A 110,963-nucleotide genomic window follows, 5' to 3' on the forward strand; every position below is an offset into this window, starting at 1 on the left:
GGTGTCCTCGACGGCCTTCGCCTTGTCCAGGGGTTCCTCGATCGCGGCGCGGAGGGCGGTGGGTTCGGCGGGGGCGGGGGCCTGTGGTTCGCCGTCGGGTTCCGGGGTCGGTTCGCCGCAGCCGGCGAGGAACAGCGCCAGGGTCAGGACGAGCGCGGCGAGCGTGGCGTGGACGGGGCTGATGCGCATGGCGGCGTTCTCCGGCGGTTGTCGCGGCTATCCTAGCGCCGACGACGGGAGGAACCGGATGAACGGCAACCGCTGGCGGCTGGACGGACAGGTGGCGCTGGTGACCGGCGCGAGCGTCGGCATCGGCCGCGCGATCGCGGCGGAACTGCTGGGCCTCGGAGCCGAAGTGCTGCTGGTCGCGCGCGACGACGTCCAGCTGCAGGCCAGCCGCGATGATCTCGAGGAAGAATTCCCGGACCGTGACGTGCGTGCCTTCGCCGCCGACGTCGCCGATCCCGAACAGCGGCGCGAGATCTTCGACTGGATCGAGGACCTCGGTACCGGCCTGCAGTTGCTGGTGAACAATGCCGGCGGCAACGTCACCCGCGCCGCGATCGATTACGGCGAGGACGAGTGGCGGCAGATCTTCGAGCTGAACCTCTTCTCGGCCTTCGAGATTTGCCGCTTCGCCTATCCGCTGCTGTGCCAGCACGCGGCCTCGGCGATCGTGAACGTCGGCTCGGTGTCCGGCGTCACCCACGTGCGCAGCGGCGCGCCCTACGGCATGACGAAGGCGGCCTTGCACCAGCTCACCCGCAACCTCGCCTGCGAATGGGCCGAGGACGGCGTGCGCGTGAACGGCGTCGCGCCCTGGTACATCCGCACCCGCCGCACGTCCGGCAAGCTCGCCGATCCGGATTACCTGGACGAGGTGCTCGAGCGCACGCCGATGCGGCGGATCGGGGAGCCGGAGGAGGTCGCGTCCGCGGTGGCGTTCCTTTGTCTGCCGGCGGCGAGCTACGTGACCGGGGAGTGCATCGCGGTGGATGGGGGGTTTCTGCGGTACGGCTTTTGAAAGCAGAGTTAGCTTTCAGGAGTTAGTAGTTAGCAGAGCGAGTCACTAGCTGTACTAACTGCTGACTCCTGAAAGCTAACTCTGGTTTTTTCAGTTGCAGGACCGCGCAACGATCCCCCGCAACCTCTCCACCTCGCTCCGCCGGTACGCCGCGGTGTCACTGAACGCGTGCAGTGCATCCGACTCCGCCTGGCGCAGCTTCGCCTTGAACTGCCTGCAGGTTTCGGCGTCGTCGAGGCGCAGGCAGGATTCCTGCACCCAGCGGCAGGTGCTCGCCGCGGCGGGATTGCCGCGCACGTCGTAGCCGAGTGCGGGCAGCGGCACGCAGCGCGTGTTCGGCGCGAACTCCTCGGTGTGGCGCACGTCGCCGTCGTAGTCGGTGCAGCGGTACATCGGTGGTGGTGCGGGCGGAACGGTCGGCGCGGGTCGTGCGTCCGCGGCGGGCGAGGACGGTGCCGACGGTTCCGGTGCCGGCCGCGGCCGCGCCGGCGGCGGATCCTGCGGCCGCGTCATCCGCCGCTCGCTCTGCTGCTGTCCCTGCGCACAGGGATCGTCCTGCAGCGTGACGCGGCCGGCGGCGTCCTCGCAGCGATAGACGGTGATCTCCGCACCGCGCGCCGACGTCGTGAGGGCGAGCGCGAGAAGGACGCCCGCGCCGGCGACGCGCAGGCCACGACCTTCGCCACTCCCGGCCGCGACCGGGAGCGCCGTTATCCTCGCCTGGCAGGACCGGCCCATGCCGGCATTCTCCGCCCGTCCGGGCTTCGACTCCACCGGAAATCCACCATGCGCCGACTGCTGCTCTTGCTGTCCCTCCTGATGCTCGCCGCCACCGCCGATGCCGCGGTCGCGCCGGCGCCGCCCCGCGCGGAAGGCGAGGGGCCGTACGAGCAGCTGATCCTGCGCGGCGTCACGCTGATCAACGGCACCGGCGCGCCGGCCTATGGCCCGGTCGACATCGTCATCGAAGGCGGCCGCATCGCCGCGGTGAAGATCGTCGGTACGCCGAACTCGCCGATCCAGCCGCAGTACCGGCCGGTGCTGAGTCCCGGCGGCCGCGAGATCGACCTCACCGGGCATTACGTGATGCCCGGCATCGTCGACATGCATGGCCACACCGGCGGCGACGACCAGGGCGTGCCGGTCGAATACATCTACAAGCTCTGGCTCGCGCACGGCATCACCACGGTGCGCGAGGCGGGCTGCTTCAACGGCGTCGAGTGGTGCGTGTCGGAGGCGCGACGCAGCGCCGACCGGGCCATCACCGCGCCGCGCCTGTATCCCTATGCGGTGTTCGGTGCCGGCGAGGCGCGACCGGTGACGACGCCGGAGCAGGCGCGCGCCTGGGTGCGGCGCATGCATGCGGCCGGCATCGTCGGCATGAAGTGCTTCGGCGCGCGCCCCGAGCTGCTCGCGGCCGCCTTCGACGAGCTCCGCAAGCAGGGTATGCGCAGTGCCTGCCATCTCGCCCAGCTCGACGTCGCCCGCGTCGATGCCCTCGACACCGCGCGCCTGGGCCTGACGACGCTGGAGCACTGGTACGGCCTGCCGGAAGCGCTGTTCGACGGCCAGACCGTGCAGCAGTACCCGCCCGAGTACAACTTCATGAACGAGCAGCACCGCTTCGGCGAGGCCGGGCGGCTGTGGGCGCAGGCAGCGGCGCCCGGAAGCGAGCGCTACGAGGCCGTGATGCGGGAGCTGCTCGAGCTCGACTTCACGCTCGACCCGACCTTCACGATCTACCAGGCCACGCGCGACCTGATGCGCGTACGCAACGCCGACTGGCATGCCGGGTACACGCACCCGGCGCTGATGTCGTTCTTCACCCCGAACCGCGACAACCACGGCAGCTTCTTCTTCGACTGGGGCAGCGAGCAGGAGGCCGCCTGGCGCGACAACTACCGGCGCTGGATGGCCTTCGTGAACGACTACAAGAACCGCGGCGGCCGCGTCACCGTCGGCAGCGACTCCGGCTACATCTACAAGGTCTACGGCTTCGGCACGATCGAGGAACTGGAACTGCTGCGCGAGGCCGGCTTCCATCCGCTGGAAGTGATCCGCGCGGCGACGCTGTCCGGCGCCGAAGCGCTCGGCATCGCCGACGACACCGGTTCGATCGAGGTCGGCAAGACCGCCGATCTCGTCGTGCTCTCCGAGAATCCGCTGGCGAACCTGAAGGTGCTCTACGGCACCGGCCACCTGCGCCTCGGCGCGGACGGCGAACTGCAGCGGGTCGGCGGTGTGCGGTTCACGATCCGCGATGGCGTGATCTTCGACGCCCAGGCCTTGCTGGCCGACGTGCGCCGGATGGTCGCGGAAGCGAAAGCGGCGGCGGAAAACACGACGCCGGCGGAATCGCCGGCGCCGTGAACACGAACCCGGGCGCACGCGGCGCCCGGGTGGCGTGGCTTACAGCTTCGACAGCGTCACCGACCGCGTCACGCCCTCGACGGTGAACTGCAGCGTCGCGGAGGTGGCCGAGGTGAAGGTCAGCGTGGCGTTGCCCGCCGCCGTGAACGAACGCTGCGCCGGGTCGTAGCTGGTCGACCACGGGGCGGCGGTCGACTCGAAGATGTCGCCGCTGCGCACGTCGACGTCCGACCAGCCGCCGCCGAGTTCGTACCACTTCGCCTTGCCGCTGCTGTCGTAGATGAAGAACATCACGAACAGCGTGTTCGACTCGTTGTCGAACTGGAAGGCGGTCAGGCCCCAGCCCGACTCCGACGGTACCCACCACGCGCCCGTGTAGTTACCGGTCGGGCCCGGGCCGGTGGCCGCCGGCGCGAGCCAGCCCTGGATGTTCGGATAGATCACGTCCATCCGCGAATACAGGTCGTAGTTGTTCGAGTTGTTCATGTTGCCGCTGTTCGAGCACGACGCGCCGCCACCGTACAGGCCGCCGCGCAGCTCGTAGCCGTCCGGGCCCAGCGTGAACAGGCCGGAGCCGCTGCTGCCGCCCTCGGTCGTGCCGTTGAGCCAGCCGACATTGATCAGGTCGGCGTCATGGCTGCGCTTGCGGCCGGTCGAGCTCTTCTTCAGGTCGCCGGCCGGGTGGTGGATCGCGAGCACGTCGGCGTTGTTGGTGATCGTCGTCGCGTTCCAGCCGGCGAAATACGCGCCGGCAGGCGGCGTATCCTTCAGGCGCAGCAGGGCCGCGTCGGTGCCGGTGGAACCCGGATCGGAGTACAGATAGTCGGCGCCGCCGGCGAGGCGGACGTTGGCCGCCGCGACGCCGCTGCCGCAGCTGGTCGCCTCGAAGCCCCAGTAGGTGTTCAGGGTCGCGGCGACCGAGGCGCTGCCGATGCAATGGTCGGCGGTGTAGAAGTACGGGATCTGGGTCGCCGGCACGGTGTCGTTGAGCAGGGTGCCCGTGCAGGTGTAGGTGCCGCCGTCGGTGAACACCATGCGCGCGACCGCGTTCTTCGCGTCGACGAAGTCCTGGCCGAGCGTGCCGACGCGGCAGGCGGTGTCGACGTTGCAGCTGCCCGAATCGCCGATCGCCTTCGCCAGCGAGAAGTTCTCGATGCTGTTCGTCAGCAGGTGCGAGATCGACTCGACCGACAGCCGCAGCTTCGACGCATCGGCGCCGGCCGGCACGAAGACCTCGATGACCTGGGTGTCGCCGTCGGTGACCGGCGTCCAGTAGACGCGGGTGCCGTTGCCGTTCTGGAAGCGGATCGCCGCGGCATCGGCGAGGACGACGTCGTTCGGCGCCAGCGAACCGGCGAAGCGCATCTCCGCGCCATCGGGCAGGTTGTTGACGCGCAGGCCGACGCGCAGGCCCATCGCGTCCATCGCCGCGACTTCGAAGCGGGCGACACGGCCGCCGTCCACCGCGCTCCAGCGCAGCGTAGGCAGCGCGCGGCCACCGGCTTCGTCGATGCGGCGTTCGACGCCGATCTGCGTCGGCTTGTCGGCGCGCTGGTTGCGCAGCTCGACTTCATGAATGCGTTCGGCGGCGAGTCCGGGGAACTCGAGGCGCGCGACCGCGGTGGCGGAGTTCTGTCGCCACGTGACGACGGCGTCGGCCTTCGCGGCGATGGCGGGTTCGCCGGCAACGCGCATGACCGGAGCGGATGCGGCAGCAGTGCCGGCGGCGAGTGCGAGCGCGATCGCGGCGGCGAGGGAAGTGCGGAAGGACATCGGTGACTCCGTTTTTGGCGGGTCACTGAATCTAGGCACAATCGCGACGCGCGACTAGTCCCGGGTTTCCGTGATTTCGTGAAGACGAAATGACGGCGTCGTGAAGATCACGCGCCGGCGCGCTTCGCGACCTTCTTCGTCGTCTTCTTCGTCGCGGCCGGAGTCGTGCGCGCCGCCTTCTTCGCGACCTTCGTCACGCTTTTCCTGGTCGCCTTGCGTGCCGGCGCCTTGGCCGTCTTCTTCACGGCCTTCGTCGTCTTCGCGGTCTTCGTCGCCTTCTTCGCCGGTGTCGGCGCATCGGCGGCGGCGGTGCTGGCCTTCTTCGTCGCCTTCTTCGCAACCTTGCGGCCGAAGCGGCCGCCGGTGCGCACCGGCTTGCCCTCGGCGAGCAGGGCGACGCACTCGTCCTGCGTCAGCGACGCCGGATCGCGATCCTTCGGGATGCGGCCGTTCTTCTCGCCGTCGGTGATGTAGGGGCCGTAGCGACCGTTGAGCACCTGGATGTCGGTGCCCGGGAAGGTCTTGATCGTGCGATTGGCGATCATTTCCTGCTTGGCGCGCACCAGTTCGGCGGCGCGTTCGGGCGTGATCGTGTACGGGTCGTCTTCCTTGCCCAGCGAGGCGTAGAGGTCGCCGTGCTTCACGAACGGGCCGAAGCGGCCGATCGCCACGCTGATCTGCTTGCCGTCGAGCTCGCCGAGCTTGCGCGGCAGGTCGAACAGCGGCAGCGCTTCCTCGAGCGTGATCGTGTGCATCGAGGTGCCCGGACGCAGCGAAGCGAACTTCGGCTTGTCCTCGTCGTCGGCGGTGCCGATCTGCGCGAATGGTCCGTAGCGGCCGAGGCGCACCGACACCGGCTTGCCGGATTTCGGATCGATGCCGAGCAGGCGGGCACCGGTGGCTTCCGAGCGGTCGACCGATTCGCTCTTCTCTTCCACGGTGGTCTTGAACGGCTGCCAGAACTTCTCCAGCAGCGGCACCCAGGCTTCCTCGCCGCGCGACACCGCGTCGAGCTCGTCCTCGAGCTTCGCGGTGAAGTCGTAGTCGACGTACTGCATGAAGTGGCCGGTCAGGAACTTGGCCACCGCGCGGCCGACGTCGCTGGGACGGAAGCGGCGGTTGTCGAGGTAGACGTACTCGCGGTTCTGCAGCACCTGGATGATGCTGGCGTAGGTCGAGGGGCGGCCGATGCCGTATTCCTCCAGCGCCTTCACCAGCGAGGCCTCCGAGAAGCGCGGCGGCGGCTCGGTGAAGTGCTGGTCGGTGTGGATGCTGGCCAGCGGCACGTCCTGGCCGGGCTTCATCGGCGGCAGCTTGCGGCCCTCGTCGTCGTCCTCGGCGGCCTTCTGGTCCTTGCCTTCCTCGTAGACGGCGAGGAAGCCGGGGTCGACCACGGTGGTGCCGCTGGCGCGGAAGCTGTGTTCGCTGCCGGCCGCGAGTTCCACCGACACCGTATTGAGCGTCGCCGGCACCATCTGCGAGGCGACGGTGCGCTTCCAGATCAGTTCGTAGAGGCGGCGGCCGTCGTCGTCGAGGTATTTCGCGACCGAGGCCGGCGTGCGCAGGGCCGAGGTCGGGCGGATCGCCTCGTGCGCTTCCTGGGCGTTCTTCGACTTCGACTTGTATTCGTTCGGCTTGTCCGGCACCGCCTGGGTGCCGAAGTCGCGGGCGATGACGTCGCGGATCTCGGCGACCGCGTCGACCGACAGGTTCACCGAGTCGGTACGCATGTAGCTGATCAGGCCGACCGCGCCCTCGTCGCCGATCGCAACACCCTCGTAGAGCTTCTGCGCGACCCGCATCGTGCGCGAGGTGGTGAAGCCGAGCTTGCGCGCGGCCTCCTGCTGCAGGGTCGAGGTGATGAAGGGCGGCGCCGGACGGCGCTTGCGCTCCTTGCTGGTGACGTCGGTGACCCGCAGCGCCGAACCGGCGGCGGCCACCAGACGCGCGCGGGCGGCTTCGGCCGATTCGCGGTCGGTGATCGTGAACTGCTCGAACTTCTGCCCGTCGAGCTTGACCAGGCGGGCGGTGAAGCCCTGCTGCGGATGCGCCAGCTCGGCCTCGACGCTCCAGTACTCGCGGGCGACGAAGGCTTCGATCTCTTCCTCGCGCTCGACGATCATGCGCAGCGCCGGCGACTGCACGCGGCCGGCGGACAGGCCGCGCTGCACCTTGCGCCAGAGCACCGGCGACAGGTTGAAGCCGACCAGGTAGTCGAGCGCGCGCCGCGCCTGCTGGGCGTCGACGAGGTCGCCGGCGACGTGGCGCGGGTTCTGCACCGCCTCGCGGATGGCCCGCGGGGTGATCTCGGTGAACACCACCCGGTGCAGGGCCTTGTCCTTGAGCAGGCCGCGCTCCTTCAGGATTTCCGAGATGTGCCAGCTGATCGCCTCTCCCTCGCGGTCCGGGTCGGTCGCCAGGTAGATGGCGTCGGCCGCCTTCGCCGCCTTGGCGATCGCGTCGACATGCTTCTGGTTCTTGTCGATGAGCTCGTAGCGCATCGCGAAACCGTTGTCCGGGTCGACCGCGCCCTCCTTCGGTACCAGGTCGCGGACATGGCCGTACGAGGCCAGGACCTGGAAGTCCTTGCCGAGGTACTTGTTGATCGTCTTCGCCTTCGCTGGCGACTCGACGATGAGGAGGTTCTTGGCCATGGCCGGGGGGATGCTCCGCTGGGCGCGTGAAGACGCGCCAAGATGACGAGGCCCGCAAAACGCGGGCCGGGACTCATTTCATTAAGGCACCAGCGCGGCCGGGACTGTCAAGCCGGGCCGGGCCGCGGGCCGCAAGGCTACTCGTTTTCGCAGCCGCTCGGCAGGTGACGGTCGCGCAGGCCGGCGACCCGGCACGTCCAGTTCCCTTGGGCCTGGCGTTCGAGGGTGAGCACGGCGCCGTCGACGGCCGGCGTGCCGGCGACGATGCAGCCGATCAGGTGGCCGCTGCCGGCGTCTGCGAAAGACCCCTCGACGAAGACCTCGCTGCAGCGTGCGGTGCGGTCGGGCAGGCCGAGCGCTGCCAGCGTCGCCGGGTTGCCGGACCCCCCGGCGATCGCTTCCTCGTAAGGCGTCACCCCGACGCGGATGTCGGCCAGGGCGCTGGTGACCTGCGAGCGGGACACGTAGTCCTGGTAGGCCGGCAGGGCGATCGCCGCCAGCACCGCCAGCACGAAGATGCCGCCGACACCGAGCGCGAGGAGGCCGAGCACCCAGGCGGCCGTGCGCGAACCGGAGCCGGCTGGTGCCGGACCCTGCGCCTGCGGCTGCGGCGGCAGCACCGTCGGTGGGCCGATGATCCCGAGTTCGCCGCGGAACTGCCCCAGCGGCAGCCAGGACGCGAGGCCCTCGCGCCAGACCAGGCTCTGGTCGTCGATCGCCCCGACCCGATGCGCCTCGGCGACGTCGGACGGCGCGACCGGACCGATGCGCTGCTGGCTGCGGTCGACGTAGTACCAGGAAACCTCACGCATCGTTCAGTGCACCGGCTCGGGTTCGTCCTCGAACATCTGGCTTTCCATCCAGGCGTACGCGGCTTCGGAACCGGGCTGGTTGAACAGCACCATCAGCACGACCCACTTCAGGTCGTCGACGTCGACCTCGTCCTGATCCAGGGCCATCACCCGGTCGATCACCAGTTCGCGCTGGTCCGGGTCGATCACGCCGCTCTGTTCGAGGAACATCAGGAAGCCGCGGCAGTCCGCGTCCAGGCGCTCGAGCTCGTGTGCCACGTAGATCCGCACCGGGTGGGCGCGGCGAGGCGTCGCGGCAGCCGGGCGCTGGCGGGCGAGCTCGTCCAGCCAGTCGAAGGCCTTGTTGATCTCGGTGGGACTGAATCCGGCCTGGATCAGGCCGTTCTGCAGCGAATCGCGGTCGCGGACGGCGTCGGGGTCGTCGTAGAAGTAGTGCTCGAACAGGTACAGCAGGACATCAAGAATGGTCTCTTTCATTACCCTCAGCCTGCGCCGTACGGCGCGGTGGGAAGGTCAGGACCGGCGGGCGTAGCGACCGTTGTCGACCACCACCTGCCCGTCCAGCTCCATGGTCAGCAGGATGGAGGACAGGGTGGCGACCGTCAATCCTGTGCGCTGGACCAGCACATCCAAAGGGATGGGGTCGTGACCCAGTGCAGACCACAACCGGCTGTGGTCGGCGGTCGGTCCGGGCTGAACGGCAGCCGCGCCTGCGGCGACCCTCGGCGGTGCCGTTCCGAGCCTCCCACGCAGCTGGTCGGCGAGGCTGGCGGCGACCGGGGCGAGCTCGCTGACCACATCCGCCGGTTCCTCGACCAGGCCGGCGCCCGCGCGGATCAGGCGGTGGCAGCCGCGCGCCAGCGGATTGTCCGGGGAGCCCGGGATCGCGAACACCTCGCGCCCGGCCTCGGCAGCGAGCCGGGCGGTGATCAGGGCGCCGGAGCGCAGCGCCGCCTCGACCACCAGGGTCGCGAGGGATAGTCCGGCGATGATCCGGTTGCGGCTCGGGAAGTGGGCGGCGATCGCCGGCGTCCCGGGGGGATGCTCGCTGACGACGGTGCCGGCGGCGGCGATCCGCGCCTGCAGCCCGGTGTTTCCCGGCGGGAAAACGCGGTCGGGGCCGGTGCCGACGACCGCGACCGTGCGCCAGGCGGTCAGCGCACCGAGGTGGGCCTGGGTGTCGATGCCGCCGGCGAGTCCGCTGGTCACCGCCCAGCCGGCCCCGGCGAACGCCGCCGCGTAGGCGAAGGCGCGCTCGCGGCCGGCGGCACTGGGGCGGCGGCTGCCGACGATCGCGATCTGCGGGAACCACAGCAGGTCGACGTCTCCGTCGACGAACAGCAGCGGCGGCGCCCAGGGCGTCTGCGCGAGCAGGGCCGGATAGTCGGGGTCGCTACAGGCCAGTACCCGGCGCCGGCCGCCACCGAGCCAGGCGAGGTCGGCGTCGAGCCGGGCCGGATCGGGCCGCATCAGGGCCTGTCGGCTCCCGGCATCGAGGCGTCCCGCACCGCCATGGCGCGCGGCTTCCAGCGCCGCGACCGGGTCGGGCCAGGCCTGCAGCAGGGCGCGGGCGACCGCGTCGGGCAGGCGGGCACGGCTCAGGACCAGCAGGGCACGTTCGGCGTTCACGGCCCGGAAATGATCGCGGCGCCCGAAGGCGCCGCGATGTAGGAGAAGCCTGCGTGGAGCGGTCGGAACTTACTGGACCGCGTCCGGGTGCTTCAGCGAGGCGCCGACCGCGACCGGGCGGATGCCGCTCATCACCAGCGCGTAGCTCACCTTGTCGAAGGTGCGGAACACCATCAGGTGGCCGACGAACTCGTCCGGCAGCCGCACCGAGTCGTTGCGCGCGGCCATCGCGTTCTGGTGGGCGATGATGTCGGCACGCTCGGCGCCGTCCTGCCAGATCGAGAAGACGTGGCCGTTGCGGATGCCGTCACGGGCACCGACGTTCAGCGCGACGACGAAGCGGGTGCCGCCGTGGTCGTACTGGTCCGCCACCGCGAGCACCTGGGCGTTGCCCGGAATATTGTCCGGAGCGCGCGGCAGGAACTGCAGGTCGTAGGGCTGGTCCTCGTGCGGCAGCACGCGGTCGCCGACGCGGATTTCCCGGCCTTCCTCGCGCAGCACGACGACGGTGATCTCACCCTGGATCTGGGTGACTTCGCCGGTCGCGTGGAACTGCACTTCGTCGCCGAGGAACTCGCCGGTGGCCTCGTGCATCACCGGCTCGGTACGCCAGTGGCCGTGCACCGGCATGCCGCGCGGATCGAGCGTCGAGCGGCCCGGACCCGAGCGCCCCTTGCCGCCGCCGAAGCGGTGGATCGGGCGGCCGAAGTCGACGAGATCGCCGGGCCTTGCGCCCTGCATCCCGCGAACGAAGACGCGCTGGCCGGCGGTGCTCAGCAGGCGGTTGTCCTCGAGGCCGATCACGTAGGGCAGCGAGGACGTGTCCTCGACGACCGTGAACAGCTTCAGGAACGGCTCGATCTCGGCCAGCGGAATCGTGTTGATCGCCTCGCCGACACGGGGGCCACTCGCCCCGATACGCGGTTCGCCGTCGACATAGACGAGGCTCAGCACGTCACCCGGATAGATGAGGTGCGGATTCTCGATCTGCGGATTCGCCTGCCAGATCTCGGGCCACAGCCAGGGCTTCTGGAGGAAGCGGCCAGCGATGTCCCACAGTGTGTCCCCCTTCTTGACGACATAGGTCGTCGGGTGACCTTCACTCAGCTCGGCAGCGATGACGCCACCGGTGAGCGTGAGCAGCAATGCAGTCCCAACTGCAAGAAGCCGTTTAAACATGGCGGCTATCCACCTGATTTCCCCGGACAGGTTGAACGACTATAGCCCAAATCGCGTGCCGGATTGCAAGCCCGCCGGCGCTATAATGAGCGGCCGGCACTTGCCGGTCCGTCCTGCGATCCCCATTAGCCAGCCATGGCCAAACTCAACATCCTCGAATTCCCCGATGCCCGCCTGCGGACGGTGGCCAAGCCCGTCGAGGGGGTCGACGACGCCATGCGCCGGCTGATCGACGACATGTTCGAGACCATGTACGCGGCCCCGGGCATCGGTCTGGCTGCGACCCAGGTGGATGTCCACCAGCGTCTGCTGGTCCTCGACGTAAGCGAGGACAAGTCGCGGCCACTGGTGTTCATCAACCCGGAAATCCTCGAGTCCTCCGGCAAGCAGGTCTACCAGGAAGGCTGCCTGTCGGTGCCCGGCATCTATGCGGACGTCACCCGCGCCGAGAAGGTGCGGGTGCGGGCGCTCGACCGCGACGGCCAGGCCTTCGAGCTCGAGGCCGATGGCCTGCTGGCGGTCTGCATCCAGCACGAGATGGACCACCTGGCCGGCAAGGTCTTCGTCGACTACCTGTCGCCGCTGAAGCGCGAGCAGGTCCGCAAGAAGCTCGCGAAGCAGGCCCGCGAAGCGGCTGCCTGACCGGTGGCGTTGCGGCTGGTCTTCGCCGGTACCCCCGGCTTCGCGGTGCCCTGCCTGCGGGCTGCGGCCGAGAAGGGCGAGGTCGTCGCCGTCTACACCCAGCCCGACCGCCCCGCCGGGCGCGGCCGCCAGCTGGCGCCGTCGCCGGTGAAGGTCGAGGCGCTGGCGCGGGGCCTGCCGGTGATGCAGCCGGAAAACTTCCGTGCCGCCGACGCCCGCGCCGCGCTGCGCGCGTTGCAGCCCGACCTGCTGATCGTGGTCGCCTACGGCCTGATCCTGCCGCAGTCGGTGCTCGACATCCCGACGTATGGCTGCTGGAATGTGCACGCCTCGCTGCTGCCACGCTGGCGGGGTGCGGCGCCGATCCAGCGCGCGATCGAGGCCGGGGATGAAGAAACCGGCGTCTGTCTGATGCAGATGGAGAAGGGCCTGGACACCGGACCGGTGCTGCTGTCGCTGCGCACGCCGATCGGCGCCGACGACACCGGCGGCAGCCTGCACGATCGCCTGTCCGCCCTCGGCGCCGAGGTGCTGGCGGACGGCCTGAAGCTGCTGCGCGCCGGCATCCGCCCGGTGCCGCAGCCGCAGCCGGCCGAGGGCGTCACCTACGCGCACAAGCTCGAGAAGGGCGAGGCCCGGCTCGACTGGAATCGCCCCGCCCAGGTGCTGGCGCGGCGGGTTCGCGCTTTCACGCCCTGGCCCGTCGCCGAAGCCGAACTCGCCGGCGAACGCGTGCGCATCCACGCCGCTGCGCCGCTCGCGCGCGAACACGGCGCGGCGCCGGGGACCATACTCGCCGCGGGCAGGGACGGCATCGACGTCGCCTGCCACGAGGGGGCGCTGCGCCTGCTCGTCCTGCAGCGCGACGGCGGCCGCCCGCTGCCGGCGCGCGACTACCTCAACGCTCGCCCGGCGCTGGCCCGCCCATGAGCGCCGCCGTGCCCGGCGCCGCGCTGCGCGCGCAGGCCGCGCGGGTGCTGGTGGCGGTCCTCGGCGACGGCCGCTCGCTGAAGGCGACGCTCGCCGAGCAGCTCCCGGCGATCGCCGATCCGCGCGACCGCGCGCTGCTCGAGGCGATCTGCTTCGCGGTGCTGCGCCACCGCCGGCGCTACGAATTCGTGCTCGCCGGCTGGCTGCAGAAGCCGCTCGGCCGCCGCGATTTCGCGGTGCACTGCCTGCTGCTGGCCGGGCTGGCGCAGCTCGATGCGCTGCGGCTGCCGGCCCATGCCGCGGTCGCCGCGACCGCCGAGGCGGCGCGCGTGCTCGGCCGCAGCGGCCTGGTCGGGCTGGTGAACGCACTGCTCCGCCGGGCCGGGCGCGAGGCCTGGCCGGAGAGTGCCGACCCGGCGGTGGCGACGAGCCATCCCGACTGGCTGGTCGCCGCGCTGCGCGCCGACTGGCCCGGGGAAGCCGACGCGATCCTGGCGGCGAACAACCGGCCGGCACCGCTGTGGTTGCGCGCCGCCGGCCCCGGGGCGGATCGCGAACGCCTGGGCGCGGCCCTGGTCGCGGCCGGCTTCGCGCCCACGTCGACGCCGCTGGCGGGCGACGCGCTCTGCCTGGCCGACGGCGCCGCCGTGGAGCGCCTCCCGGGCTGGGCGGAGGGCAACGTGGCGGTGCAGGACATCGCCGCCCAGCTGGCGGTCGCCGCGCTCGACCCGCCGGCCGACGCGAAGGTGCTCGACGCCTGCGCCGCGCCCGGCGGCAAGACCGCGCAGCTGGCCGAGCGCTGCCGCGAGGGCGAGGTGCTGGCCCTGGACGTGTCGCCGCGTCGCCTGCGCCAGGTACAGCAGCTGCTGCAGCGCCTGCGTCTCGACGCACGCGTGCGCACCCGCGCGGTCGACGCCACCGATCCGGGCGTCCTGGCCGGCCGCGATTTCGACGCGATCCTGATCGACGCGCCGTGCTCGGCGACCGGCATCATCCGCCGCCAGCCGGACATCAAATGGCACCGCCGCGCCGACGACCTGCCGCCGCTGCTGCAGACCCAGGCGGCCCTGCTCGACGCCCTGTGGCCGCGGCTGCGTCCCGGTGGCCGCCTGCTCTACGCGACCTGCTCGGTGCTGCAGGACGAGAACAGCCGCCAGACCGCCGCCTTCCTGGCGCGCACACCCGACGCGGTGGAACTTCCCCTCGACGACCGCTTCGGCCGCCGCATGCCGGTCGGCCGGCAGCGCCTGCCGGGCGAGGACGGCGGCGATGGCTTCTATTACGCGCTACTGGTGAAGCGAGTAACGAGGGGAGAGTAACGAGTAACGAGTCGCGCCTTCGGCGCGGGCACTCACTCGTTACTCGTTACTCTCCACTCTTCACTCGCCTTTGCCGTAGCGATAGCGGTAGACGAGCGCGTACCACCAGCCCAGCCACGGCCGCGCGCGGGTGGCTTCGTCGCGGCGCCAGCGGGCGATCGCCTTCTTGCGCTCGGCGAAGCGGGCGAGCAGCTTGCGGTGGGCGACGAAGCCGTATTCGCGGTCGAGCGCCTGCAGGGCCTCGGTGCCGCGGCCGCCGGCCGGCGCCGGCTCCAGTGCCAGTTCGACCAGCAGCGACGGGCGCGCATAACCGGCCTCGACTTCGGCGCGGATCTCCTCCGGCTCGATGTCGCCCTCGTCGAGCATGCCGCGCAGTTCGCGCACCCACAGGTCGCCGTGCGGGTGGCCGGCGTAGACCCAGGGCTGGGTGCGGATCTCGGTGTAGTGCAGGTTGCGGGTGCGCCCCGCCTCGTAGCGGTCGAGGTCGTTCCAGCCGGCGGGGATGCGCTCCTGCATTTCGCCCGGCTGCAGCAACGGGTCGATCGCCATCAGCGCGTTGTAGTCGTAGCGCTCGCCGAGGCCGGCGACGATGTCCGCGACCTTCCAGTCCAGACGCGCGCAGTCCAGCAGCATCACCGCCGCGTGGCGGCCACGGGTTTCCTGGTCGCGCGAGCCGACCTCGATCGCGATCTTCGCGTCGTCGAGCGGGCTGTCCCAGAGCTCGCCGATGTCGGCGAACACCAGCATGTCCGAGTCCATGTAGATCGCCTTGCCGGCGTGGCCGCACATTGCCGGGATCGCGAAGCGGGCGAAGCTGAACTCGGTGTAGGGCGCATGCCGCGGGTCGGCCGGCATCGGCGCGTCGCCGTTGTCGATCAGCCGGATCTCGACCGGCCGCGACGTGTGGCGTTCGATCGAATGCGCGAGTACACGGAAGGCGAGCTGCTGGCTGCGGTCGGCACCGCAGAAGATGCGCACGGGCGAGGTCGCGGTCATGTCGGTCGGCGGCGGCGAGGTCGCCGCGATTGTAGCGCCCGCCCGCGTTCCCGCAGAATGCCGGCGAAACCCGCCCGGCCAGACCATGTCGACCCCCGTCGCCAGCGTCATCATCAGCACCTACAACCAGCCGGACTGGCTCGAGCGCTGCCTCTGGGGCTACCGCTGCCAGGACCGCCATGATTTCGAACTGGTGATCGCCGACGACGGCTCCCGCGACGAGACCCGCGCGCGCATCGAGGCGCTGCGGCCGCTGCTGCCCTTCCCGCTGCAGCATGTCTGGCACGAGGACGACGGCTTCCGGAAGTGCACGATCCTCAACAAGGCGATCGCGGCCGCGAAGAGTGACTACATCATCGTCTCCGACGGCGACTGCGTGCCGCGCGCCGACTTCGTGTCGCAGCACCTGCGCCATCGCGAACCCGGGCGCTTTCTCGGTGGCGGTTACTGCAAGCTGCCGCGTGCGACCTCGCATGCGATCAGCCGCGAGGTGATCGAGCGCGGCGACCACTGCCGGCTGGCCTGGCTGCGCGCGCACGGCTATCCGCTGAAGAAGCTGACCCTGAAGCTGTGGGCACAGCCGGGCTGGCGCGAACGCCTGCTCAACGCGAGCACGCCGACGCCGCCGCGCTGGGCCGGCAACAACGCCTCCGGCTGGAAGGCCGACATCGAGCGCGTGAACGGCTTCGACGAACGCATGACCTACGGCGAGGAAGACCTCGAGATGGGCGACCGCCTCGAGAACAGCGGCGTGCGCGGCAAGCAGATCCGCTTCTCGGCGATCTGCGTGCACCTCGACCACGACCGCGGCTACGTCGACGCGGAGAAGCGCGCCGCCAACGCCCGCCTGCGCGCACACACGCGCCAGGCGAAGCTGACCTGGACCGAACACGGCCTGCGCAAGGGGCCGGCCCCGGCGGCAGCCGCATGACGCGCCGGCACGGATACGCGTCGTGAGCGGCCTGTACCTGGCCTCGACGCCGCTGATCGCGATCGAAGCCGCGGGTGCCGCACTCGCCGCCGGTGAGACCGCCGAGCTCGTGCTGATCGAGGACTTCGACCTGGCGCCGCGCTTCGAGGCGCTGCTGCGGCGCTGGCGCGACAACCCGTTCCGCGACATCCACCGTCTGCCCGGCCGCTACACCGAGCACCAGCGCGGCGCCGGCGACCGCCAGCGCGGGGTCGCGGCGCTGCTGCACCGGGTGCGCGTGAAGCGAGAACTGCGCCGACAGACTTTGGCGAAGCTCGCCGCGATCGACGCCGCGCTGCGCCCGGCCACCGTCTGGGTCGGCAACGACCGCAAGGTCGAGACCCAGTACGCGCTGCACCTGTGCGCGCAACGCAGCGGCAGCCGCTGCGGCCGCTACCTCGACGACGGCCTGTACACCTACCTCGGCGACGTCCGCCAGCGGCCGCTGGTGCGGCGCATCGACTGGGCGGTGAAACGGCTCACCTACGGCCGCTGGTGGCAACGCGCCGACCAGGCCGGCACGACCCGGTGGATCGGCGAGTCCTTCCTGGCCTTCCCGGACGAGGCGCGCGACGCCGATCCCGGCCGCCGGCGCACGCCGCTGCCGACCGCGTGGTTCGCGAACCGGGCCCTGCTGCGGCTGTGCCTGCGCGCCGGCCGCGAATTCGGCCTCGACCGCCGCGCGCTGGCCGGCTGCGGCCTGGTGCTGGTGCTGCCGCATTCGAACCAGTTGCGCGCGAATCCCGCGCTGGCGGCGGCCCTGCGCGAGCTGATCGCGACGCTGTCGGCCGGCGACCTGCGCATCGGCCTGAAATACCATCCGCGCGAAGTCGAGCCGGACCCCGGCGACCTGCTGCGCGCCGGCGACGCGGTGGCGCTGCCGGCGCTGCTGCCGATGGAGCTGCTGCTGCCGCTGCTGCCGCCGTCGACCGTGCTCGCCGGCGAAGGCTCGACGGCGTTGCTGGCGGCGCGCTGGCTGGACCCGTGGCGGCCGGTCTTCGACCTCGGCATCAGCCGCGACGGTTACGCGGCGCGGGCGCGCGCGCTGTTCGCCCGCCACGGCATCCGCAGCGTCGAAGGCGACCCGCGGGCGCTGGCCGGGGCGGCCGCGCTGCCCCCTGCCTGGGCGGACGGCTAGACTAGTCGTGCCGGCAGCGGCCGGCAGACGTCGGCGCACGGGACAAGGGAAGGTCGCGGCATGAAGATCCTCATCCTCGGCGCGGGTCAGGTCGGCACCTCGGTCGCTACCTCGCTGGCCTCCGAGAACAACGACATCACCGTCGTCGACACCGACCACCAGCGCCTGCGCGACCTCGCCGAGAAGCTCGACATCCGCACCGTCGTCGGCCACGCCTCGCTGCCGAGCGTGCTCGCCCAGGCCGGCGCGGAAGAGGCCGAGCTGCTGGTCGCGGTGACGTCCAGCGACGAGGTGAACCTGATCGCCTGCCAGGTCGCCCAGCACCAGTTCCGCACCCCGACCCGGGTCGCCCGCCTGCGCGAGGCGCAGTACCTCGACGTCGCCGGCCTCGCCGATCCCGGCCATTCCGCGGTCAGCGCCGCGATCAGCCCGGAACAGCTGGTCTGCCGCCACGTCGAACGGCTGATCGAATTCCCCGGTGCGCTGCAGGTGCTCGATTTCGCCGAGGGCCGCGCCCAGCTGGTGGCGGTGCGCGCGGTGCCCGGCGGCGCCCTCGTCGGCCACGAGCTGCGCACCTTGCGCGAACACCTGCCGCCGGGCGTCGATGCGCGCGTGGCGGCGATCTTCCGCGACGGCCGCCCGGTGAAGCCCGAGGCGAGCACGGTGATCGAGGTCGACGACGAGGTCTTCTTCCTCGCCGACCGCCGCAACATCCTCACGGTGATGAGCGAGCTGCGGCGGCTGGTGTCGCGGCCGGTGCGGCGCATCCTGATCGCCGGCGGCGGCAACATCGGGCGCAACCTCGCGCGCAACCTCGAATCGCGCTATTCGGTGAAGGTCCTCGAGCGCTCGCGGGAGCGCGCGCGCGGCATCGCCGAGGACCTGCTGAACTCGATCGTGCTGGTCGGCGACTGCGCCGACGAGGACCTGCTGCGCGAGGAGAACATCGACCAGACCGACGTCTACTGCGCGATGACCAACGACGACGAGGCCAACATCCTGTCGGCGATGCTCGCCAAGCGCCTCGGCTGCCCGCGGGTGATCTCGCTGATCAACCGGCCGTCGTACGCCGAGCTCGTCGAGGGCGGGCCGATCGACATCGCGGTCAGCCCGCAGCTGGTGACGCTCGGCGCCCTGCTCGCGCACATCCGCGAGGGCGCGCCGGCGACGGTGCATTCGCTGCGTCGCGGCGCTGCCGAGGCGATCGAGGCGGTGGCGCGCGGCGACCGCCGGACCTCGCGGGTGATCGGGCGCGCGCTCGAGGAACTGGAGCTGCCGGCGAACACGATCATCGGCGGCATCGTCCGCGGCGACAAACTGCTGATCGCCCACCACGATCTCGTCGTCGAGGCCGACGACCACGTGATCCTGTTCGTGATGGACAAGGGCGAAATGGCGCGCGTCAGCGCCCTGTTCCAGACCGGGGCGACCTGGCTGTGAGCCGTCGCCTGCAGGCGATCCGGCGCATCTTCGGCGCGATCATCGGGCTCAGCGCCCTGATTCCGCTGCCGCCGCTCGCGCTGGCGCTGTACGACGGCGACGCGACCGCGCAGGCCTTCTTCGACGCGTTCGCGATCGCCGCGGTGATCGGCCTGATCCTGTGGTATCCGGTGCGCAGCGTGCGCTACGAGCTGCGCCTGCGCGACGGCTTCCTGATCACCGCCGGCACCTGGGTGCTGTCGATCCTCGTGGCCTCGATCCCGTTCCGGCTGGCGCCGCCGTACATGAGCTGGACCGACGCGGTGTTCGAGGCGACGTCGGGGCTGACCACCACCGGCGCCACCGTGATCGTCGGCCTCGAGGCGCTGCCGCGCTCGGTGCTCTTCTATCGCGCGCTGCTGTGCTACCTCGGCGGCATGGGCATCGTGATCCTCGCGGTGGCGATCCTGCCGATGCTGAAGGTCGGCGGCATGCAGCTCTTCCGCGCCGAGAGCACCGGCCCGACCAAGGACAGCAAGCTCACCCCGCGCATCGCCGATACCGCGAAGGCGCTGTGGGCGGTCTACACCGGCCTGATCCTGATCTGCGCGATCTGCTACTGGCTGGCCGGCATGTCGCTCTTCGACGCGATCTGCCACGGCATGACCACGGTCGGCACCGCCGGCTTCGGCAATTACGACCTCAACCTGGGCCACTTCGACAGCGCCACGATCGAGGTGATCGCGACCGTCTTCATGTTCCTCGGCGGCTGCAGCTTCGGCCTGCACTGGTATGCGTGGCGGCGCGCGACGGTGAACCACTACCTCGCCGACGCCGAGCTGAAACTGCTGCTGCGGCTGTGCATCGCGGCGACCCTGGCGGTCGGGCTGGCGCTGTGGCTCGGCGGCAGGTTCCCGTTCGCGGAGGCGATGCGCCACGCCGCGTTCCAGGTGGTCTCCAACGTCACGACGACCGGATACACGACGGTCGGCTTCACGGACTGGCCCGGCTTCGCGCCGCTGCTGCTGGTGATGCTGGCTTTCGTCGGCGGCTGCGCCGGCTCGACCTCGGGCGGCATCAAGGTCGCGCGCGTGCAGATGGTGGTGCGCCAGGGCCTGCGCGAGATCAAGCAGCTGGTGCACCCGAAGGGGCAGTTCCTGGTCAAGGTCGGCGGCAAGCGCGTGTCCGAGAGCGTGGTGATCTCGGTCGCCGGCTTCTGCACGCTCTACATCCTCAGCTACCTGGTGATGACCCTGCTGCTGGCGGCGCTGGGTGTCGACCTGGTCACGGCGTGGTCGGCGATCGCGGCGTCGCTGAACAACCTCGGGCCCGGCATGGGCGAGGTGGCGATGCATTTCCGCGACATGGACGACGCGGCGGTGTGGATCTGCAGTTTCGCGATGGTGCTCGGCCGCCTCGAGGTCTTCACCCTGCTGGTGCTGTTCACCCCGCAGTTCTGGCAGGAGTGAGAATAACGGTGTCAGAGACAGTTATTCGGGCGTGCTTTCCGCTTCCCGGGGTTACCACCCCGAATAACTGTCTCTGACACCGTTATTCGGACACCGTCATCCGGTCGTAGAGTTCGCGCGCCACGGCTTCCGGCAGGTAGCGGATGCGCACCGGCGCGAGCGCGCCTGCGCCGGCGGTGTCGAACAGCAGCGTCGCCATGCCGTGCCGGCGGTCGAAAGGCGTCTGCGAAAGCTGCAGCGCCTGCACCTTGCGCACTTCCGCGAAGCGCCACGTGCGGTCGAGCCAGCCCTCGCGCACGACGATCAGGCCGCCGTCGACGCACCAGCCCGCATGCCGCGCCCAGATCCGCGCGCGCACGATCAGTAGCGGCAGCAGCGAAAGCAGCACCAGCGCCCACGGCCCCTCGCGCCAAGCCAGCAGCGCGGTGGCCGCCAGCACGCCCAGTGCCGGCAGCACCAGTTGCCGCCGCCAGGCACGCGGATGCAGCGGCTGCCACTGCGCCGGCGGCCAGGCGGTATCGGGCAGCAGGTGGCGGATCAGCGCGTCGGCGGCGTCGGGCGGGATCACCGGCGCCAGCGCCCGCAGCGATCCGCGGTCGTCGTTGCCGGTGGTCACCGTGGCGCTGTCGACCTCGATGCTGCGCCGGCCGAGCAGGCGCTGGGTCAGGCTCTCGCGCAGGGTCCATGCCTGGATGCGGTCGCGCGGCATGTTCGCGCGCGAACGGGTCAGCAGGCCGCGCTGCACGCTCAGTCGCCGGCCGGATTCGCCCAGCGTGAAGTCGTGGTAGTTCAGCAGGTTCCAGCCGATCGACAGCAGGCGCAGCACGATCACCGCGAGCAGCAGCAGGGCCAGGGCCCCGACCGTCCAGCCGATCGCATCCAGATGCAGGCGCTCGCCGAAGCCGAGCAGGCTGCGACCCAGGTTTTCGACGACCCGACCGAGCAGGTCCGAGCCGTTCTGCGCCAGCACCGCGATCACCGCGCCGAACATCACCATGCCGCGGTTTGAGACCAGGCCCAGGCGGATGATCTCGGCGGTCGGCAGGTGCAGCAGCACGCGTGCCGGCGCCGCCGTCGCCGAGGCGCCCCCGGCAGCGCTGCCCGTGCCCTCGGTGTGGCCACGCACCAGCGCTTCCAGCGCCTGCGCGTCGGCCAGCGACAGCACACGCATCTCCGCCTCCGGCCGGCCGGCGCCACCGGCCGACTCGAGCCGTACCTCGGCGACGCCGAACAGCCGGTGCAGCAGGGTCTGGTGCAGAGCCACGTTGTGGATGCGCCGCCACGGAACATGCCGATGGCTGCGCTCGAGCAGGCCGCTGCGGATCACCACGCCGTCGGCGTCGATGCGGAAGCGGTAGGTGAAGTAACGCGCGACCGAGATCGCCACCAGCACGCCGGCACCGGCCAGGCCCCAGAGCTCCCAGGTGTTGCCGCCGGCACCGAACACCAGTACCAGGATCGGCACCGCGAACTGGCGCAGCTGCTGCAGCAGCACGAACAGCCACGACCACGGGTGCAGCCGGCGTTCGCCGCCGCCTTCGACCAGAGCCGACTCAGAGGACATCGTCGTCGCGCCCCGCCGGCAGCAGCGCGTCGCGCAGCGCGACCGCGTCTTCCTCGCGCAGGCCGGACTGGCGCAGCGCCTGGATGCGGGTGCCGGCGGTGTGCACGACCAGGGTGGCGAGGCCGAAGCCGCGCTCGATCGGCCCGCGTTCGATGTCGAGGTGCTGCACCCGGCTGCGCGGCACCAGCCGCTCCAGGCGCCAGACCAGGCCGCGCCGCACCTGCAGGCCGCGCGCGTCGAGCTTCCAGCGCGTCCGGCGCGTGCGCAGCCATGCGGTGAAGGCGGCGAAGGTCGCCGCGCCGAAGACCAGCACCGCGCCCAGTGCGGCGGTGCCGATCAGGCCGGTGTCGAGCAGCACCGCGCCCGGCACCGTCAGGCCGACGCCGGCCGGCACGGCGAAGATCGCCGTCCCGATTGCCGCGACCCGCGCCGCGGCCGGCGGCAGCGGCTGCCAGCCCGCGTCGCCGGGTCCGGTTGGCGATGGATTCGAAGGCGGTTCGGGCAGCGTGCTCATCAGTAGCAGTCCGGGTGATAGGGATTGGGCAGGCCGGAGTCGGCCGGGCGCTTCGACCAGCGTTTGTAGGTCCACTGATATTGCCGGGTATCGCGGCGGGCGATCGCCTCGACGCCGGCGTTCAGTGCCTGGGTCGCGACCGCGAGGTCGGCATCGGCGACCGCCGGACCGGCGGCCTCGAACCACATCTCGAAACGGCCATCGTCGCGGCGCAGCGCGCAGGCGAACACCACCGCCGCCCCGGTGCGCTGCGCCAGCTTCGGAATCAGCGTCATCGTCAGCGCCGGCCGGCCGAAGAACGGCGCGAACTGGCCGCCGCCTTCCTTCGGCTGCTGGTCGGGGGTGATGCCGACCGCCTGTCCCGCCTGCAGCGCGCGCAGCAGCGGCCGCATCGCCGAGGCCTCCGCCGGCACCAGGCCGACGTTGTGGCGGCCGCGCGCCAGGCGCAGGAAACCGTCGCCGGCGCGGTTCTCCGGCGGCTTGTAGACGAGGGTGAAGGGCCCGCGGGCCGCCATGAACTCCACCACCATCTCGATGTTGCCGTGGTGCGGCGCGGCGATGATCACGCCGCGTCCGCCGGCTTCCGCGGCCGCCAGCACCGCCTCGCCGTGCACCGCCGCGACCAGCGCCAGGTTGTCGCGCCGGGGCCGCGTCCAGATGCGCAGGGACTCGATCGCGTTGCGCCCGGTCTGCTGCATCACCTCGCGCACCAGCGCCTCGCGTTCGTCGCTGGACAGCTGCGGCATCACCAGTTCGAGATTGCGCCGCGCGACCTTGGCCTCGCGGGTGTTGCGGGCGAACGCGCGCCGGCCCGACCACGCTCCGAGGCGGATCTGCAGGGATCGCGGCAGCCGCCCCACCAGCCAGGCGACGGCATGCAGCAGGTGGCTGGCGAGGGGAATCGACGGCGACGACATCGCCGCGAGTGTAAGCCACGCAACAAACGCCGCCGCCGCGGCTAAACTGCGCGGCCCATGATCGCCCTCATCCAGCGCGTCAGCGAAGCCAGTGTCCGGGTCGGCGACGAGACCGTCGGCGCGATCGGCGAGGGCATCCTCGCGCTGGTCGCGGTGGAGCCGGGCGACGACGAGGCGAAGATCGCCCGCATGGCCGAACGCCTGCTCGGCTACCGCGTGTTCGCCGACGAGCGCGGGCGGATGAACCGCTCGCTGACCGATACCGGCGGCGACCTGCTGCTGGTCAGCCAGTTCACCCTCGCCGCCGATACCCGCAGCGGCATGCGTGCCAGCTTCACCGCCGCGGCCAGTCCCGACGAGGCCCGGCGCGGTTTCGACCGGCTGGTGGGAATCTGTCGTGAACGGCACGGAAACGCGCGCGGTGCGCGGGTTGAAACCGGCCGTTTCGGCGCGCACATGATCGTCAGCCTGGTCAACGACGGCCCGGTGACGTTCCGCCTGCAGTCCTGACCTGCCCCCGACGCCAACCGACCAGACTGCGGAAACCCTAGATTCATCAGGGGTTTACCGCCAAGCTGCCGCGCGCCTGTATACTGCGCGGCTCGTTTTCGCCCAGACCCCGGGAACCCGCTTTCATGGCCAACGATCGTCCGGCTCAGCAGTCCGAAATCAAGCAGCTGATCAGCAAGGGCCTGGAACAGGGCTACCTGACCTATGCCGAGGTCAATGACCACCTGCCCGACGACATCGTCGATCCGGAGCAGCTGGAAGACATCATCGGCATGATCAACGGCATGGGCATCGAGGTGCACGAAGTCGCGCCGGATGCCGAGACCCTGCTGCTGTCCGATTCCTCGCCGAGCCGCGAGTCCGACGAAACCGCCGCCGAGGAAGCCGCCGCCGCGCTGAGCTCGCTCGACACCGAGGGTGGCCGCACCACCGACCCGGTGCGCATGTACATGCGCGAGATGGGTTCGGTCGAGCTGCTGACCCGCGAGGGCGAGATCGCGATCGCCAAGCGCATCGAGGAAGGCCTGAACCAGGTCCACCAGTCGCTGGCCAGCTTCCCGTGGTCGATCCAGCTGTTGCTCGAGGACTACGACCTGCACCTCGAGGGCAAGAAGCGCCTGAACGAAGTCGTGGTCGGCTTCCTCGACATGGAGGAGCCGGAGGAAGTGATTCCGGCCGCCGCGGTCGAGGAAGATGCCGAGGTCGACGAGGACGAGGAAGCGGTCGAGGGCGCCGACGAGGAAACCGCCGCCGTCGACACCGGTCCGGATCCGGCCGAGGTCGGCCGCCGCATGGACGCGCTGAAGGCGCTCTATGTGAAGTTCCAGAAGACCCACGCCAAGTACGGCGCCGCCGACAAGAAGACCATCAAGGCGCGCGAGGAGATGGCGGCGGAGTTCATGCGCCTGAAGCTGCCGCTGGCGCTGATGGAAGCCTTCGTGCGCAAGCTGCGCGAGGTCGTCAACGCGATCAAGGAACACGAACGCGCGATCCTCGACATCGCCACCCGCAAGGCCAAGATGCCGCGCAAGGACTTCCTGCGCGCCTGGCCGGGCAACGAGCTCAACCTCGACTGGGCCGACGAGATCATCCGTCGCAAGCAGAAGTGGTCGTCGGGCATCCGCGAGTACCGCGACGAGATCGTCGCCGAGCAGCACAAGCTGGGCGGCATCGAGCAGTCGCTGTGGCTGACGCTGCCCGACATCAAGGAAATCAACCGCGCGATGGCCTACGGCGAGGCCAAGGCGCGCAAGGCGAAGAAGGAGATGGTCGAGGCGAACCTGCGTCTCGTGATCTCGATCGCCAAGAAGTACACCAACCGCGGCCTGCAGTTCCTCGACCTGATCCAGGAAGGCAACATCGGCCTGATGAAGGCGGTGGACAAGTTCGAATACCGCCGCGGCTACAAGTTCTCGACCTACGCCACCTGGTGGATCCGCCAGGCCATCACCCGCTCGATCGCCGACCAGGCGCGCACCATCCGCATTCCGGTGCACATGATCGAGACGATCAACAAGCTCAACCGCATCTCCCGCCAGATGCTGCAGGAAATGGGTCGCGAACCGACCCCGGAAGAGCTGGCGAAGAAGATGGAGATGCCGGAGGACAAGATCCGCAAGGTGCTCAAGATCGCCAAGGAACCGATCTCGATGGAGACGCCGATCGGCGACGACGAGGATTCGCACCTGGGCGATTTCATCGAGGACACCAGCATCGAGTCGCCGATCGAGGCGACGACGAACCTGGGCCTGATGGAAACCGTGCGCGACGTGCTCGCCGGCCTCACCCCGCGCGAGGCGAAGGTGCTGCGCATGCGCTTCGGCATCGACATGAACACGGATCACACGCTGGAAGAAGTCGGCAAGCAGTTCGACGTCACCCGCGAGCGCATCCGCCAGATCGAAGCCAAGGCCCTGCGCAAGCTGCGCCACCCGACCCGCAGCGAACAGCTCCGCAGCTTCCTCGACCTCGAGTAAGCCGCCCGCCCCGCCGACACTGTAGGAGCGCCTTCAGGCGCGATCCCGGGAATCGAGGACCCAGAAACGAGTGGTGGCCCAGCCCCACTCGTTTTTCTTTTCCCGTTTCTGATTCCGGCCTCCACCGGCTACGATTCCGCGGCTGCGGGCCTATAGCTCAACGGTTAGAGCAGGGGACTCATAATCCCTTGGTTCCAGGTTCGAATCCTGGTGGGCCCACCAACCGGTTCGGTCAGCCGAATGCAGGCTTCGGTCGCCATCGCGCCGACAGCGAAGCAGAAGCGCTCGATAGGAGTGCCGAGGCATCGCCTTCTCGTCCCGTTCCTGGTGGTTCTCCGTCGGTGCAACGATCAGGGGTGAACTCAGTGAACCAGGGCGCTATGGACATCTCGGATCCTTCCCCCGCAACATCACCATCACGGAAGTCCCGGATGCGGCACCGGCAGATGCATATCGAGTTTCCTGCGCCACCAGGTGTTCCCCGGCATGGGATCGCTCGAGTGATCCACCCGCTGCTGGGAGCCCTGCTGCTGCTGGGCGCGGCAACCGTGCACGCGCAGGGGGCCCCGGCCGGTTCGCATGAACCGGCGTACAGCGTGGAATGGAACGAGAAGAACAGGTAGGACCTCTGCTTCGCGCAGACCACGGAGGCCAACTGCCGGGACACGATCGAACTCAGGTTCCGCCTGGCCGGGCAAGCGGTGGCTGCAGGTCGCATGGATTACGCCAACGCGCTCCTCGAGATGTCGAACGAGGCCGCGCTGAGATTGGCCGAAGCGGCCCCGGCGGGCGGGCGCTTGCGGAGTGAACCGATGACGCCGCAGGCGCGTCGCCGCGGCGTCGCGCGGACCGGAACGGCCAGGGCACCGTCGCGATGGGCGATGTCGTCGCCGGCACGTATGCGGACCTGCACCTCGACGCCGGGATGGCCGTGATCGACTTTCGAAGGACCTCCACCCGAATACCGAACCAGGAGAATTCCCCATGAAGCGTCAGCTCTTCCTCTTCCTCGCGATCATCGCCGCGCTCGCCAGCCCCGCGTGTCCTGCATCGGGCGGGCAGACGGGCGAGGGCCCGTCGCCCGCGGCGCGTCCGGAGGCACCCGCGAATCCGCTGGTCGGATCGTGGCAGGAGGCGATGTCAGGCAACGGCACTACCCTCGAGGTCCGCGCGGACGGCAGCGCGTTGCTCACCGTGCCGGGCTACGGGGGCGGCACCTACGCGATGCGCTACGTGTGGAACGGCAGCGAGGCGGAGCTCACCGGGTATCCCGACGCGACCGCTTCGATGCGCATCTCCGAAACCGGCTCGCTGTTCATCAACTACGAAAATACGACCACCAACAGCCGCGGGATGATGATGTTCCGGCGCGCCTCACCCTGACGACGGGCGACCCGTCAGTCGCGACGCGGGAATATCGCCCGGAGCGAAGCGCCACTCAGGGCGCCCGCGCCGCCACCGATCATCGCCAGGGTGATCAGGCCTTCGGTCACCCTGGCCTCGTCCGCATGCCGCGGTCGCGACGCCAAGGACGCGTGGCACGCGCTCCTGCTCGCGCTGCCGCGCCGATCACGGCACCGGCGCCGCCTCCTCGAGCAGGCGGCGCACCTCGCCTTCGAGGCCCTTCAGGCCCCACGCCCGCCCGATCCCGATCGCCTCGTCGGCCGTGCGCCCGTCGACCCACGCCGCGCGCAGCGCCGCCATCGCGCCGACGCGGTTGCCGCTCGCGCAGTGCACGAGCACGGGACGGCCGGCGGCGCGCAGCAGCGCGTCGAAAGCCTGCACGTTCTCGCGGGTGAGGTCGGCGGGACCGGAGAGCGGGAGGTTCGCGTAGTCGAGACCGGCCGCGCGCACGGCGGCGGCTTCGTCGAAGTCCGGCGTCTCGGCGTCGGGGGTCAGGTCGATGACGTGGCGGATGCCGGCGGCGCGCAGGGCGTCGAGATCGGCGGCGCCGATGCGGCCCGCGGAGACGATGCCCGGTTCTGGCGCCACCGCGTTCGTTATCGCGGGCAGCCGCGCAGGTTCAGGGGTCGAAGCGCAGCCGGCGGCGGCGAGGGTCGCGGTGGCGGCGAACAGGGTGAGCAGGTTCATGGCGGGCCTCAGCTTCGGGTCAGCAGGCGGTGCAGCAGGAAGCCGGCGAACATCGCCGGCACGAACCACAGCGATTCGACGGCGCCGATGCCGAGACCCGCGAGCGCCGGACCCGGGCAGTAGCCGGCCAGGCCCCAGCCGATGCCGAACAGCGCCGCGCCGCCGAGCAGGCGGGCGTCGATGTCGCGCCGCGTCGGCAGGTGGAACGCGTCGACGAACAGCGGCCGTCCGCGGCGCAGCACGGGGCGGAACAGCAGCAGCGTGGTCAGCACCGCGCCGCCGAGCACGAGCGCGAGCGTCGGATCGAACGCGCCGAAGACGTCGAGGAAACCGAGCACGCGGCGCGCATCGGTCATGCCCGACATCGCCAGGCCGGTGCCGAACAGCGCCCCGGCCGCGAGTGCGGCGACGGAGTTCCGGTTCACGCCGCGCTCCCGAGGTGACGCACGGCGAACGTGGTGACCACCGCGGTGGTCACGAACATCGCGACCGCCGCCAGCGAACGCGGCGACAGTCGCCCGAGTCCGCACACGCCATGCCCGCTCGTGCAGCCGCTACCCATACGCGTGCCGAACCCCACCAGCAGTCCGGCGATCACCAGCCCCGCGCGCGGGAAATCCGTGCGCGGCAGCGACGCGCCCGGCACGAAGGCCATGTAGAGGCCGCCGGCCGCGACCAGCCCGAGCAGGAACAGTACGCGCCAGGCGACATCGCCGCGCTGCGGCACCAGCACGCCGCCGGCGATGCCGCTGACACCGGCGATGCGCCCGGTCAGCCACAGCAGCAGCACCGCCGACAGCCCGATCAGCACGCCGCCGGCCGTCGCCGTCATCCACACGCTCACGGCACGACCCCGAAGCGGTCCAGCGGCAGCCGCAGCCAGCGCACGCCGTCCGCGTCCGGCGGCGGCAGTTCGCCGGCGCGGATGTTCACCTGCAGCGCCGGCAGGATCAGCTTCGGCGCGGCGAGGGTCGCGTCGCGCTCGGTGCGCAGGCGCACGAACGTCGCCTCGTCGACGCCGCCGCCGACGTGGCGGTTGTCGCGGCGCTGTTCGTCGAGCGGGATCTCCGCGCGTACCTCGCGCCCGCCGGGCGGGTAGTCGTGGCACAGGAAGATGCGGGTGTCGTCGGGCAGCGCGAACAGGCGCCGGATCGAGCGGAACAGCTTGTGCGCGTCGCCGCCGGGGAAATCGACGCGCGCGGTGCCGACGTCGGGTGCGAACACGGTGTCGCCGACGAACGCCGCGTCGCCGATCACGTACGTCAGGCTGTCGTCGGTATGCCCGGGCGTCGCGAGCACGCGCGCCTGCAGCGTGCCGATCGCGAAGGTGTCGCCGTCGGCGAACAGGTGGTCGAACTGGCTGCCGTCGGTCGCGAATTCCGGCTCGAGACCGAACAGCGTCCGGAAGCGCGCCTGCACCGCGGTGATGCCGCGGCCGATCGCGACCTTCGCGCCGGTGACGCGGCGCAGGTACGCGGCGGCGGTGAGGTGGTCGGCATGCGCGTGCGTCTCCAGGATCCAGTCGACGGTCAGCCCCTGGGCGCGCACGAAGTCGAGCACGGCGTCGGCGGACGTGGTGGCGGTGCGCGCGGTCGCCGGGTCGTAATCGAGCACCGGATCGATGATCGCGGCGCGGCCACCCGGCTGGTCGTGGACGACGTAGGTGAGCGTGGACGTCGCCGCGTCGAAGAAGCTGCGGACCTGGGGAGTCATCCGTCGGTTCCTTGTCTGATACTTCAGGTAACGCTAAAGTAGGCGCGCCCCCGGATGTTGTCAAGCATCTACTTAAATACGGAAACCATGGCCCGCATCGCCCGAAAGAAGACCAGCCCCCCGGCCGCGCACGAGGCGATGGCCCGCCACGCCGGCGAGGCCGCCGCGCTGCTGAAGGCGCTCGCGCATCCCGCGCGGCTGCTGGTGCTGTGCCGGCTGGTCGAAGGCGAATGTTCGGTCGGCGAGCTGCAGCCGCTCACCGGGCTGAGCCTGTCGGCGCTTTCGCAGCACCTGGCCGTGCTGCGCGAATCGGCGCTGGTGGAGACCCGGCGCGAGGCGCAGACGATCCACTACTCGCTCGCGGCCGGACCGGCCGCGAGCGTTCTCGACGCGCTGCACGCTGCCTACTGCGGCGACGCGCTCACTGGACGCTGATGTCGCCCTTCATCACCGCCCAGTGGCCCGGGAAGCTGCAGAAGAACTGATACGGGCCGCCGTCGCGCAGCGGCGCGACATCGAAGGTGACCGATGTGCGCTCGCCGCCGCCGATGACCTCGGTGTGCGCGACGACGCGCGGATCGCCCGGCTTCACGAACTCCGACGCGGCGCCGGCGGCCATGCCGTCGGTGGCGACGGCGGCCAGCTCGGACGCCTTCGCGATCACGACGTTGTGGCCCATCGACTGCTCGGGCAGCGTGCCGTCGTGGCGCAGCGTGATCGTGAACTGCGTGCACGAGGACGGGATCGCGATCGAACCGACGTCGTACTGCATCGCGTCGTTGCTGCCGATCTCCGTCGCGCAGTTCTCGACGACCGCGGCGGGCTTGCCGTTCCCGGCGGTGGCAGCGGGCGCGGGCGCCGGGGCGGGCGCGGCCGGAGCGGGCGCGTCGCTAGTCGGGGCGGGCGTGCTGGCGGCGGGCGGCGGCGCGTCACCGCCACAGGCGCCCAGCGCGAACGCGCAGGCGAGCGGGAGGAGGGCGAGCGGACGTCGGATGGTCATGGGAATTCTCCACACGGGCCTTCCATGATCCGCCGCGGCGGGAAGGATCACGTGAATAGCGCGGGGATTGGAACCACGCGTGGAAACATGGTTTCCGCTGGTCGCGCTCGGGGACCGGCCCGCGCGGCCATACTTCAGGCGTATCCCGGCAGCGCCGGATCGCATTGGAGAAGACGATGATCACCGCCCGCCCGGCCGCCGAACGCGGCCACGCGAACCACGGCTGGCTCGACAGCCGGCACAGCTTCTCGTTCGCGGACTATCGCGACGACCGCCATGTCCACTGGGGTCCGCTGCGCGTGATCAACGAGGACCGCGTCGCCGCCGGGCGCGGCTTCGGCCGGCATGGGCATCGCGACATGGAGATCATCAGCTACGTGCTCGACGGCGCGCTCGCGCACGAGGACTCGATGGGCAACGCCTCGACGATCGTGCCCGGGGACGTGCAGCGCATGAGCGCCGGCACCGGCGTGATGCACGCCGAGTTCAACCACGACCGCGAACGCACCACGCATTTCCTGCAGATCTGGATCATCCCGTCGGTCACCGGCGTCGCGCCGTCGTACGCGCAGAAGGCCTTCCCCGACGCGGACAAGCGCGGCCGCCTGGCGCTGCTCGCCAGCCCCGACGGCGCCGACGGTTCGCTGACGATCCACCAGGACGCGCGCCTGTACGCCGGCCTGTTCGACGGCGACGAACACGCCACGCATGCGCTCGCGCCCGGCCGGCTCGGCTACGTGCACGTCGCGCGCGGCGCGGCGACCGTGAACGGCCACGCGCTGCACGCCGGCGACGCGCTGCGCTACGAGGACGAACCGGCCATCGACATCCGCGCCGGTGTCGGCGCCGAGGTGCTCGTGTTCGACCTGCCGCGGCTGGACTGATGCGCACCTTCGTCCTGCGCGCCCGCGCCGCGCCGACCGACGCCGCCCGCCTGCTCGCCGGCGTCGGCGGAGATGCCCATTCGGAGGTGCTCGCGCACACGCTGATGAACGCCATCTTCGTCGCGCAGTCGCATCGCGACGATGTCGTGGTGTACCTGGTGCTGGAGAGCACGCACGACTACTCGCGGACGATCCGCTTCGAGGCCGCGGCGATGACCGGCATCGGCGGCTTCCACGAAGCGGCGCTGCTGGCGAAGATCGCCGCGGCGCTCGACGCGTCGCGCGGCATGGGCAAGGACGAGGCGCGCGCGGTCGAACCCGGCGTGACCGTTCGCACCACCGCGTTCGAGCGCCTGGTGCAGGAACTCGCCGCCGGCCACGCGCTGTACGTGATGGATCCGAAGGGTGCGCCGGTGGGCGACGTCGACTTCGCGCCGGAGCCGTGCTTCCTGCTCACCGACCACATCCCGATGCCGAAGAAGGCCTGGCCCGGGCTGGAGCGACTCGGCGCCCGCAAGCTCAGTCTCGGGCCGCGGATGCTGTTCGCGTCGCAGTGCGTGGTGCTGATCCACCACGCGCTCGACATGCGCTGACGCGGCGCCGGATCACCCGCCGAAGCGCAGCGTCGCCACCGTGCCGCGCTCCGGATCCGGCTGCAGCTCCAGTCGCCAGCCGAGGTGCTCGCACAGCCGCGCGGTCAGTTCCAGGCCGATGCCCGAATCGCCGCGGCTGCCGTCGCCGCGCGCCATGCGCGTGTAGAGCTCGCTGATCCGTTCCGGACTCATGCCGTGCCCGGGATCGCGGATCACGACGGCCGGTCCCGGCGCGATGCGGATGTCGACGACGCCGCTGTCGCTGTTCTCGATCGCGTTGCGCAGCAGGTTGCCGACCGCGGCGCGCACGATGCCCGGCGGCGCGTCGATCGCGACCGGCGGCGACGGCGCCAGCCGCAGCTGCAGCGATTTGCCGGCGGTCAGGTGCTCGTGCGCGTCGACGATCTCGGCGAGCAGCGCGTCCAGCGCGAGCGGCCGCGTGCCGCGCGCGAGCCGCGACGGATCCTTCGCGAGCGCCAGCAGCATCGCGATCAGCTGCTCCATCTCGCGCGCGCTGCGCTGGATACGCTGCAGCTGGTGGCGCACGGTCGCGGCGCCGGCCCCGGGCTGCAGCGCCAGTTCGGCGGCGCCGCTGATCACCGCGACCGGCGTGCGCAGTTCGTGGCTGGCCGTGTTGACGAACACGCGCTCGCGCTCGACGAATTCGGCGTTGCGCTGCAGGAAGCCGTTGAACGCGTCGGCGATCACGACCAGCTCGGCGCCGGCGTCGGGCTCCAGCACCACGCGTCCCGCCTCGCGCTCGGGCTGCATCGCGCCGATGCGTTCGGCGAGCCGGCTCAGCGGCCGCAGCAGCCGGCTCACGCCGACCACCGCGGCGACGCCGATCGCCGCCAGCAGCAGCAGCGCGGCCGCGACCGTGAGCCACTCCGAGCCCGATTCGTCGCGCGTGAACCCGTCGATGTCCATCGCCAGCAGGTGGCGCACGCCGCCGTCGTCGCGCACCAGCACCACGTATTCGGCCGCGCCGATGCGCAGGTCGTCGTGCAGGCCGGGCGCCAGTCCCGACAGTTCCGGCGGCAGCGCCGGATCGTCGCCGCGGTAGACCGCGATGCCGGCCGTGCCGTCCCAGCGGAAGGCCGGATCGGTGCGGCGACGTTCGAGGAAGTGGTCGAGCTCGACCGTCAGCAGCGATCGCCAGACGCTGCGCTCCACGTACTCGACCACGAACGCGCCCTGCGCGATCACCGCCACCGTCAGCGCGGTCGCGAACGCGAGCAGCCACAGCACGATCCGCCGGCGCAGGCTGGCCGGGCGCGCGCTCACGGCCAGTCCCCGCGCGGCGCCGCGCGCGCGAGCCGGTAGCCGACCCGCGGCACGGTCTGGATGAGCTTCGTCTCGAAGGGTCCGTCGACTTCCCGCCGCAGCTCGTAGACATGCGAGCGCAGCGCGTCGCCGTCCGGCGGCGTGTCGCCCCACAGCGCCTGTTCCAGCTGCTCGCGCGCCACCACCGCGGGCGAGGCGCGCAGCAGCACCTCGAGCAGCTTGCGACCGGCCGGGAACAGATGCAGCGGCTTGCCGGCGCGCGTCGCCTCCAGCGTCGACAGGTCCAGGCGCAGGTCCTCCACCTCGAGCACCCGCGACCGCGCGCGGCCCTGCACGCGCGACTGCAGGCTCTGCAGCCGCGCCTCGAGCTCGGCCAGGTCGAAGGGCTTGGTCAGGTAGTCGTCGGCGCCGGCGCGGAAGCCGAGCAGCTTGTCGGGCAGTTCGTCGCGCGCGGTGAGCATGATCACCGGCACGTCGCTGCCGCCTTCGACGCGCAGCTTGCGCAGCACTTCGGGCCCGTCCATGCGCGGCAGCATCCAGTCCAGGATCACCGCGTCGAACGCCTGCGTCAGCGCCAGATGCAGGCCGGTGATGCCGTCGGGGGCGGCGTCGAGCACGTGCCCGCGCGCCTCGAAATAGGCGAACAGGTTCGCGACCATGTTGCGGTTGTCTTCGATGACCAGCAGGCGCATGGCGGATCCGGGACGTCGACGGGCGTCGGCGGCGGGAGTATCGCGCCTGCGATGTCGGAATTCCGTGCGCCGCTTAACCGGCGCCTTACCCGGCTCCGACGCCGCTCCGACGTTCCCGGGACGGGCTTCCGACGCGGGTGCGACCAGCCTGTGCGCCCCGGATGTGGAAGGTCGTGGATGCGCAGGGACGAGGTGGTGCTGTGGTGGACGCCGCTGGCCGGATTCGCGGCGGGCATGGCGTGGCTGGTCGGGCTGGGCGGTGACTTCGTGGTCGCCGACCGGCTGTACGCGCTCGAGGGCGGGCGCTGGGCGCTGCGCTCGCACTGGCTGACGGAGGCGCTGCTGCACGACGCGGCGCGGAACGCCTGCGTGCTGGCGTTCGTGGTCGTGCTGGTCGCGTGGCTGGCCAGCCTGCGCCTGCCGCGCGCGCGGCGCTGGCGGCGGCCGCTGGGCTACCTCGTGCTGGCGGTGGCGACGAGCACGCTGCTGGTCGCGGCGATCAAGGCGACCAGCCCGCTCGGCTGCCCGTGGGACCTGGCCCGCTACGGCGGCGCCTTCGACACGGCGACGTGGCCGGGCCGCTGCTTCCCCGCCGGCCACGCGAGCGCCGGCTACGCGTGGCTCGCGCTGTACTTCTTCCTGCTGGCGGTGCGGCCGGCGTGGCGGCTCGCCGGACTCGCGGCAGGGCTCGGGCTGGGACTGGTGTTCGGCGTGGTGCAGCAGCTGCGCGGCGCGCATTTCCTGTCGCATGACCTGGTGACCGCGCTGCTCTGCTGGACCGTCGCGCTCGGCCTGTCGCGGCCGGTGCTGCGCCTGCCGGCCGAAGGACGGACCGAGTGAGCGTGGTGATGTCCCGTACCGGGCCGGCGTGGCAGGGCGCGGTCGACGCGGTGCGCGCGTGGCGGCCGCTGCTGTCGGTGGAGGCGCTGGCGGTGGCCGCGAGCCTGTTCTTCGCGCTGACCGCCAACACCGCGTTCTGGCGCGCCGTGGCGGCCGGCGGCGCGATGCCGTGGCGGCTGGCGGTGGCCGCGTTCGTGATGGTTTTCGCCGGTCACGCGCTGCTGCTCGGCGCACTGCTGGCGCGGCCGTGGGCGAAGCCGCTGCTCGCGCTGCTGGTGGTCGTGACCGCGGCGGCGTCGTTCTACACGCAGGCATACGGCGTCTACCTCGACGCCGACATGCTGCTGGGCACGCTGCACACCGAGTGGGCGGAGTCGCGCGAGCTGCTGACACCGGGCCTGGCCTGGCATCTGCTGGTGTTCGCGGGGCTGCCGTGCCTGCTGCTGGGGCGGATCCGTCTGGTACGGCGGGCGCCCGCGCGCGCGCTGCTGGTCCGCGCCGGGTTCCTCGCGGCGATGGCGGCGCTGCTGGCCGCGGGCGCCGCGTTCGGGTTCAAGGATCTCTCGGCGCTGGTGCGCAACCACCGCGAGGTGCGCTACCTGGTGACACCGGCGAACTACGTCTACGGGCTGGGCCAGCTCGCGTTCGCCGGCGCCGCGACCGGCGACACGCCGCTGCAGGTGGTCGCGCCGGATGCCCGCCGCGTCGCGCCCGCGGTGGCGCGGCGGCCGCGGCTGCTGGTGATGGTCGTCGGCGAGACGGTGCGCGCCGACCACTGGGGCCTCAACGGGTATGCGCGGCAGACCACGCCGCGGCTCGCGCGCCGGTCGCTGGTGAACTTCGGCGATGTCCAGGCCTGCGGCAGCAGTACCGAGGTCTCGCTGCCGTGCATGTTCTCGCCGTACGGGCGCCGCGATTACGACGCGGCGCGCATCCGCGGCAGCCAGTCGGTGCTGCATGTGCTGGACCGCGTCGGCGTCGACGTGCGCTGGCGCGACAACCAGACCGGCTGCAAGGGCGTCTGCCGCGGCCTGCGTTACGAGACGGTGTCCCCGGACGCCGACCCCGCGCTCTGCGACGGCCTGCACTGCCTGGACGGGATGCTGCTGCGCGACCTGCCGCTGCAGCCCGACGCGGGCGGCGGCGATCGCGTCGTCGTGCTGCACATGCTCGGCAACCACGGGCCCAGCTACTTCCAGCGCTATCCGCCGGCGTTCCGCCGCTTCCTGCCGGCCTGCGAGACCGCCGAACTGGGCGACTGCAGCGGCGAGCAGATCGTCAACGCCTACGACAACGCGCTGCTCTACACCGACCACGTGCTCGACGGCCTGATCGACCGGCTCGAGACCGTCGACGGCTTCGACACCGCGCTGCTCTACGTCGCCGACCACGGCGAATCGCTCGGCGAGAGCGGCCTCTACCTGCACGGCGTGCCGTGGCCCGTGGCGCCGCGCGAGCAGCTGCAGGTGCCGATGGTGCTGTGGTTCGGGCCCGGCTTCGCGGACGGCGCGGGGATCGACACCGCGTGCGTGCAGCGCCGCGCCACGCGGCCGGCGAGCCACGACGACCTGTTTTCGACCCTGCTCGGCCTGTTCGACGTGCAAGCCGCGGCGCGCGATCCGGCGCACGACCTGCTCGCCCCGTGCCGCCGCGGCATACCGGGCTAGAGCGCCAGCGACTGGTCGGCGATGGACACGTGTGTGATCCGCTCGCCGTTCCAGAAGTAGGTCAGGTGCGCGCCCTGCACCACCGGGCGCAGCACGTCGGGGTGGAACACCGCGACGCACTGGCCGCCCGGATGGCGGACGCTGTCGTAGACGACGCCGTCGCTGCCGGCGGCGCGCCACGCGGCGGCGGCGCGCTGGCTGGCGCTGTAGTCGGCGGGGTCGTGCAGCTCCGGCCAGCCGCCGCGCAGGTCGTGCAGCGCCGCGACGAGGTCGCCGGCGTAGCAGCGCATGCCGATCCGGCACGGCGGCTCGCGCGTGCGGGCGAGGAAGCGGTCGCGGTGGTACACGGTTTCGCGGATCGCGGTCTCGCGGTCGCGGGCGGCGTAGTACACGCCCCGGTCGCCGGTGGAGAAGCGCGAGCCCTCGGGATTGGGGTGCGTGAACGCCGCCATGATCGGCGTGGTTCCGGGGCCGCTGATGCGCCGCTCCGGCGCCACCAGGCTGATCGCGCCCAGTTCCTGGCGCAGGCGCGGGTTGGTCAGGCCTTCGATCTCGTAGATCGCCTCGAGGTCGCCGGGGTCGGCGATCGCGTCGAACAGGCCCACCGGCGGGAAACGACTCGACACGATCCGCCACGCCGGTCGCCAGTCGACCCGCGCCAGCGGCGGCAGCGTGCTCATCCCCAGCCCCGCTGCGCGTCCAGGTACTGGCGCACCACGTACAGGTCCGCGACCTGGCCACCCAGCATCCGCTCGAGCGCGCTGCGGCCGCCGAAGAGCGGCGCGTCATTGGGCCGGCGCAGCCAGCCGTCGGCCTGGGCGTCGTCGGGGAACAGCAGGTGCAGCGCCTTGTAGATGCCCAGCAGGTAGCTGATCCGTTCGATCACGTCGTGTGGCACCGCGCCGGCGCGCTCCTTCTTCCAGCGGAAGTACGTGGACCGCCCCGGCATGCCGAGCAGGCGCCGCTCCTGGTCCGCGCTCAGGCCCCAGGCCGCGGCGAGGTTGAAGAACGCGCGCAGCGCCGGCCCGGCGAGGTCGCGGCGGGCGGGGAGCGGGGGAACGGGGATCGGTGTAGTCATCTGGCTAATCCCGATACGAACCAACATCAGCAATTTGGTCCTGATCGGGACTTATTGCAAGCACCGCCTCGCTTGATGCAGGTCAGGGAGGGCGACGCGGCCGGCCGCCAGCATGGGCACGCCAGGAGGTGAGCCATGCTTCATGACGACCACGACCCGTCTCCGCCCGACGCGACCTCGGGACGACTCTGCGACTGCCTCGACGATTACGAGTCGCTGGACCCCGAATCCGCGGCCGGCCTCGGGCTGTGAGCGGACCGCTACCGGACGACCGCGCCCCGAATCCGCCGATCGACATCGACGCGGCGCGCGTCGCGGCGCTGCTGGACCTCGAGGTCGGCGCGTTCCGCGCGCTGATGGCCGACGGCAAGGTGACGGTCCTGTGCGAACGCGGCACCGGCGCCGATGCGGGCCGCTGGCGCGCGACGTTCTGGTACGGCGGCCGCCGCGCGCGCTTGGTCGTGGATCCGAAGGGGCGCATCCTCGACGAAGGCTGAATCGCGTCGGTTAACATCCGGGCATGGACGAGTTCACCGCCCGCGCGTTCCCGCGCCGCTTCCGGCTGGCCACGGAACAGGCCCGCATGCCGACCGCCCGCGCCTGTGGCGCGGCAGGGGTCGGCTGATGGCGGCGGGCGCGGTGTCGCCGTCGCTGCTCCTGCTGCTGTTGCTGCCGTTCCTCGGCGGGCTGGTCACCGCCTTCCTGCCGACCCGCGCCCGCACGGTGCTGGCCGGCGTCGCGGGCCTGGTCGCGGCGGCGGCGGCGGTGAAGGTGATCACGCTGTTCCCGCTCGTGCGCGACGGCGGCGTCATCGTGGAGACCTTCGCGTGGGTGCCGTCGCTGGGGCTGGACCTGGTGCTGCGGATGGACGGGTTCGCGTGGATGTTCGCGCTGGTCGTCACCGTGATCGGCGTGCTGGTGTGCCTGTACGCGCGCTACTACATGTCGCCCGACGATCCGGTGGCGCGCTTCTACGCGATGTTCCTCGCGTTCATGGGCGCGATGCTCGGCGTGGTGCTGTCGGGCAACCTGCTGCAGATGGTGGTGTTCTGGGAACTGACCAGCCTGGTCTCGTTCCTGCTGATCGGCTACTGGCACCACCGCGTCGACGCGCAGCGCGGCGCGCGCATGGCGCTGGTGGTCACCGGCGGCGGCGGGCTGTGCCTGCTGGCGGGCGTGATCGTGATCGGGCAGATCGCCGGCAGCTACGAACTCGACGCGGTGCTCGCCGCGGGCGCGCTGGTGCGGGCGAGCCCGTTGTACCCGCTCGCGATGGTGCTGGTGCTGCTCGGCGCGTTCACCAAGAGCGCGCAGTTCCCGTTCCACTTCTGGCTGCCGCGGGCGATGGCGGCGCCGACCCCGGTGTCGGCCTACCTGCACTCGGCGACGATGGTGAAGGCCGGCGTATTCCTGCTGGCGCGGCTGTGGCCGGTGCTGGCCGGCACCGACCTGTGGTTCTGGCTGGTCGGCGGCACCGGCGCGGCGACGCTGCTGATCGGCGCCTACGCGGCGATGTTCCAGAACGACCTCAAACGCGTGCTCGCGTACTCCACCGTCAGCCACCTCGGGCTGATCACGCTGCTGCTGGGCCTCAACAGTCCGCTCGCCGCCGTCGCCGCGGTGTTCCACATCCTCAACCACGCCACGTTCAAGGCGTCGCTGTTCATGGCCGCCGGCATCGTCGACCACGAGACCGGCACGCGCGACATCGGCAAGCTCAACGGCCTGATCAAGGCGATGCCGCGCACCGGCGTGCTGGCGCTGGTGGCGACCGGCGCGATGGCCGGCGTGCCGCTGCTCAACGGCTTCCTGTCGAAGGAGATGTTCTTCGCGGAAACGGTGATGCTGCGCTCGCAGCCGTGGGTCGAATGGACGCTGCCCCTGGTGGCGACGGTGGCCGGCATCTTCGCGGTCGTGTACTCCCTGCGCTTCGGCTACGACATCTTCTTCGGTCCGCCGTCCACCGACCTGCCGCGGCAGCCGGAGGAACCGCCGCGCTGGATGCGGCTGCCGATCCAGTTCCTGGTGCTGGCGTGCCTGGTGGTCGGCGTCGCGCCGGAGTGGGCGGTGGGCGGCGTCCTCGCGGCCGCGGCGCGGCCGGTGGTCGGCGGCGTGCTGCCGGAGTACAGCCTGGCGGTCTGGCACGGCATCAGCCCGCCGCTGCTGATGAGCCTGGTCGCGATCGTCGGCGGCGTGCTCGGCTACCTGTGGCTGCGCCGCCGGCAGGAGCGCGGCGAACTGCTCGACACGCCGGGCATCGGCCACATCAGCGGCCGCGAGCTGTTCGAGGCCGGGCTGCTGGCGGCGACGCGCGCCGCGCGCACCTTCCTGCACGTCGCCGGCACGCGCCGCCTGCAGCCGCAGGTGTTCGCGATCGTCGCGGCCGGATTCGTGCTGGCGCTGCTGGCGTCGCGCGGCGTGCCGCTGGAATGGGGCGACCGGGCGCGGCTGCCGCCGTCGCAGCCGTTCGTGCTGCTGTGGATCATTGGCATGGTCTGCGCGATCGGCGCCGCGGCGATGGCGAAGTTCCACCGCCTGGTCGCGATCACGCTGATGGGCGGCGTCGGGCTGGTGACGTGCCTGACGTTCGCGTGGTTCTCGGCGCCGGACCTGGCGTTGACGCAGATCGTCGTCGAGGTGGTGACCACGACGCTGTTCCTGCTCGGCCTGCGCTGGCTGCCGATGCGCCTGGAGGGCGTCGGCGAGCGCGACGCGCTGCGCGGCCGGCTGCGCCGCGGCCGCGACCTGCTGCTGGCGATCGCGGTGGGGGGCGGCATGGCGGCGCTGTCCTACGCGCTGCTGACGCGGCCGGCGCCGCAGAGCATCTCGCCGTTCTTCCTGTCGCGCGCGTATTCCGAAGGCGGTGGCACGAACGTGGTCAACGTGATGCTGGTCGACTTCCGCGCCCTCGACACGCTCGGCGAGATCACCGTGCTCGGCGCGGTCGCGCTGACGGTGTTCGCGCTGCTGCGCCGCTTCCGGCCACCCGCGGAGAGCGTCGCCCAGCCGCTGCAGCAGCGCGCGGTCGCGGCCGACACCGGGACCGACCTGGTCGCGCCCAGCCGCGACGGCGAACCGGTCGGCTACCTGCTGGTGCCGGCCGTGATGGCGCGGCTGCTGCTGCCGGTGGCGCTGGTGGTCGCGGCGCATTTCTTCCTGCGCGGGCACAACGAACCGGGCGGCGGCTTCGTCGCCGGACTGGTGGTCGCGATCGCGCTGCTGATGCAGTCGCTCGCGTCGGGCACGCGCTGGGTGGAGATGCGCGCGCAGGTGCGGCCGGTGCGGTGGGTGGCCTTCGGCCTGCTCGCCGCGTCGACGACCGGGCTGGGCGCGGTCGCGTTCGGCTTCCCGTTCCTGACCAGCCACACCGCGCACGTGACCCTGCCGGTGCTCGGCGCGCTGCATGTTCCGAGCGCGGCGTTCTTCGACCTCGGCGTGATGACTGTCGTGGTCGGCGCCACGCTGCTGATCCTGACCGCGCTGGCGCACCAGTCGATCCGTGCCCATCGCAAGCTGGCGCCGCGCGCCGGCGACGAACCGGGAGAGACCTGATGGAAGCCCTTCTGGCGATGGCGATCGGCGTGCTCGCGGCTTCCGGCATCTGGCTGGTGCTGCGCCCGCGCACCTTCCAGGTGGTGATGGGGCTGGCGCTGCTGTCGTATGCGGTGAACCTGTTCATCTTCAGCATGGGCAGCCTGGTGATCGACAAGCCGCCGATCGTCGCCGCCGGCATTCCGGCGGACCTCGAGCACTACACCGACCCGATGCCGCAGGCGCTGGTGCTGACCGCGATCGTCATCGGCTTCGCGACGACGGCGCTGTTCCTGGTCGTGCTGCTCGCCGCGCGCGGCCTGAGCGGCACCGATCACGTCGACGGCGAGTCGGACTGATGGCGTCGCTGCTGCCCGGGCTGGTGATCGTGCCGCTGGTGCTGCCGCTGATGGCGGCGGCGCTGCTGCTGGCGATCGATGCCGGCAACCGCCGCGCGCGCTCGCTGATCAACATCGCCGCGACGGCGGGCGGGCTCGCGGTCGCCGCGGTGCTGCTGCTCGCGGTCGACGCCGACGGCGGTCACGGCGTGTACCTCGCCGCGAACTGGCAGGCGCCGTTCGGCATCGTGCTCGTCGCCGACCGGCTGTCGGTGCTGATGCTGGTGCTTGTGGGCCTGGTCGGCACCGCCACCGCGCTCTACGCCGAAGCCGTGTGGGCGCGCGCCGGCGCGTGGTTCCACCCGCTGTTCCAGATGCAGCTGCTCGGGCTGAACGGCGCGTTCCTCACCGGCGACCTGTTCAATCTCTTCGTGTTCTTCGAGGTGCTGCTGGCGGCGTCGTACGGCCTGCAGATGCACGGATCGGGCTGGCCGCGCGTGCGTTCGGGGCTGCACTACATCGCGGTGAACCTGATGGCGTCGGCGCTGTTCCTCGTCGGTCTCGCGGTGCTGTACGGAGTGACCGGCACGCTCAACATGGCCGACCTCGCCGACAAGGCCGCCGCGGTGCCCGACGGCGACCGCGGCCTGCTGCACGTCGGCGCGGCGATCCTCGCGGTCGCGTTCCTGATCAAGGCCGCGGTGTGGCCGCTCAACGCATGGCTCGTGCCGGCGTACACGGCGGCGAGCATGCCGGTCGCGGCGCTGTTCGTGCTGATGTCGAAGGTCGGTTTCTACGCGCTGTTCCGGCTGTGGACGCTGGTGTTCTCGGAAGCGGCCGGTCCCTCGGCGCATTTCGGCGGCGCGGTGCTGCTCTACGGCGGGCTGTGCACGCTGGCGTTCGGCACGGTGGGACTGCTGGCGTCGATCCGGCTGGAGCGCATCGCGGCGTACTCGGTGCTGGTGTCGTCGGGCACGCTGCTGGCGGCGATCGGGCTGGATGCGCCGGCGCTGAGCGCGGCGGCGCTGTTCTACGTCGCCAGCGCGACGATCGCGGTCGCCACGCTGTTCCTGCTGGTGGAGCTGGTGAAGCGGACCAGCATCGAGGGCGGCGCGCAGCGCCCGGACATCGACACCGCGCCGGACGAAGGCGACAACCTCGACGACGACGCGCTGCCGCTGGTCGGCCGCGCGTTCCCGGTCTCGGTGGCGATGCTCGGCCTGGCGTTCGTCGCCTGCGCGCTGATGGTGGCGGGGCTGCCGCCGCTGGCCGGGTTCCTCGGCAAGGTGGCGCTGCTCGCGGCGGCGCTGCAGCCCGGCGCCGGACCGGCGGCGTGGTCGCTGGTCTTCCTGCTGCTGCTCTCGAGCCTCTTCGCGACCACGTCGCTCGCGCGGGCCGGCATCCGCCACTTCTGGTCGAAGGGCGGCCGCTACGCACCGCAGCTGCGCGCGGCGGAAGGCGGCGCGGTGCTGTTCCTGGTGGCGGCCGGCGTCGCGCTGGCGCTGTTCGCCGAACCGGTGATGCGCTACGCGAACGACACCGCGACCGCGCTGCACGCGCCGCGGCCGTACATCGACGCGGTGCTCGGCGCGCGCACGGTGCCGGGTCCGACGACTCCCGACACCGCGCCTGCGCGGCCGCCGGCGCCGGCGCTGCCGACGGTGGAGCCGGTGGTCGTGCCGGTGGCCGCGCAAGAAGCCGCCGGGGGCCGGCCATGAGCGTGCTGCGCCGGCTGGTTCCCGCGCCCGCGCTGAGCCTCGTGCTGTTCGCGCTGTGGCTGCTGCTCGCGCGCGGCGCGGCACCGGCCGACCTGCTCGTCGCCGCGATCGTCGCGCTGGCGGTGCCGCCGCTCACCACGCGCCTGCGGCTGGTCCACGCGCCGCTGAAGCGGCCGGCGACCGCGCTGCGGTTCGCTATGCGGGTGATGGTGGACGTGGTCGCGTCGAACATCGAAGTGGGGCTCGACGTCGTGTTCTTCCGCACGCGGAAGCCGGATTCGCATTTCGTGGTCGTGCCGCTCGAGCTGCGCGACCCGGCCGGGCTGGCGATGCTGGCGCTGGTGACGACGATCGTGCCGGGCACGGTGTGGTCGGAACTGGCGGTGGACCGCAGCTCGCTGCTGCTGCACGTCTGGAACGTCGGCGACGAGGCCGCCTTCGTCGCCCGCTACAAGCAACGCTACGAATCGCCGCTGCGGGAGATCTTCGAATGAGCACGCTGCTGCTGGCCGCCACCACGTTCGCGCTGGGCTGCTACGCGCTCGCCTCGGTGCTGGTGCTCGTGCGCCTGGTGCGCGGGCCGCGCGCGCAGGACCGGGTGTTCGCGCTCGACCTGCTGTACTTCCACGCGATGCTGGTGGTGATGGTGATGGGCATCCGCCACCAGAGCGACCGCTACTTCGAGGCGGCGCTGCTGATCGCGCTGTTCGGCTTCGTGAGCTCGTCGGCGATGGCGAAGTTCATCCTGCGCGGGGAGGTGATCGAATGAGCACCGGCAATCTCCTGGTCGACGCCGGCGTCGCCGCGCTGCTCGTGGGCAGCGGCGTGCTGGTGGTCGCGTCCGCGGTCGGCTTCCTGCGCCTGCCCGGTTTCTTCCGCCGCATGCATCCGCCGGCGCTGGCGTACACGCTCGGCACCTGGTGCGTCGCCGGTGCGGCCACGCTCCATCTGTCGGTGCTGCAGGGCCGCGCCGCGCTGCATCCGCTGCTGCTGCCGGCGCTGCTCGCGCTGACGGTGCCGGTGACGACGGTGCTGCTGGCGCGCGTGTCGCTGTTCCGGCGCCGGCAGGCGGGCATCGAGGGCACGCCGACCGCGTCGCTGCCGCGCGACCGGGAACAGTAGGAGCGCCTTCAGGCGCGAAGCTTTTCCGCGCTGCGCGCGGGCAAGGGCAATGATTCGCGCCTGAAGGCGCTCCTACATCGACGCGTCGGCGAGTTCCCACTTCGCGATCGCGGCGCGATGGACCTCGTCGGGGCCATCGGCCAGACGCAGCGCCCGCGCCGCGGTCCAGGCCTGCGCGAGCGGGAAATCCTGGCTGACGCCGGCGCCGCCATGCGCCTGGATCGCCCAGTCGAGCACCTTCTCGGCGACGTTGGGCGCGACGACCTTGATCATCGCGATCTCGCGCTTCGCCGCCTTGTTGCCGACGGTGTCCATCGCCCACGCCGCCTTCAGGGTCAGCAGCCGCGCCTGTTCGATCAGGCAGCGCGCCTCGGCGATGCGTTCGTGCCAGACGTCGAAGTCGGCGAGCCGGCGGCCGAAGGCCTGGCGCGTGCGCAGGCGTTCGCAGAGCAGTTCGAGCGCGCGTTCGGCCAGGCCGATGCAGCGCATGCAGTGGTGGATGCGGCCAGGACCGAGCCGGCCCTGGGCGATCTCGAAACCGCGGCCCTCGCCGAGGATCACGTTCTCCGCCGGCACGCGTACGCCGCGCAGCTCGACCTCCATGTGCCCGTGCGGGGCGTCGTCGTAACCGAACACCGTCATCGGTCGCACGACGCGGATGCCCGGCGTGTCCGCCGGCACCAGCACCATCGACTGCTGCCGGTGCGCCGGCGCGTCTTCGAAGCTGCGGCCCATCACGATGTAGACCGTGCAACGCGGATCGCCGGCGCCGGAGGCGAACCACTTGCGCCCGTCGATCACGATGTGATCGCCGTCGCGGCGCAGGCGGGTGCGGATGTTGGTCGCGTCGGCGGAGGCGACTCCCGGCTCGGTCATCAGGAAGGCCGAGCGGATCTCGCCGGCGAGCAGCGGCACCAGCCAGCGCGCCTTCTGCGCGTCGCTGCCGTAGCGCGCCAGCACTTCCATGTTGCCGGTGTCCGGCGCCGAGCAGTTGAACACCTCCGGCGACCACGGCACCCGACCCATGATCTCGCACAGTGGCGCGTAGTCGAGATTCGACAGTCCCTGCGGCGCCAGCGGCGAGCGCGGCAGGAACAGATTCCACAGCCCGCGCTCGCGCGCCTTCACCTTCAGCGATTCGACCAGCGGACTCGGCCGCCAGGGATCGCCGGCGGCGCGGTGCGCGGCGGCTTCGGCGGCGTGCGCGGCTTCGTTCGGCAGGATGTACTCGTCGAAGAACGCCTGCAGCTTCGCCCGCAGTTCCTGCACTTCCGCGCTGAATCCGAAATCCATGTCCACCCCCGTCGCGACTGCCGCGATCGTGGCACCGGGCGGCACTGCGGGCAACGGCTCCAGGCGTCTTTACAACGGATCGAAGCCGATCGAAGCCGATCGACCGAACGCGTCTTCCGGCGGGATGCGGTGGGTCTGGTCAGCGCGTCTTCTTTCGAACTTTCGGCTTCGGCTTTTCGGTTTGAATCGGCTTTGATCGGCTCTTTTCCGTTGTGAACAGTTCCTGGTCGCGCGCGCACCAGTACGCCCAGCGGCGGCGGTGGCCGAGTTCGGCGCGTTGCAGCGGCGCGCCGCAGGCGGGGCAGTTGGCGCGGCGGTGCACGAGCAGGTTGCGCTTGAGCGCGAATTCGCGCCGCCAGGCGAGGAAGTCGAAGCTGTACTGGCGGGCCTCGCGGATCATCTCGCCGAGCTTGCGCGGCGGCAGTGCGCCGACGGTGCTGCGCGGGTCGACGCCGATGCGGTAGAGCACCTCGTTCTTGATGATGTTGCCGACGCCGGCGAACACGTCCTGGTCGAGCAGCGCGTCGGCGACGATCTCGTCGGGCTGCTTCTTTAGCTTGCGCCGCGCCTTCGCCGGATCCCAGGCGTCGGAAAGCACGTCGCCGGCCCAGTCGTAGGTGTCGTCGAGCTCGCCTTCGACGTACTTCAGCGAGCTGGCGTAGAACTCGAGCTCGCCGTTGTCGAAGTTCAGGCGCACCGTCGGCGTGCGCCCCGGTTTGCGCGCGTCGATGCGCCAGCTGCCGAACAGCATCAGGTGCACACGCAGGCTGAAACCGGCGAACTCGAGCAGCAGGTGCTTGCCCCAGGTGCGGATGCGGCGCAGCCGACGGCCGCGCATGCGCTGCAGGTCCAGCGTCTTCGCATTGCCGCTGACCTGGCGCACGGTCTTGCCGCGGAAACGCGCCGCCTCCTCGGCGAGCATGATCAGGGTGGGACCCTCAGGCATGACGGCCTCCGGCCAGGTCCTGGAAACGCGCGGCATTGCCGGCCGCGTGACCGCCGGCGGTGTTGTCGAAGATGACGATGCGCCGCTCCGGCGGCGTCGTGCTCGCCTGCACCTGCACGGCCAGGGCGCGCAGGGCCTCGTTGTCGTAGTCGCTGTAGTAGATGCGCGGGCTGCCGTGCCAGCGCCAGTAGCGCCAGCGCGGATCGCCACCGGGTTCCGCCGCCGCCGGGCAGCAGGCCGGATCGGCGGCGACGCGGGCGACGCGGTGTCGGCGCCAGAGTCCGTCGACGCCGTCCTCGAACCAGCTCGGATGCCGCGGCTCGCAGGCGACGCCCACCCGCAGCCGTCGGCGCAGCATGCCGAAGAAGATGCCGGCGGTGCGGGCGTCGTAGCGCAGGTCGGCGGCAGCTGCACCAGCACGCAGGCGAGCCGGCGGCCGAGGCCGGAGACTTCGTCGACGAAGGCATCGAGCAGCGGCCCGCAGCGCTCGAGCCGCGCTTCGTGGGTGATCGTGCGCGGCAACTTCACCGTGAAACGGAAGTCGGCCGGCACGTTCGCCGCCCAGCGCGCATAGGTGCTCGCCTGGTGCGGGCGGTAGAACGAGGAATTGATCTCGACGACGTCGAAGCGGGTGGCGTAGCGGGCGAGGGTGGACTCGCCGGGGCCGAACAGCGGCGCGTAGGCGCGCGGATGGCTCCAACCGGCGCAGCCGACGCGGGCGGAGGGGGCGGTCGCTACAGCGGCACGGGCGCGGGGCATGCCACGGTGTCGCCGATCGCCGGTCAACGCCGCGTAGAGCCGGCTAGCCGCTATCCGGGGACGTACCCCGTCGGAAATTTCCTACGGGGTACGTCCCCGGCGGGGAGGGCCGACTAGAATGCCGGGAATCTTTCCCCGGGCCGCGACGTGATCCAGATCGACGATCTGCAATTCGGCTACCGACGCAGTCGCCTGTACGACGGCTTCCGGCTGCAGATCGACCGCCCCGGCGTCTACGGCCTGTTCGGCCGCAACGGCAGCGGCAAGTCGACCCTGCTGAAGCTGCTCGCCGGCCTGCTGTTCCCGGAGCGCGGCCGCATCGTCGTGAACGGCCGCGAGCCGCGCCGGCGGCACCCGGACTTCCTCGCCGCGATGCACCTGGTCCCGGAGGAGTTCCACCTCCCCGACGTCACCCCGACCCAGCTCGCGAAGGTGCACGCCGGCTTCTACCCGCGCTTCTCCCGCGACGCCTTCGCCGCCTACCTGCACGAATTCGAACTCGCCGGCGACCACCGCTTCGGCGAGATGAGCCTCGGCCAGAAGAAGAAGGCCGCGATCGCCTTCGCGCTGGCGACGCTGACGCCGCTGCTGCTGCTCGACGAACCGACCAACGGCCTCGACATCCTCGGCCGCGACCAGTTCCGCGCGATCGTGCGCCGGCCCGAGCAGCGCGAGCGCATCGTGATCATCAGCACCCACCAGGCGCACGACCTCGAAACGATCATGAGCCACGTGCTGTTCGTCGACGCTGCAAGGCTGGCGCTGTCGGCGCCGCTGGCCGAAGTCGCCGCCGCGCTCACCTGCGGCGTCGCCGCCGATGCCGTTGCCCTCGCGGCGTTGCCCGACCTGGTCTACAGCGAAGCGCTCGGCGAACAGCACGCGTACGTGGCCGCGAACCGCGGCGGGCAGCCCGGGCGCGTGCACCTCGAACTGCTCTACAAGGCGCTGAGCCGCAACCAGGCCGGCGTGCTCGCCGCGCTTGCGGCGAAGCGCGCGGAGGTGGCCGGTGTTTGATCCCGCACGCTTCCGCCGCCTCGTGATCGCCACCTGGCTCGAGGAGCGCCGCACCTGGGCCTGGTTCCTCGGCGTCGGCGTGATCGTGCACTGCCTGCTCGTGCTCGCGCTGCTGCTGCCGGGCGCGGGCAGCTTCACGCTGTCGAAGGCGAGCCAGGGCGGCCTCTGGATCGCCGGCCTGGTGATCACCGGAACGATCTTCGCCGGCCGCTATTTCCAGGCGATGGCGCGGCGCGAGTCGGCGCTGCTGCTGCTGACACGCCCGGCGACCGCGTTCGAGAAATGGCTGCTGGCGGTGCTGGTGGTGGCGGTGGCGTACCCGCTCGCGTACACGCTCGCGTTCCAGATCTGCAACATTCCTGCGGGCCTGATCGCGGCGTCGCAGGCCGGCGAGCTGATGGCGATCAGCGGCGATAGCTACGCCTATCTGAAGCCGGAGGATTACGGCGTGTTGCGCCCATGGCAGGCGATGCCGGCGGCCGGCTGGGCGACGCTGGTTCCGGTCGTGCTGGCGCTGCAGGGTTTCGCCCTGCTCGGCAGCCTCTATTTCCACCGCTGGCCCTTCATCAAGACCCTGGTCGCCGGCTTCGGGCTGATGCTGGTGCTGATCCTGATCGCGGGCGTCGGCGGCAACGACACCTTCTTCGCGTTCTGGCACGAGCGCGATCGTCACGGGCTGCCTGCGCAGCTCGTATTGGGCGGCACCTGGCTGCTGATCCCGGCGCTGGTCTGGCTGGCGGCGCTGTTCGCGCTGCAGGAACGGCAGGAGGCGTGATGAACAAGGCCCTGCCCACCTTCGCCGTCGCCATCGCCGTGCTCGTCGCGGCGATGATCCTGCCGAGGCCGGTCCCACGCGAGGTCGCGCCGACGACATTGCCCTTGCCCGAGGGAACGATCACCGCGGTGCGCATCACCTCGCGTGCCGACGTCACCCTCCGCTTCGGGACGGGCTCCGGGATTACCGGCATCGCCGCCGACGCGGCGCCGATGATGCGACTGGACGGCACGACGCTGGTGCTCGAAGACCGGCCGCGTGGCGAGGACGACGCGCTGCGCGGCTATTACCGGAGTTACACGCTCGACCTGCCGGCCACGGTCGAAGCGCTGTCGCTGGCGGTGGACCGCGCGACCCTGCAGGCCAGCGTTCCCGTGGCGGCGCTGGAGGTGACGTCGACGTCGGGCATCATCTGGAACGGTGACGCCGGGCGGCTCGTGCTCCGCCACACCGGCGGCTGCCCTGCGGGCGCCGGCGAACCGGCCTACGCTGCAGTGATGGCGGCGGCAACCGGCTACGTCGGCCCCTGCGGCCAGCTCCGCATCGACGGCGGCGCGATCGGGTCGCTGGACGCGTATTCGGCCGGGGCCTACGTCTGGCTGCAGGAACCGCAGCGGATCGGCGAACTCACGCTGCATCTCGCCGAGCGCGCCGACTACGGCCTCGGCCGCGCCCGGGGTGCGGACCACGTTCGCGTCGTTCCCATCGAAGCCCCCATCGAGGAGTAAAGCCCCGCATGCCATTGCTCGACGCCGTCACCCGCGAAACCGGCCCCGAACCGACCTGGAGCATCGTCTGGCTGCACGGCCTCGGCGCCGACGGCAACGACTTCGCGCCGATCGTGCCGGAGCTGGTGCGCCCGCACTGGCCGGCGATCCGCTTCGTGTTCCCGCACGCGCCGCACCGCAAGGTGACGATCAACGGCGGCATGCGCATGCCGGCCTGGTACGACATCCGCGACCTGAGCCTGGACCAGCGTGCCGACGAGGCCGGCGTGCGCGAGTCGATCGCCGACGTCGAGGCGCTGCTGTTCCGCGAGCTCGAGCGCGGCATCCCGCCCTCGCGCACGATCCTCGCCGGCTTCTCGCAGGGCGGCGCGATCGCGCTCGCGACCGGCCTGCGCCGGGTGCAGCCGCTGGCCGGCATCGTCGGCCTGTCGACCTACCTGCCGATGATTTCGACGATCACCCAGGAAGCCACCACGGCCGCCGGCACGACGCCGGTGTTCATGGGCCACGGTGGCGGCGACCAGGTGGTGCCGGAATCGCTCGGCGCGCTCAGCCGCGACGTGATCCGCAAGCTCGGCAACGACGTGGAGTGGCACAGTTACCCGATGGCGCACCAGGTGAGCTTCGAGGAGATCCGCGATCTCGGCGACTGGATGGAGCGCCGGTTCGCAGGCTAGGGGAGGGAGGCGATGAAGGTCCTGCTGGTCGACGACGAACCGCTGGCGCGGCAGCGGCTGGCGGCGCTGCTCACCGAACTCGGCGGCCACGAGATCGCCGGCGAGGCGGGCAACGGCCGCGAGGCGGTCGAACGCGCCGAGCAGCTGGCGCCCGACGTCGTGTTGCTGGACGTGCAGATGCCGGTGATGGACGGCCTCGAGGCGGCGCGCCATTTCGCCGGCATGGCCGCGCCGCCGGCGCTGGTGTTCTGCACCGCCTACGACCAGCACGCGCTGGCCGCATTCGAGGCGGCGGCGGTCGACTACCTGGTCAAGCCGGTGCGCCGCGAGCGCCTCGCCGAGGCGCTGGAACGCGCCCGCCGCCAGCGCGCCGCGGCGCAGCTGCCGGCATTGCCGGAAGCGATGCAGGGCCGCCGCCGCAGCCACCTGAGCGCACGCCTGCGCGGCACCCTGCGGCTGATCCCGATCGACGAGGTGCGTTACCTGCAGGCCGAGGAGAAGTACGTGGTCGTGCACCACACGCGTGGCGAGGACCTGATCGAGGAATCGCTGAAGTCGCTCGAAACCGAGTTCGCCGACCGCTTCATCCGCATCCACCGCAACTGCCTGGTCGCCACCGAGGAATTCGCCGAGCTGCGCCGCGGCACCGACGGCCAGGTGCATGCCTGGCTGCGCAGCGGCGCCGGCCCGCTCGAGGTCAGCCGCCGCTGCCTGCCGGTGTTGCGCGAACGTCTCAAACATCTCTGAAGGAATCCGCGAATGCCGACGATCCGCCTGGCCACCCGTGAAAGCGCGCTCGCGCTCTGGCAGACCAACCACGTCGCCGAGCGCCTGCGCGCCGCCCACCGCGAGCTCGAGGTCGAGCTGGTGCCGATGACCACCCGCGGCGACCAGCTGCTCGACCGCCCGCTGGCCGAGGTCGGCGGCAAGGGCCTGTTCCTGAAGGAGCTCGAGGTCGCGATGCTCGAGGGCCGCGCCGACGCCGCGGTGCATTCCCTGAAGGACGTGCCGATGGAACTCGACGGTCCGTTCGCGCTGCCGGCGATCCTCGAACGTGCCGATCCCTTCGACGCTTTCGTGTCGAACAAATACGAGGCGCTGGAGGAACTGCCCTTCGGCGCCGTCGTCGGCACCTCGTCGCTGCGCCGGCAGGCGCTGCTGCGCGCGCACCGGCCGGACCTGAAGCTGGTCGACCTGCGCGGCAACGTGAACACCCGCCTCGGCAAGCTCGATGCCGGCGACTACGACGCGATCGTGCTCGCCGCCGCCGGCCTGATCCGCCTCGGCCTGGAAACGCGCATCCGCGAACGCCTGGTCGCGCCGCGCTTCATCCCGGCCGCCGCCCAGGGCGCGATCGCGGTCGAATGCCGCGCCGACGACGAGGCGACGATCGCCCTGCTGAAGGCGCTCGATCACCTGCCGACCCGAAGCTGCGTCAGCGCCGAGCGGGCGATGACGCGCGAACTCGGTGGCAGCTGCCAGGTGCCGATCGCCGCGCACGCGACCCTGAAGGGCGAGCGTCTGTCACTCGAAGGCCTGGTCGGCAACGCCGCCGACGGCTACACCGTGCGCGGCTACGCCAGCGGTCCGGCCAGCGAACCCGAGGAACTCGGCCGCCACGTCGCCGACATGCTCGTCGCCCGCGGCGCCGGCCCCCTCCTCGAATAAACCGCACACCCCCCTTGTAGGAGCGCCTTCAGGCGCGATCGCTTTCCCGGTGGGCCGGTCAGGAGCATCGCGGCTGAAGCCGCTCCTACAGAGACGAGGAGCGCGCGCGGTTCCGTCAGTAGTACAGCGTGACCAGATGCCGCGCCTGCGCGAAGAACAGCCAGCGCTCGACGACCGCACCGACCAGCGCGGCGGCGGCCGCGACAGCGAACACCACGCTCGCGACCGGCGGCCACAGCAGCGCCATCACCGCCGCCAGCAACGGCACGAAGCCGAACAGCACGAGGGCGATGCGCCGCAGCTTCGCGGCATGCCGGCGCGCGACCACGAAGCCCATCTCCTTCGTCAGGTAATTGGCCTCGGTGTGCGGGCGCTCGAAGACGGTCGCGACGCGGTCGGCCGGTAGCCCGAGCGCCGATGCGCGGTCGGCCGGCGCCGCGACGTCGGCATCGACATCGCGCCAGTAGCGGCGCTTGAGCACCACCAGCAGCGTCGCCAGCAGCAGCAGCACCAGTGCCATCCCGGCGATCGCGGTCGCGGAGGCATGGAGCGCCAGCAGCGCCGCCAGCGGCAGGCCGCCGGTGAGCAGCGCGAACAGCAGGTAGACCGGCAGCACGAAGCGGTGCCGCCATGCGGGGATCGGCTTCAGCGACGCGTAGATCATCGCCGTGCACACCACCGTGGCGGCGGCGCCGGCGAAGCCCGCGACGACGGCGACGAGCGCGAACCATGGCAGGGCATTGCCGGGCGCGAAGCGCTCGCCGGCGCCGTCCGGCCACCACGGCGACGACAGCGTCGCCAGCAGCACCAGCACCGGCAGGTAGGTCGGCACCGCGGCGACGCCCTCGCGCGACAGCCACGACGTCCGCCACTGCGAGAACGCCCGCCACGCGCGCTGCGGCTTGCCGAGATGGCCGAGCGACGACAGCAGGCCGACCGTGACCAGCAAGGTCGCCGCGAGCAGGGCGACGAAGAACATCATCGGCGTCTTGCCGGCGAGCGCGTCCCGCCAGCCGATGCCGAGCAGCAGCGAACTCCAGGCGATCAGCCCGTAGCCGAGCCCGGACAGCGTCGAGAAGAAAATGACGGAGAAGGCGGGATGCATCAGCGGCTCAGGGCGCGGTCGAGCCAGCGCAGCAGTGGGTTCATCCCTTCGCTCCCCGTAGGAGCGCCTTCAGGCGCGATGCTTTCCCCCGCGTTCCCGCCCCGGGGCATCGCGTCCAAAGGCATCGCGCCTGAAGGCGCTCCTACGGAAGCGGCTGGGTCGGGGCGGGCGCGGCGCGGCCGCGGCGGCAGGTAGCGGTTCACCGGCGCATAACCGAGCTCAGGCAGCAGCGGCACGCCGCCGCGTTCGGCGACCAGCTTCGATACCGGCGATTCCGCGTCGCCGAGATCGCCGAAATGCCGCGCCCGCGTCGGACAGGCCTGCACGCAGGCCGGCTGCCGCGACGCCTCCGGAATGCTCTCGTTGTAGATGCGGTCGACGCAGAGCGTGCATTTCTTCATCACGCCCTCGACCGCGCTGTATTCGCGGGCGCCGTAGGGGCAGGCCCAGGAGCAGAGCTTGCAGCCGATGCACTTGTCCTCGTCGACCAGCACGATGCCGTCCTCGGCGCGCTTGTAGCTGGCGCCGGTCGGGCAGACGGTGACGCAGGCCGGGGTGTCGCAGTGCAAGCAGGAGCGCGGGAAGTGCAGGGTGGTCGCCGGCTGCGTCGGCGTCGCCGCGATCTCGTAGGAGTGCACGCGGTTGAACCACACGCCGCTCGGCTCGGCGCCATAGGGCGATTCGTCCGGCAGCGGCGCCGCGACGCCGCCGGCATTCCATTCCTTGCAGGCGACCGCGCAGGCATGGCAGCCGACGCAGGTGTCGAGGTCGATGACCAGGCCGAGCTTCTTCGCCGGCGGTGGCGGCAGCGAAGTCATGCGCGATCTCCGCGGCGGAAACCGGCGCCGTAACGCAGCGCTTCGTCCTTGTCCGGGCCCTTCGACAAGGCGGCGAACTGCGGCGAGGACTCGCCGGCCCCGGCGTCGTCCGCACGCGAGATGCGCACGCGCAGGTCGAACCAGGCCGCCTGGCCGGTCACCGGATCGGCGTTGGCGTAGTCGTTCTTCGGCAGCACGTCGGAGATCAGGTGGTTCATCAGGAAGCCCTTGCGTGATTCCGGTGCGTCCGGCGCCAGCTTCCAGGCGCCGCGGCGCTTGCCGATCGCGTTCCAGGTCCACACGGTGTCCGGCTGCACGTTGCCGGCGTGCCGGCACTGCACGGTGATGCGGCCATGGTGGGAATCGACATGCACCCAGTCGCCGTCGGCGATGCCGTGTGCCGCGGCGGTGGACGGGTGCAGGTACAGGAAGTTGCGGGCGGTGATCTGCCGCAGCCAGGCATTCTGCGAGCCCCAGGCGTGGTACATGAACGGCGGCCGCTGCGTCACCGCGCTGAGCGGAAACTGCGTCGCCCCTGTAGGAGCGCCTTCAGGCGCGATGCCTTTCTCCGCTTTTGCGCCTGAACGAGTCGCGCCCAAAGGCATCGCGCCTGAAGGCATCGCGCCTGAAGGCGCTCCTACAGCGGAGGAGGACAGCTGGGCGCCTTCGAAGGGCTCGTACCAGAACGGCAGCGGATCGAAATACGTGGCGACGCGCTCGCGCTCCGATTCGGGCGGCTGCACCGGCCCGTGCCCCTGCGCGGCGAGCCGGAACTTCTGCAGCGTCTCCGAGTACAGCTGCAGTACCACCGGCTCGGCCTTCGGGATGAAACCCATGCCCTGCGCCCAGTCGAGGTAATCGCGGTTGGCCATCTTGAAGAAGCTGCCGGCATGCGGCACTTCGCCCTGCCAGAAGCCGCCGTTGGCCTGGTAGTGCTCGAGCTGGTTCGGGTTGGGCGGGCCCTTGCCGTGTTGCGTGCCGTCGCCGCGCCAGCCGGCGAGCAGGCCGATGCCCGGCGCGCGCTCGTGGTTGACGATGTAGTCGGCATAGTCGCGGTAACGCGGTAAACCATCGGCATTCACCAGCCCCGGCAACCCCAGTCGCGCGCCGATATCGATCAGCACCGACTGGAAGCCGCGCACATCCCGCTGCCGGAGCGGCTTCAGCCGCGATCCCACCGGCTGTTCCGACTGCGCCGGATCCAGCACCGGCCAGCGCATCGCATCCGCGGCGCATTCGGCGTCGCTGATCGGGCGGTCGAGCAGGGAGATCGCATCGTAGCGCTCGAGATAGGTGGTGTCCGGCAGCACGAGGTCGGCGTAGGCGACCATCTCGCTGGAATACGCGTCGCTGTAGATGATCTTCGGGATGCGGTATTCGCCTTCTTCGTCGCGGTCGGTCAGCCAGCGCATCGTCTCGGCGGTGTTCATCGCCGAGTTCCAGCTCATGTTGGCCATGAACAGGAAGAGCACGTCGATCGGGCCTGGATCGCGTGCCCAGGCATTGCGGATGACCGTATGCATCATCCCGTGCACGGCCAGCGGGTATTTCCACGAGTAGGCGTGGTCGATGCGGCGCGGCTGGCCGTCGGCGTCGACCAGCAGGTCCTCGGGGCCGTGCACGAAACCGAGCGGGCCGGCGTCGAGCACGCCGTTCGCACCGCGCGTCTTGCCGGGGCGGTTGCCGGGCGGGATCGGCCGCGGGAACGGCGGCTGGTAGCGGAAGCTGCCGGGGGTGTCGACGGCGCCGAGCAGCAGCTGCAGCAGGTGCAGCGCGCGGCAGGTGTGGAAGCCGTTGCTGTGCGCGCTGATGCCGCGCATCGCGTGGAAGGATACCGGCCGGCCGACCATGCGTTCGTGCGGGCGGCCCCAGGCGTCGGTCCACGGCTGCTCGATCACGCAGGGCTGGTCGAAAGCGGCGGCGGCGAGTTCGCGGGCGATGCGGCGGATGGTGTCGGCCGGCACGCCGCAGCGTTCGGCCACCGCATCCGGCGCGTACTGCGGATCGAGGTAGCGTTCGGCGACGAGGTGGAACACCGGGACGGCGCTGCGGCCGTCGGGCAGCCGGTACTCGCCGACGACCGCAGGCGAGATGTCGACGGCATCCGCCGCTGTAGGAGCGCCTTCAGGCGCGATGCTTTCCGCGCAGGGCATCGCGCCTGAAGGCGCTCCTACAGGGGAAGGCATCGCGCCTGAAGGCGCTCCTACAGGGGGGGCGGCGCGGTTCCAGCAGAGCGGGCGGCCGTCGGCATCGCGGGCGAACAGGCCGTCGTCCGCGGCGCCCGGATCCCGGATCACCAGCCAGTGCGCGTTCGTGTAGCGCACCAGGTAGTCGAGGTCGATGCGGTCGGCCTTCAGCAGCTCGTGGATCAGCGCGAAGGCGAACAGGCCGTCGGTGCCGGGGCGGATGCCGATCCACTCGTCGGCGATCGCGCCATAGCCGGTGCGCACCGGATTCACCGCGACGATCTTGGCGCCGCGGCCCTTCATCTTGCCGAGCCCGAGCTTGATCGGGTTGCTGTCGTGGTCCTCGGCGACGCCCCACATCATCAGGTAGCGCGACCGGTCCCAGTCCGGCTCGCCGAATTCCCAGAAGCTGCCGCCGAGCGTGTACAGGCCGCCGGCGGCCATGTTCACCGAGCAGAAACCGCCGTGCGCCGCGTAGTTGATGGTGCCGTACTGCTGCGCCCACCAGCCGGTCAGGGCCTGGCTCTGGTCACGGCCGGTGAAGAAGGCGAGGCGGTCGGGGTCCTTCTCGCGCGCCGCCCGGAGCCAGTCGGTGGCCAGCGCGATGGCCTCTTCCCAGGAGATCTCCTCGAAGCGGTTCTCGCCGCGCGCGCCGACCCGCTTCATCGGCCGCTCCAGCCGCGCCGGCGAGTAGTGCTGCATGATCCCCGCCGAACCCTTGGCGCAGAGCACGCCACGGTTCACCGGATGCGCCGGATTGCCCTCGATGTAGCGGATCCGCCCGTCCTTCAGGTGCACATTGATGCCGCAGCGGCAGGCGCACATGTAGCAGGTCGTCTGGCGGACGGTGTCGCCGACGGGGGTCTGGGTGGCGATGTGCGGCTCTGGCATGCGCACATTGTGGCCCATTCCCCCGTCCCCACTGTAGGAGCGCCTTCAGGCGCGACGCCTTCGCCCGTCCTTCCGCGGCGAAGGCATCGCGCCTGAAGGCGCTCCCACGGGGCGGCGGAGGGGGGATAGGCCGTATCCTTCGGGCTCCGTACGCCACCATCCGAAGCCCATGGATCGTTACGAACGCACCCTCGCCCTGCACCGCATCCTGAAGTCCGCGCGCTACCCGGTCGGCCTGAAGCGGCTGATGGACGAGCTGGAGTGTTCACGGGCCACGCTGTACCGCGACATCGCCTTCCTGCGCGATGCGCTCGGCGCCCCGATCGAGAGCGATCCGACCGGCGACGGCGGCTTCCGCTACGCCGCCGACGAGGCCGACCGCTTCGAGCTGCCGGGCCTGTGGCTGAGCTCGGACGAGCTGCACGCGCTGCTGGCGACCCACCAGCTGCTCGACCGCACCGGTCAGGGCGTGCTCGAGAGCGCGCTGGCGCCGCTGCGCGGGCGCATCGAGAAGCTGCTCGACCAGCATGCCGGCGGCCGCCGCTGGCCGGTCGAACGCATCCGCGTGCTGGCCAGCGGCGTGCGCCGCCGCGACGAACACGCCTTCCGCGTCGTCGCCGGCGCGGTGCTGGAACGGCGCCAGCTCACCTTCGACTACCTCGCGCGCTCGACCAACGAACACACCCACCGCACCGTGTCGCCGCAGCGGCTGACGCATTACCGCGACAACTGGTACCTCGATGCCTGGGACCACGACCGCGAGGCCCTGCGCAGTTTCAGCGTCGACCGCATCGCCCAGGCGCGCGCGCTCGACGCCACCGCCCGCGACATTCCCGACGACGAACTCAAGCAGCACCTGTCCTCGAGCTACGGCATCTTCAGCGGCACGCCGAAGGGCACCGCGGTGATCCGCTTCTCGGCGAAGGCGGCGCGCTGGGTCGCCGACGAGTACTGGCACTCGAAGCAGGAAGGCGCCTTCCTGCCCGACGGCCGCTACGAGCTGCGCATCCCCTACAGCAACGCCCGGGAACTGCTGATGGACGTGCTGCGTTACGGCGCCGATGCCGAGGTGGTCGGGCCGCCGCCGCTGCGGGCGCAGGCGCGCACCCTGCTGCAGCTGGCGCTGGCGGCGTATGACGACTGAACCGGCCCCGGTGCGTGGCCGCATCGCCCTGGTGCTCGGCGCCGGCGGCGCCCGCGGCCTGGCCCACATCGGCGTGCTGCAGGTGCTGCGCGAGCGCGGTTACGAGGTCGCCGGCATCTCGGGCTCGTCGATGGGCGCCCTGGTCGGCGGCATCTTCGCCGCCGGCCGGCTCGACGAATACTGCGACTGGGCCTGCGCGCTGGAACGCCGCGGCGTGCTGCGCCTGCTCGACTTCGCCTTCGGCTCGCCCGGGCTCTTCCACGGCGAACGCGTGATCGGTGCGCTGCGCGAGCTGGTCGGCGACCACCGTATCGAGGAGCTGCCGATTCCGTATGTCGCGGTCGCGACGGATCTGGCACGGCAGCGCGAGGTCTGGCTGACCCGCGGCCGCCTGTTCGATGCGATCCGCGCCTCGATAGCGATCCCGATGATCTTCACCCCGCACCGCGTGGGCCGCCGCGACCTCGTCGACGGCGGCCTGCTGGCGCCGGTGCCGATCGCGCCGACGCGGGCGATGCACGTCGACCGCGTGATCGCCGTCGACGTCAACGCGCCGGCGCCCTGGAACAATCCGCTGCCGCAGGCGGTGGCGTCCCCGTCGCCGGCGCCCGCGGTCACCGCCACCGATACCCATGCCGCCGACCGCGACGCGTCCGCGGGCGAGGCCGGCAGCGAGTCCGCGCTCGTCGCGGGCGAGGTCGCCGGCGGCCCCCGCCTGCGCGAACGCATGGCGGCGATATGGGAATCGATCGTGCACCGCGCCGAATCCGAACCGGCGCCGGCGGCGCCGAAGCCGCACGGCCTGGTCGACCTGATGGCGCGCTCGCTCGACACGATGCAGGCGCAGATGGCGCGCATCCAGCTCGCCCAGGATCCGCCCGACCTGCTGATCCAGGTCAGCGGCGAATCGGCGCTGTTCTACGAGTTCTGGCGCGCGCGTGAGCTGGTCGAGCTCGGCCGCGACGCCGCCGAACGCGCCCTCGACGCCGCCGGCCTCTGACCCTGCCGCCCCCTGTAGGAGCGGCTTCAGCCGCGATCACACTCACACCCGGCCTCAGCCGCGCCACACCCGGCCTCAGCCGCGACCCCAAGCGCCCACGCCCACCCCGCGTCTCGGCCCGTGAGATGACCGCTCGCCAATCTCCAGGTCAACGTCACCGGAGCCACGCCATGCACACGCCGACCCTGTTCGAAGTCGTCAACCGCACACTGTGGCAGTGCCTGGCCCTGGGTACCGCCGCCGTGGCCTTCGTGCCCGCCGCACGGGGCATGTCGACGATCGGCTGGTGGCCGTACTGGCTGGTCATCGCGCCGGCCGTCGGTCTGCTGGTCCTGCACCGGCAGCGCGTCGCCGCAATGGCCGGGGTCAGGATTTTTTTCGCGCGCCGGGGCGAGGTGGCACCGCTGCGCACCGGCCGCAGCCACGGCTGAGTGACGGGGAGCGCTAGAGTGGTGGCCCGCCGCCATCCCGGTTGACGGCCGGGACGCGTGGCGCTATGCGAAGGCTTTCACCCCTCCGAACCCGTGACTTCCGAACCCCGACCTACCGCGCCGGGCCGTGCTAGCGTCCCCGGTCCGTCCGATCCGTCCGGAGTTGCCGATGCGCCTCACTGCCCTCGCCTGGCTGACCGCCGCCACGTTGTCCACCGCCGCGCTCGCTGCCGAGCCGCCTGCCGCCGAGGCTGCCATGCCCGATGATCCCTACCTCTGGCTCGAAGACGTCGAAGGCGACGGTGCCCTCGACTGGGTGCGTGCCCGCAATGCCGTGTCCGAAGCACAACTGGCGCAGACGCCGGAGTTCGCGAAACTGCGCGACGACCTGCTCGCCGCGATGAACTCCGATGCGCGCATCCCCTACGTGTCGAAGGTGGGGGACTACTTCTACAACTTCTGGCGCGACCGGCAGAACCCGCAGGGTGTCTGGCGGCGCACCACGCTCGAGGAATACCGCAAGCCGGATCCGAAGTGGGAAGTGCTGCTGGACATCGACGCGCTCGGCAAGGCCGAAGGCGTCAACTGGGTCTGGGCCGGCGCCGACTGCCTGCGCCCGGCCTACGACCGCTGCCTGATCAACCTGTCGCGCGGCGGTGCCGATGCGACGGTGACGCGCGAGTTCGACATTTCCGACCGCGCCTTCGTCGACGGCGGCTTCAGCCGTCCCGAGGCGAAGGGCAGCATGGGCTGGATCGACCTCGACACGGTCTACGTGATGACCGATTTCGGCGAAGGTTCGATGACCAGCTCCGGATATCCGCGCACCGCCCGCCTGTGGAAGCGCGGCACGCCGATGGAGCGCGCGACGCTGGTGTTCGAAGGCCAGGCCTCGGACATCTCCGTCGGCGCCTGGCACGACGACACGCCGGGCTTCGAGCGCGACTTCATCTACCGCGGCACGACCTTCTACACGAACGAGCTGTACCTGATCCGCGACGGCCAGCCGGTCAGGATCGACCTGCCGGACGGTGCCGAGAAGGGCGTCTACCGCGAATGGCTGAGCGTCGAGCTGCGCCAGCCGTGGACCGTCGGCGACCGCGAGTACGCCGCCGGCTCGCTGCTGATCACCCGCCTCGACGATTTCCTCGCCGGCAAGCGCGAGTTCGACGTGCTGTTCGCGCCGACCGCCAACACCTCGCTGGCCGGTACCGCGGTGACGAAGGACCACGTGATCCTCAACGTGCTCGAGGACGTCAAGAACCGCCTGTACGTGCTGACGCCCGGTGAAAACGGCTGGACGCGCGCGCTGCTCGAGGGGGCGCCGGCGCTCGGCACGGTCAGCATCGGCGCGGTCGACCGTGAGGAGTCGAACGACTACTTCATGACGGTCACCGACTACCTGACGCCCACCGCGCTGTTCCACGGCACCATCGGCGGCGGTGCGCCGGAGAAGCTGAAGCAACTGCCGGCCTTCTTCGACGCCTCCGGCTTCGAGATCAGCCAGCACTTCGCGACCAGCGCCGACGGCACCCGCGTCCCGTACTTCATGGTGGCCCCCAGGGCGCTGCCGCTCGACGGCGACAACCCGACCCTGCTGTACGGCTACGGTGGTTTCGAGGTCTCGCAGGTTCCCGCGTATTCGGCGAACGTCGGCCTCGGCTGGCTGGCGCAGGGCGGCGTGTTCGTGGTCGCCAACATCCGCGGCGGTGGCGAATACGGCCCGCGCTGGCACCAGGCGGCGCTGCGCGAGAACCGCATCAAGGCCTACGAGGATTTCGCCGCGGTGGCGCAGGACCTGATCGCGCGCAAGGTGACGCGGCCGCAGCGCCTGGGCATCCAGGGCGGCAGCAACGGCGGCCTGCTGATGGGCAACATGACCGTGCTGTATCCGGAGCTGTTCGGCGCCGTCGTCTGCCAGGTGCCGCTGCTCGACATGTGGCGCTACAACAAGCTGCTCGCCGGCGCGTCCTGGGTCGCCGAATACGGTGATCCGGACATCCCTGAGGACTGGGCCTTCCTGCGCCGCTACTCGCCGTACCAGAACGTGTCCGCCGACGTCGCTTACCCGCCGGTGCTGTTCACGACCTCGACCCGCGACGACCGCGTGCATCCGGGCCATGCCCGCAAGATGATGGCGCGCATGATGGAGCAGGGTCACGACGTCCTCTACTACGAGAACATCGAGGGCGGCCACGGCGGTGCGGCGAACAATGCCCAGGACGCCTACATGCGTGCGCTGGCCTACACCTTCCTCAAACAGAAGCTGTTCGCCGGCAAATAACCCGCCGTTCCTGTAGGAGCGGCTTCAGCCGCGATGCCCTTCGCACCCATCGCGCCCCGTAGGAGCGGCTTCAGCCGCGATGCCTTTCGCGTCCTGGTCGGGAAAGAAGGAAAGCATCGCGCCTGAAGGCGCTCCTACGGGTGGGTGGGGTGGGGGGATTACCAGCCGGCCTCGCGCAGCAAGCCCTCCGTCGCCGCATCCGCCGGCTTCGCGACGAGGCCACCGCCGGGGCTGACGAAGACGTCGTAGGTGGCGCCGTCGAGCATCGGCAGGTAGGCGGCGCTGCCGAAGCGCGCATCCGCGATCGGCAGCGTCGCCAGCCAGCGCTGGTGGAACTCCCAGAAATCCCAGTCCCGGCGCAGGTCGTGCACGCTGCGCGGCCCGTCGAGTTCCTGCTTCGGATCCCCGTAGCGGCCACCGAGGCGCTCGAGGCGGTAGACCGGCGACAGCGTGAACCGTGCCGGCAACGCCCAGCGCAGCACGCGCGCGTCGAGCTGCCATTCGTCGCCGAGCAGCACGTACTCGCGCGCCGGTGCGTCGGCGCTGACCAGCGTCGCGCGGAAGCGCTGCGGCGCCTCCTGTTTCAGCGTGATGCGCGCGACCGGCAGGTCGGCGACCAGCCACGACCAGTGCCGCAGCAACAGGCCGGCGCCGCCGGTCACCAGCGCCGCCAGCACCAGCAGCAGGCCGAGCAGGCGCCGCAGCAGCCGGCCGGCACCGCCGCGCCCGCGCCCGCGCCGCAGCAGCATCGCCAGGCCGATCAGCCCCAGCAGCAGCGCCGCCGCCCACAGCCAGTACGCCAGCGTCATCGTCGCCCCCGTCGCGGATGTCGGCCGGACTATACTCGCGGCCATGAAAACGACCCGTAACGCCGTCGTCCTCGTGTCCGCGCTGCTGCTCGCCGCCGGCTGCGGCATGAAGGGGCCGCTGGTGCTGCCCGAGGCCGATACCGCGAACAACGGCAGCGCGCAGCCCACCGGCGGTACCTCGCGGCCGCCGGCCGCCGAACGCATCGACGCCGTCACCCCGACCGAAGCGGCCCCGCGCGTGGATTCCAGCGGCGACGAATGAACGTGGTCGCGGCCCAGCGCTTCAGCAAGATGCACGGCGCCGGCAACCACTTCGTGGTCGTCGACCTGCGGGGCGGGTTCGAGCCGGCGCCGGAATGGATCCGCGCGGTCGCCGACCCCTGCACCGGCGTCGGCTTCGACCAGCTGCTCGGCATCGAGGCCGCGCGCACTCCGGGCGCGGTCGCCGGCTTCCGCATCTGGAACACCGACGGCTCGCCGGCGCGGCAGTGCGGCAACGGTGCGCGCTGCGTCGCGTCCTGGCTGCGCCGCGAAGGCCTGCAGATCGGCCGCGACTTCGTGCTCGACAGTCCGTCCGGCCCGTTGCGCGTCGAGGTGCTCGACGATGGTCGTTTCGCGGTGGAGATGGGGCGTCCCGACTTCGCCCCGACGGCGATTCCCTTCACGGCCGAGGCCGAGGCGCCGCAGTACCGGCGTCGGCTCTTCGACGAGGTGCTGAGCTTCGGCGCCGTGTCGATGGGCAATCCGCATGCCGTGGTCGAAGTCGCCGACGCCGCCGCGACGCCGGTGGCGACGCTCGCGACGCGGCTGCAGGGCAGCGGTGATTTTCCCGACGGCGTCAATGTCGGCTTCGCCCAGGTGCTGGCACCGGACCGCATCCGCCTGCGCGTGTACGAACGCGGTGTCGGCGAGACGCGCGCCTGCGGCAGCGGTGCCTGCGCGGCCGTCGCGGTGCTGGTGCGCCGGGGCCGGGTCGGCCGCGAGGTCGCGGTGGAACTGCCCGGCGGCGTGCTCGGCGTGCGCTGGCCGCAGGACGATGCGCCGGTGACGCTGTCGGGGCCGACCGCGTTCGTGTTCGACGGCAGTTTCGCCGCCGCCTTCGCCGCCGCCGCCGCGCCGGCGCGCTGATTTCCCAGGAGCCCGACCCGATGATCGAAGAGAAGAACGAACGCCTCGGCGCGCACGAAGTCGCGGCCTTCCTGCGCCGGCACCCGAAGTTCCTCGGCCAGTTCCCCGACCTCGCGCTGAGCCTGGTGGTGCCGCGCGACGAGGGCCATGCCGCCTCGCTGGCCGGCTACCAGCTCGAAGTACTGCGTGACAAGAACCGCGAACTCAACCGCCGGCTCAACGAGCTCTTCGCGAACGCGCAGGAGAACGAACGCCTGGCGGTGCGCACGCACCAGCTGAGCCTGGCGCTGATGCGCGCGCACGGCGCCGCCGCGACGCTGCAGACGATGGTGGCGGTGCTCGCCGAGGATTTCCGCGGCGAGATCGTGCGCGTGGTGATGTTCGACGACGTCGGCGGCCTCGGGGCCGACTGGTTGCGGGTGCTCCCGCGCGACGATGCCACGCTGGCGCCGTTCGCCGATTTCCTTGCCGGCGACGAGCCGCTGACCGGGCGCCTGAACCAGGACAAGCTCGACTTCCTGTTCGGCGACCAGCAGTCGCGGGCGGCGTCGGCGGTGCTGCTGCCGCTGGCCGGGCGCGGCATGCTCGCGCTCGGCAGCTCCGATCCGAACCGCTTCTTCCCCGGCATGGGCACGCTGTTCCTGCGCATGATGGCGGAGGCGCTCGTCACGGCGCTGCGCCGCGACGACTGATGGACGCGCTGCCGCCGTCGCTGCGCGAGCCGCTCGAGGCCTTCCTCGCGCACCTGCGCGTCGAACGGCGGCTGTCGCCGCACACGCTGGCCGCGTATGGCCGCGACCTCGGCGAACTGGCGGCCTGGCTGCAGGCGGAGGGCATCGCCGACTGGCGCCGGCTCGACCAGGAGCGCCTGCGCACGCATGTCGCCGGCCTGCACCGCGGTGATCCGCGTGGCGGCCGCGCCGGGCTGTCCGGCAAGTCGCTGCAGCGGCGGCTGTCGGCGGTGCGCAGCTTCTACCGGTGGTGCGAACGCGGCGAAGCGCAGCCGCACGATCCCGCCGCCGGCCTGCGCGCCCCGAAGGCGCCGCGCCGGTTGCCGCAGGTGCTCGACGTCGACGAGATGAAGGTGCTGGTCGAGGTGCCGACCGATGCGCCGCTCGGCGTGCGCGACCGCGCGATGCTCGAACTGTTCTATTCCTCGGGCCTGCGCCTGTCGGAGCTGTGCGCGCTGCGCTGGAACGCGCTCGACCTCGAAGGCGGCCTCGTCACCGTCACCGGCAAGGGCGGCAAGTCGCGCCTGGTGCCGGTGGGCCGGCACGCGCTCGCGGCACTGCGCGAACTGCGGGCGGAAACCGGTGCGGGGAACGAGGCGCCGGTGTTCACCGGTCGCCGCGGCGCCGCGATCGCCCCGCGCACGGTGCAGCAGCGCCTGCGCGTGCTAGCCCAGCGCCAGGGCCTGTTCAAGCGCGTGCATCCGCATCTGCTGCGGCACAGCTTCGCCAGCCACGTGCTGGAATCGTCCGGCGACCTGCGCGGTGTGCAGGAACTGCTCGGGCACGCCGACATCGCCACCACCCAGATCTATACGCACCTGGACTTCCAGCATCTGGCGAAGGTGTACGACGCGGCGCATCCCAGGGCGAAGCGAAAGCGAGTAACGAGTGGAGAGTAACGAGTAACGAGTGGAGGAGCGGATTCAGCCGCGATCTGTCGTTCGCGCGCCAGGCGCGCGGGTCGTCACTCGTTGCTCGTTACTCTCCACTCGTTACTCGTCGTCGAAACTTCGAGTAGAGGAATAGTGATGAGGTACTGGCACAACGCCCGCTGCAGCAAATCCCGCGAAGGCCTGGCCTTGCTGAAGGCGCACGGCGTCGAGGTCGAGGTCGTCGACTACCTGGCGAACCCGCCGTCGGCGCAGGAGATCGAAGCGGTGATGCGCCGGCTCGGCGGTGATCCGCGGCAGCTGGTGCGCTTCAAGGAAGACCTGGCCGGCGAACTCGGGCTGTCGGCGAAGGACGAACGAACTGCGCGCGACTGGGCGGAAGTGCTGGCGGCGAACCCGCGGCTGATCGAGCGGCCGCTGCTCGACGACGGCCGGCGGGCAGTGATCGGGCGACCGACCGAGGCGCTGCTGGAACTGCTGGGCTAGCCGCGCCGCGCGACCGCGGCGGACGGCGCCTCAGCGGCTCAGCCCCGCCGCCTCCAGCGCCGCCAGGTACCCGGCCCAGCGGCTTTCCTGTTCCTCGCCGAGCTGGCGCAGGTAGGGCCACGAGAACAGGCCGCTGGCGTGACCGTCGTCGAAGCGCAGCAGCACCGCGTAATGGCCGACCGGTTCGATCGCGTCGATGCCGACGTCGCGCTTGCCGGCGACCAGCACCTTCTGGCCCGGTCCGTGCCCCTGCACCTCGGCGCTGGGCGATTCCACGCGCAGGTACTCGAAGGGCAGGCGGTGGCGCAGGCCGTCTTCCCAGGCGATTTCGAGCACGTGCGACGCGCGGTGCAGGACGATGTCGATCGGGCGGGGGGCGCTCATGCGGTGATTCTACGGGCCGGCGAGTTCCTGCTGCAGGCGTTCGTAGCGGACGATGCGGGCGCGCGCGCGCCGGCAGCTCCAGATCCCGTAGATCGCCGTCGGCACGCCGGCGAGAATCATGCCGGCGACGGCCCCGTAGAGCGCGGCCAGGCGGGCCTCCGGCGAGGCCTGCGAATGCCCCCAGGCGATCAACACCAGCGGAACCAGCACCATCGCCACACAGGTCCACAGGCCGATCCACCAGTAGCGCAGCACGGTACGGGCGCGGCGCAGTTCCAGGTCGACCATCGCCGCGGCATCGCTGCCGGCGGGATTCCATTCGTGCCGACGCAGGCGGGTCATCGCCACCTGATAGGCCACCACCAGCAGCGCCAGCCCGCCGAACATCACCCGGTCGAACGTGTGGTCGCCGAACAGCGCGACGCCACCGCAGGCGAGGGCGGCGAACACCGTCAGCAGCCACTCGCCGACCAGCACCCGGCGCAGCGTGCGGCCACGGCGCTCGACCTCGGCGCGGATGCCGTCGATGTCGACCACCGGCACGGTCTGCGCCTGCCAGTCACCGGCCAGGTCCTGCCAGTCGTTGCCGCTGCGATCGGCGGTCATGCGCCTTCTCCTCCGAGCCACTGCTGCAGTTGCCGGCGGGCCCGGCTCAGGCGCTGCGCGACGGTGTTCTCCTCGAGCGCCAGCGCATCGCCGATCTCGCGCAGGGAAAAACCTTCCAGTGCCAGCACCACCGCCTGTCGCTGGCCCAGCGGCAGCCGGCGCACGGCGGCGAGCAGGTCGTCGCGGCGCTGACGGACGTGCGCGTGCTGCACCGGGTCGTGGCCCGGGTCGGGCAGGGATTCGTCGAGTTCCTCGCCCTGGGCGCGACGCTCGCGCGCCAGGTGGTCGATCGCCCGGTTGTGCGCGACCCGGGCCAGGAAGGTGCGCAGCGCGGCATCGCCGCGCCAGGCCGGCAGCGCCTTCCACACGGCGACGCTGATTTCCTGCAGCAGATCGTCGCGGCGGGCGGGCTCGGCTTCGTAGCTGCCGGCGATGCGCGCCAGCATCGGACCGTGCTCGCGCAGCACGGCTTCGACCGACAGCACGCCGCCGGCCTCGCGCGCGGCGGCGGCGGCGGCGGGGGTCATTGCGCGTGGACGGGCGAGGGCGGCGGGCATGTGGTCCGGGTCCGGGCTGGTGACGCTATCGACGCCCCCCGGGCCGGAAACATGACACCGCCGGCCGTCACAGGATGTAGCGGCTCAGGTCCGGGTCCTCGACGGCGTCGCCGAGCTGCTCGTCGACCATTCCGCGGTCGACCATCAGCGACAGCCCGCCCTTGTCCGGGGCCTCGAAGCTCAGCTTCTCGAGCAGCTTCTCCAGCACCGTGTGCAGGCGACGGGCGCCGATGTTCTCCTGGCGCTCGTTGATCTGGAACGCGATCTCGGCGAGGCGGTCGATGGCCTCCGGCTCGAAGCCGATGTTGACGCCCTCGGTCGCCAGCAGCGCGATGTACTGCCGGGTCAGCGCGTTCTTCGGTTCGGTGAGGATGCGCTTGAAGTCCTCGCGGCTCAGCGCCTCGAGTTCGACCCGGATCGGGAAGCGGCCCTGCAGCTCCGGGATCAGGTCCGAGGGCTTGGCGAGATGGAAAGCGCCGGAGGCGATGAACAGGATGTGGTCGGTGCGCACGACGCCGTACTTGGTGCTGACCGTGCTGCCCTCGACCAGCGGCAGCAGGTCGCGCTGCACGCCCTCGCGGCTGACGTCGCCGCCGCCGATCGTTTCCTGCCGGCGCGCGACCTTGTCGATCTCGTCGATGAAGACGATGCCGTTCTGCTCGCAGGCCTCGATCGCCTGCACGCGGATCTCGTCCTCGTTGACCAGCTTGCCGGCTTCCTCCTCGACCAGCAGCGGCCGCGCCGCGGCGATCCTCATGTGCCGCGTCTGCCGCTTGCCGGCGCCCATGCTCGAGAACATCTGCCGCAGCTGCTGGCCCATCTCCTCCATGCCCGGCGGAGTGACGATGTCCATGCCGGCGGCCGGCGGCTGCAGCTCGATCTCGATCTCGCGCTCGTCGAGCTCGCCGGAGCGCAGCTGGCGGCGCAGCTTCTGCCGGGTCTCGTTGTCGGCGGCGCCGTCGTCGACGCCGAAGCCGACGCCCTTGCGGCGCGGCAACAGGGCATCGAGGATGCGGTCCTCGGCGCGGTCCTCGGCCTGGGTGTGGTGGCGGGCCTTGGCCTGCTCGCGGAACATCTTGACCGCGCTGTCGGCGAGGTCGCGGATGATCTGCTCGACGTCCTTGCCGACGTAGCCGACCTCGGTGAAGCGGGTCGCCTCGACCTTCACGAACGGCGCGTTCGCCAGCGCCGCGAGGCGGCGGGCGATCTCGGTCTTGCCGACGCCGGTCGGGCCGATCATCAGGATGTTCTTCGGCATCACCTCGTCGCGCAGCGCCGGATCGAGCTGCATGCGCCGCCAGCGGTTGCGCAGGGCGATCGCCACCGCGCGCTTGGCGGCGGCCTGGCCGACGATCCAGCGGTCGAGTTCGCCGACGATCTCGCGGGGAGTCAGCTCCGACATCACAGTTCCTCGATCACGATGTTGCGGTTGGTGTAGATGCAGATGTCGCCGGCGACGTTCATCGCCGCCTCGGCGATCGCACGCGCATCCATCTCGGTGTGCTGCAGCAGGGCGCGCGCGGCGGCGAGCGCGAACGGACCGCCGCTGCCGATCGCGACCAGACCGTCCTCCGGCTCGATGACGTCGCCATTGCCGCTGATGATCAGCGAGCTGTCCCGGTCGGCGACCGCGAGCAGGGCCTCGAGCTTGCCGAGGCGGCGGTCGGTGCGCCATTCCTTGGCCATCTCGACCGCCGCGTGCAGCAGCTTGTCGCCGTGCTTGCCGAGCTTGGCCTCGAAGATCTCGAACAGCGTGAACGCGTCGGCCGCGGCCCCGGCGAAACCGGCCAGCACCTTGCCGTTGGCGAGCCGACGCACCTTGCGCGCATTCGACTTCATCACCGTGTTGCCGAGCGTGACCTGGCCGTCGCCGGCGACGACGACGCGGTCGCCGCGGCGGACCGAGAGGATGGTGGTGGCGTGGGGGATGGTCGGGTCCATGGGCGTTCCGGCGGGGGAATGGCTGGGAACTGGGGGCGGCTCCGGCAGCTTCCAACCACCATCCCCCCGTAGGAGCGGCTTCAGCCGCGATGCTCTTCCCACGCATGCTGCGATCCGACCTCGCGCTGCGCGCAGCATGCCTGGGAAGAGCATCGCGGCTGAAGCCGCTCCTACAGCGTCGTCAACCCGGCCCCGGGCATAATGCGCCCATGAGCGAAGAAACCCCCCGCCCGGAGCACACCACTCACTTCGGCTTCCGCGACGTCCCGGTCGAGGAGAAGAAGAAGCTCGTCGGCCAGGTGTTCAGTTCGGTCGCGCGCCAGTACGACCTGATGAACGACCTGATGTCGCTGGGCATCCACCGGCTGTGGAAGCGCTATTTCGTCGGGACCTCCGGCGTGAAGCGCGGCGACCGCGTGCTCGATCTCGCCGGCGGCACCGGCGACATCGCGGCATTGCTGCACGAGCGGGTCGGCGATGCCGGCGGCGTCGTGATCGGCGACATCAATGCGCAGATGCTGGGGGTCGGCCGCGACCGCCTGACCGATCGCGGCCTGGTGCGCGGGCTCGAATACGTGCAGCTCAACGCCGAGGCGCTGCCGTTCCCGGATGCGAGCTTCGACCTGGTGACGATCGCCTTCGGCCTGCGCAACGTCACCGACAAGCAGAAGGCGCTGAACGAGATGCAGCGCGTGCTGAAGATCGGCGGACGCGCGCTGGTGCTCGAGTTCTCGCAGGTGAAGCCGGAGTGGTTCCGCCCGGTCTACGACTTCCATTCCTTCCAGGTGCTGCCGCGCCTGGGCCAGCTGTTCGCGCGCGATGCCGACAGCTACCGCTATCTCGCCGAGTCGATCCGCAAGCACCCGCCGCAGGACGAGCTGAAGGCGATGATGGAAACGGCCGGCTTCGTCCGCTGCGATTACCGCAACCTCAGCGCCGGGATCTGCGCGATCCACTCCGGCTACCGCGTCTGACGCCCCGAAACCCGGTGCAGGAGCGCCTTCAGGCGCGATGGCACCGCGGTCGTAGGAGCGCCTTCAGGCGCGATGCCCTGCGGTTGTAGGAGCGCCTTCAGGCGCGATGGCCCCGCGGTCGTAGGAGCGCCTTCAGGCGCGATTGGATCGCGGCTGAAGCCGCTACTACAGGAGCGAAGGCATCGCGGCTGAAGCCGCTCCTACGAAGGGAAGGGAGGAGGGGAGGGATCGCGCCTGAAGGCGCTCCTACAGGAGGGGCGGCGAGGGGGCTAGAATCGGGCGGTCCACCCGTCCGGATACCTCCATGTCCCGTTTCGCCCCGTTCGCCCGCCTGCTGTCCGCCGGCCTGCTCGCCCTCGGTCTGGGCGCCCATGCCGCGGCCCCGGCCCCGGCGGCTGCCCCGTCCGAAAGCGCCCGCCGCACCGACGAGCACAGCTACGCCCAGCCCGACAAGGTCCGCATCGCCGACCTCGGCCTCGAGCTGGCGGTGGACTTCACGAAGCGCGAGCTCGCCGGCAGCGCGACCCTGCGTCTGCAGTGGCTGGATCCGGCGGCGCGCGAACTGGTGCTCGACACCCGCGACCTGACGATCGCCACCGTCGAGGCGCGCAACGGCAACCGCCGCTGGCGCCAGGTCGACTACACGCTGGGCGAGCGCGACACCCTGCTGGGCAGCAAGCTGACGATCGCGCTGCCGCGCCAGTACGAGCAGGTCCGCATCACCTACCGCACCTCGCCCGAGGCGTCCGGCCTGCAGTGGCTGGCGCCGTCGATGACGGCCGGCGGCAAGATCCCCTTCATGTTCAGCCAGTCGCAGGCGATCCACGCGCGCAGCTGGGTGCCGCTGCAGGACACGCCCTCGGTGCGCTTCACCTACAGCGCCCGCGTGACCTCGTCGCCGGACGTGATGGTGCTGATGAGCGGCGACAACGATCCGGACGCTGCCCGCGACGGCGACTACCGCTTCACGATGCCGCAGCCGATCCCGAGCTACCTGCTGGCGATCGCCGCCGGTGACCTGGTGTTCAAGCCGATCAGCGAGCGCGCCGGCGTGTGGACCGAGCCGGCGACGATCGACCGCGCCGTGCACGAGTTCGCCGACACCGAGAAGATGATCCAGGTCACCGAGTCGCTGTACGGCCCTTACCGCTGGGAGCGCTACGACCTGCTGATCCTGCCGCCGTCCTTCCCGTTCGGCGGCATGGAGAACCCGCGCCTGAGCTTCATCACCCCGACCGTGATCGCCGGCGACCGCTCGATGGTGTCGTTGATCGCCCATGAACTGGCGCACTCGTGGTCCGGCAACCTGGTCACCAACGCGACCTGGAAGGACATGTGGCTCAACGAGGGCTTCACCAGCTACGTCGAGAATCGCATCGTCGAGGCGCTGTACGGCAAGGAACGCGCCGACATGGAGTTCGTGATCAGCCGCAATGGCCTGGTCGCCGAGCTCGCCGAGGTGCCGGCGCCGCAGCAGGTGCTGATGCTGCCGATGCGCGGTGGCAGTGATCCGGAGGACGCGCTCGGCGCCGTCGCCTACGACAAGGGCGCCTGGTTCCTGCAATTCCTCGAGCAGCGCTTCGGTCGCGAGGCCTTCGATCCCTTCCTGCGTTCGTGGTTCGACACCCACGCCTTCCAGAGCGTCGACAGCGACCAGTTCCGCGCCTTCCTGCAGACGGAACTCGTGGACAAGCATCCGGGCGTCGTCACCACCGCCGAGATCGACGAGTGGCTGACCGCGCCGGGCATCCCGGCCTTCGCGCCGCAGACCGAGTCGCCGCGCTTCGCCGCCGTCGACGCCGCGCGCAAGTCCTGGCTCGACCGCCGCAAGGTCGCCGCCGACCTCGAGACCGCGAACTGGACGACCCAGGAATGGGTGTACTTCCTCGAGGGCATGCCGTCCGAGCTCGAGCCCGAGCGTCTGGTCGAACTCGACCAGGCCTTCCGCTTCACCGGCACCGGCAACGGCGAGATCGCCCAGCGCTGGTACCCGTTCACCGTCCGCAGCGGCTATTTCGAGGCGCGCCCGGCGATGAGCCTGTTCCTGCGCAGGATCGGCCGCCGCAAGCTGATCATGCCGACCTACGAGGCGCTGGCGGCGACGCCGGAAGGCCTGGCCTTCGCGGAGACGATCTTCGCGATGGCGCGGCCCGGCTACCACCCGATCACCACCGCTTCGGTCGAGGCGCTGATCGCCAGGGCGAAGGCGACGCCGGCGAAGTGAGTCCGGGCGCAGGCGAGCGACTCCGTCGTCCGCGCGGCCGCCGGCCGCGCAAGGTGCTGCTCGGCGGCATGCTCGGGCTGGCCATCGGCGCGCTCGGGCTGGCGGTATCGGCGCCGGAGAAGGTGCTGCAGGCGGAATTCGCCCGCCAGCGCTGGCTCGCGGGCGCCGAACAAACCGAGGTGCAGGCGGCCGGCCACCGCTGGTCGGTGCTGGAGGCCGGTTTCGACGCGCCCGATGCCGCCGCCAGGCCGCTGCTGGTGCTCGTGCACGGCTTCGTCGGCAGCAAGGAGAACTGGCTGCCGCTGATGCGCGAACTGGGGAAGACCCACCGCCTGGTCGCGCCGGACCTGCCGGGCTGGGGCGACAGCGAGCGCATCGCCGGCGAGGACTACGGTCCGCTGGCGCAGATGCGCCGGCTCGCTGCGTTCCTGGACACGCTGCCGGGCAAACCCGACCTGATCGTCGGGCATTCGATGGGCGGCCAGATCGTCGGCCTGCTGGCCGCGCGCGAGCCGCAGCGGGTGCAGCGCATCGCCCTGATGTCGGCCGCCGGTGTCACCTTCAACGAGAACGCCTTCGCCAACGCGGTGCTTTCCGGCGAGAACCCCTACGAGGTGCGCAACCGCACCGACCTCAAGCGCTTCCTCAACATCGTCTTCGCCGACCCGCCGTTCGTGCCGTGGCCGGCCGACGAGGCGCTCGTGCGGCGCCGCCGCGCCGACGCGGCGTTCGAGCAGGAAGTGCTCCAGAGCATCGGCCGCGGCCCCGAGGCACTGCTGCTGGAACAGGAACTCGGCGCGATCCAGGCGCCGGCGCTGCTGCTGTGGTGCAAGGACGACAAGGTGATCGACGTCAGCGCCGCCGACACCTTCCGCCGCGGCCTGCGCCACTCGACGACCGTGCTGCTGTCCGGCTGCGGCCACATGCCACTGATGGCGCAGCCGCGCCAGGTCGGCGAGGCGATGGCGGCCTTCCTCGGCCTGCAGTTCAACGACGTGCTCCGCCGCGAATAACGGTGCCCGGCACCCTTGGTTTCCCGGCACCCTTGGTTTCCCGCAACGAGCCGCACGATGCCGACGACCCTGCTCCGACGTGCCGCCCGCTGGTTCGCCTGGGCCCTCGTGGTCTGGCTGCTGCTGACCGCGGTGGTCGTGCTGGTGGTCTCGTTCCGTGCCCGCGCGCAGCCCGACCTCGGACCCTGGCATCGCATCGAACTCGTGCACGAGCGGCCTGCCGACGACCTCCGCGACATTGACTGGGCGGCGTGGCGGGCGAACGAGGACGCGCTGTTCGCCGAGCTGCAGGAGAAGCTGGCGGAAAGCGCGCCCGCAGGACGCTACCGCTTCGAGCGCGGCAGCCGGCTCGGGCCGCCGCCGGGCAGCACCGACTGGAACCGCTCCTACGATTCCGCGCCTGCCGGCGCGCCGCGCGGCGGCGTGCTGCTGCTGCACGGGCTCAGCGATGCGCCGTACAGCCTGCACCACGTCGCCGACCTGTACGCGGCGCAGGGCTGGGTCGTGCTGGCACCGCGGCTGCCGGGCCACGGCACCGTGCCGTCGGGATTGCTGACCGTGCGCTGGCAGGACTGGCTGGCGGTCGTCGAGCTGGCGATGCGCGAGCTGCGCGTGCGGATCGGTCCGGACGCGCCGATCCACATCGTCGGCTATTCGAACGGCGCCGCGCTGGCGCTGAAATACAGCCTCGAGCGCGTCGCCGAAGGGGAGGGCGCGGACACCGGCGAACGCCTGCCGCTGCCGCAGCAGGTGATCCTGCTGTCGCCGATGGTCGGCATCGACGGCGCCGCACGCTTCTCCGGCCTGCTGCCGCTGCTCGGCGGCTTCGACTACTTCGAGAAGTCGCGCTGGTTCGACATCCAGCCCGAGTTCAACCCGTTCAAGTACAACTCCTTCCCGGTCAACGCGGTGCGGCAGTCGTGGCTGCTGACGACCTCGCTGCAGCCGCAGCTGCTGGCGCTGCGCGCCGCCGGCGGCGCGCAGCGGATGCCGCCGGTGCTGGCCTTCCATTCGGTGCTCGACAGCACCGTCAGCACGCCGGCGGTGGTGCGCGCGCTGTTCGACAAGCTGCCGGCCAACGGCAGCGAGCTCGTGCTGTTCGACATCAACCGGCAGAGCCTGCTCGCGCCGCTGTTCACCGACGACGCCAACCGCATGCTCGAGGCGCTGCAGCCGGAGGACGGCGGCTGGACGCTGACCGTGATCGGCAACCGCGATCCCGGCACCTTGCAGGTCGCCGAGCGCCGGCACGGCCCCGCCGGCGTCAGCGAGCGGCCGCTGCCGCTCGCCTGGCCGGCCGAGGTCTATTCGCTGTCGCATGTCGCGCTGCCGTTCCCGGTCGACGATCCGCTGTACGGCCTGCAGCCGCGCACCGACATCGACTACGGCATCCGCCTCGGCACCCTGCGCCTGCACGGCGAGCGCGGTGCGCTGAGCGTCAGCGCCGAGCAGCTGGCGCGCATCACGTCCAACCCGTTCTTCCCGTACGTCCGCGAGCGCATCGGGGCCACGATCGAGGCCTCGACCGGGCGCCGCATCCCGGTGCCGAGCGACTGAGGAAACGCCGATGTTCACCCATGCGATCGCCCGCCTGCCGGGTGCCAACTACGCCGACGGCCTGACCCGCGTCGACCTCGGCAGGCCCGACCTCGCCGAAACGCTGCGCCAGCACGCCGCCTACGTCGACGCGCTGCGTGACTGCGGACTCGCGGTCGAGGTGCTGCCGGCCGACCCCGCGTATCCCGACGGCACCTTCGTCGAGGACACCGCGATCGTGCTGCCGGGCGAGGCCGCGATCCTGTGCCGTCCCGGCGCCGACAGCCGGCGTGGCGAGGTCGCTGCGGTGGCGGCGGCACTGCGCCGGCATTTCCCGCGCCCCGACGCGATCGCGGCGCCCGGCACGGTCGACGGCGGCGACATCTGCGAGGCCGGCGACCACGTGTTCATCGGCGTCTCGCATCGCACCAACGCGGCCGGCGCCGCCCAGCTCGCCGCCTGGCTGCAGGCGCGCGGGCGCACGAGCAGCCTCGTCGACATCCGCGGCCTCGATTCGATCCTGCACCTGAAGAGCGGCATCGCCTGCCTCGCCGGCGAGCGCCTCCTGCTGATCCGCGAACTCGCGCAGCACCCGGCCTTCGCCGGCTGGGCGCGCATCGTCGTCGACGACGACGAGGCCTATGCGGCCAACGCGGTGCAGGTGAACCAGCGCGTGCTGATCGCCGCCGGCCATCCGAAACTCGCGGCGGCGCTGCGCGACCACGGCTACCGGCCGCTCCAGCTGGCGATGTCGGAGTTCGCCAAGCTCGACGGCGGCCTCAGCTGCCTGTCCGTGCGTTTCTGAATTCGACAACCGATCAAGGCCGATCCAAGCCGATTCAGGCTTGGGGCGCCGATTGCGGGGTTGCGTCGGCTGGCGCAGCCGGCGTTTTCACACGCATTCCGTGGCAATGGATCGTCTTTGGTCGGCTCCGATCCGTTGTGAAAAGAATGCCCCGGCGGGCCGGGGCATTCATCGCGCCTGAAGGCGCTCCTACGGGGGGAGCGGATCAGTCGTTGGTGGCGGTGGCGGCGCCGCGGGAGGCTTCGCGGGCGGCGCGGAAGGCGTTGCCCTCGACGTAGTTCGGCCACGCATCGCTGCCGGCCAGCTCGCGGCCGACACCGTACAGCGCCTGCAGGTCCTGCACCACGCCGCGCAGGTCCCAGTTCGGGTCGAATTCGTCCCCGGCCGCGTGGTAGCGGTTCGCGGTGTAGTCGGCCATCTGCTGGAGGCCGTATTCGGTGCCGCGCTCGACGTGGTCGACGCCGCCCTTGGCGTACAGCGCCGGCACGCCCTGCTTGGCGAAGCTGAAGTGGTCGGAGCGGAAGAAGTAACCCTTCTCGACGCTCTCCTCCTCGACCAGCACGCGGCCCTGCGCTTCGGCGATCGGCCGCAGCACGTCGTCGAGCTCGCTGTTGCCGAGGCCGACGACGACGAAATCGCGAGTCGGGCCGACCACCGGCATCGCGTCGAGGTTCACGACCGCGATCGTGTTCGCCAGCGGGATCACCGGGTTGGCAGCGTAGTACTTCGAGCCGAGCAGGCCGGATTCCTCCAGCGTCACGAGCAGGAAGACGACGCTGCGGCGCGGCTTCGGATCCTGCACCGTGAAGGCCTCGGCGATCTCGAGCACGCCGGCGACGCCGGTCGCGTTGTCGATGGCGCCGTTGTAGATCGTGTCGTCGCCGTCGCCGCCGTGGTCACCGAGGTGGTCCCAGTGCGCGGTGTAGACGATCGCCTGGTCCGGATGCTCGGTGCCCGGCAGGATCGCCAGCACGTTGCGCGAGGTCGCCTCGCGGCTGGTGCTGCGCAGGGTCGCGCTGAAGGTGGCGTCACCGAGGTCGACGGCGCGGAAGCCGCGCTTGTTCGCGGCGATGCGCAGCGCGTCGAGATCCTGGCCGGCGTCGGCGAACAGCTTCGCGGCGGTCGGGCCGGTCAGCCAGCCCTGCAGCGGGATGCGCGGCTCCGGATCGGCGCTGGTCGGCAGGTCGTACTGCTCGCCGGACCAGGAGTTCTTCACCACGTCCCAGCCGTAGGCGGCACCGGCGTCGTCGTGGATGATCAGCGCGGCGGCGGCGCCCTGGCGGGCCGCTTCCTCGAACTTGTAGGTCCAGCGGCCGTAGTAGGTCATCTTCTTGCCGCTGAACAGCGACTCGTCGCCGACGTGGAAGCCGGGGTCGTTGACCAGGATCACGACGGTCTTGCCGGCCACGTCGAGGCCTTCGTAGTCGTTCCAGCCGAGCTCGGGCGCGTTGACGCCGTAGCCGACGAAGACCATCTCGCTGCCCTCGACCACGATCTCCGGCTGCGCGGTGCGCGTGCCGAGCACCATGTCGGTGCCGAAGGCGAGGGCGGTGGTATCGCCGCCGACGGTGATCGCCACCGACGAGTTCGCCTCATCCGCGGTCGTCGCCACCATCGGCACGTCCTGGAACCAGCTGTCGCCGTTGCCGGGCTGCAGGCCGAGGCGCTGGAACTGGCCGACGAGGTAGTCGGCGGTCATCTCCTCGCCGACGGTGCCCGGCGCACGGCCGGCGAACGCGTCGGACGACAGCATGCGCACGTGCGCGGCGAAGTCCTCGGTGGAGATCTCCGGGCCGAAGCCATGGTCGACCGCCGGTGCGCTCGGGCCGGACGCAGTGGCGTCGGGCGCGGCGGCGCCGTCCGGCGCCTTCGAACAGGCCGCCAGCGCGAGCGCGGCGGCGGCGAACAGCAGGGTGTGCTTCATTCCCGGGGTTCTCCGGATTCAGGGAACCCCGATTCTAGCCACGACGGGGGACCGGCGGCCCGTGCCGCCGGTCGCCTGCCAGGATCAGTCGTTCTCGACCCGCGCCGGCAGGGTTTCGTCGAAGGGCTTCGGGGTGGCACCGGTGACCCGGCCGATGCGCGCGGTCGGATGCACGTAGAGCTCGACCTCGCGTTCGAACACCAGCTCGCCGTCGACCACGCAGTCGGCGCCGATCACCACCCGCGGCGTGCGCTGGCGACCGTTGAACCAGTTGCCCTTCGGCTTCTCGACGCGGATGCCGCCGTGCACGCGGGTGCCGCCGGCGAGGGTGATGTCGCCGCTGGTGGTTTCGACGTCGCCGCCGACCTCGCTGCCGATCAGGCTGATCGCGCCGTTGACGTTCTCGATGTCGCCGCCGACGCGGTTGCCGCCGGCCAGGCGGATCGCGCCGTTGACGGTTTCCAGGTCGCGCTCGACGGCCGCGCCCTCGGCGAGGCGGACGCCGCCGTTGACCGACTCGATCGAACCGACCGTCGCATTGCGGGCGAGTTCGACGCCGCCGTTCACCGACTCGATGCTGCCGACCACCGCGTCGGCACCGACGTCGACACCGCCGTTCACGGTTTCGGCGCTGCGCACGGTCGCGCCGCTGCGGATCGTGATGCCGCCGTTGACCGTCTCCAGCGAGCCGTATTCGCGGCCGGATTCGGCGGTGATGCCGCCGAACACGCGGTCGATGTCCTGCTGGGCGAGTGCGGGGCCGGCCGCCAGGGCCAGGCCCAGGGCGATCAGGGAAGCGAGCTTGCGGATGCGCATCGTGAGGCTCCTCGGGGAAGTGAGGGCTAGGATGCGCGGCCCCGGACGAGGGTTTAAGGCCCGGAAGTCCCGCGGCCGCGCGACCGCCGCGGGCTACAATCGTGGGCCCCCACGCCGCCCCGGAGAATGCCGTGTCCGCCGCCGCCCGCCCGAAGCCGCTGCTGCTGCTGATCCTCGACGGCTGGGGCCACCGCGAGGACCCGAGGGACAATGCGCTGGCGATCGCGCGGCTGCCGAACTGGCGGCAGCTGCTGGCCGACTGCCCGCACACGCTGGTGCATACCGAAGGCCGCCACGTCGGCCTGCCGGACGGGCAGATGGGCAATTCCGAGGTCGGCCACATGAACATCGGCGCCGGCCGCATCGTCTACCAGGACCTGACCCGCATCGACGCGGCGATCGAGGACGGCAGCTTCTTCGCCAATCCCGAGCTGCTCGCCGCCTGCCGCGCCGCCCGCGACAACCACGGCACCCTGCACCTGTTCGGCCTGCTCAGCCCCGGCGGCGTGCACAGCCACGAGGCACATTTGTTCGCGATGCTCGACCTGGCCCGCCGCGAGGGCGTGCCGGACATCGCCGTGCACGCCTTCCTCGACGGCCGCGACACCCCGCCGCGCTCCGCCGAGGCGAGCCTGCAGCAGCTGCATGCGCTGTGCGCCGAAGGCGGCGATGCCCGCATCGCGACCGTCTGCGGCCGCTACTGGGCGATGGACCGCGACAAGCGCTGGGACCGCGTCGAGCGCGCCTGGAAGGCGATCGTCGAAGCCGAGGCCGACGACAGCGCCTCCGACGCGATCACCGCACTGCACGCCGCCTACGGCCGCGGCGAGAACGACGAATTCGTGTTGCCGACCGTGATCGGCGTCGAGCGGCCGATGCGCGACGGCGACGCGGTGGTGTTCATGAACTTCCGCGCCGACCGCGCCCGCCAGCTCACCGCCGCCTTCGTCGAGCCGGGCTTCGCCGGTTTCGCGGCGCGGCGGCCGGCGCTGTCGCGCTTCGTCTGCCTGACCGAATACGACGCGAAGCTGCCGGCGCCGGTGGCCTTCGCCCCGGAAGACCTGCGCAACACCCTCGGCGACGTGCTCGCGGACCACGGCCTGAGCCAGCTGCGCATCGCCGAGACCGAGAAGTACGCGCACGTGACCTTCTTCTTCAGCGGCGGCCGCGAGACCGTGCTCGCCGGCGAGGACCGCGCGCTGATCCCGTCGCCGAAGGTCGCGACCTACGACCTGCAGCCGGAAATGAGCCTGCCGGCGCTGACCGAACGCCTGGTCGCCGACATCCATGCCCGCGCCCACGACGTGATCGTCTGCAACATCGCCAACCCCGACATGGTCGGGCACAGCGGCGTGCTGGGGGCGGCGGTGAAGGCGGCCGAAGCCGTGGATCACGCGCTAGGCGAGATCCGCACGGCGCTGGCCGCGGTCGGCGGGGAAATGCTGGTCACCGCCGACCACGGCAACCTCGAGATGATGGTCGACCCGGAGACCGGGCAGCCGCACACCGCGCACACGGTCGGACCGGTGCCCTTCGTCTATTGCGGCAGGCGCGCGGCGAGCCTGCGTGCCGGCGGCGCCCTGCGCGACATCGCGCCGACGATGCTGGCCCTGCTCGGGCTGCCGCAGCCGGCGGAGATGAGCGGGCAGTCGCTGGTGCTGCCGGGGTGATGCCCAGCCTCGCGGCGCGGCTGCCGGCCGCCGCCTGGGCCGCGCTGGCCGCGGGGGTGTTGACCATGCTCGCGGCGACCGCGCTCGCGCCGGCACCGGCCGCGGCCCAGGCGCCGGCCGACCCGCCGCGCGCCGGCGAGGAGGCCCGGGCCGAGCAGCGTCTGCAGGCGCTGCGCGCGCAGATCCGCACGATCACCGCCGAGCAGCAGGCGCAGGACGAGCGCAAGTCGCAGGCGCTGGCGGCGCTGCGCACGGCCGATGCCGGTGTCGCGCGCGCCGGTGCCGCGCTGCGCGGCACCGAAGCCGCGATCGCGGCCGGCGAGGCCGAGCTGGCGCGGCTGGAGACCAGGCGCCGGGAACTGGAAGCGGGCCTGGCGCAACAGCGGCTGGCGCTGGCGCAGCTCGTGCGCTCGGCCTACATGCTCGGCCGCCACGAGCAGCTGAAGCTGCTGCTGGCCCAGGACCGCATCGGCGACGTCGCCCGCGTGCTGGCCTACCACCGCTATTTCCAGGCCGACCGCGTCGCGCGCATCGGCGGCCTGATCGCCGAACTGCGCGAGCTCGCCGGCATCGTCGCCGGCATCGACGCGCAGCGCAGCGAACTGGCGGCGGCGCGCGAACGCCAGCAGGGCGAACTGGCGACGGTCGAGGCGCAGCGCGGCGAACGCCAGGCGGTGCTCGCCCGGCTGGAGGAGGAATTCCGCGATCGCGCCGCCCGCCTGGCCGCGCTCGGCCGCGACGAGCAGGCGGTGGTGAAGCTGCTGGAACGGCTGCGCGACGCGATCGCCGACATCCCGGCCCAGGTCGACGACACGCGACCGTTCGCCGGCCGCCGCGGCCAGCTGCCGACGCCGCTGCGCGGCAGCGTGCTGGCGCGCTACGGCGGCAAGCTGCCCGACGGCCGCGACAGCGACGGCCTGCTGATCGCCGGCACCGCGGGCGCCGAGGTGCGGGCGGTGGCGCCGGGCCGGGTGGCTTTCGCCGACTGGCTGAAGGGCTACGGCCTGCTCGCGATCGTCGATCACGGCGACGGCTGGATGAGCCTGTACGCGTTCAACGACGCGCTGCTGCGCAACGTCGGCGACTGGGTGCGCGCCGGCGAACCGCTGGCCACCGTCGGCAGCTCCGGTGGCCAGGGCCGGCCGGCGCTGTACTTCGAGCTGCGCCGCAACGGCCAGCCCCAGGATCCCGCACCCTGGATCCGGCAATAGCCCCCGGTCGTTGAGGGCATAATCGCGGCATGCGCCTCCTCCCGTTCCTGCCCCTGCTGCTGGCCCTGGCCGGCACCGTCGCCGCGCAATCGCCGGAGACGGCGCCGACGCCGGCCGAGCGCCCGTCCGTCGTCGACGACGTGCCGGTGCCGGACCAGGTGCCGCTCGAGGAGATCCAGCGCTACGTCGCCGTCTACCGCGCGATCAAGGACGCCTACGTCGAACCGCTCGACGACCGCCAGCTGATGCGCGCCGCGCTGCGCGGCCTGCTCGCCGATCTCGACCCGCACAGCGCCTACCTGGAGAAGGAGGACGCCGAGGCCCTGCTCGAGGAAACCGACGGCAGCTATGTCGGCATCGGCGTCGAGATCGAGCAGCGCGCCGACCGCAGCATTCTCGTGGTGTCGCCGATCGACGGCACGCCGGCCGCGCGCGCAGGCCTGCAGGCCGGCGACATCATCGTCGCGATCGACGGCCAGCCGCTCGCCGACGACGGCGCCGACGCCGCCAGCCGTGAACTGCGCGGCGAGCCCGGCACCAGCGTGCGCCTCACCTTCCTGCGCACCGGCGAGGACGTGCCACGCGAACTGACGATCCCGCGCGAGGTGATCCGCATCACCAGCGTCGTCAGCCGCATGCTCGAGCCGGGCTACGGCTACCTGCGCATCAGCACCTTCCAGACCGACACCGGCCCGCAGGTGCGCCGCCACCTGCAGCGCCTGCAGGCGTCGAGCGAAGGCGGCCTGCGCGGCCTCGTGCTCGACCTTCGCAGCAATCCCGGGGGCCTGCTCAACGCCGCGGTCGAAGCGGCCGACGCCTTCCTCGAAACCGGCCTGATCGTCAGCACCCGCGGCCGGCTGCCGTTCGCCAACGCCCGCTACCACGCGCGTGCCGGCGACCTGCTGAAGGGCGCGCCGCTGATCGTGCTCGTCGACGCCGGCACCGCCAGCGCCGCGGAAGTGCTGGCCGGCGCCCTCGGCGACCACGACCGCGCGGTGCTGATGGGCAGCCGCACCTTCGGCAAGGGCTCGGTGCAGACGGTGGTGCCGCTGGAGAACGGCGATTCGGTGAAGCTGACGACCGCGCGCTACTTCACCCCGAGCGGCCGCTCGATCCAGGCGCGCGGCCTGCGCCCGGACATCGTCCTGCGCGGCCGCGCCGCCCGCGGCCTGCGCGAACAGGACCTGCCCGGCCACCTGCGTGGCGACAACGAGGCGCTCGACGGCTACGCGATGGGCGAAGTGCTGCAGGGCGACGCCGCCGTGCAGCGCGCACTCGCCGAACTGAAGAACGGTGCCAGGCACCGTTAATTCCGGTTAACCGTGCCCGGCACCCTTTTCGTGCCCGGCACCCTTTTGCGGTTCAGCGGGCGGCGTCGGCGCGGATGCCGGCCTCGGTCTTGGTTTCCGGCAGCACGAAATAGCCGGCGAGTACCGCCGCGGTCGCCGCGAAGGCCAGCAGCAGGTTGAGGCAGGCCAGCAGCGCCAGCAGGTTGTGCAGGCCGTGGAACGAGCGCGCCCGCCACCACGCGACCAGCGCCAGCAGCACCGACAGTACGAAGGCGCCGGCGAGCCAGAACGGCCACATCAACGCGCCGTCGAGCACGAATTCGGTGAACGCCGGCAGCACCTCGTGCGAAGCCCGGTAGTGGGTTTCCGGGTACACCAGCGCGATCGAGGCGGTCGTCGCGGCAGCGATGCCGAGGGCGGCCAGGCTCGCCGCCAGCAGCAGCACCCACAGCGCGGCCCGTCCGCGCACGCGCCAGGTCAGGGCTTCGGGTTCTGTGGCCATGCGAAGTCTCCCCGGGCTGCCACGGTCATCCTAACCCCCAGGGCCGGCCGTCCGGCTGCGCCACCCAGCCCTCCGGATCATCTCGCCTCCTGGACGAACATCCAGCGATACAGGTCCTCGAGCTCGCGCGCGATCCGGGCGGGCTCGTAGAGGCCGCTGGCCGGAATCCGCGCCGCGACCTCCCGCCGCAGCGCCGCGCGTGCGCGGTCGTCGTTGCCCAGGCGCACGGCTTCGGCGACGACGTCGGCGCGGTCGACGCGCAGGCAGTCGCGCAGGCCGGCGGCACCCAGCAGGCTGGCGGCCATGCGTCCGGCGAAGGTGTCGCCGGCGAAGGCGAGCAACGGCACGCCGCAGCGCAGCGCGTCGCTGGCGGTCGTGCCGGAGTTGTAGGGCCAGGTGTCGAGGGCGATGTCGGCCTGCTGCAGCCGCGCCAGGTGGGCGTCGCGCGGGGCCATCGGCGCGAATACCAGCCGCCGGGGATCGACGCCGCGGGCTTCGGTCTCGCGGCGCAGCCGGTCGGCGCCGCCGGCCGCCTTCGGCACGACCAGCCAGAGCTGTGCCCGCGGTACCGCGCGCAGGATCGCGCACCAGTCGTCCCACAGCGCCGGGTGCAGCTTGTGCGCCTGGTTGAAGCTGCAGAAGACGACGGCGTCTTCGCCGAGCCCGAGCGCCGCCCGCGGTGGTGGCGGCGGCAGCGGTTGCAGCGACCCGTTCGCCTGGAAGCAGCGCGGCAGCAGCGCCACCCGCTCGGCCATGTGGGCGGCGACCGCGGGCGGGATCGCCACCGCGTCGCCGATCACGTAGCCGGCGAGGCGCGCATCGCCGAGCGTGCCGACGTAGCCGAGCCAGTGCGCCTGCACCGGCGCCGGGCGCCGCGCGAGGATGCCGGCGCGCGCATGCCGGGTGTAGCCGCCGAGATCGACCAGCACGTCGACGCGGTCGGCGGCGATCCGCCGCGCGGCGGCCTCGTCGTCGAGCGCGTCGATGTCGACGAAGGCGTCGGCCAGCGCGATCGCGCGCTGCCGCCAGGGATCGTCGCCGGCCGGCGGCCCGTAGGCGTAGAGCGACACGTGCACGGCGTCGCGGTCGTGCGCGGCGAGCGCTTCGAGGGTCAGGAAAGACACCGCGTGGCCGCGAAAATCGGCCGACAGGTAGCCGATCCGCAGGGGACCATCGTGCGCGCGTGCCGGCGCCGCCAGCGGAGGTGCCGCCAGCAGCGGTTCCCACTGCGAGCGCGCGAACTTCGCCGCCGCCACGTGCTGCACGGCCGCGTCCGCTTCCGGCAGCGCCAGCAGCAGGCCGGGCGGGAAGTCGCTGCGCGGCACCCGCGCGAAGGTCTCCAGCAGCAGCGACGGCGTCGGCGTCTCCGCCTGATCCCAGTCGGCGCCGTCGCGGCGCAGGCTCAGCGCGTCGCCGAGGCTGCGCAGGTCGTCGCGGTCGAGCGCGAACGCGCGCCGCCACGCCGCCAGCGCCGCGGCCGCCTCGCCGCGCGCTTCGTGCAGCGCGCCGAGCTTCTGCCACGCGATCGCCAGCGTCGGCTCGGTGCGCGTCGCCTCGACGTAGGCGCGCAGCGCATCGTCGCCGCGGCCGAGGCGCTCGAGCGCGAAGCCGAGGTTGACACCGACCCCGGCGCGCGGACGGATCGCCAGCGAGCGCTCGAAGTAGCGCGCGGCGGCCGCGTATTCGCGCAGGCGGTGGCAGCTGGCACCGGCGAGATTCCAGGCGTCGGCATTGCCCGGTTCGGCGCGCACCAGCGCGTCGAGCAGGCGCAGCGCCTCGTGCAGGTGACCGGCGCGGAAAGCGGCGGTGGCCTGGGCCAGCAGCGCGTTGCCGCCCGGCGGCGGCATCAGCGCGGCTTGGCGGGCAGCGGAAAAGGCGTGACGACCTTGTCGCCGCTGCCCGCGTCGCGGATCGCTGCGGCGCCCTTGCGGTCGACTTCCTCGACCCGCAGCACGCTCTGCATCGGCAGGTGCAGCACGCGGGTGTCGGCGAATTCGTCGCGCAGGCGTTCCTCGACCGGATCGATCACGACGCCGTCGCCGACGTCGAACACCAGGTCGGCCACTTCGGTGAAACCCCACAGCGGGCTGCTGCCGACGCGTCGCGCATACAGCTCGTAGATGCGGCCGCCGCTGAGGAAACTGACTTTGTAGAGGACACGCGTGCTCATGGCGAAAGTCTAGCGCGGCGCGCCAGCACCGGCTTCTGCACCAGCGCGAACACCAGCCCGACGAGGAAGCCCGCCAGGTGCGCCCACCACGCCACCGCGCCGAAACTCGGGCCGACGAAGGTGAAGGCCAGCTGCAGCACCGCCCACAGGCCGATCAGCAGCGCCGCCGGCGCACGCACGAATTCCAGCCACAGCCCGAGCGGCACGACGACGCCGAGCCGCGCCGACGGGAACAGCGCGAGATAGGCGCCGATCACCGCCGACACGCCGCCGCTGGCGCCGATGATCGAGCGCGCCGGCGTGCCCATCAGCAATGCCGCCGCGAGGTTCGCCAGGGCGCCGCCGGCGAGGAACAGCAGCAGGTAGCGCCACGGCCCCATCGCCCGTTCCGCCGGCAGCCCGAAGATCAGCAGGAACAGCAGGTTGCCGACGAGGTGCACCAGATTGGCGTGGATGAACAGGGCACTGACGAGGGTCAGCAGGCGCTCGTCGCGCAGCGCCGCCCGCCATTCGGTGACGCTGCCGGACAGCGTGCCCCAGCGCAGCAGCGTCTGCCGCCAGCCGGCGTCGTCGCTGAGCAGCGCCAGCCAGACGTAGGCGGCGATCATCAGCGCCGCCAGCAGCGGCGTCGCCCAGCGCCAGCGGCGGCGGTGGCGGGTCGGCAGTTCGACGAACATCGCCGGCGCCGACCTAGGGCCGCGGCAGCAGCAGGCGGCGGCCGTCGTGCACGAGCACGATGCCGTCGCGGCGGATGGCCTCGACCACCAGGCCGTCGCCGGCGATGCCGCCCTCGCCGAGCCGGCGGCCATCAACGATCACGAAGCGGCGTGCCGGATCCTCGCTGTAGACGTGCATCGTCAGCTGCAGCGGCGGCAAGGCCGCGCGCGCGCCGGGCGCGAGTTCGGCGAGGCGGAGCAGGCCAGCGTCAGTGTCGACCGGCGCCACCGCCGCGGCGGGAGCGGGGTCCGCGACCGGCGCCGGCGGCGGCGCGGCGGGCGGCGACGCGGGCACCGGATCGGTACGCGGCAGCGCCGGCGTCGGCGCAGGCGGCGCAGGCACCGGCGCAGGCAGCGGCGCCGGTGCGGCCGCCGGTGGTCCGGGAATGGCGCTCGCGGCAGGCACGGGCGCGGTCGTGGGCATCGCTGCGGGCCCGACGGTCGCCGCTTCGGACGCCGCGGCGGTCGCCGGCGCGGTGCCGGTCGTGGCGGCGGTCGCGCCACGGTCTCCCGACCGGCTCCACTCCCGCCAGCCCCAGCCCGCAGCCAGCAGCAGCACCAGCGCCGACGGCAACCAGACCCAAGCGGGCCAGCGCCGCGTCGGCGGCCGCACCGGCGGCGCCTGCTCGACGAACAGGCCCGGTGCCTTGCCGCGCTGGCGCTCGGCCTCGGAACGGCGCAGGGCTTCGAGGATCAGTGACATCAGTCGAGCCCCGTGCGCAGATGCGGACCGATGTCGTCGCGCGCGGCCAGCGCGAGCAGGGTTTCCGGGCCGACGACGCCATCGGCGGCGAGGCCGTTCGCCGCCTGCAGCCGGCGCACTGCGGCCACGCTGGTGGTATCGAAAACCGCCGGCCCGGTTTGCGGCGCCTCGAGGCCGGCGCGCTCGCGCAGGCGGTCGTGCACCCAGTCGACCGCGGGGCCGGTGTCGCCGCTCGCCGGTACCTTCGCGAGGAAGTCCGGCCCGCGCCACAGCGCCACGTAGTCACCGCGCCAGTGCCGGGCCAGCGCCAGCCGGTCGGTGTCGAAGCGGCCGCCGGCCAGCCACAGGCGCACCCGCGTCGCGCCGGCGCCGAGCAGCACCGCCCAGGCCTCGCCCTCGCTGCTGTGCAGGCGCAGCAGCGCCGGCCGGCCGAGCGCCGCGAGCTTGTCGAGGCTGCCGCGGCCGCGCACGCAGAACAGCCCGGACGCGAGCACCGGCGGGCAGGCGATCGCGTCGGCGATGCCGGCTTCCTCGGCGCGCACCGCCCACAGCCCGAGCAGCTCCGCCGCGGCCGGGGCCGGGCTGGCGCCGGCGAGGCGCAGCCGCGCTTCGAGGCCGTCGCCTTCGAGATAGGGCACCACCGGCGGGCGCTCGGGCGCGGCCACGGCGGCGGCCGGTGTCGATTCCGGAGGCGGCGGCAGCGGTCGCGGCCGCAGCCAGACGAAGCCGGCGATCAGCAGCGCCAGCACGACCGCGACCACCGCTGCCAGCCGTGGCCGCGGCAGCCGCGCCAGCCGCGGCGCCAGTGCCTCGCGGGCGGCGCGGTCGACGTCCTGTTCGCCGATCTGCAGGCTGTCGTGCGCATAACCGCCGAGCAGGGCGCGTTCGGCGACGATGTTCACCAGCCGCGGCACGCCGCCGGCGTGTTCGTGGATGCGCTTCACCGCGAGCTTGGTGAACGGGAAACGCTGGCCACCGGCGACCGCCCAGCGGTGGCGCAGGTAGGCATCGGTTTCCGCCGCGTCGAGCGGGGTCAGGTGGAAGCGGGCGGTGATGCGCTGGGCGAGCTGGCGCAGGTCCTCGCGCCCGAGCAGGTCGCGCAGCTCGGGCTGCCCGAGCAGCAGGATCTGCAGCAGCTTCTGCGTCGGCGTCTCGAGGTTGGTCAGCAGGCGGACCTGTTCCAGCGCCTCGACGCTGAGGTTCTGCGCCTCGTCGACGATCAGCACCACGCGCAGGCCTTCGGCATAGGCGTCGAGCAGGTAGGCGCTGAGCGCGTCGAACAGGGCCTTGACGCTGCCGCGCTTGCCGGTGATGTCGAGCCGCAGCTCCTCGCAGATCGTCTCCAGCAGCTCGACCGGGCTCAGCCGCGGGTTCAGCACCAGGGCGACGCGGGTGTTCTCCGGCAGCTGCTCGAGCAGCAGCCGGCAGATCGTCGTCTTGCCGGTGCCGACCTCGCCGGTGAGCTGCACGAAACCGCCGCTGCCGCCTTGGCCGATGCCGAACAGCAGGTGCGCGAGCGCGTCCCGGTGGCGATCGCTGAGGAACACGAATCGCGGGTCGGGCGTGATCGAGAACGGTGGCTCGCGCAGGCCGTAATGCTCGAGATACATGCGGGATCCGTCGGAAAGACCCCCAGCCTGCCAAATTTTGGCTCCCGCCGCTTCAGGTTCCGGCCCGTCCAGCTTCCGTCGCCGAGGGGCCGCCGCGACGTGTGGCTCACGCTCGTCCAGGCGTTCCGTCGCGTGACCACACGTCACGACGGCCCCTCGGTCGAGGCTTTCGTCGACGCCGGAACCCGATCCGGCGCGACCCTCTGGCATGTGGGCCCATCCGTCGAACAGCAGGATGGCAAAGCGAATCCGATTCGATCCGACCCGCTTCGAGAACTTCGGCCTCGCCAGGCGGTCTCCGGTCGCCGAAAACGAAACCCAGGCAGCGCCCGCCGTTTCCCGAACCGCCTGTGAACTGCGGGCGCGGGGGCGCCGTGGCGTGTGGTCTTTCGACGGAACGCCTGGACGAGAAAGAGCCACACGTCGCGGCGGCCCCGCGGCCAGTCAGACCACAATGCGGTTTGGGAAACGCCGGGAGGGGCCCCAAGCTGGGGGGATGGAGGCGATGGGGTTTCATCCGGCGGTGAGGGCGTGGTTCGAGCGGCGCTTCGCGGCGCCGACGCCGGCGCAGGCGCGGGCGTGGCCGGCGATCGCCGGCGGGCGGCATGCGCTGGTGGCGGCGCCGACCGGCTCGGGCAAGACCCTGACAGCCTTTCTCGCGGCGCTGGACGACCTCGTCCGCCGTGGCCTCTCGCCCGAGGGGCTGCCGGACCGCACGTTCGTGCTCTACGTGTCGCCGCTGAAGGCGCTGTCGAACGACGTCGCGCTGAATCTCGAGGCGCCGCTGGCGGGCATCCGTGAAGAGCTCGCGGCGATGGGCCTGCAGGACGTCGCCATCCGCACCGCGGTGCGCACCGGCGACACCCCGCCCGGCGAGCGGCAGAAGATGCTGCGCACGCCGCCGCACATCCTGGTGACGACGCCGGAATCGCTGTACGTGCTGCTCGGTTCGCAGGGCGGCCGCGGCCTGCTCGCCGACGTGCGCACGGTGATCGTCGACGAGATCCACGCGGTCGCCGGCAACAAGCGCGGCAGCCACCTGGCCTTGACCCTGGAGCGGCTCGAGGCGCTGTGCGCGACGCCGCCGCTGCGCATCGGCCTGTCGGCGACGCAGAAGCCGGTGCACGAGGTCGCGCGTTTCCTCGTCGGTGCCGGGCATGTGCGCGACGGCGTGCCGGATTGCGAGATCGTCGACATCGGCTACACCGCGCGCCGCGATCTCGCGCTGGAGCTGCCGCCGACGCCGCTGTCGGCGGTGATGTCGCACGAGCAGTGGGACCAGGTCTACGACCGCGTCGCCGAACTCGCGCGCGACCACCGCACGACCCTGGTGTTCGTGAACACCCGGCGCATGGCCGAGCGCGCCGCCCGCCATCTCGGCGAACGCCTCGGCCGCGAGCGCGTCGCCGCCCACCACGGCAGCCTCGCCCGCGATGCGCGCCTGCTCGCCGAGCAGCGGCTGAAGGCCGGCGAACTGCAGCTGCTGGTGGCGACGGCGTCGCTGGAACTGGGCCTGGACATCGGCGATGTCGACCTCGTCGTGCAGCTCGGCTCGCCGCGTTCGATCGCCACCTTCCTGCAGCGCGCCGGCCGTTCCGGCCATCACGTCGGCGGCGTGCCGAAGGCGCGGCTGTTCCCGCAGACCCGCGACGAACTGGTCGAATCTGCGGCCCTGCTCGACGCGATCGCCCGCGGCGAACTCGACCGGCTGCGCATCCCGCCGGCGCCGCTGGACGTGCTCGCGCAGCAGATCGTCGCCGCCACCGCCACCGACGAATGGGACGAGGACGCGCTGTTCGCGCTGATGCGCCGCGCCTGGACCTTCCGCGAACTCGCGCGCGCCGATTTCGACGCCGTCGTGCGCATGCTCAGCGAAGGCTTCACGACCCGCGCCGGCCAGCGCGGTGCCTACGTGCATCGCGACGCCGTGCACCATCGCCTGCGCGAGCGCCGCGGCGCCCGCACGACCGCGGTGATGTCGGGTGGCACGATTCCGGAGACCGGCGACTACGCCGTGCTGCTTGAACCGGCGGCGCAGAACATCGGCACGGTCAACGAGGATTTCGCGGTCGAGAGCCTGGCCGGCGACGTGTTCCAGCTCGGCAATGCCAGCTACCGCATCCTGCGCGTGGAGCCGGGCCGGGTGCGGGTCGAGGACGCCCAGGGCGCGCCGCCGTCGATCCCGTTCTGGCTCGGCGAGGCGCCGGGGCGCAGCGATGAGCTCTCGGCGGCGGTCTCGCGCCTGCGCCGCGAGGTCGAGGCGGCGCTGCACGCCGGCGGCGAAGCGGAAGCGCTGTGGCGGTTGCGCGACGGGCTGGGGTTGCCATTGTCGGCGGCCGAGCAGATCGTCGATTACCTCGGCCGCGCGCTGGCCGCGCTCGGCGTGCTGCCGAGCGACACCGACATCGTGCTCGAGCGCTTCTTCGACGAATCCGGCGGCACCCAGCTGGTGATCCACGCGCCGCTGGGCAGCCGCATCAACCGCGCCTGGGGCCTGGCGCTGCGCAAGCGCTTCTGCCGGCAGTTCAATTTCGAGCTGCAGGCGGCGGCGACCGAGGACGCGATCGTGCTCTCGCTGTCGACCAGCCACAGCTTCCCGCTGGAAGAGGTCGGCCGCTACCTGCATTCGAACACCGCCCTCGACGTGCTGGTGCAGGCCCTGCTCGACGCGCCGCTGTTCGGCGTGCGCTGGCGCTGGAACGCGACCACCGCGCTGGCGCTGCCGCGCTTCGTCGGCGGCCGCAAGGTGGCACCGCAGCTGCAGCGCATGAAGTCGGAGGACCTGCTCGCCGCGGTGTTCCCCGATCAGGTCGCCTGCGCCGAGAACCTGGTCGGCGAGCGCGAGATCCCCGAGCACCCGCTGGTCGCGCAGACCCTGCGCGACTGCCTGCACGAGGCGATGGACGCCGACGGTTTCCTCGCGCTGCTGCGCGGTTTCGAGTCCGGCGCCGTGAGGCTGCACGCACGCGACCTGCCGGCGCCGTCGCCGCTGGCGGCGGAAGTGCTGGCGGCCAAGCCCTATGCCTTCCTCGACGACGCGCCGCTGGAGGAGCGGCGCACCCAGGCGGTGCAGTCGCGGCGCTGGAATGCCGACGATGCCGGCGCGCTCGGCGCGCTCGACGCCGATGCGATCGCCGCTGTGCGGGAACAGGCCTGGCCGGCGCCGCGTTCGGCCGACGAGATGCACGAGGCGCTGCTCGCGCTCGGTGTCGTCACCGACGCCGAGGCGGCCGCCGGCGCCGACGGTCACGACTGGCGTCCGTGGCTGCAGATGCTGGCCGGCGACGGCCGCGCGACGCGGCTCCTCCCGGGCGACGGCCTCGAAGGCCTATGGGTCGCCGCCGAACGCCTGGCGACGCTGCGCCAGCGGTATCCGGGCGCGTCCATCGAGCCCGACATCGCGGTGCCGCCCGGCTGCGAGGCCGAAGGCGATGCAGACGCCGCGCTGCGCGAACTGCTGCGCGCCCGTCTCGGCGGCCTCGGCCCGGTCACCGTCCCCGCGCTCGTGACGGCGCTGCACCTGCCCGCCGCCGACATCGAACTCGCGCTGCTGGCGCTGCAGCGCGAGGGCAGCGCGATGCAGGGCCGCTTCAGTCCCGACGCCACCGCCACCGAATGGTGCGAACGCCACCTCCTCGCGCGCATCCACCGCTACACCCTGGGTCGCCTGCGCCGCGAGATCGAGCCAGTGGAACCGCGCGACTTCGCCCGCTTCCTGTTCGACTGGCAGTACCTGTCGCCGGAAACGCGGCAGCGCGGGCCGGAGTCGCTGCAGCGTGTGCTCGAACGCCTCGAGGGTTTTGAGGCGCCGGCTTCGCTGTGGGAAGGTGAACTGCTGCCGGCCCGCCTGGCCGACTACGCGCGCGACTGGCTCGACGAGGCCTGCACCTCGGGCCGCACGCTGTGGGCGCGGCTGCGCGCCGCCAGTCTCGACGCCGCCGCCGGGCCGCAGGGGCTGTCGCTGAAGACGACGCCGATCGTGCTGCTGCCGCGACGCAATGCGCCGCTGTGGCTGCAGGTGGCGCCGCCGCGGCCCGACGACGGCCAGCTCGGTTCACGCGCGGCGCGCGTCGCCGCCCATCTCGCCGAGCACGGGGCCTCGTTCTTCGACGACCTGATGGCGGCGACGCGGCTGCTGCGGGTCGAGCTCGAGGACGCGATCGCCGAACTGGTCGTGCGCGGCCGCGTGCACTGCGACAGCTTCGCCGGCCTGCGCATCCTGCTGGTGCCGCCGTCGAAGCGGCTCGGCGGCCGCGGTGCGCATGCGCGCCGGCGGATGGCGCCGGACCTCGGCGACGCCGGCCGCTGGGCGCTGCTGCGGGCGCCGTTGTCTCCCGCCGAGGATGCGCCGGATCCGGTCGAACACGTCGCCCGCGTGCTGCTGCGCCGCTACGGCGTGGTCTGCTGGCGCCTGCTCGAACGCGAACCCGCCTGGCTGCCGTCGTGGCGCGACCTGCTGCGGGTCTACCACCGCCTCGAGGCCCGGGGCGAGATCCGCGGCGGCCGCTTCATCGCCGGCATCGCCGGCGAACAGTTCGCGCTGCCGGAAGCGCTCGCCGCGCTGCGCGCGGTGCGCAAGCGGCCGCACGACGGCGCGGTGATCGAGGTCTCGGCGGCCGATCCGGCCAATCTGCTGGGCAGCGTGCTGCCGGGGGCGCGGGTGCCGCGGGTGGCCGGCAACCGCGTCGCTTTTCGCGACGGCCTCCCGGTGGGTCAGGAGGTAGGAGATAGGAGATAGGAGATAGGAGGTAAGAGGGAGTGGAGCGGGTCCGCGCGTGATCGCCAGTTCGCGGCGAGCGGCTTCACTACCTCCTACCTCGTACGAACTCGCTCCATCTCCTCAGTCATCCAAAGTCAGCAGCGAGGCATTGCCGCCGGCCGCGGTCGTGTTGACCGTCATCGTGCGCTCGGTCGCGAAGCGCAGCAGGTAGTGCGGGCCGCCGGCCTTCGGGCCGGTGCCGGACAGGCCTTCGCCGCCGAAGGGCTGCACGCCGACCACGGCGCCGATCTGGTTGCGGTTGACGTAGCAGTTGCCGACCTTCACCCGCGCGGCGATGCGCGCGATCGTGCTGTCGATGCGCGAGTGGATGCCGAGGGTCAGGCCGTAGCCGGTGGCATTGATCGCATCGAGCACGGCATCGAGCTCGTCGGCCTTCCAGCGGATCACGTGCAGCACCGGACCGAAGACCTCCCGCTGCAGCTGCGACAGCGAGGCGATCTCGTAGGCGCGCGGCGCGAAGAAGCTGCCGTGCGCGGTCGCTTCCGGCAGCGTCACCGCCTTGATCGGGGTGGCCTCGCGGTCCATGCGCGCGGCGTGTTCGACCAGCACCTTGCGCGCGTCCTCGTCGATCACCGGGCCGACGTCGGTCGACAGCAGCGCCGGGTCGCCGACGACCAGCTCGTCCATCGCGCCGGCGAGCATCTTCACCACCTTGTCGGCGATGTCGGCCTGCACGAACAGCACGCGCGCCGCCGAGCAGCGCTGGCCGGCGGAATCGAAGGCGCTGGCGATCGCGTCCTTCACCAGCTGCTCGGGCAGCGCCGAGGAGTCGGCGATCAGCGCGTTCTGGCCGCCGGTCTCGGCGATCAGCGCGGCGATCGGACCGTTGCGGCCGGCGAGGGCGCGGTTGATCGCCCACGCCGTTTCGGTGGAGCCGGTGAAGCAGACGCCGTCGACGCGCAGGTCGCGGGTCAGCGCCGCGCCGACGGTGGCGCCGTCGCCGGGCAGGAACTGCAGCACGTCCTTCGGCACCCCGGCCTCGTGCAGCAGCCGGGTGGCGACGAAGGCGGTCAGCGTGGTCTGTTCGGCCGGCTTGGCGATCACCGCATTGCCGGACGCCAGCGCCGCGGCGATCTGGCCGAGGTAGATCGCCAGCGGGAAGTTCCAGGGGCTGATGCAGACGAACACGCCGCGGCCGTGCAGGCTGAGCTGGTTCGATTCGCCGGTCGGGCCCGGCAGCGGGATCGGCTGGCCGAACTGCTCGCGCGCCTTCAGCGCGTAATAGCGCAGGAAGTCGACCGCCTCGCGCACTTCGGCGACCGAGGCCGACAGCGACTTGCCGGCTTCCTTCACGCACAGCGCGATGAACTCCGGCATGCGCTTCTCGAGCTGGTCGGCGGCGTGCTCGAGGATCGCCGCGCGGCTGGCGGCCGGGGTCGAATCCCAGCCCTCGTGCGCGGCGACCGCGTTCTTCAGTGCCTGCTCGACGGTGGCGGCATCGGCCGGCGTCCATTCGCCGATCCGCTGCCGGCGGTCGGCCGGATTGCTCACCGCGATCGCGGCGCCGCTCGGGTTCGCGCCCGGCACCAGCGGTGTCGCCGCCCACGGCTTCACCGCGGCATTGATCTGGTCGGCCAGCGCGGCCAGGGTGTCGTCGTTGGAAAGATTGGCGCCCATCGAATTGTTCCTGGCTTCGCCCGCGAACCGGTACAGGTCGCGCGGCTGGGAAATGCGGGTATGCGGCTTGCTGGCGTAGGCGGCGACGGTCGCCACCGGATCGGCGACCAGCTCGGCCGCCGGCAGCGACTCGTCGGTGATGCGGTTGACGAAGCTGGAGTTGGCGCCGTTCTCGAGCAGGCGCCGCACCAGGTAGGGCAGCAGGTCCTCGTGCGATCCCACCGGCGCGTAGACACGGCAGGGCACGTTCAAGCGGTCGGCCGGGATCACCTCGGCGTAGAGGTCGTCGCCCATGCCGTGCAGCTTCTGGTATTCGAAGCGGCGGCCTTCCGAAAAGTGGTGGATCGCGGCGATCGTCTGCGCATTGTGGGTCGCGAACATCGGATGCAGGGCATCGTGGTTGGCGAACATCCGCCGCGCGTTCGCGAGATAGCTGACGTCGGTGTTGGCCTTGCGGGTGAACACCGGATAGCCGGCGTAGCCCTCGGCCTGGGCCTTCTTGATCTCGCTGTCCCAGTAGGCGCCCTTGACCAGGCGCACCGGCATGCGCCGGCCGACACGGCGGGCGAGGTCGGCCAGGAAGTCGATCACGAACGGGCAGCGCTTCTGGTAGGCCTGCACCGCGAGGCCATAGCCCTCCCAGCCGTCCAGCGAGGGATCGGCGAAGGCGGCGGCGATGACGTCCAGGCTCAGTTCGAGGCGCTCGGACTCCTCGGCGTCGATCGTGAAGCCGATGCCCTGCGCCTTCGCCAGTCGCGCCAGTGCCAGCACGCGCGGGGTCAGCTCGGCGAGCACGCGGGCGCGCTTGGCGACCTCGTAGCGCGGATGCAGGGCCGACAGCTTCACCGAGATCGACGGCGCGGTGAGCACGTCGGGGTAGGGGCCGCCGGCGCCGATCGCGGCGATCGCGTCCTCGTAGGCGCGCAGGTAGCGGTCGGCGTCGGCCTGGGTCAGGGCGGCCTCGCCGAGCATGTCGAACGAATACATGTAGCGCGCCTGCTCGCCCTTGCGGCTGCGCTCCAGGGCTTCCTGGATGCTGCGGCCCATGACGAACTGGTGGCCCATGATGCGCATCGCCTGGCGCACCGCGAGGCGGATCGCCGGTTCGCCGGCGCGGCCGACCAGGCGGCGGAAGGCGCCCATCGCGTCGCGGCGGGTCTCGCCGGCGAGGTTGACCATGCGGCCGGTCAGCATCAGCCCCCAGGTCGAGGCATTGACCAGCATCGAGCTGGACTGGCCGACGTGGCGGTCCCAGTCGGCGTCGCCGAGCTTGTCGCGGATCAGCTTGTCGGCGGTGCCGCGGTCGGGGATGCGCAGCAGGGCCTCGGCCACGCACATCAGCAGCACGCCTTCCTCGCTGGACAGGTCGTACTGGCGCATGAAGGCCTCGACCATGCCGGGGTCGGCGGCGCGCCGGCGGGTGCGCTCGACCAGCTCGACGGCGGTGGCCTGGACGCGGGCCTGGGCCTCGGCGGGCAGGCGCGCCTGTTCGAGCAGGTCGGCGAGGTGCTCGGCCTCGTCGCGGTGCCAGGCGGCGGTGATGGCCGCGCGCAGCGGCGGGACCGCGGCGGGCAGCTCGGGGCTCAGGATCGGGCTCACGGGGGAATCCGGGGAACGACGGCGCGCTGCGCGAGGAAGCGGATTCTAGTGCCGCACCCGGGGTGGTGAAAGGCACCGTACGGTGTCCGGGGTGAAGGCCGGACAGCGCTCGGCTTGCCGCCCTCGGACGGCGGCCGCTAAAATTGCCGGGATTTTTCCCCGGCCGGCGTGGCTCGCCACGACCGGCCCCCGCATCGGCGCCGCCCGGCTCCGGGGCCCCAGGGCTCCCGGTCCGGCGCGCTTCGGCCTTTCCGGCGACGGCGCGGCAGGGGACGACAGCATCACCGCAGCGGCCAGGGCCGGGGCGGAACCAGGACCAACGTCGGGGTAAGTTCGTGATGAATGCGATGAAAGCAAGCGCCATTGTCGCCAGGTTCGCCGCCGTGGCGGCGGCCGCGATGGCCAGCGCCACCGCCATGGCCGCCGATTACGAGCCGGAGCGCTGGCAGCTGAACATGCCGCGCGGCGTCACCCAGACGGCGCACAACGCCTACGACATGCACATGCTGATGCTGTGGATCTGCGTGGCGATCGGCGTCGTGGTGTTCGGCGCGATGGCGGTGGCGATCGTCAAGTTCCGCAAGTCGGCCGGCGCCAAGCCCGATGTCGACTTCACCCACAGCACCAAGCTGGAGCTGATCTGGACGACGATCCCGGTGCTGATCCTGGTGATCATGGCGGTGCCGGCGACGAAGAAGGTCCTGGAGCAGTACGACTCGAGCGGCGCCACGATGGTCGTGAAGGTCACCGGCTACCAGTGGATGTGGCGCTACGAGGTGGTCAGCTACGAAGGCCGCCCGACGAACGTCAACTTCATCAGCCGCCTCGACCGCCGTTCGGACCGCATCCGCCAGAGCGGCGAGGATCCGAACGCCGCCGGCCACGAGCACTACCTGCGCGACGTCGACAACGTGCTGGTGCTGCCGACCGACACCAAGATCCGCTTCGTCTTCACCTCCGACGACGTCATCCACGCGTGGTGGGTGCCGGCGCTGGGCTGGAAGCAGGACGCGATCCCGGGCGTGATCAACGACGCCTGGACCGACATCAGCACGCCGGGCACCTATCGCGGTGTCTGCGCCGAGCTGTGCGGCAAGGACCACGGCTTCATGCCGATCGTCGTCAAGGCGGTCCCGAAGGCCGAGTACGAGGCGTGGCTCGCCGCGCAGGAAGCCGGCGACCTGGTCGAGGCCGCCCGCATCGCCGCCACCGACGCCACCGACGCCCCGGCCATTGCCGGCGGCTCGCGCTGATCAAGAATCCCAGAGGCTGAACCCATGGCAAGCAACTACACGGCCCACGACGTGAATGCGACGGCGGCGGCGCACGACGACCACGACCACGGTCACAAGCAGTCGTTCTTCCAGCGCTGGTTCTACTCCACGAACCACAAGGACATCGGCACGCTGTACCTGGTGTTCTCGCTGGTGATGTTCTTCATCGGCGGCAGCATGGCGCTGGTCGTGCGCGCCGAGCTCTTCCAGCCGGGCATGCAGCTGGTGGAGCCGGAGTTCTTCAACCAGATGACCACCATGCACGCGCTGGTGATGATCTTCGGCGCGGTGATGCCGGCCTTCGTCGGCCTCGGCAACTGGATGATCCCGCTGCAGATCGGCGCGCCGGACATGGCGCTGCCGCGCATGAACAACTGGTCGTTCTGGATCCTGCCCTTCGCCTTCACCCTGCTGCTGCTGCCGACCCTCGGCCAGGTGCTGTTCGGCATCGGCGGCGGCGGTCCGGCCGGCGGCTGGACGATGTACCCGCCGCTGTCGCTGCAGATGGGCAACAGCACCGCGTTCCTGATCTTCGCGGTGCACCTGATGGGCATCAGCTCGATCATGGGCGCGATCAACATCATCGCGACCATCCTCAACATGCGCGCCCCGGGCGTCGACCTGCTGAAGATGCCGATCTTCTGCTGGACCTGGCTGATCACCGCCTTCCTGCTGATCGCGGTGATGCCGGTGCTGGCCGGCGCGGTGACGATGCTGCTCACCGACAAGTACTTCGACACCTCGTTCTTCTACGCGGCCGGCGGCGGCGATCCGGTGATGTTCCAGCACATCTTCTGGTTCTTCGGTCACCCCGAGGTCTACATCATGATCCTGCCGGCCTTCGGCATCGTGTCGGAGATCATCCCGACCTTCGCCCGCAAGCCGCTGTTCGGCTACCAGGCCATGGTGTACGCGACCGCGTCGATCGCCTTCCTGTCCTTCATCGTCTGGGCGCACCACATGTTCACCGTCGGCATGCCGAAGGGCGGCGAGCTGTACTTCATGTACGCGACGATGCTGATCGCGATCCCGACCGGCGTGAAGGTGTTCAACTGGGTCACGACGATGTGGCGCGGCTCGATGACCTTCGAGACGCCGATGCTGTTCGCGCTCGGCTTCGTCGTGATGTTCACGATCGGCGGCTTCTCGGGCCTGATGCTGGCGATCGTCCCGGCCGACTTCCAGTACCACGACACCTACTTCGTGGTCGCGCACTTCCACTATGTGCTGGTGACCGGCGCGGTGTTCGGCATCATGGCCGGCACCTACTACTGGCTGCCGAAGTGGACCGGCCACATGTACAACGAGAAGCTCGGCAAGACCCACTTCTGGATCTCGACGATCTTCGTGAACCTGCTGTTCTTCCCGCAGCACTTCCTCGGCCTGGCCGGCATGCAGCGCCGCGTGCCCGACTACAACATGGCCTTCGCCGACTTCAACATGTGGTCGACGATCGGTGGTTTCGGTTTCGGCCTGAGCCAGCTGCTGTTCGCCTACATCGTCTGGTCGACCGTCCGCGGCGGCCCGAAGGCGACCGACCGGGTGTGGGAGAACGCCAAGGGCCTGGAATGGACGGTGCCGTCGCCGGCCCCGCACCACACCTTCACCGTGCCGCCGGTCATCCGTGACGGCGACCTCGCCCACGGCGACATCACCCACTGAGGACCGCGCGCGCCGGTGACGGCGCGCTCCCGACGCCATGAACCCCCGCACCCCCACCAGCCAGCTCGACGAGAACCGCCGCCGCGCGGTCCGCCGCACGGCGTGGATCGCGGCGGCCGTGGCGATCGCGGTGTTCGTCGGCTTCATCGCCAAGGCGGTGCTGCCGTGAGCGCGCCGGCGAAGAAGAAGTTCGGCGTCGGCGGCATCGCGCTGGTCGCGGTCGGCGCCTTCGTGTTCACCTTCTCGATGGTGCCGCTGTACTACATCGCCTGCGAGAAGGTCTTCGGCATCAAGCTCGAGAACGGCCCGGCCGGCGAGCAGCACGTCGCCGGCCTGCAGGTCGACGAGTCGCGCACCGTCACGATCGCCTTCGACGGCACCGTGAACTCGAAGCTGCCGTGGGCCTTCCGGCCGCAGCAGCTCGAAATGCAGGTCGTACCGGGGCGGATCTACGAGGCGACCTACCTCGCGCGCAACCTGTCCGACCATCCGATCGTCGGCAACGCGGCGCCGTCGGTGGCGCCGTCGGCGGTGTCGATCTACTTCAACAAGACCGAGTGCTTCTGCTTCACCGAACAGCTGCTGCTGGCCGGCGAGGAGCGGGAGATGCCGGTCCGTTTCGTGGTCGACCCGGCGCTGCCGGAGGAAGTCGGCACGATCACGCTGTCCTACACCTTCTTCAGCAACGACGACGCGACCGCGCGGATCGTCGCCCGGGGCGACCTGCCCCCGGCGGCCCGCTCCGCGCCGTGACCAACGCCCACAAGGAAAGACCGGGGAACCCCATGGCACAGACCCACGACGACCCGAACATCTATTACGTCCCGCACCACAGTCCGTGGCCGTTCGTCGGTTCGATCACGCTGTTCGTGACGGCGGTCGGCGTCGCCAACTGGTTCAACGGCGCGATGTGGGGCAAGCCGGTGTTCCTGGTCGGCCTGCTGGCCACGCTGGCGGTGCTGTTCGGCTGGTTCGGCAACGTGATCTCCGAATCGGTCGCGGGCCGGTACAACGACAAGGTCGACGCCTCGTTCCGCATGGGAATGATGTGGTTCATCTTCTCGGAAGTGATGTTCTTCGCTGCCTTCTTCGGCGCCCTGTTCTACGCGCGCCAGTACGCGCTGCCGTGGCTGTCGGGCGAGGGCGACGGCGCCCTGACCAATCAGTACCTGTGGAACGCGTTCTCGGCCGGCTGGCCGACCAATGGTCCCGCCGGCGTCGGCGGCGACTTCCAGACCATCCCGGCCTGGGGCCTGCCGCTGATCAACACCCTGATCCTGCTGACCTCGGGCGTGACGATCACGATCGCCCACCACGCGCTGAAGGCCAACGAGCGCGGCAAGCTGCTGTTCTGGCTCGGAGCCACCGTCGTGCTCGGCGCGGTGTTCCTGTTCTTCCAGGCGGAGGAGTACATCCACGCCTATCAGGAGCTGAACCTGAAGCTGTCGTCGGGCATCTACGGCGCGACCTTCTTCATGCTGACCGGCTTCCACGGCATGCACGTGTTCCTCGGCACCGTGATGCTGGCGATCATCTGGCTGCGTTGCCTGCGCGGGCACTTCAGCAAGGATCACCACTTCGGCTTCGAGGCGGTCGCCTGGTACTGGCACTTCGTCGACGTCGTGTGGCTGGGCCTGTTCCTGTTCGTGTACGTCCTGTAACGGACGCGCGCGGCGAAGGCCGGAACGGCATCCTCGCGGGGCGCCCCGGATGAGGCGTCTCGCCCTCAACCTGCTCGCGCTGGTCCTGGTCGTCGCGTTCTGCGCGCTCGGCCGCTGGCAGCTCGGCCGCGAGCAGGTCAAGCGCGAACAGCTCGCCGCCGCCGAGGCCGCGCTGGTCGCGGCGCCGCAGCCGCTGGCCGCCGCGCTCGCCGCGCCGGCGCCGCCGGGCTTCCACGCGGTCCGGGTCGAAGGCCGCGCCCGCTTCGGCGGCGCCCCGGTCTGGCTCGACAACCAGCGCCGCGGGCAGGCGGTCGGCGTGCGGCTGTACTGCGTCGCGACGCCGCTGGCTGGCGCCGACGCGCCGGCGGCAGCGCCGCTGCTGGTCGACCTCGGCTGGCTGCCGCTGCCGGGTGACCGCACGTTGCCGGGCGCGGCATGCCCGCAGGGCGAGCACCCGCTGGCCGGCCTGCTGGTGCCGCCGCCGGCGACCGGCCTGGTGCTCGGGCCGGGCGTCGAGCAGAAGGGCGGGGCCTGGCTGGCGACCCGCATCGATCCGGCGCAGCTGGCCGGCGTGCTGGCGGCGCCGGGACTCGCCGACCGCGTGCTGCGGCTGGACCCGGCGCTGCCGCTCGGTTTCGAACGCGACCTGGAAATGCTCGCGAACACGCTGCCGCCGGAACGCCATCGCGGTTATGCGGTGCAGTGGTTCGGACTGGCGGCGACGCTGGCGATCATCGCCGTGGTGCTCAACCTGCGCAGGAAATCCCGATCGTGACTCCGACCCCGTTCCTGACCCGCGAGCGCCTGCAGCTGCTGCTGGTGGCGGCGCTGTTCCTCGGCAGCTTCGGCGTCGCCGCGGCGCTCTTCTTCGGCGGCTGGGCGCCGTCGGGCACGCGCAATTTCGGCGAGCTGCTCGAGCCCTATCCGGACCTGCGCGAGCTGCCGGTCACCCGTGCCGACGGCAGCGCCTTCGCCTGGCAGCCGGAAGAACGGCGCTGGTCGATCATCGTCGCCCCCGCCCACGACTGCGGCGAACCCTGCGTGCGCCTGATCGACACCCTGCACCGGGTCTGGCTCGCGGAAGGCCGGCATGCCGAGCGCCTGCAGGTGCTGTGGGTCGGCGAGGTGCCGGAAGGCGCGCCGTCCTTTCCCGCCTTCGTTCCGATGGGCCCGAACCCGGAGCTGGTCGCGCGCCTGCCCGACCCGGTGCTGGTCGGGCAGCTGCCGGTCTACGTCGCCGACCCGGCCGGCTGGCTGGTGCTGCGCTACCCTCACGGCTTCGACCCGTCCGGGCTGCGCAAGGACCTGGGCCGCGTGATCAGGTGATCCGATGAACAGCCCGTCCCGCCATTTCCATCGCCTCGCCTGGGCCGCCGTGCTGCTGGCCTTCGGCGTGATCGTGTTCGGCAGCTTCGTCCGGCTGTCGAACGCCGGCCTGAGCTGCCCGGACTGGCCGACCTGCTACGGCAAGGTCACCTGGCCGGTGCACGGGCACGAGATCGATGCCGCGAATGAAGCGTTCGAGCGTCCGGTCGAGAGCCACAAGGCATGGCGCGAACAGGTGCACCGCCACATCGCCGGTGCCCTCGGCGTGCTGGTGCTGGCGCTGGCGCTGATCGCCGCGCGCCGCCGCCGCTTCGGCAGCCTCAGCGTGCTGCTCGCCTCCGGCCTGGTGGCGCTGTCGATCCCGGTCTACATGGGCTTCGGCGACCGGCCGCCGGACCATGTCGCCTCGCTGGCACTGGTGATCGCCGGCGAACTGATCCTGCTCGTGCAGGCGATCCGCTGGCGCGGCGGCGACCCGGCCGGCTTCGCGGCCGTGATCCTGATGGTGATCGTGTTCCAGGCGATCCTCGGCATGTGGACGGTGATCTGGCTGGTGAAGCCGATCATCGTGATGGCGCATCTGCTCGGCGGCCTGCTGACCTTCTCGCTGCTGACCTGGATGGCGTGGAAGACGACGCCGTCGTCGCGGCTGTTCCAGGCCGACGCGCCGAAGCTGCGGCGCCTGCTCTGGATCGGCCTGGTGCTGCTGGTCGCGCAGATCGCCCTCGGTGGCTGGGTCAGCGCGAACTACGCGGCGCTGTCCTGCGGCACCCATTTCCCGATGTGCCTGGGCTCCTGGTGGCCGGCGACCGACTTCCGCGAGGGCTTCGTGCTCTGGCGCGGCATCGGCGTCGACTACGAAGGCGGCGTGCTCGACGGTCCGGCGCGCGTGGCGATCCAGCTCTCGCACCGGATCCTGGCCGTCATCGTCGCGACCTGGCTGCTGGTCGTCGGCCTGAAGATGTTCCGCACGCCGGGCCTGCGTTACTGGTCGTCGCTGCTGCTGCTCCTGCTGGTCGCACAGGTCACGCTCGGCATCCTCAACGTCAAGCTGGCGCTGCCGCTGTGGACGGCGGTCGCGCACAACGCCGGTGCCGCCCTGCTGCTGTTCGTGCTGGTCGGCCTGCTGGCCCGGCTGCGGGCCCCGGAATGAGCCCGCGCGCCGAGGCCGGCGGCTTCGCCGCGTACTGGGAGCTGACCAAGCCGCGGGTCGTCGCGCTGATCGTGTTCACCGCGCTGATCGGCATGGCGATGGCGGTCGAGCCCGGCGAGCCCTGGCCGCTGCCGGCGATGGCCGCCGGCTTCGCCGGCATCTGGCTGGCGGCGGCGTCGGCGGCGGCGATCAACCACCTGCTCGACCAGCGCATCGACGCGCTGATGGCGCGCACCCAGCACCGCCCGCTCGCGGTCGGTTCGCTGCGGCCGATGCAGGTGCTGGGCTTCGCGCTGCTGCTCGGGGTCGCGTCGATGGCCCTGCTCGGCCTCGTCGTCAACTGGTTCTGCGCGGTGCTGACCTTCGCCTCGCTGATCGGCTACGCGATCATCTACACCGGCTGGCTGAAGCGGGCGACGCCGCAGAACATCGTCATCGGCGGCCTCGCCGGCGCGGCGCCGCCATTGCTCGGCTGGGCCGCGGTGAAGGGCTGGCCGGCGGGCGTGACGTTCGCGCAGCTGTTCTCGCAGCTCGACTACGACCGGCCGCTGCTGCTCGTGCTGATCATCTTCGTGTGGACGCCGCCGCATTTCTGGGCGCTGGCGATCTTCCGCCGCGACGACTACGCGCGGGCGATGATCCCGATGCTGCCGGTCGTCTACGGCGTCACCTACACGCGCTGGCAGATCCTGTTCTACAGCGTGTTGCTGCTGGTGGTGTCGCTGCTGCCGGGGATCGTGCCGGGCATGAGCCACGAGCTCTACCTCGGCGGCGCGCTGGTGCTCGGCGGCGTCTTCGTCTGGTACGCGTGGCGGCTGCTGGACCCGCCGTCCGAGCTGTTCGCGATGAAGGTCTTCCACTATTCGGTGATCTACCTGATGGCGCTGTTCGCCTTCCTGCTCGCCGACCACTGGCTGATTCCGGACACGGCGACCGCGGCGGCGCTGCGCTTCGAACCGGTGGGGTGATCCCGCGGGCCGTTGACGGTTCCGATTTACAGGCGTAAAAGGTTTTCCATTACGCATGTAAACGTTGGAGGCGCCGATGTCCCCGATCCAGATCAGCGAAGCCGAGAGTGCCGTGATGCTGGCGCTCTGGGAGGCGGGGGAGGCGACCGCCGACGACCTGATCGCCCGCGTCGCCGCGGCCAACGACTGGGCCGAGCCGACCGTGCGCACCCTGCTGAACCGGCTGCTCGGCAAGGGCGCGATCAGCGCCGAGAAGGAAGGTCGCCGTTACCGCTACCGGCCGGTGCTGCAGCGCGAGGACTGGGTGCAGGCGCAGAGCCGCGGCATCGTCGACCGCCTGTTCGGCGGCCGCATCGCGCCGCTGGTGGCCCACTTCGGCGAACGCGGCGAGCTGAGCCGCGACGACATCGCCGAACTGCGCCGCCTGATCGAGGATCTCGACGATGGCCGCTGAGCTCGCCGGCTGGCTGCTGCGCTCGACCCTCGCGCTGACCCTGGCGCTGGCCGTGCTGATGCCGCTGCGGCCGTTGGTGCGGCAGCTGCTCGGCCCTGGCGCGGTGCTGTGGCTGTGGTTGCTGTTGCCGGCGGCGCTGCTGGCGACGACGCTGCCGCGGCCGGCGTCGCTCCCCGTGCCGCCGGCGCGGTTCGCGACCGAGGCCGCTGACGCCACCGCCACCGCCACCGCCCTCGTCGCACCGGCCACCGTCGCCATCGACGCCCCGGCCATCGCCGCCACCGACGTGCCGGAACGGGCGTCGCCGGCAGCCCGCGACCACAGCGAGGCAGCGCGGGGCGCGGCGGCCGCGGGCTCGCCCGTTGCCGGCGCGGCCGCGGTGCTGCGCAAGGCATTCGCGGCGACGCCGCCGTCGCCGCACTGGCTGCTGGCCGCCTGGGGCCTCGGCGCCTTCGCGGCCGCGGCCTACCTGTACGGCCAGCAGCGCCGCTACCTGCGTGCGCTCGGACCGCTGCGCCGGCGCCGCGATGGCGCCTGGCAGGCCCGCGCCGCCGGGCTGCCGCCGGCGGTGATCGGCGCGTTCGCGCCGCGGATCGTGCTTCCCGCCGATTTCGACGACCGCTTCGAACCGGCGCAGCGCCGGCTGGTGCTGGCGCACGAGCGCGTGCACCTGCGTCGCGGCGACTTGCAGGCCAACCTCGGCCTGTGCGTGCTGCGCTGCCTGTTCTGGTTCCATCCGCTGGTGCACGCGGCCGCCGCACGGCTGCGCCTGGACCAGGAACTCGCCTGCGACGCGCAGGTGCTGCGCGAGCATCCCGGCGGCGCCCGCGATTACGCGACCGCCCTCCTGAACACGCAGCTGGCCGTCCCTGGACTGCCGGTCGGCTGCGCATGGCAGTCCAGCCATCCCCTGAAATGGAGAATCGCCATGTTGAAGAAGCCCCTGCACGGCCCCGCGCGGCTCGTGCCCGGCGTCGTGCTCGCGCTCGCCGCGAGTTCGGCGACCGCGATGTCGTTGTGGCAGGTGCAGCCTGTCGCGGCGGCGGCACCGGTCGCCACCGTGGCGCCGGCCGCGGCGCCATCGGCGGCGCCCGTCGCGATCGCGGCGCCGGCTGCCCCGGTGGCGGCCCGCCCCGTCGTCGCACCGGCGCCGGTGGTGGCGGTGACGCCCGCGGTTGCGGCCGCTTCGGTGTCCGCGCCGGCGGCTGCGCCCGCACCGGTCGCCGTCGCGCCGGCATCGCCGGTTGCGGCCGCGCCGACACCGGTGGCCGCGGCGGCACCGGTGGCCGCCCCGGCACCGGTCGCGCCCGCTTTGCCCGTCCCGGCGCATCCGGCGGCCGCGCTTCCGGCGGCTCCGCCGGCCGAATCGATCGATGCGGAGTCGCCGGTCGCCGCCGATGCCCCGGCCGCCGCCACGCCGGCAGCCGCCACCCCGCCGGCCGCTGCCGACCCGGCGCTGCAGCCGGCGCGGGTCGTGCATTCGACGCTCGCCAAGCCGCCGCGCTACGTGACGCGGACCGAGCTCGAGCGCGAGCAGGAAGCCGTCGTGTGGGTGATGGTCGAACTCGACGAGACCGGCCGGGTGCTCGAGACCGACGTCGTCCGCAACGAGCTCAACCGCGATTACGGCCGCTCCGCGATGCGGGCCGTGAAGCGGTGGCGCTTCGAACCGACCCGCCGCGACGGCGTCGCCGTCGCCAGCACCATCGTCGTGCCGGTCGCTTTCGACGAACGCCGCGGCGCCGACACCGAGATGGGGTTGCGGGTGAGCTGGTACCCGCGCCCGCCGGTGCCGCTGATCGCACCGCGCGCGGACCAGTAAGGGGCACGTCGCCGGCCGGTCGCACGCGACGCGCGACCGGCCGGAGGCCCACTCGGGCTCAGTCGGCGCTGTCGAGCAGGTGACGCTGCCAGAACAGCATGCTGGCGGCGCTGAACCAGTCGGAATTGCCCTTCTTGCGGAAGCCGTGGCCTTCGTCCTCGAAGAGGGCGTACCAGACCTCGCCACCGTTGCCGCGCACCGCCTTCACGATCTGCTCGGCCTCGGTGTACGGCACCCGCGGGTCGTTCAGACCCTGGGCGACGAACAGCGGCTTGGTGATCTTCGCCGCGTTGCGCAGCGGCGCGATCCGGTCGAGCACGGCGCCGACCGCCGGGTCGCGCTCGTCGCCGTATTCCTCGCGGCGGGCGTCGCGGCGGTAGCTCTCGGTATTGGTCAGGAAGGTGCGGAAGTCGCTGATGCCGACGACGTCGATGCCGGCGCGGATGCGCTCGTCGTAGTGGATCATCGACGCCAGCACCATGTAGCCGCCGTAGCTGCCGCCCATCACGCCGACGCGGTTCGCATCGAGTTCGGGGCGGGTCGCGACCCAGTCGAGCAGGGCGCCGATGTCGCGCACCGAATCCTCGCGCTTCACGCCGTTGTCGAGCTGCAGGTAGTCCTTGCCGTAACCGGACGAGCCGCGCACGTTCGGCACCAGCACCGCGACCCCGAGCTCGCGCAGCAGGAACTGGAACTGCGGGCTGAAGGACGGAAAGGCCTGCGACTCCGGGCCGCCGTGGATGCTGATCACGACCGGGAACGGGCCGTCACCTTCGGGCTTGTAATAGAAGGCCGGGATCGTGCGGCGTTCTCCGTCGACCTCGTCGAAGGTCGGGAAGCGCACCAGGGTCGGGGCGATGAAGCCCGACGAATCGAGGCCACCGACCTCGCTGCGCGTCCATGCCGTCGCGCTCGCGTCGGCGAGATCGAACACGAGCACGTCGCTCGGCGAGGTCGCGGTGTTGAGCGTGACCGCCAGCGAACGCCCGTCCGGCGTGAAACCGATGTTGCCGATCACGCCGATCGGCAGTTCCGGCAGCTTCACCTCGCGGTGCCCGGGCAGCGCGAGCACGTGCAGCTTGCCGATGCCGTCCTCGTTGCTGACGAAGGCCAGGTGGCGGCCGTCGTCGGCGATGTCGAAGCGGCTCACGTCCCACGGAATGTCGCGGCTGAGCTCGGTGAACCTGCCGCTGGCCGGGTCGTGGTGGCGCAGCGTCATGAACTGCGACTCCTCGTCGGAGACGTAGTAGACGCCCTGGCCACCCGGCGCATAACGGAAGCCCGAGAACGCCGCCTTGCCGCCGTCGACCGGGAACATCTCGAGCTTGCCGGTGCGCAGGTCGAGCTCGCCGGGGTAGGCCTCGTTGATCGACACGCGCCGGATCACCAGCAGGCGCTGGCCATCCGGCGAGAAATCCGTCGCCGACCACTGCCCGCCCTCGCTCAGCACGGTGCGGTTCGTACCGGTGACCATGTCGCGCACGACGATGTCGTAGTCGGTGCCGTTGCGCGCGGTGCTGGCCCAGGCGAGCTGGCGGCCGTCGTGCGACCACAGCGGGCCGTTGTTCTGGTTGCGGCCGCCGTCGCTGAGCAGGGTGGTCTCGCGCGTCTGCAGGTCGAACCAGTGCAGCTGGAAGAACTCGTCGCCGCCGCGGTCACGCGCGAACACGAAGCCCGGCCGCGGCGCCGACGCCGGCGCCACCGCGATTCCGCCGACCGGTTCCGGGAAGAAGGTCAGCTGCTCGCGCATGCCGAGTGGCGCGGCGACGCGATGGATCTGGTTGGTTTCGGCGAAGCGCGTGCCGATCAGCATCGTGCCGTCGGGCAGCCAGCCGGCGAAGCCGGCGCCGCGGGTGTTCTGGTAGCGGTCCAGGCGTTCGCGCAGCTCGGCCGGGACCTCGGGCACGTTCTCGCTGATGCGCGTGCCGACCTTCTCGCGGACGACGTCTTCGGCGAACACGACGGATGGCGCGGCGAGGGCCAGCGCGAGCAGGAGCGGGAGTGAGCGCATCGGGAACCTCCGTGGACAGGAACCCCGACTCTAACGAGTGCCGCCCACGACGTGTAGGAGCGGCTTCAGCCGCGGTGCCCTTTCTCGCACTTATCCCGCGCTTTCTCCCCCGCCACCTCCGATCGCGGCTGAAGCCGCTCCTACAGGCCGCGCTTGAGCTCCAGCACCAGCGCCCAGCGCTCCCGCTGTTCCTCGGCCGTCAGCCCTTCGCGCTGTTCCTTCGCGCTCAGCGCCTCGAAGCGCTGGCGACGGGTCTGCGCATCGAGCGCGGCGAGGGCGCCGGCCAGCACCTCGGCGAGTTCGGCGTCGCTGCCCGGCTCGCTGTCGAGTGCGAGCTTCTGCAGCGCCGCGGCTTCTTCGCGGCCGGCGAAGTGCTCGAGGATCGCCCCCGTATTCAGGTGTGGGCGCTCGCGCAGCAGGGTGATCAGGTCGAGCAGCAGCGGGATGCCGGGCAGGTCGAGCGCGGCGAACAGATGCGGCGGCTGGATGACCTCGACGAGCGCCGGCTTCTGCAGCAGCAGGGTGATCGCGGTACGCACATGGCTGCGCTTCGCCGGACGCGCACCACGCACGCCGCCGCGGGCGATCGCGCGCGCCGGCGGTGGCGGAGCCGCGGCTTCGGCGGCGCCGCCGACGCCGGTCAACGTGGTCAGGCGCTGCTGCATCAGGTCGCGGAAGGCGCCGTCGGGGATCTGCGCGAGCAGCGGTTTCGCGCGTTCGGCCAGCCGCGCCTTGCCTTCCATGCCGACGAGGTTGACGTCCTTCGCCAGCTCGTTCCAGAAGAATTCCGACAGCGGCATCGCCTGCACCAGGCGCGCGTCGAAACCGGCGGCGCCCTCCTTGCGCACGATGGTGTCCGGGTCCTCGCCTTCGGGCAGGAACAGGAAGAAGGCCTGGCGGCCGTCCTTCATGCGCGGCAGCACCGACTCCAGCGCCTTCCACGCGGCGCCGCGGCCGGCACGGTCGCCGTCGAAGCAGAAGTAGACGTCGGCGGCGTTGCGGAACAGCAGTTCGGCGTGGTCGGGCGTGGTCGCGGTGCCGAGCGTCGCCACCGCGGTGGTGACGCCGAACTGGAACAGCGACACCACGTCCATATAGCCCTCGACGACGACGAGGCGCGGGACCTTTGCGTGCGCCTGCCGCACCTGCCACAGGCCGTAGAGCTCGCGTCCCTTGTGGAACAGCGGCGTCTCCGGCGAGTTCAGGTACTTCGGGCCGTCGTCCTTCTCGAGCACGCGGCCGCCGAAGGCGATCACGCGGCCACGGCGGTCGTGGATCGGGAACATCACCCGGTCGCGGAACTTGTCGTAGACGCGGCCGGCGTCCTTGCGCGAGAACAGCCCGGCCTTCTCCAGCCGCGCGAGCCGACGCTCGTCGGTGCCGAGCGCGTTCTTCAGCGCGTCCCAGGCGTCGGGCGCGTAGCCGATGCCGAAACGCTCGCGGTTCTCTGCGTCGACGCCGCGGCGCTCGAGATAGGCCTTCGCCTTCGGGCTCGCCGACAGCTGCTGGCGGAAGAACTGCTGCGCCGCGTCGAGCGCGGCCAGCAGTTCCTGCGTCTCGCCGTCCTGGTTGCGCTGGCGGGTGTCGCGCGGCACTTCCATGCCGGCGCGCTTGGCCAGTTCCTCCACCGCGTCGAGGAATTCGAGGCGGTCGTAATTCATCAGGAAACTGATCGCGGTGCCGTGCGCGCCGCAGCCGAAGCAGTGATAGAACTGCTTCGTCGGCGACACCGTGAACGACGGCGACCGCTCGTCGTGGAAGGGGCAGCGCGCGGAGTATTCGCGGCCCTGGCGTTTCAGCGGGACGCGGCTGCCGACGACCTCGACGACGTCCGTCCGCGCCAGCAACTCATCGATGAACGCGTCC

At 71.4% G+C, this 110,963-nt stretch carries 101 protein-coding genes, 1 tRNA gene and 2 pseudogenes (2 of these 104 cut by a window edge); 60 read left to right on the forward strand and 44 right to left on the reverse strand.

The window, feature by feature from the left end; all coding sequences use genetic code 11:
• Positions 1-189, reverse strand: partial view of a hypothetical protein gene (locus tag K311_RS0110280; RefSeq protein ID WP_026817245.1) — the 5' portion only. It extends 54 nt beyond the left edge of the window; only the first 189 of its 243 coding nucleotides appear in the window; the start codon lies at positions 187-189; the stop codon falls past the left edge of the window.
• 58 nt (positions 190-247) lie between these two features.
• Between K311_RS0110280 and K311_RS0110285 the strand changes: the two genes are divergently transcribed.
• Positions 248-1,024 carry an SDR family oxidoreductase gene (locus K311_RS0110285; protein WP_026817246.1) on the forward strand — a complete coding sequence of 259 codons (777 nt, stop codon included), beginning with the start codon at positions 248-250 and terminating at the stop codon, positions 1,022-1,024.
• 90 nt (positions 1,025-1,114) lie between these two features.
• Here K311_RS0110285 and K311_RS0110290 read toward each other — a convergent pair whose 3' ends face one another.
• Complete coding sequence (locus K311_RS0110290) at positions 1,115-1,762, reverse strand: DUF4124 domain-containing protein (protein WP_026817247.1); 648 nt, start codon at positions 1,760-1,762, stop codon at positions 1,115-1,117.
• Between the two features lie 48 nt (positions 1,763-1,810).
• On the opposite strand from K311_RS0110290, the gene K311_RS16445 reads away from it, so the two are divergent.
• On the forward strand, positions 1,811-3,394 hold the full coding sequence (locus K311_RS16445; protein WP_043797535.1) for an amidohydrolase family protein: 1,584 nt from the start codon (positions 1,811-1,813) through the stop codon (positions 3,392-3,394).
• A gap of 39 nt (positions 3,395-3,433) precedes the next feature.
• Here K311_RS16445 and K311_RS17790 read toward each other — a convergent pair whose 3' ends face one another.
• The 6 genes from K311_RS17790 to K311_RS0110325 all read right to left on the reverse strand — a co-directional run bounded on the left by K311_RS17790 (position 3,434) and on the right by K311_RS0110325 (position 11,441).
• The gene (locus K311_RS17790; protein WP_051239939.1) at positions 3,434-5,167 is read right to left on the reverse strand and encodes a trypsin-like serine peptidase; all 1,734 of its coding nucleotides are present in this window, start codon (positions 5,165-5,167) and stop codon (positions 3,434-3,436) included.
• 107 nt (positions 5,168-5,274) lie between these two features.
• The gene (locus tag K311_RS0110305) at positions 5,275-7,821 is read right to left on the reverse strand and encodes a DNA topoisomerase I (protein WP_026817248.1); all 2,547 of its coding nucleotides are present in this window, start codon (positions 7,819-7,821) and stop codon (positions 5,275-5,277) included.
• Between the two features lie 137 nt (positions 7,822-7,958).
• Entirely contained in the window at positions 7,959-8,633 is a 675-nt protein-coding gene (locus tag K311_RS18165) for a pilin (protein WP_081683407.1), read from the reverse strand.
• 3 nt (positions 8,634-8,636) lie between these two features.
• On the reverse strand, positions 8,637-9,110 hold the full coding sequence (locus K311_RS0110315) for a DUF494 family protein (RefSeq protein ID WP_026817249.1): 474 nt from the start codon (positions 9,108-9,110) through the stop codon (positions 8,637-8,639).
• Positions 9,111-9,146: 36 nt separating this feature from the next.
• Complete coding sequence (gene dprA, locus K311_RS16460; RefSeq protein WP_043797537.1) at positions 9,147-10,262, reverse strand: DNA-processing protein DprA; 1,116 nt, start codon at positions 10,260-10,262, stop codon at positions 9,147-9,149.
• A 69-nt stretch (positions 10,263-10,331) separates the two neighbouring features.
• Positions 10,332-11,441 (reverse strand): LysM peptidoglycan-binding domain-containing protein, encoded by a 1,110-nt coding sequence (locus K311_RS0110325; protein ID WP_026817250.1) that lies wholly within the window; start codon positions 11,439-11,441, stop codon positions 10,332-10,334.
• 135 nt (positions 11,442-11,576) lie between these two features.
• Between K311_RS0110325 and def the strand changes: the two genes are divergently transcribed.
• From def to rsmB, 3 genes are read left to right on the forward strand one after another with little or no spacing between them, the layout of a single operon-like run.
• Positions 11,577-12,083, forward strand: coding sequence for a peptide deformylase (gene def / locus K311_RS0110330; RefSeq protein ID WP_026817251.1), 507 nt, complete (start codon positions 11,577-11,579; stop codon positions 12,081-12,083).
• Positions 12,084-12,092: 9 nt separating this feature from the next.
• Entirely contained in the window at positions 12,093-13,013 is a 921-nt protein-coding gene (fmt, locus tag K311_RS0110335; protein ID WP_026817252.1) for a methionyl-tRNA formyltransferase, read from the forward strand.
• The gene (gene rsmB, locus K311_RS0110340) at positions 13,010-14,332 is read left to right on the forward strand and encodes a 16S rRNA (cytosine(967)-C(5))-methyltransferase RsmB (protein WP_026817253.1); all 1,323 of its coding nucleotides are present in this window, start codon (positions 13,010-13,012) and stop codon (positions 14,330-14,332) included. Before fmt ends, rsmB begins: the two co-directional genes overlap by 4 nt.
• A 60-nt stretch (positions 14,333-14,392) precedes the next feature.
• Here rsmB and K311_RS16465 read toward each other — a convergent pair whose 3' ends face one another.
• Positions 14,393-15,328 carry a glycosyltransferase gene (locus tag K311_RS16465; RefSeq protein ID WP_051239941.1) on the reverse strand — a complete coding sequence of 312 codons (936 nt, stop codon included), beginning with the start codon at positions 15,326-15,328 and terminating at the stop codon, positions 14,393-14,395.
• A gap of 85 nt (positions 15,329-15,413) precedes the next feature.
• Here K311_RS16465 and K311_RS0110350 point away from each other — a divergent pair, with 85 nt between their 5' ends.
• The 4 genes from K311_RS0110350 to K311_RS0110365 are packed head-to-tail and all read left to right on the forward strand — an operon-like array spanning position 15,414 to position 20,324.
• Entirely contained in the window at positions 15,414-16,259 is an 846-nt protein-coding gene (locus tag K311_RS0110350) for a glycosyltransferase family 2 protein (RefSeq protein ID WP_026817254.1), read from the forward strand.
• A 22-nt stretch (positions 16,260-16,281) separates the two neighbouring features.
• Positions 16,282-17,436 (forward strand): hypothetical protein, encoded by a 1,155-nt coding sequence (locus K311_RS0110355; protein WP_026817255.1) that lies wholly within the window; start codon positions 16,282-16,284, stop codon positions 17,434-17,436.
• Between the two features lie 60 nt (positions 17,437-17,496).
• Positions 17,497-18,876 carry a Trk system potassium transporter TrkA gene (gene trkA / locus K311_RS0110360; RefSeq protein ID WP_026817256.1) on the forward strand — a complete coding sequence of 460 codons (1,380 nt, stop codon included), beginning with the start codon at positions 17,497-17,499 and terminating at the stop codon, positions 18,874-18,876.
• The gene (locus K311_RS0110365; RefSeq protein ID WP_211223655.1) at positions 18,873-20,324 is read left to right on the forward strand and encodes a TrkH family potassium uptake protein; all 1,452 of its coding nucleotides are present in this window, start codon (positions 18,873-18,875) and stop codon (positions 20,322-20,324) included. The genes trkA and K311_RS0110365 overlap by 4 nt, the downstream gene beginning before the upstream one ends.
• Before the next feature lie 82 nt (positions 20,325-20,406).
• On the opposite strand, the gene K311_RS0110370 is transcribed toward K311_RS0110365, so the two are convergent.
• From K311_RS0110370 to K311_RS0110380, 3 genes are read right to left on the reverse strand one after another with little or no spacing between them, the layout of a single operon-like run.
• The gene (locus K311_RS0110370) at positions 20,407-21,888 is read right to left on the reverse strand and encodes a PH domain-containing protein (protein ID WP_043797538.1); all 1,482 of its coding nucleotides are present in this window, start codon (positions 21,886-21,888) and stop codon (positions 20,407-20,409) included.
• On the reverse strand, positions 21,878-22,402 hold the full coding sequence (locus K311_RS0110375) for a PH domain-containing protein (protein WP_051239943.1): 525 nt from the start codon (positions 22,400-22,402) through the stop codon (positions 21,878-21,880). Before K311_RS0110375 ends, K311_RS0110370 begins: the two co-directional genes overlap by 11 nt.
• The gene (locus K311_RS0110380; RefSeq protein WP_043797540.1) at positions 22,402-23,319 is read right to left on the reverse strand and encodes an LpxL/LpxP family acyltransferase; all 918 of its coding nucleotides are present in this window, start codon (positions 23,317-23,319) and stop codon (positions 22,402-22,404) included. The genes K311_RS0110375 and K311_RS0110380 overlap by 1 nt, the downstream gene beginning before the upstream one ends.
• A 57-nt stretch (positions 23,320-23,376) precedes the next feature.
• On the opposite strand from K311_RS0110380, the gene dtd reads away from it, so the two are divergent.
• The 4 genes from dtd to K311_RS0110410 all read left to right on the forward strand — a co-directional run bounded on the left by dtd (position 23,377) and on the right by K311_RS0110410 (position 27,188).
• Positions 23,377-23,829 carry a D-aminoacyl-tRNA deacylase gene (gene dtd / locus K311_RS0110385; protein WP_026817335.1) on the forward strand — a complete coding sequence of 151 codons (453 nt, stop codon included), beginning with the start codon at positions 23,377-23,379 and terminating at the stop codon, positions 23,827-23,829.
• A 125-nt stretch (positions 23,830-23,954) separates the two neighbouring features.
• Positions 23,955-25,805: an RNA polymerase sigma factor RpoD gene (gene rpoD / locus K311_RS0110390; RefSeq protein WP_026817261.1), complete on the forward strand. Its 1,851-nt coding sequence runs from the start codon at positions 23,955-23,957 to the stop codon at positions 25,803-25,805.
• A 146-nt stretch (positions 25,806-25,951) separates the two neighbouring features.
• Positions 25,952-26,027, forward strand: a tRNA-Ile gene (locus K311_RS0110395).
• Positions 26,028-26,789: 762 nt separating this feature from the next.
• Positions 26,790-27,188, forward strand: a complete 399-nt coding sequence (locus K311_RS0110410) for a hypothetical protein (protein ID WP_026817263.1) — start codon at positions 26,790-26,792, stop codon at positions 27,186-27,188.
• A gap of 186 nt (positions 27,189-27,374) precedes the next feature.
• On the opposite strand, the gene K311_RS0110415 is transcribed toward K311_RS0110410, so the two are convergent.
• The 4 genes from K311_RS0110415 to K311_RS0110430 are packed head-to-tail and all read right to left on the reverse strand — an operon-like array spanning position 27,375 to position 29,609.
• Positions 27,375-27,896: a protein tyrosine phosphatase family protein gene (locus K311_RS0110415; protein WP_026817264.1), complete on the reverse strand. Its 522-nt coding sequence runs from the start codon at positions 27,894-27,896 to the stop codon at positions 27,375-27,377.
• A gap of 8 nt (positions 27,897-27,904) precedes the next feature.
• On the reverse strand, positions 27,905-28,321 hold the full coding sequence (locus K311_RS0110420) for a DUF6691 family protein (protein ID WP_026817265.1): 417 nt from the start codon (positions 28,319-28,321) through the stop codon (positions 27,905-27,907).
• Positions 28,318-28,740, reverse strand: coding sequence for a YeeE/YedE family protein (locus K311_RS0110425; protein WP_026817266.1), 423 nt, complete (start codon positions 28,738-28,740; stop codon positions 28,318-28,320). The genes K311_RS0110420 and K311_RS0110425 overlap by 4 nt, the downstream gene beginning before the upstream one ends.
• Positions 28,737-29,609: an MBL fold metallo-hydrolase gene (locus K311_RS0110430; protein ID WP_026817267.1), complete on the reverse strand. Its 873-nt coding sequence runs from the start codon at positions 29,607-29,609 to the stop codon at positions 28,737-28,739. The genes K311_RS0110425 and K311_RS0110430 overlap by 4 nt, the downstream gene beginning before the upstream one ends.
• 87 nt (positions 29,610-29,696) lie before the next feature.
• Between K311_RS0110430 and K311_RS0110435 the strand changes: the two genes are divergently transcribed.
• Entirely contained in the window at positions 29,697-30,044 is a 348-nt protein-coding gene (locus tag K311_RS0110435; RefSeq protein WP_043797543.1) for an ArsR/SmtB family transcription factor, read from the forward strand.
• On the opposite strand, the gene azu is transcribed toward K311_RS0110435, so the two are convergent.
• Positions 30,031-30,609, reverse strand: a complete 579-nt coding sequence (gene azu / locus K311_RS0110440) for an azurin (protein ID WP_081683408.1) — start codon at positions 30,607-30,609, stop codon at positions 30,031-30,033. The two genes, K311_RS0110435 and azu, sit on opposite strands and share 14 nt — an antisense overlap.
• A 176-nt stretch (positions 30,610-30,785) precedes the next feature.
• On the opposite strand from azu, the gene K311_RS0110445 reads away from it, so the two are divergent.
• Together K311_RS0110445 and trmY are read left to right on the forward strand one after the other, a co-directional pair.
• Complete coding sequence (locus K311_RS0110445) at positions 30,786-31,493, forward strand: pirin family protein (RefSeq protein WP_026817270.1); 708 nt, start codon at positions 30,786-30,788, stop codon at positions 31,491-31,493.
• On the forward strand, positions 31,493-32,086 hold the full coding sequence (gene trmY, locus K311_RS0110450; RefSeq protein WP_026817271.1) for a tRNA (pseudouridine(54)-N(1))-methyltransferase TrmY: 594 nt from the start codon (positions 31,493-31,495) through the stop codon (positions 32,084-32,086). The genes K311_RS0110445 and trmY overlap by 1 nt, the downstream gene beginning before the upstream one ends.
• 12 nt (positions 32,087-32,098) lie before the next feature.
• Here trmY and K311_RS0110455 read toward each other — a convergent pair whose 3' ends face one another.
• A complete protein-coding gene (locus tag K311_RS0110455) occupies positions 32,099-33,370 on the reverse strand; it encodes a sensor histidine kinase (RefSeq protein ID WP_043797545.1) in 1,272 nt (423 codons plus the stop codon).
• Positions 33,367-34,062, reverse strand: a complete 696-nt coding sequence (locus tag K311_RS0110460; RefSeq protein WP_026817273.1) for a response regulator transcription factor — start codon at positions 34,060-34,062, stop codon at positions 33,367-33,369. Before K311_RS0110460 ends, K311_RS0110455 begins: the two co-directional genes overlap by 4 nt.
• Positions 34,063-34,239: 177 nt before the next feature.
• Here K311_RS0110460 and K311_RS0110465 point away from each other — a divergent pair, with 177 nt between their 5' ends.
• Together K311_RS0110465 and K311_RS0110470 are read left to right on the forward strand one after the other, a co-directional pair.
• Positions 34,240-34,902 carry a phosphatase PAP2 family protein gene (locus K311_RS0110465; protein ID WP_026817274.1) on the forward strand — a complete coding sequence of 221 codons (663 nt, stop codon included), beginning with the start codon at positions 34,240-34,242 and terminating at the stop codon, positions 34,900-34,902.
• Positions 34,903-34,910: 8 nt separating this feature from the next.
• The gene (locus K311_RS0110470) at positions 34,911-36,569 is read left to right on the forward strand and encodes a phosphoethanolamine transferase (protein ID WP_026817275.1); all 1,659 of its coding nucleotides are present in this window, start codon (positions 34,911-34,913) and stop codon (positions 36,567-36,569) included.
• Here the strand turns inward: K311_RS0110470 and K311_RS0110475 are convergent.
• Positions 36,566-37,249 carry an RES family NAD+ phosphorylase gene (locus K311_RS0110475; RefSeq protein WP_026817276.1) on the reverse strand — a complete coding sequence of 228 codons (684 nt, stop codon included), beginning with the start codon at positions 37,247-37,249 and terminating at the stop codon, positions 36,566-36,568. The genes K311_RS0110470 and K311_RS0110475 overlap by 4 nt on opposite strands.
• The gene (locus K311_RS0110480; RefSeq protein WP_051239945.1) at positions 37,246-37,647 is read right to left on the reverse strand and encodes an MbcA/ParS/Xre antitoxin family protein; all 402 of its coding nucleotides are present in this window, start codon (positions 37,645-37,647) and stop codon (positions 37,246-37,248) included. Before K311_RS0110480 ends, K311_RS0110475 begins: the two co-directional genes overlap by 4 nt.
• A gap of 248 nt (positions 37,648-37,895) precedes the next feature.
• On the opposite strand from K311_RS0110480, the gene K311_RS0110490 reads away from it, so the two are divergent.
• From K311_RS0110490 to K311_RS16475, 7 genes are all read left to right on the forward strand, one after another.
• Positions 37,896-38,144 (forward strand): DUF6522 family protein, encoded by a 249-nt coding sequence (locus K311_RS0110490; RefSeq protein WP_051239947.1) that lies wholly within the window; start codon positions 37,896-37,898, stop codon positions 38,142-38,144.
• 127 nt (positions 38,145-38,271) lie between these two features.
• Complete coding sequence (locus tag K311_RS0110500; protein WP_043797549.1) at positions 38,272-41,199, forward strand: monovalent cation/H+ antiporter subunit A; 2,928 nt, start codon at positions 38,272-38,274, stop codon at positions 41,197-41,199.
• Positions 41,199-41,537: a Na+/H+ antiporter subunit C gene (locus K311_RS0110505; protein WP_026817280.1), complete on the forward strand. Its 339-nt coding sequence runs from the start codon at positions 41,199-41,201 to the stop codon at positions 41,535-41,537. Before K311_RS0110500 ends, K311_RS0110505 begins: the two co-directional genes overlap by 1 nt.
• Positions 41,537-43,234 (forward strand): monovalent cation/H+ antiporter subunit D, encoded by a 1,698-nt coding sequence (locus K311_RS16470; protein ID WP_081683409.1) that lies wholly within the window; start codon positions 41,537-41,539, stop codon positions 43,232-43,234. The genes K311_RS0110505 and K311_RS16470 overlap by 1 nt, the downstream gene beginning before the upstream one ends.
• Positions 43,231-43,728 (forward strand): Na+/H+ antiporter subunit E, encoded by a 498-nt coding sequence (locus tag K311_RS0110515; RefSeq protein WP_211223656.1) that lies wholly within the window; start codon positions 43,231-43,233, stop codon positions 43,726-43,728. Before K311_RS16470 ends, K311_RS0110515 begins: the two co-directional genes overlap by 4 nt.
• Positions 43,725-44,003: a K+/H+ antiporter subunit F gene (locus tag K311_RS0110520; RefSeq protein WP_026817282.1), complete on the forward strand. Its 279-nt coding sequence runs from the start codon at positions 43,725-43,727 to the stop codon at positions 44,001-44,003. The genes K311_RS0110515 and K311_RS0110520 overlap by 4 nt, the downstream gene beginning before the upstream one ends.
• Complete coding sequence (locus K311_RS16475; RefSeq protein ID WP_043797551.1) at positions 44,000-44,356, forward strand: monovalent cation/H(+) antiporter subunit G; 357 nt, start codon at positions 44,000-44,002, stop codon at positions 44,354-44,356. The genes K311_RS0110520 and K311_RS16475 overlap by 4 nt, the downstream gene beginning before the upstream one ends.
• 72 nt (positions 44,357-44,428) lie before the next feature.
• On the opposite strand, the gene K311_RS16480 is transcribed toward K311_RS16475, so the two are convergent.
• From K311_RS16480 to K311_RS16490, 3 genes and pseudogenes are all read right to left on the reverse strand, one after another.
• Entirely contained in the window at positions 44,429-45,649 is a 1,221-nt protein-coding gene (locus K311_RS16480) for an acyl-CoA dehydrogenase family protein (protein ID WP_043797572.1), read from the reverse strand.
• Between the two features lie 139 nt (positions 45,650-45,788).
• Entirely contained in the window at positions 45,789-46,595 is an 807-nt protein-coding gene (locus K311_RS16485) for a DNA-formamidopyrimidine glycosylase family protein (protein WP_081683410.1), read from the reverse strand.
• Positions 46,588-47,354 (reverse strand): annotated as a pseudogene (locus tag K311_RS16490) (DUF72 domain-containing protein). The gene K311_RS16485 and the pseudogene K311_RS16490 overlap by 8 nt, the downstream one beginning before the upstream one ends.
• 147 nt (positions 47,355-47,501) lie before the next feature.
• Here K311_RS16490 and K311_RS0110545 point away from each other — a divergent pair.
• The 6 genes from K311_RS0110545 to hemC are packed head-to-tail and all read left to right on the forward strand — an operon-like array spanning position 47,502 to position 52,216.
• A complete protein-coding gene (locus tag K311_RS0110545) occupies positions 47,502-48,368 on the forward strand; it encodes an ATP-binding cassette domain-containing protein (RefSeq protein ID WP_026817283.1) in 867 nt (288 codons plus the stop codon).
• A complete protein-coding gene (locus K311_RS16495) occupies positions 48,361-49,143 on the forward strand; it encodes a hypothetical protein (protein ID WP_154659529.1) in 783 nt (260 codons plus the stop codon). Before K311_RS0110545 ends, K311_RS16495 begins: the two co-directional genes overlap by 8 nt.
• Positions 49,143-49,871 (forward strand): hypothetical protein, encoded by a 729-nt coding sequence (locus tag K311_RS0110555; protein ID WP_026817284.1) that lies wholly within the window; start codon positions 49,143-49,145, stop codon positions 49,869-49,871. Before K311_RS16495 ends, K311_RS0110555 begins: the two co-directional genes overlap by 1 nt.
• 8 nt (positions 49,872-49,879) lie before the next feature.
• Positions 49,880-50,548, forward strand: a complete 669-nt coding sequence (locus tag K311_RS0110560) for an alpha/beta hydrolase (RefSeq protein ID WP_043797552.1) — start codon at positions 49,880-49,882, stop codon at positions 50,546-50,548.
• A 12-nt stretch (positions 50,549-50,560) separates the two neighbouring features.
• The gene (locus tag K311_RS0110565) at positions 50,561-51,295 is read left to right on the forward strand and encodes a LytR/AlgR family response regulator transcription factor (RefSeq protein WP_026817286.1); all 735 of its coding nucleotides are present in this window, start codon (positions 50,561-50,563) and stop codon (positions 51,293-51,295) included.
• A 12-nt stretch (positions 51,296-51,307) separates the two neighbouring features.
• Positions 51,308-52,216, forward strand: a complete 909-nt coding sequence (hemC, locus tag K311_RS0110570; RefSeq protein WP_026817287.1) for a hydroxymethylbilane synthase — start codon at positions 51,308-51,310, stop codon at positions 52,214-52,216.
• A 115-nt stretch (positions 52,217-52,331) separates the two neighbouring features.
• On the opposite strand, the gene K311_RS0110575 is transcribed toward hemC, so the two are convergent.
• Genes K311_RS0110575 through K311_RS0110585 form a run of 3 tightly spaced genes read right to left on the reverse strand, consistent with a single transcriptional unit; the run spans position 52,332 to position 57,216 of the window.
• Positions 52,332-53,321 carry a dimethyl sulfoxide reductase anchor subunit family protein gene (locus K311_RS0110575; protein ID WP_026817288.1) on the reverse strand — a complete coding sequence of 330 codons (990 nt, stop codon included), beginning with the start codon at positions 53,319-53,321 and terminating at the stop codon, positions 52,332-52,334.
• The gene (locus tag K311_RS0110580; protein ID WP_026817289.1) at positions 53,321-54,139 is read right to left on the reverse strand and encodes a 4Fe-4S dicluster domain-containing protein; all 819 of its coding nucleotides are present in this window, start codon (positions 54,137-54,139) and stop codon (positions 53,321-53,323) included. Before K311_RS0110580 ends, K311_RS0110575 begins: the two co-directional genes overlap by 1 nt.
• Positions 54,136-57,216: a molybdopterin oxidoreductase family protein gene (locus K311_RS0110585; RefSeq protein WP_026817290.1), complete on the reverse strand. Its 3,081-nt coding sequence runs from the start codon at positions 57,214-57,216 to the stop codon at positions 54,136-54,138. The genes K311_RS0110580 and K311_RS0110585 overlap by 4 nt, the downstream gene beginning before the upstream one ends.
• A gap of 169 nt (positions 57,217-57,385) precedes the next feature.
• Between K311_RS0110585 and K311_RS0110590 the strand changes: the two genes are divergently transcribed.
• From K311_RS0110590 to K311_RS0110605, 4 genes are all read left to right on the forward strand, one after another.
• On the forward strand, positions 57,386-58,360 hold the full coding sequence (locus K311_RS0110590; RefSeq protein WP_026817291.1) for a helix-turn-helix transcriptional regulator: 975 nt from the start codon (positions 57,386-57,388) through the stop codon (positions 58,358-58,360).
• A complete protein-coding gene (locus K311_RS0110595; protein WP_081683412.1) occupies positions 58,350-59,360 on the forward strand; it encodes a patatin-like phospholipase family protein in 1,011 nt (336 codons plus the stop codon). The genes K311_RS0110590 and K311_RS0110595 overlap by 11 nt, the downstream gene beginning before the upstream one ends.
• A 170-nt stretch (positions 59,361-59,530) precedes the next feature.
• On the forward strand, positions 59,531-59,791 hold the full coding sequence (locus K311_RS0110600; RefSeq protein WP_026817293.1) for a hypothetical protein: 261 nt from the start codon (positions 59,531-59,533) through the stop codon (positions 59,789-59,791).
• Positions 59,792-59,960: 169 nt separating this feature from the next.
• Positions 59,961-62,075: a prolyl oligopeptidase family serine peptidase gene (locus K311_RS0110605; protein ID WP_026817294.1), complete on the forward strand. Its 2,115-nt coding sequence runs from the start codon at positions 59,961-59,963 to the stop codon at positions 62,073-62,075.
• A 158-nt stretch (positions 62,076-62,233) separates the two neighbouring features.
• On the opposite strand, the gene K311_RS0110610 is transcribed toward K311_RS0110605, so the two are convergent.
• Positions 62,234-62,884 (reverse strand): hypothetical protein, encoded by a 651-nt coding sequence (locus K311_RS0110610; protein ID WP_043797588.1) that lies wholly within the window; start codon positions 62,882-62,884, stop codon positions 62,234-62,236.
• A 43-nt stretch (positions 62,885-62,927) separates the two neighbouring features.
• On the opposite strand from K311_RS0110610, the gene lptM reads away from it, so the two are divergent.
• The 5 genes from lptM to K311_RS0110635 all read left to right on the forward strand — a co-directional run bounded on the left by lptM (position 62,928) and on the right by K311_RS0110635 (position 66,119).
• Positions 62,928-63,146, forward strand: a complete 219-nt coding sequence (lptM, locus tag K311_RS0110615) for an LPS translocon maturation chaperone LptM (RefSeq protein ID WP_026817296.1) — start codon at positions 62,928-62,930, stop codon at positions 63,144-63,146.
• Positions 63,143-64,012 carry a diaminopimelate epimerase gene (gene dapF / locus K311_RS0110620; RefSeq protein WP_026817297.1) on the forward strand — a complete coding sequence of 290 codons (870 nt, stop codon included), beginning with the start codon at positions 63,143-63,145 and terminating at the stop codon, positions 64,010-64,012. Before lptM ends, dapF begins: the two co-directional genes overlap by 4 nt.
• A gap of 23 nt (positions 64,013-64,035) precedes the next feature.
• On the forward strand, positions 64,036-64,704 hold the full coding sequence (locus tag K311_RS0110625; RefSeq protein ID WP_026817298.1) for a DUF484 family protein: 669 nt from the start codon (positions 64,036-64,038) through the stop codon (positions 64,702-64,704).
• Entirely contained in the window at positions 64,704-65,642 is a 939-nt protein-coding gene (xerC, locus tag K311_RS16500) for a tyrosine recombinase XerC (protein WP_043797590.1), read from the forward strand. The genes K311_RS0110625 and xerC overlap by 1 nt, the downstream gene beginning before the upstream one ends.
• 129 nt (positions 65,643-65,771) lie before the next feature.
• A complete protein-coding gene (locus tag K311_RS0110635; protein WP_026817299.1) occupies positions 65,772-66,119 on the forward strand; it encodes an arsenate reductase family protein in 348 nt (115 codons plus the stop codon).
• 30 nt (positions 66,120-66,149) lie between these two features.
• Here the strand turns inward: K311_RS0110635 and K311_RS0110640 are convergent, their stop codons facing one another.
• From K311_RS0110640 to hslV, 5 genes are all read right to left on the reverse strand, one after another.
• Positions 66,150-66,503 (reverse strand): gamma-butyrobetaine hydroxylase family protein, encoded by a 354-nt coding sequence (locus tag K311_RS0110640; protein ID WP_026817300.1) that lies wholly within the window; start codon positions 66,501-66,503, stop codon positions 66,150-66,152.
• 9 nt (positions 66,504-66,512) lie between these two features.
• Entirely contained in the window at positions 66,513-67,109 is a 597-nt protein-coding gene (locus tag K311_RS0110645) for a hypothetical protein (RefSeq protein ID WP_026817301.1), read from the reverse strand.
• Positions 67,106-67,636 carry an RNA polymerase sigma factor gene (locus K311_RS0110650; protein WP_051239952.1) on the reverse strand — a complete coding sequence of 177 codons (531 nt, stop codon included), beginning with the start codon at positions 67,634-67,636 and terminating at the stop codon, positions 67,106-67,108. The genes K311_RS0110645 and K311_RS0110650 overlap by 4 nt, the downstream gene beginning before the upstream one ends.
• 97 nt (positions 67,637-67,733) lie before the next feature.
• The gene (gene hslU / locus K311_RS0110655) at positions 67,734-69,068 is read right to left on the reverse strand and encodes an ATP-dependent protease ATPase subunit HslU (RefSeq protein WP_043797592.1); all 1,335 of its coding nucleotides are present in this window, start codon (positions 69,066-69,068) and stop codon (positions 67,734-67,736) included.
• Positions 69,068-69,607 carry an ATP-dependent protease subunit HslV gene (gene hslV / locus K311_RS0110660; RefSeq protein ID WP_026817304.1) on the reverse strand — a complete coding sequence of 180 codons (540 nt, stop codon included), beginning with the start codon at positions 69,605-69,607 and terminating at the stop codon, positions 69,068-69,070. Before hslV ends, hslU begins: the two co-directional genes overlap by 1 nt.
• Before the next feature lie 209 nt (positions 69,608-69,816).
• On the opposite strand from hslV, the gene ubiE reads away from it, so the two are divergent.
• The 5 genes from ubiE to K311_RS0110685 all read left to right on the forward strand — a co-directional run bounded on the left by ubiE (position 69,817) and on the right by K311_RS0110685 (position 76,159).
• Positions 69,817-70,581: a bifunctional demethylmenaquinone methyltransferase/2-methoxy-6-polyprenyl-1,4-benzoquinol methylase UbiE gene (gene ubiE / locus K311_RS0110665; RefSeq protein WP_026817305.1), complete on the forward strand. Its 765-nt coding sequence runs from the start codon at positions 69,817-69,819 to the stop codon at positions 70,579-70,581.
• Positions 70,582-70,885: 304 nt separating this feature from the next.
• Entirely contained in the window at positions 70,886-72,805 is a 1,920-nt protein-coding gene (locus tag K311_RS0110670) for a M1 family metallopeptidase (protein ID WP_026817306.1), read from the forward strand.
• Positions 72,802-73,818: an alpha/beta fold hydrolase gene (locus K311_RS16505; RefSeq protein ID WP_051239954.1), complete on the forward strand. Its 1,017-nt coding sequence runs from the start codon at positions 72,802-72,804 to the stop codon at positions 73,816-73,818. Before K311_RS0110670 ends, K311_RS16505 begins: the two co-directional genes overlap by 4 nt.
• 57 nt (positions 73,819-73,875) lie before the next feature.
• Positions 73,876-75,375: an alpha/beta hydrolase gene (locus K311_RS16510; RefSeq protein ID WP_051239956.1), complete on the forward strand. Its 1,500-nt coding sequence runs from the start codon at positions 73,876-73,878 to the stop codon at positions 75,373-75,375.
• 10 nt (positions 75,376-75,385) lie between these two features.
• Positions 75,386-76,159: a dimethylarginine dimethylaminohydrolase family protein gene (locus K311_RS0110685; protein WP_026817307.1), complete on the forward strand. Its 774-nt coding sequence runs from the start codon at positions 75,386-75,388 to the stop codon at positions 76,157-76,159.
• Positions 76,160-76,364: 205 nt separating this feature from the next.
• Here K311_RS0110685 and K311_RS0110690 read toward each other — a convergent pair whose 3' ends face one another.
• Together K311_RS0110690 and K311_RS0110695 are read right to left on the reverse strand one after the other, a co-directional pair.
• Positions 76,365-78,083: a M28 family metallopeptidase gene (locus K311_RS0110690; protein ID WP_026817308.1), complete on the reverse strand. Its 1,719-nt coding sequence runs from the start codon at positions 78,081-78,083 to the stop codon at positions 76,365-76,367.
• Between the two features lie 84 nt (positions 78,084-78,167).
• Positions 78,168-78,899, reverse strand: a complete 732-nt coding sequence (locus K311_RS0110695; RefSeq protein ID WP_043797594.1) for a DUF4097 family beta strand repeat-containing protein — start codon at positions 78,897-78,899, stop codon at positions 78,168-78,170.
• 131 nt (positions 78,900-79,030) lie between these two features.
• Between K311_RS0110695 and gpmI the strand changes: the two genes are divergently transcribed.
• The 3 genes from gpmI to K311_RS16515 are packed head-to-tail and all read left to right on the forward strand — an operon-like array spanning position 79,031 to position 83,090.
• The gene (gene gpmI / locus K311_RS0110700) at positions 79,031-80,569 is read left to right on the forward strand and encodes a 2,3-bisphosphoglycerate-independent phosphoglycerate mutase (RefSeq protein WP_026817310.1); all 1,539 of its coding nucleotides are present in this window, start codon (positions 79,031-79,033) and stop codon (positions 80,567-80,569) included.
• The gene (locus K311_RS0110705) at positions 80,569-81,780 is read left to right on the forward strand and encodes a murein hydrolase activator EnvC family protein (protein WP_043797595.1); all 1,212 of its coding nucleotides are present in this window, start codon (positions 80,569-80,571) and stop codon (positions 81,778-81,780) included. The genes gpmI and K311_RS0110705 overlap by 1 nt, the downstream gene beginning before the upstream one ends.
• Before the next feature lie 29 nt (positions 81,781-81,809).
• Positions 81,810-83,090, forward strand: a complete 1,281-nt coding sequence (locus K311_RS16515; RefSeq protein ID WP_051239958.1) for a S41 family peptidase — start codon at positions 81,810-81,812, stop codon at positions 83,088-83,090.
• A 52-nt stretch (positions 83,091-83,142) separates the two neighbouring features.
• Here K311_RS16515 and K311_RS0110715 read toward each other — a convergent pair whose 3' ends face one another.
• From K311_RS0110715 to K311_RS0110740, 6 genes are all read right to left on the reverse strand, one after another.
• A complete protein-coding gene (locus tag K311_RS0110715; protein ID WP_026817312.1) occupies positions 83,143-83,571 on the reverse strand; it encodes a hypothetical protein in 429 nt (142 codons plus the stop codon).
• Between the two features lie 77 nt (positions 83,572-83,648).
• Positions 83,649-85,418 (reverse strand): O-linked N-acetylglucosamine transferase, SPINDLY family protein, encoded by a 1,770-nt coding sequence (locus K311_RS16520; protein WP_051239960.1) that lies wholly within the window; start codon positions 85,416-85,418, stop codon positions 83,649-83,651.
• Positions 85,418-85,741, reverse strand: a complete 324-nt coding sequence (locus K311_RS0110725; protein WP_026817313.1) for a DUF1820 family protein — start codon at positions 85,739-85,741, stop codon at positions 85,418-85,420. Before K311_RS0110725 ends, K311_RS16520 begins: the two co-directional genes overlap by 1 nt.
• Entirely contained in the window at positions 85,738-86,418 is a 681-nt protein-coding gene (locus K311_RS0110730; protein ID WP_026817314.1) for a rhomboid family intramembrane serine protease, read from the reverse strand. The genes K311_RS0110725 and K311_RS0110730 overlap by 4 nt, the downstream gene beginning before the upstream one ends.
• Before the next feature lie 13 nt (positions 86,419-86,431).
• The gene (locus K311_RS16525) at positions 86,432-87,160 is read right to left on the reverse strand and encodes a general secretion pathway protein GspB (protein ID WP_051239962.1); all 729 of its coding nucleotides are present in this window, start codon (positions 87,158-87,160) and stop codon (positions 86,432-86,434) included.
• Positions 87,160-88,770, reverse strand: coding sequence for an ExeA family protein (locus K311_RS0110740; RefSeq protein WP_026817315.1), 1,611 nt, complete (start codon positions 88,768-88,770; stop codon positions 87,160-87,162). The genes K311_RS16525 and K311_RS0110740 overlap by 1 nt, the downstream gene beginning before the upstream one ends.
• 496 nt (positions 88,771-89,266) lie before the next feature.
• On the opposite strand from K311_RS0110740, the pseudogene K311_RS16530 reads away from it, so the two are divergent.
• Positions 89,267-93,502, forward strand: a pseudogene (locus tag K311_RS16530) (DEAD/DEAH box helicase); the annotation flags it as partial.
• Between the two features lie 108 nt (positions 93,503-93,610).
• Here the strand turns inward: K311_RS16530 and putA are convergent.
• Positions 93,611-96,766 carry a bifunctional proline dehydrogenase/L-glutamate gamma-semialdehyde dehydrogenase PutA gene (gene putA / locus K311_RS0110750; protein WP_026817316.1) on the reverse strand — a complete coding sequence of 1,052 codons (3,156 nt, stop codon included), beginning with the start codon at positions 96,764-96,766 and terminating at the stop codon, positions 93,611-93,613.
• Between the two features lie 338 nt (positions 96,767-97,104).
• Here putA and coxB point away from each other — a divergent pair, with 338 nt between their 5' ends.
• The 11 genes from coxB (at position 97,105) to K311_RS17795 (ending at position 107,086) form a co-directional block, all read left to right on the forward strand.
• On the forward strand, positions 97,105-98,019 hold the full coding sequence (coxB, locus tag K311_RS16535; RefSeq protein WP_051239965.1) for a cytochrome c oxidase subunit II: 915 nt from the start codon (positions 97,105-97,107) through the stop codon (positions 98,017-98,019).
• 24 nt (positions 98,020-98,043) lie between these two features.
• Positions 98,044-99,702 carry a cytochrome c oxidase subunit I gene (gene ctaD / locus K311_RS0110760; protein WP_051239967.1) on the forward strand — a complete coding sequence of 553 codons (1,659 nt, stop codon included), beginning with the start codon at positions 98,044-98,046 and terminating at the stop codon, positions 99,700-99,702.
• A gap of 37 nt (positions 99,703-99,739) precedes the next feature.
• Complete coding sequence (locus tag K311_RS18915; protein ID WP_281168218.1) at positions 99,740-99,871, forward strand: hypothetical protein; 132 nt, start codon at positions 99,740-99,742, stop codon at positions 99,869-99,871.
• Complete coding sequence (locus tag K311_RS0110770; protein ID WP_026817318.1) at positions 99,868-100,455, forward strand: cytochrome c oxidase assembly protein; 588 nt, start codon at positions 99,868-99,870, stop codon at positions 100,453-100,455. The genes K311_RS18915 and K311_RS0110770 overlap by 4 nt, the downstream gene beginning before the upstream one ends.
• A 32-nt stretch (positions 100,456-100,487) precedes the next feature.
• Entirely contained in the window at positions 100,488-101,363 is an 876-nt protein-coding gene (locus K311_RS0110775) for a cytochrome c oxidase subunit 3 (protein WP_026817319.1), read from the forward strand.
• A 49-nt stretch (positions 101,364-101,412) separates the two neighbouring features.
• Complete coding sequence (locus K311_RS0110780; protein WP_026817320.1) at positions 101,413-102,138, forward strand: SURF1 family cytochrome oxidase biogenesis protein; 726 nt, start codon at positions 101,413-101,415, stop codon at positions 102,136-102,138.
• Positions 102,135-102,689 (forward strand): hypothetical protein, encoded by a 555-nt coding sequence (locus K311_RS0110785; protein WP_051239969.1) that lies wholly within the window; start codon positions 102,135-102,137, stop codon positions 102,687-102,689. Before K311_RS0110780 ends, K311_RS0110785 begins: the two co-directional genes overlap by 4 nt.
• A 4-nt stretch (positions 102,690-102,693) precedes the next feature.
• Entirely contained in the window at positions 102,694-103,842 is a 1,149-nt protein-coding gene (locus K311_RS0110790) for a COX15/CtaA family protein (RefSeq protein ID WP_026817322.1), read from the forward strand.
• On the forward strand, positions 103,839-104,810 hold the full coding sequence (locus K311_RS0110795; protein WP_051239971.1) for a heme o synthase: 972 nt from the start codon (positions 103,839-103,841) through the stop codon (positions 104,808-104,810). Before K311_RS0110790 ends, K311_RS0110795 begins: the two co-directional genes overlap by 4 nt.
• Positions 104,811-104,895: 85 nt before the next feature.
• A complete protein-coding gene (locus tag K311_RS0110800) occupies positions 104,896-105,264 on the forward strand; it encodes a BlaI/MecI/CopY family transcriptional regulator (protein WP_026817324.1) in 369 nt (122 codons plus the stop codon).
• Positions 105,254-107,086: a TonB family protein gene (locus tag K311_RS17795; RefSeq protein ID WP_051239973.1), complete on the forward strand. Its 1,833-nt coding sequence runs from the start codon at positions 105,254-105,256 to the stop codon at positions 107,084-107,086. The genes K311_RS0110800 and K311_RS17795 overlap by 11 nt, the downstream gene beginning before the upstream one ends.
• Before the next feature lie 58 nt (positions 107,087-107,144).
• Here K311_RS17795 and K311_RS0110810 read toward each other — a convergent pair whose 3' ends face one another.
• Positions 107,145-109,097: a S9 family peptidase gene (locus tag K311_RS0110810; protein ID WP_026817325.1), complete on the reverse strand. Its 1,953-nt coding sequence runs from the start codon at positions 109,095-109,097 to the stop codon at positions 107,145-107,147.
• A gap of 140 nt (positions 109,098-109,237) precedes the next feature.
• Positions 109,238-110,963, reverse strand: partial view of a DNA primase gene (dnaG, locus tag K311_RS0110815; protein WP_026817326.1) — the 3' portion only. The gene runs 14 nt beyond the window's last position; 1,726 of the gene's 1,740 nt are visible here — the last part of the coding sequence; the start codon falls outside the window, past its right edge; the stop codon is at positions 109,238-109,240.

It is taken from the genome of Arenimonas composti TR7-09 = DSM 18010 (genome assembly GCF_000426365.1).
GTDB lineage: Bacteria > Pseudomonadota > Gammaproteobacteria > Xanthomonadales > Xanthomonadaceae > Arenimonas > Arenimonas composti.

Excerpts from the sequence above, each read along its gene's own strand:
- K311_RS0110285 (WP_026817246.1), top strand. The coding sequence starts at position 248 with ATGAACGGCAACCGCTGGCGGCTGGACGGACAGGTGGCGCTGGTGACC.
- K311_RS0110290 (WP_026817247.1), bottom strand. The coding sequence starts at position 1,762 with ATGGGCCGGTCCTGCCAGGCGAGGATAACGGCGCTCCCGGTCGCGGCC.
- K311_RS16445 (WP_043797535.1), top strand. The coding sequence starts at position 1,811 with ATGCGCCGACTGCTGCTCTTGCTGTCCCTCCTGATGCTCGCCGCCACC.
- K311_RS17790 (WP_051239939.1), bottom strand. The coding sequence starts at position 5,167 with ATGTCCTTCCGCACTTCCCTCGCCGCCGCGATCGCGCTCGCACTCGCC.
- K311_RS0110305 (WP_026817248.1), bottom strand. The coding sequence starts at position 7,821 with ATGGCCAAGAACCTCCTCATCGTCGAGTCGCCAGCGAAGGCGAAGACG.
- K311_RS18165 (WP_081683407.1), bottom strand. The coding sequence starts at position 8,633 with ATGCGTGAGGTTTCCTGGTACTACGTCGACCGCAGCCAGCAGCGCATC.
- K311_RS0110315 (WP_026817249.1), bottom strand. The coding sequence starts at position 9,110 with ATGAAAGAGACCATTCTTGATGTCCTGCTGTACCTGTTCGAGCACTAC.
- K311_RS0110325 (WP_026817250.1), bottom strand. The coding sequence starts at position 11,441 with ATGTTTAAACGGCTTCTTGCAGTTGGGACTGCATTGCTGCTCACGCTC.
- def (WP_026817251.1), top strand. The coding sequence starts at position 11,577 with ATGGCCAAACTCAACATCCTCGAATTCCCCGATGCCCGCCTGCGGACG.
- rsmB (WP_026817253.1), top strand. The coding sequence starts at position 13,010 with ATGAGCGCCGCCGTGCCCGGCGCCGCGCTGCGCGCGCAGGCCGCGCGG.
- K311_RS16465 (WP_051239941.1), bottom strand. The coding sequence starts at position 15,328 with ATGACCGCGACCTCGCCCGTGCGCATCTTCTGCGGTGCCGACCGCAGC.
- K311_RS0110350 (WP_026817254.1), top strand. The coding sequence starts at position 15,414 with ATGTCGACCCCCGTCGCCAGCGTCATCATCAGCACCTACAACCAGCCG.
- trkA (WP_026817256.1), top strand. The coding sequence starts at position 17,497 with ATGAAGATCCTCATCCTCGGCGCGGGTCAGGTCGGCACCTCGGTCGCT.
- K311_RS0110370 (WP_043797538.1), bottom strand. The coding sequence starts at position 21,888 with ATGTCCTCTGAGTCGGCTCTGGTCGAAGGCGGCGGCGAACGCCGGCTG.
- K311_RS0110375 (WP_051239943.1), bottom strand. The coding sequence starts at position 22,402 with ATGAGCACGCTGCCCGAACCGCCTTCGAATCCATCGCCAACCGGACCC.
- K311_RS0110380 (WP_043797540.1), bottom strand. The coding sequence starts at position 23,319 with ATGTCGTCGCCGTCGATTCCCCTCGCCAGCCACCTGCTGCATGCCGTC.
- dtd (WP_026817335.1), top strand. The coding sequence starts at position 23,377 with ATGATCGCCCTCATCCAGCGCGTCAGCGAAGCCAGTGTCCGGGTCGGC.
- rpoD (WP_026817261.1), top strand. The coding sequence starts at position 23,955 with ATGGCCAACGATCGTCCGGCTCAGCAGTCCGAAATCAAGCAGCTGATC.
- K311_RS0110410 (WP_026817263.1), top strand. The coding sequence starts at position 26,790 with ATGAAGCGTCAGCTCTTCCTCTTCCTCGCGATCATCGCCGCGCTCGCC.
- K311_RS0110415 (WP_026817264.1), bottom strand. The coding sequence starts at position 27,896 with ATGAACCTGCTCACCCTGTTCGCCGCCACCGCGACCCTCGCCGCCGCC.
- K311_RS0110430 (WP_026817267.1), bottom strand. The coding sequence starts at position 29,609 with ATGACTCCCCAGGTCCGCAGCTTCTTCGACGCGGCGACGTCCACGCTC.
- K311_RS0110435 (WP_043797543.1), top strand. The coding sequence starts at position 29,697 with ATGGCCCGCATCGCCCGAAAGAAGACCAGCCCCCCGGCCGCGCACGAG.
- azu (WP_081683408.1), bottom strand. The coding sequence starts at position 30,609 with ATGACCATCCGACGTCCGCTCGCCCTCCTCCCGCTCGCCTGCGCGTTC.
- K311_RS0110445 (WP_026817270.1), top strand. The coding sequence starts at position 30,786 with ATGATCACCGCCCGCCCGGCCGCCGAACGCGGCCACGCGAACCACGGC.
- trmY (WP_026817271.1), top strand. The coding sequence starts at position 31,493 with ATGCGCACCTTCGTCCTGCGCGCCCGCGCCGCGCCGACCGACGCCGCC.
- K311_RS0110460 (WP_026817273.1), bottom strand. The coding sequence starts at position 34,062 with ATGCGCCTGCTGGTCATCGAAGACAACCGCAACATGGTCGCGAACCTG.
- K311_RS0110465 (WP_026817274.1), top strand. The coding sequence starts at position 34,240 with ATGCGCAGGGACGAGGTGGTGCTGTGGTGGACGCCGCTGGCCGGATTC.
- K311_RS0110470 (WP_026817275.1), top strand. The coding sequence starts at position 34,911 with ATGTCCCGTACCGGGCCGGCGTGGCAGGGCGCGGTCGACGCGGTGCGC.
- K311_RS0110475 (WP_026817276.1), bottom strand. The coding sequence starts at position 37,249 with ATGAGCACGCTGCCGCCGCTGGCGCGGGTCGACTGGCGACCGGCGTGG.
- K311_RS0110480 (WP_051239945.1), bottom strand. The coding sequence starts at position 37,647 with ATGACTACACCGATCCCCGTTCCCCCGCTCCCCGCCCGCCGCGACCTC.
- K311_RS0110500 (WP_043797549.1), top strand. The coding sequence starts at position 38,272 with ATGGCGGCGGGCGCGGTGTCGCCGTCGCTGCTCCTGCTGCTGTTGCTG.
- K311_RS0110505 (WP_026817280.1), top strand. The coding sequence starts at position 41,199 with ATGGAAGCCCTTCTGGCGATGGCGATCGGCGTGCTCGCGGCTTCCGGC.
- K311_RS16470 (WP_081683409.1), top strand. The coding sequence starts at position 41,537 with ATGGCGTCGCTGCTGCCCGGGCTGGTGATCGTGCCGCTGGTGCTGCCG.
- K311_RS0110515 (WP_211223656.1), top strand. The coding sequence starts at position 43,231 with ATGAGCGTGCTGCGCCGGCTGGTTCCCGCGCCCGCGCTGAGCCTCGTG.
- K311_RS0110520 (WP_026817282.1), top strand. The coding sequence starts at position 43,725 with ATGAGCACGCTGCTGCTGGCCGCCACCACGTTCGCGCTGGGCTGCTAC.
- K311_RS16475 (WP_043797551.1), top strand. The coding sequence starts at position 44,000 with ATGAGCACCGGCAATCTCCTGGTCGACGCCGGCGTCGCCGCGCTGCTC.
- K311_RS16480 (WP_043797572.1), bottom strand. The coding sequence starts at position 45,649 with ATGGATTTCGGATTCAGCGCGGAAGTGCAGGAACTGCGGGCGAAGCTG.
- K311_RS16485 (WP_081683410.1), bottom strand. The coding sequence starts at position 46,595 with ATGCCTGAGGGTCCCACCCTGATCATGCTCGCCGAGGAGGCGGCGCGT.
- K311_RS0110555 (WP_026817284.1), top strand. The coding sequence starts at position 49,143 with ATGAACAAGGCCCTGCCCACCTTCGCCGTCGCCATCGCCGTGCTCGTC.
- K311_RS0110560 (WP_043797552.1), top strand. The coding sequence starts at position 49,880 with ATGCCATTGCTCGACGCCGTCACCCGCGAAACCGGCCCCGAACCGACC.
- K311_RS0110565 (WP_026817286.1), top strand. The coding sequence starts at position 50,561 with ATGAAGGTCCTGCTGGTCGACGACGAACCGCTGGCGCGGCAGCGGCTG.
- hemC (WP_026817287.1), top strand. The coding sequence starts at position 51,308 with ATGCCGACGATCCGCCTGGCCACCCGTGAAAGCGCGCTCGCGCTCTGG.
- K311_RS0110575 (WP_026817288.1), bottom strand. The coding sequence starts at position 53,321 with ATGCATCCCGCCTTCTCCGTCATTTTCTTCTCGACGCTGTCCGGGCTC.
- K311_RS0110580 (WP_026817289.1), bottom strand. The coding sequence starts at position 54,139 with ATGACTTCGCTGCCGCCACCGCCGGCGAAGAAGCTCGGCCTGGTCATC.
- K311_RS0110585 (WP_026817290.1), bottom strand. The coding sequence starts at position 57,216 with ATGCCAGAGCCGCACATCGCCACCCAGACCCCCGTCGGCGACACCGTC.
- K311_RS0110590 (WP_026817291.1), top strand. The coding sequence starts at position 57,386 with ATGGATCGTTACGAACGCACCCTCGCCCTGCACCGCATCCTGAAGTCC.
- K311_RS0110595 (WP_081683412.1), top strand. The coding sequence starts at position 58,350 with ATGACGACTGAACCGGCCCCGGTGCGTGGCCGCATCGCCCTGGTGCTC.
- K311_RS0110600 (WP_026817293.1), top strand. The coding sequence starts at position 59,531 with ATGCACACGCCGACCCTGTTCGAAGTCGTCAACCGCACACTGTGGCAG.
- K311_RS0110605 (WP_026817294.1), top strand. The coding sequence starts at position 59,961 with ATGCGCCTCACTGCCCTCGCCTGGCTGACCGCCGCCACGTTGTCCACC.
- K311_RS0110610 (WP_043797588.1), bottom strand. The coding sequence starts at position 62,884 with ATGACGCTGGCGTACTGGCTGTGGGCGGCGGCGCTGCTGCTGGGGCTG.
- lptM (WP_026817296.1), top strand. The coding sequence starts at position 62,928 with ATGAAAACGACCCGTAACGCCGTCGTCCTCGTGTCCGCGCTGCTGCTC.
- dapF (WP_026817297.1), top strand. The coding sequence starts at position 63,143 with ATGAACGTGGTCGCGGCCCAGCGCTTCAGCAAGATGCACGGCGCCGGC.
- xerC (WP_043797590.1), top strand. The coding sequence starts at position 64,704 with ATGGACGCGCTGCCGCCGTCGCTGCGCGAGCCGCTCGAGGCCTTCCTC.
- K311_RS0110635 (WP_026817299.1), top strand. The coding sequence starts at position 65,772 with ATGAGGTACTGGCACAACGCCCGCTGCAGCAAATCCCGCGAAGGCCTG.
- K311_RS0110640 (WP_026817300.1), bottom strand. The coding sequence starts at position 66,503 with ATGAGCGCCCCCCGCCCGATCGACATCGTCCTGCACCGCGCGTCGCAC.
- K311_RS0110645 (WP_026817301.1), bottom strand. The coding sequence starts at position 67,109 with ATGACCGCCGATCGCAGCGGCAACGACTGGCAGGACCTGGCCGGTGAC.
- K311_RS0110650 (WP_051239952.1), bottom strand. The coding sequence starts at position 67,636 with ATGACCCCCGCCGCCGCCGCCGCCGCGCGCGAGGCCGGCGGCGTGCTG.
- hslU (WP_043797592.1), bottom strand. The coding sequence starts at position 69,068 with ATGTCGGAGCTGACTCCCCGCGAGATCGTCGGCGAACTCGACCGCTGG.
- hslV (WP_026817304.1), bottom strand. The coding sequence starts at position 69,607 with ATGGACCCGACCATCCCCCACGCCACCACCATCCTCTCGGTCCGCCGC.
- ubiE (WP_026817305.1), top strand. The coding sequence starts at position 69,817 with ATGAGCGAAGAAACCCCCCGCCCGGAGCACACCACTCACTTCGGCTTC.
- K311_RS0110670 (WP_026817306.1), top strand. The coding sequence starts at position 70,886 with ATGTCCCGTTTCGCCCCGTTCGCCCGCCTGCTGTCCGCCGGCCTGCTC.
- K311_RS16510 (WP_051239956.1), top strand. The coding sequence starts at position 73,876 with ATGCCGACGACCCTGCTCCGACGTGCCGCCCGCTGGTTCGCCTGGGCC.
- K311_RS0110685 (WP_026817307.1), top strand. The coding sequence starts at position 75,386 with ATGTTCACCCATGCGATCGCCCGCCTGCCGGGTGCCAACTACGCCGAC.
- K311_RS0110690 (WP_026817308.1), bottom strand. The coding sequence starts at position 78,083 with ATGAAGCACACCCTGCTGTTCGCCGCCGCCGCGCTCGCGCTGGCGGCC.
- K311_RS0110695 (WP_043797594.1), bottom strand. The coding sequence starts at position 78,899 with ATGCGCATCCGCAAGCTCGCTTCCCTGATCGCCCTGGGCCTGGCCCTG.
- K311_RS0110705 (WP_043797595.1), top strand. The coding sequence starts at position 80,569 with ATGCCCAGCCTCGCGGCGCGGCTGCCGGCCGCCGCCTGGGCCGCGCTG.
- K311_RS16515 (WP_051239958.1), top strand. The coding sequence starts at position 81,810 with ATGCGCCTCCTCCCGTTCCTGCCCCTGCTGCTGGCCCTGGCCGGCACC.
- K311_RS0110715 (WP_026817312.1), bottom strand. The coding sequence starts at position 83,571 with ATGGCCACAGAACCCGAAGCCCTGACCTGGCGCGTGCGCGGACGGGCC.
- K311_RS16520 (WP_051239960.1), bottom strand. The coding sequence starts at position 85,418 with ATGCCGCCGCCGGGCGGCAACGCGCTGCTGGCCCAGGCCACCGCCGCT.
- K311_RS0110725 (WP_026817313.1), bottom strand. The coding sequence starts at position 85,741 with ATGAGCACGCGTGTCCTCTACAAAGTCAGTTTCCTCAGCGGCGGCCGC.
- K311_RS0110730 (WP_026817314.1), bottom strand. The coding sequence starts at position 86,418 with ATGTTCGTCGAACTGCCGACCCGCCACCGCCGCCGCTGGCGCTGGGCG.
- K311_RS16525 (WP_051239962.1), bottom strand. The coding sequence starts at position 87,160 with ATGTCACTGATCCTCGAAGCCCTGCGCCGTTCCGAGGCCGAGCGCCAG.
- K311_RS0110740 (WP_026817315.1), bottom strand. The coding sequence starts at position 88,770 with ATGTATCTCGAGCATTACGGCCTGCGCGAGCCACCGTTCTCGATCACG.
- coxB (WP_051239965.1), top strand. The coding sequence starts at position 97,105 with ATGAATGCGATGAAAGCAAGCGCCATTGTCGCCAGGTTCGCCGCCGTG.
- ctaD (WP_051239967.1), top strand. The coding sequence starts at position 98,044 with ATGGCAAGCAACTACACGGCCCACGACGTGAATGCGACGGCGGCGGCG.
- K311_RS18915 (WP_281168218.1), top strand. The coding sequence starts at position 99,740 with ATGAACCCCCGCACCCCCACCAGCCAGCTCGACGAGAACCGCCGCCGC.
- K311_RS0110775 (WP_026817319.1), top strand. The coding sequence starts at position 100,488 with ATGGCACAGACCCACGACGACCCGAACATCTATTACGTCCCGCACCAC.
- K311_RS0110780 (WP_026817320.1), top strand. The coding sequence starts at position 101,413 with ATGAGGCGTCTCGCCCTCAACCTGCTCGCGCTGGTCCTGGTCGTCGCG.
- K311_RS0110790 (WP_026817322.1), top strand. The coding sequence starts at position 102,694 with ATGAACAGCCCGTCCCGCCATTTCCATCGCCTCGCCTGGGCCGCCGTG.
- K311_RS0110795 (WP_051239971.1), top strand. The coding sequence starts at position 103,839 with ATGAGCCCGCGCGCCGAGGCCGGCGGCTTCGCCGCGTACTGGGAGCTG.
- K311_RS17795 (WP_051239973.1), top strand. The coding sequence starts at position 105,254 with ATGGCCGCTGAGCTCGCCGGCTGGCTGCTGCGCTCGACCCTCGCGCTG.
- K311_RS0110810 (WP_026817325.1), bottom strand. The coding sequence starts at position 109,097 with ATGCGCTCACTCCCGCTCCTGCTCGCGCTGGCCCTCGCCGCGCCATCC.